Genomic DNA, 115,343 nt, shown 5'->3' on the forward strand with positions numbered 1-115,343 from the left:
CTATATATTTATTTACATAATCACCCAAACGTTATATACTTCCCATATAAATCCGAAAGCATCGGTAGCACCCTGCTGGCATACGCTGGTGGGGTGTTTTAATAAGTTGGGAATTTAAATATGCTACGTAATATAAAAAGCCTTCCATTAATGGAGGGCTTTTGTTAGACGCTGAGTATGAGAATCATAAATCAATGTGGCTTATTACGCCTTTTCAAAAGTTTTATAACAAGTAGTATGCAGAAAAATACTGCAAAAGCAATCACAATCCACCACTGAGTATCAATTATATACAACACGACTCCGATAAGCAGGACTGTTATTATTGTAATTCTCACTTTCAACATCGTACCTTTGTCCACTCTTGTTTCCAATATTGGCATCTTTATAAGGATGATTGCAGTCAGTGCCGGAAAGAATATGGAGGTAAATGAATTATAGATAATACCAACTCCTTGATCTAATTACTCACCCCGGATTGTTCGGATTTAATGTATAAAACAACAACCTCCGCTAAGACAACTTTCACTTCAAGAAAATGCTGATAATAAAAAATAAAAGCGAAATGATGATCAAAAATAGATATATACTAGAAATCCGTTTTCCAATTGTAGCTCCAAACTCCTTAGGATTTTTATATCCAATGATTAAACTGGGAATAAAAAAAATACTGGATAGAAAAATGGTGTAGTGAAACCTAGTATTATCAACACTGTTAGACCAGGCGGGCAATCCTAAAAAGGAAAGCAACTGGTCTCCCAATATGTAATTGCCAAATTCGAAAGAAACAGCCATACCAAGAAGAGATAAAAGCAGTGAAAGCGATCCCCAGCCTATTTTTTTTCTGTTATTTCTCAACAATTCAAAGATAATCAGTAAAATTACAATTGCTTGTATGCTATATGTCAACATGATTGAAAACATAAAGTACCTCCTTGAACACCAGAATCAAATGATAAGATGTCAATTTCGGAAATGAGTATACCATTTTTTGGAATGTTTTCATATGCCTTTCAATACAGCGATCGTATGATCAAATGGAACGCGAAGCGGCCTTAGCCATACAATATTTCATCTGAATGTAAAAGGAGATGATTATGTTGGCTACCTTCTCGGCCGCGCTTCAAGTGAAAAAGCGGATGGCCAAGCGAGTTTTAAAAATGTCCGGTGTCCACGGCATTGGCGTAGGGTACAGGGACCCTGCTCATCCCAAAAGAGGAGCCGCTGTCATTGTGTACACGGACCGTTTAGCGTCGGCCTCTACTGGACTCCTGTCGGCCACCGCATTAGGAAAGAAAACGAACGTTCCAGTCCGAATTGTAAAGACTGGAAAGATCAGAGCCAATGCCACGGACTACAAAGTGCGCATACGCCCGGTCATCGCCGGCTACAGTGTCGGGACGATTGAAGGCTCCGGTTCAACCGGACTCATCGTTGCCCCAACTGGAGCGCCGGCGACACGTTATCTTTTTAGCAATAACCATGTCCTCAATCCCTCCAATACAGACAATCGAGAGGCTACAATTCAGCCAGGCGGAGCCGATGGGGGGACGGTTGCCCAGGATCGTATAGGACGGCTTTATCGTTACGTACGCTTGAATCCCACCGGAACGAACCTGATTGATGCGGCGCTTTCGCTTCCGACCCGTAACAACTTGCTCAATCCGCGTTATGCTACAGTAGGAGCGATTCCGGGTCATGTGACCGCTTATCGCATAGGGGAAAGATTGAAGAAGGTAGGGCGTACGACCGGGCGGGTCAATGGCACGGTAGAGTCCGTCTATACGGACTTGCAAATCAATTATGGTGGAGAGTTGGGCTTACTGACCTTCGAAGATCAGACGGTTATTAGAGGTACGACTCCCGTATCACTACCTGGGGATTCCGGCTCTGTATGGCTCAGACAGTCAGATAATTATGCAGCTGCGGTCAACTATGCAGGCACGGCAGATGGTCGCTTATCCATAGCCTTTCCGGTGCAGTGGGCCATGCAGGTATTCAACACACGGGTAGCCCGCCCCAACGGGGCAGGCAGGGTGCTCAGGGTAGATACAGGATCTTCCCCTCGCTCTTATACTAGGCAGCTCACCAGTGAGGAACTGGTTCGCCTAAGACCAAGGACGACACGCATTAGACGGAGCTAAACGCCCTCCAGATGGAAAAGTTGCCGCTGATCGTCCCGGTAAGGCGGTCGCTTTAAATGCTTTCCATAGGGTGGCTCGCTCGGAAGCATCATCTCCCCGGATTTCTCCCCTGATTACAGACTTAACTTAAGAAATCCGGGGGTAGAGCTAATATAAGCAAGAATCATTCACGATACCAATCATTTACGACGCAAATGATTCACGACACAAATGATTCACAGTACAAATCATTCACAATCTAAAACGTTAACGGCATGAATGAATGCGTAAATGTATTCTAATCTGCTCCTTCGGCATATGAACGGGCTCCCTCATCATGGGCTGTAATGGTGCTGCTTGCAGAGGCCAAGCCCCGGATTTCCTGAGCGGTCAGGGCTCTGTTGTAAATGATCAGTTCATCCACTGCACCGTTCAGGTAGGGATCATCAAACTGGGATTTCCCAATATAGTTCCGGTCTGTCAGTCCAAGGCTGGAAGGCTTCAGCGTCATGTTGGTGTTACGCGTCGCCTCTACACCGTCCACATACATCATTCCAGTATTGCCTGACAAAGTCACGGCGACATGCTTCCAAACCCCAGTTGCCAGCTCTGGCGCATTCAACTGTTGTTCCTCTCCGTTCCCCGAGACGGTGATAGCAAAGCGCATGCCAGTTCCCTCGGCCTTGGGTGTCAAAAACATATACCGATCCGTGCCTGCTCCAAAATCAAACAGGCGTGCCCAGCCGTTATGCGTGTTCACCCGTACCCACGCGGCAATCGTAAAGTCATTTATGCTGCTAACGATACCACCGGGCAGGCTAGCATAGGCGTCTGTACCGTTAAAGTACAGGGCATTACCTTTTCGTCCGGCGCCCCACGCGCCTCCACTTACACTGGCCTGCTGTCCATAACCTGACGAATCGGCTGCGGTAGATCCGGCCGTTTCGTCAAATTCATAACGGGCTACAATGTCTCCGGCGGGAGACGGGTTGTCTGTACTCGACTGGATACGGATATCATAGTTGGCTGCCGTACCAATATTCAGTCTGACCGTGGTCGCAGAGCTGTTAGCAGCCGTGACTGACCCGGTTTTTGTGCCGTCTACGAGCACGTCATACGTACCTGCCGCGAGTCCGGTCAAGCTCATAACGGTGGTATGAGTCGTGCCTGGGGTCATATTTTTCAGTGTCAGACGGATGTTGTTCTTGGACTTGGACACGATGGCCAAGCTATATTGATCCCGATTCAGCTCCAAACTCAGCTTTTGGGTGATCAGATGCAGACGTTGGAATACACCGTCCTTTGGAGTAATCGCGTAGCTGTTACTGCTTTCTGTAACGTCACAGCCATAGCCGAACAAGCCGAATATTGGATCTACAGCAACATCCGAGCTTAGGATTTTGATGGCTCCAAACAGTCCCAGATCGGCTTCCCCGGACATGCCGCGCCATCCGTTAAAGAGAGGGCCACCGTCCAGACCGAGTGCGCCGTAATTGCCCTTGCCCGCCTGATATGTCCACGATACCGCCCCGATGTTGGCAGGATCAGAGCTGATCTGTCCCGAGTTAATCGCTCCGATGTTCGCCAGCTTGGCGGCATAGGATAGACGCTGATCCACTTCGGGCTTGGACGAATGCCGACGTGTCCAGTCATCCATCACATAGCCGGCCAGTGAGGTGGTGTACTGGAAGTTCCACCAATTCTCTCCGGTGATGGTGACCGGATCGGCGTAATAGTACCAGACAGGCATATGACCGCGTGCAGCACGCGTTTTGGAGTTGATTTTGCTCATCATCGTCGTGTTGTTGTTCATTTTGGCGAGTGTATATACGGCTTCTTCGCCTGTATTGTCATAGTTATACTCAGAGCCATAAGGATAGGTGGTGTTTTTGAAATTGTTGTACTTGGTAGCCATTTTGCCAATCAGGTCGTTAGCCTCGGTGGTCAAGCCTTCTTCCTGAAGCGCTTTAATCATATCAGGTGTAGTTAGCTCACCCATGAGTCCCGTGTTCCAGTTATAAGCAACAGGGCCTTCATACAACGCTTTAAAAATACGATAAGCACGTAGCAAATATGTGTTTTTGCTATTGCGATAGCTGATCAGGTTGGGATACAGCTTGGCAATTTTATACATGCTAAAAAACGTATTATAAATGTGCGGATAGGCATAGCCACGGTACGTTGGTGTCGTGTTAGGCTGCGGCATCAGGAAATCAGGGACCAGATAATCGGTATGATGGCCTTCCATCAAATTCGTCCAGATGGCTACTTCCAAATAATCATCGACTGCCTTGATCTCAGATGCCACGGGCTTCTGAACGTTTTTCTCCGCCAGAAACTGGCCGTGAGTTAGTCCCCAATCATCACCCCAGCCCCAGTAACCAGCAAAGCTGTTGCGTCTAGCCTTGTACTGCATCATCCAGTCATCAAAGACCTTGTCCCTCAGGTCGCCCGGCACGTTCCATTGGGTGCTGTTGACCATGAAGGTAGAGTGACGCTGAAGTGCAGCTTCGACTGGCTCGATGGCATAGAACTGGAGAACGGTTTTTTCGCCGTTACCATAGTTTACAGTAATATTGTTATGTCCCAGTCGTCCCAGTGTAAGTTCATATATTTTATGGTTTGTAGGGGCTGTTTCCAGATAGCTGATGGTCGTTTCAGACGGATATTGCGCTGTGACAGAGGTAATGGATTTGCTGGTATGCAGATCGAATTTGGCCTTGAGATTGGTCGGGAAAATCATGCCCGGAACCACGGTCACATCCACATGTCCCTCACTGTACAGCCTGTCCTTTACGGCCTGCTCGTCCGCTACCTTGTAAAATTTAAAGGCATACGTTTTGCTTTCACCAGGAGCCAGCGACAGACTGGTGCTTCCAAGATAGCCACGGTTGGTGCTCTTGATGACATTGGAATGGATATAGAACACATTCAGTCCTTCGGACCAGCCACCTTGCTCCATAGCCCATGTGCTGCCGGGATGCTCCTCAGTTCTCCAATGGTCCTGATATTCGAGACCAGCACCCGTTGAGGCATCAGGGATCAGCAGTACATACGGTCCGATGCCGCTAGGTCGTCCAGCGGTAATAAAGGAGCTGTTATGGCCTACAAAGGAGTGTGAGAGTACTCTGGTTTCATAAATTTGTTCATTATTGCCGCCGGACCAGTACTCGTTAAACGGAAGCGGCAGTCCCCAATCTCCGATCTCCAGTGTTTGATTAGAGGTGTTCGTTACTTTCATTTGCCAATGCAAATAATCGTTAACCAACGAATAAGTTTCATGTAAAATGAAATTACGTATTCCCTGATTGTTTGATGAATTCTGATAGGCTACCTGGACACTGTTTCCAGAAGAGGTGATCTGGCGCGCATCAGCAGAATTACTTGTCCATGCCCGAGTCCACGCTCCGTTGCCGAGACGATAGGTGAACATCAGTTCACCCAGCCACTGATGATCCGACGTATTCTGTTTAGGTGCGTTAGAGCTGTTCATGACATAGTTGGTATTAAAAGTGTCCCCTACCAGCCGCAAGGAAGAGAGATCCCCGTAATCTCCGACAGAAATAGAGAACACTTGATTAGACAGCTGTACTGCCATGCTATCAACCTCCTAACAAAGGTTCGTGAGCGTGCTCACAACGTTAATATATGTGTGAGAAATACTTTTGCTACCCTATGTATGAGAATTGATAGAAAATAGATTCATATAGATGTCCTAGAGGGCTCTCAATCGTGGAGGTAGAGTTATTATGAAAATTAAAATGGAGTTGCCGAAAATTCCTGTGGACTTGCCCGTACTAAACGAAGAAATGTATTCCTTACGGTCCAAAGGCGAATATAGTATGGGGTCTGTAGAAGATATGATTTTGGATAATGTGGAAGCGGTTAAGGTTTCATTAGAGAAGATGACTTTTAAAAATGTAACGATCATGGAATCGTCATTACCGGAAAGTGAATGGACAGACGTCATTTTTGATAAATGCGATCTGTCTAATGTTCATTTTTCCGGTTCCTTTATCCATCGGGTAGAGTTCAAAAACTGCAAATTGCTTGGAACAGACTTTTCCAGAAGCAGGCTCCAAAACGTTCGTTTTTCGGATTGCTTAGCGGATTATTCGATGTTCCGTTTTGCTAATTTTAAGCAAGTTGGTTTTGAGGATTGTTCTTTAATAAGTGCCGATCTGTATCATTTAACACTACAAAAAACCTTTTTTAACCGTTGCAATCTGGATCAAGCGATGCTATCGGGGTCCAAGCTCAACGGGATTGATCTGAGCGATTGCGAATTTGATGGGTTACAGGTGGATATAGAAGATTTGAATGGCTGCATCATCTCACCGCATCAAGCTTCATCATTTGTAGGGCTGTTGGGGCTAGTGATTAAATAAGGGAACTCCTCATTGATTTTTAATATGGTCCCAAGCCTGGCGCAGACGGTTAAACCCTTCAACAATTTGTTGCTCCGTTAAATGGGCAAAGATAAAGCAGGCTGATGGAGGTCCCGGTGTCAGTTGGTAATCGGCGGCATCACGCCATGTGACTCCGTAAAATTGTGCTGTCTGCATCAAATGATGGTACTGGGCAGACTCCTGCTTCCAGATGGCATAGGCATGTAGTCCACAATCGTTCTGATGCCAGTGAAACAGTTCACTCAACTGCTGTATTCCACGCTGGAACACGTCGTAGCGTGATCTGTATATTCGAGTCATCCGACGCACATGGCGAACGTAGTCGCCGCGCATCATAAAACGTGCCAGTGCGCGCTGTTCCAAGCGGGCAGGCGGCAGGGGATCGTATAGTCGTTTGGCAGCTGTCAGCGCTTGGGCTAATTCAACGGGCAAGATTGCAAACCCGAGTCGAAGGCTGCTGAACATGCTTTTGGAAAAGGAGCCGACATAGATGACACATTCTGTACGATCCAGTGCTTTTAATGGTTCAATGGGTCGTCCTGCCCAACGGAATTCACTGTCATAATCGTCCTCAATGATCCACGCTCCCTTGGATGCTGCCCATTGCAAAATATGTTGACGGCGTGTTAATGGCAACACTGCACCGGTTGGAAACTGTCGTCCAGGTGTAACAAATAGGAGTTTGGAATCCCAATCCTGTGGGACAATTCCATGTTGGTCCATTTCAGCAGCATGTATCTGTCCGCCTGAGGCAGTAACTGCACGGTAGATGCCGGAATAACAGGGATTCTCCAATACAATTCGATCTTGTTCATGAATAAGCAACTGACTTAATAACGTGATCACTTCCATGGAACCACTGCATAATACGACTTGATCCGGCGTGGCCGTAATTCCGCGTGTTCTGCCAACATGATGGCAAATCGCTTCACGCAGCCATTCATCACCGCTCACTGGTGCAGTCGTCGCGTCAGCCGAGGGCTTTTGCAGATCCTTTCCAGCGGCAGTCATTGCGCTTTTCCATGCGATCTGTGAGTTGCCCTCCAATACAACTTCTCCTGCCTGAAAAGAAATCAAAGGCTGTTGCGCACTGTCTCTATTTGTAGCAGAAGCAGGAGACCGCTGTAAGTTTCGTTCCCTTTCGATCTGCATGATTCGTTGTCCCCAAGCTGATAGAGCAGGGGCTTTTTGTTTTACAACAGGTGAATTCTGGTTCTGCTGGTTGATTAAAGATTTGTCGGGCAGCACCGCTGTCTGTTCCATAACAAAGGTTCCTCTGCCTACTGCCGAATCTATATATCCTTCTGCCAACAACATATCATATGCCTCTTTAACGCTCCCTCGCGAAATTCCATACATCACAGCCAGATCACGAGTGGAAGGCAGACGCGTACCACTGGCAAGGGAGCCATTGAGGATTCCCTCACGAAGAGCATGATACAATGCCAAATATTTTAAATGATACTTTTGAAGCGCACGCTGATAAGCAATCGTAATATCCATACTCTTCTCCTTCGATTGGGCCACTCATTTTCGTTCATATTGGATCTTTTTATGAATCCATTTTCAACATAATCTGAAATGTATCATTGGTCAATAGATGGAAGGAGAGTTCCCTGTGAGAAGAAAAGAATTTACGGTGGCAGAACTAGAGGAAATAGAGCAGTTTCTAAGCGAGGTCAGTTTCGGATTTTTAGGCATGAACAGCGAGGATGGTTTTCCGCGTGTGGTTCCCTTGAATTTCGCTTATGGAAATGGCGTTTTTTATATTCATGGCAGCCGTGCTGGAGAAAAGATGGAACGGATGAAAGAAGATAATCGAGTTACTTTTTCAGCCGCCAAAGAATATGCGCTCATTCCGTCTTATTTTACGGATGAACATATGGCATGTCCGGCGACTTCATTTTTTAAAAGTATTACCGTGCGTGGTCATGCGGAGCATGTAGTGGATCTGGAAGAAAAAGCATCGGCCTTTTCCATTTTTATGAGCAAGCTGCAACCGGAAGGCGGGTATGACACGATTGATGCCAGCGATTCTCGGTATGCTTCACGTTTAAAAGGGGTCGCTCTGATCAAAATTGTACCGGAGGAATGGACTGCCAAGTTTAAATTCGGTCAAAATGTTAAAGATCAGGAACGTCAGCAAATTATCGATGGCTTGCAACAACGGGGGTTGGATGATGATCTGACAACGATTGAGATGATGCGCAAATATTGTCCTCATCACTGATATATATCGAAAGTCAGGATTTTGCAAAATCCTCAAGTATAAATATTTGAATTCCACGTAATAATTCCTGCTCGCTCACCGTCAGATTGGTTAATTATACCTTGTAGGGAGATGCCCTTGATTTTCCAAAACGTTCAGTCCTTCTGTATTAGGACTTTTGAAGGACAGGTATATATCATCCTCAAGCCCGTTGTTCTTACTGCAAAGGAACTTTATAATACGATAGATTTGTGGCGTAAGGGGGCAAGACCGTGATGAGAGCAGGAGTCAGAAGTCGGGAGAGTCGACGGTTGTTACTGGAAGCGGGGGCTGAAGAGTTTGCTCAGACGGGGTTTTATCAGACAAAGGTAAGTTCGATCGCGGCACGTGCAGGATTGACGCAGCCGGATTTTTATATTCATTTTGAAAGCAAGGAACAGTTGTACGAGGAGCTTGTGGAGAGCTTCGGTACTTTGGTGAATGATACGGTACAAAGCATGAAGATAGGCCCAGACCTAAGCGAGGCTGAAATTTTGAGACGGGGACAGGTGTTTCTGGAAGCTATTTTTCGCGTGTTGTCTAATAATCCGGCGATCACTCGTGTCGGATTTTACCAGGCGACAGATTCGGTGCGTATTAAGGCGGAAATGGCTGAGCATATCAAAAAGCATCTGCTGGCGGCGCAACGATGGGGCTCCTGCCGTGAGGAACTGGACCCTGAACTGACAGCAGAATGCGTGATCGGCTTGATTGAACGGCTGACGTTAACTAAATTGCTGCCTGGACGTGAAAGTCCGTCTGTGCTTGCCAAGCAGGCACGAAACCTCCTGTATCACGGCATGCTCGGGTCCGAAGAATAACAGGACAGTACAACCCCAACCTAGATTTGGGCGGCAGGCGCGGCATTTGTCCCTATCATGGATGATGGCATAAGCATAAGATGCTCTTGTAAACCATGAAGGGAGGAATCACCATGTCTGGAGTAGGCGCTGGTTATGGAGCTTTTACATCTACAGGAGCGATTCTGGTACTTTTCATTCTGCTCGTTATTATTTCCAAAGCATTTATCATCTAATTCGTAGCTCAAGGATTTAAAATTCGGGAGATTTGCTGGAATCAGTAGGGAGGAGGAATACGAAATGGGTGAAGTAGATAGAGGTTGTGGCGGTTGTAACATGTTCACCTCCACTGGTGTTATTCTGGTTCTCTTCATTTTACTGGTTATCATCACTCGTACTTGTTTCATCTAAAGCTATATTCATGGGCTTGAGCACCGATGCTCGGGTCTATGACCGTACTAGTCAAAATAGGAACCGTCTCCAATTAGAGGCGGTTTTTTTTATATTGAAGTTTACGTTGACGTTAACGTTATAGAGGCGTAGTATTTATATATAATCTTTTTCATAAGGTGGGTGTCATGGTTACGTATAAAATTGATGAGGTCGCCAAACAAAGCGGATTAACCAAGCGAACCATTCGTTATTATGAGGAAATCGGCTTATTGCCCTCTCCGCAGCGCAGTGAAGGAAATATGCGCCTGTATACGCAGGAGGATGTGGACTTACTAAAAAAAATAGTGAGTGCCAAGGAAGTACTTGGATTCTCCTTGCAAGAGCTTCAGCGTTACATGTCCGCAGCGGAAATGCTTAAGGGTCAGCGGGAGGAATATCGCGAGCGAACGGAGCATTTGCAACCGAACGAGCGACGGGCCATGTTGGAGGATATGGAAAGTACATTGAACGAGCAGTTGGAATTAATGGAGGGAAAAATCAACAGCATCCGTATGCTCCAGACTGAGTTGGAGGAGTTACGGGTTAGGGTGCGTGAACGCAAGGTTCTTCTGGATGATGAACTTGATCACGACCCGTCATAACAAGAACATTTACATTCAGATGTGGAGGTAACATCATAATATGAGTTCACAACATGCATTACCTGAAGAGTTAAAAGAACGCTCAGGCTTGCTGTCTCAACCTAAAGCGGTCTGGGCAGTCGCCTTTGCTTGTGTTATTTCATTTATGGGTCTGGGATTGGTCGATCCGATTCTTCCGGCCATTGCTGATCAGCTTCATGCTACGAAAAGCCAAGTGTCATTGCTGTTCACCAGCTATAATCTGGTAACAGGCGTTGCGATGCTGATTACAGGCGTTGTATCTAGTCGATTGGGTGTCAAATGGACACTACTAACCGGGATTTTATTTATTATTGTGTTTGCTGGACTGGGCGGCACAGCCAGTACAGTTGGCGGAATTGTGGGCTACCGGGCAGGCTGGGGTTTGGGGAACGCTTTGTTTATCGCAACAGCGTTGTCTGCGATTGTAGGTCTGTCCACTTCTGGAACAGCTAAAGCAATTATTTTGTATGAAGCGGCATTGGGCCTCGGGATTTCAGTGGGTCCGTTGCTGGGCGGTGAGTTAGGTTCCATTTCCTGGCGCGGTCCGTTTTTCGGTGTAGCCGGACTGATGGTAGTGGGATTTTTGTTCATTACGTTTATGCTGCCTTCCATTCCAAAGCCCAAAAAACGCGGTTCCATTGCCGATCCGTTCAAAGCGCTCAGTTATCCGGCTTTGCTCACGCTCGGTATTGTAGCGTTGTTATATAACTTTGGATTTTTTACGTTGATGGCGTATTCTCCATATGTAATGAATCTGGACGAGCATGGTTTGGGTTATGTGTTTTTTGGCTGGGGAATTATGCTGGCCTTTACCTCGGTGTTTGTAGCACCGAAGATTCAAGCACGCTTGAGCGTGGTATCTTCCATTAGTATCATGCTGACGCTGTTTGCCATTGATTTGGGTGTTATGGCGATCGGGACGGTAGCTGGTTCACCAACGACTGTCATTGTCGCCGTCATTGTGGCTGGTATTTTTCTGGGGATTAACAATACATTGATTACAACTGCTGTTATGCAGGCTGCTCCAGTGGAGCGCTCGACAGCATCTGCGGCCTACAGCTTCATGCGGTTTTTGGGCGGGGCAATTTCGCCGTGGCTTGCAGGGAAGCTGTCAGAGTGGTACTCAGCAGAAACCCCATTTTATTTTGGAGCATTGATGGTACTGATTGGCGTAGCTGTGCTGATCGTACGTCGTCGACATATGCAGGATATTCAGGTGGATGCACACTAAGATCGAACTTCTGAGGAGGAAAAGAGTATGAGCGAATACAAACATATTCTGGTCGCGATTGATGGTTCGGAACATGCTATGAATGCGTTGCAGACAGCCAAAACGTTGTCTAAGCAGCTTCAGGGGAATCCACATCTGACTGTATTACATGTAAACCCGGCTTTATCCATGAATGAGCCCCCGGTTGGGGTTGATGTGGATGAGCGAATCGAAGAGGAAGGTCGTCATATCTTGGAACCAGCATCCGACTATTTGAAGGACGAGGGTATTTCTTACCGTATGCTGGCGGGTCACGGTGATCCGGCGAGTGTCATTTGCGAAAGTGCAAAGCAGGAAAAGACGGATTTGATCATTATGGGAACGCGGGGCAAAGGACTTGTTTCCGAAATGATACTGGGTAGCGTGAGCCATCAGGTGATTCAGCATGCACCTTGTCCGGTGTTGACGGTAAAATAGACGGTAAAAGGAACGTTGATATCAAGAGAAGGAGGAAAAAGCATGCAGCAGCATTTATTTATTGGTGGAGAATGGAAAGCAGCTTCATCGTACACGACGTTGAAATCACCCTATTCCGGAAAAATCATTGCTGAGGTGGCAGAGGCCACAGCAGAGGATGCCAAGGCTGCTATTCAGGCAGCCTCTGATGCACGCTCGGAGATGCGGGTCATGCCAGCGCACCAGCGGTCAGCCATTTTGGAGAAGCTGGCTGACCTGCTGGAAGAGCGGCGTGAGGATGCAGCGCGCATCATTGCACGTGAAGCATCCAAACCATGGAAGGCTGCGCTGGCGGAGGTTGACCGGACGGTGCAAACCTACAAGTTCGCAGCTGAAGAAGCCAAACGGATTCACGGGGAAACCATTCCGCTGGATGCCGCACCGGGCGGCGAGGGTCGTATGGCCTACACGCTCAAAGAACCTGTAGGGGTAGTAGGAGCTATCACACCATTTAACTTCCCGATGAATCTGGTTGCTCATAAAGTGGGTCCCGCGCTGGCAGCAGGCAATACGGTCGTATTGAAGCCTGCGGAGCAGACGCCGTTGTCGGCTTACTTGATTGCGGAGCTGCTGGAGCAGGCTGGATTGCCTGCGGGCGCTCTTAACGTGATCAGCGGCGATGGTAAAACCATTGGCGACGTACTTGTCACTGATCCACGCGTCAGCTATATCACTTTTACCGGTAGCCCGGCGGTCGGTACAGAAATTCGCTCCAAGGCTGGCTTGAAGCGGGTCACGCTGGAGCTGGGTTCCAACGCGGCCGTTATTATCGACCGTGATACGGATGTAGACGCGGTCATCGACCGTTGTGTGAGTGGAGCCTTTGCCAATCAGGGGCAGGTATGTATCTCAGTTCAACGTATTTACGTTGTCGATGAACTGTATGATACCTTTGTATCCCGATTTATAGAAGCAACTCAACGTTTAAAAATTGGAGATCCGCTAGAGCCGGACACGGATGTATCCGCGCTTATTTCAGCCAAGGATGTCGAACGTGTCCGTGAATGGCTGGAAGAAGCGGTTCAAGCAGGCGCAAGGATCGCTCTGGGGGGCCAAGCCAAGGGAGGTATTCTGGAGCCGACGGTTTTGCTTAATGTGGACCCGACTTCCAAGGTGTCCTGTCGTGAAGTGTTTGCCCCGCTTGTGCTGATTCATTCTGTTAGCTCTATAGATGAAGCCGTAAACCATGTAAATGATTCGATCTATGGCCTGCAGGCGGGAATTTACACTCGTAATATCACGACCGCGCTGGATGCAGCGGACAAGCTTGAGGTGGGCGGCGTGATGATCAATGACATTCCAAGCTTCCGTGTTGATCATATGCCGTATGGTGGTGTGAAGCAAAGTGGCACGGGACGCGAAGGTGTAAAGTATGCCATGGAAGAAATGCTGGAAACAAAGCTGATCGTTATTAAACGGTAGTGGTTATTTAAAAGCCTATCTGATGGGCATAGATAATACGTTTTGCGTATGTCTGCTCATTAGATAGGCTTTTTTGGCACCTTTTGCGTGATTGTCAGATGAAAATAAAGTGTTAGACCGTTGGAACTGTTCCACCGTCAATATTATATTCACTTCCTGTAATTGAAGCGGCCCGGTCGGATACCAGAAAAGCAACAAGCTCAGCGACTTCTTCTGGTAGTCCTGGACGACCAATTGGAATTCCTCCCAACGAGTCCATCAGTTGCTTTAATGCACTTTCTCGGTCACCTGTCGTCTCAGCAATCCGATCAATCAAACTTTGTGCTGCCTTCGTTTCGATAAAGCCTGGCGCAACTGTATTAATACGAATGCCTTGAGGTGAAAACTGCTTGGATAACCCTTTGCTGTAAGTAGTTAAAGCTGCTTTGGCTGCAGCATAAGCCAATGTTGCATCATATAGCGGCAAGCGACGTTGAATGGATGAAATATGAATAATAACACCGGAACCCTTTTCCACCATAGCCGGCAGCAGTCCACGGTCTAAACGGACGGAAGCAAACAGATTGGCGTTAAAAGTTTGCTGCCAATGCTCGTCTGTCAAGATAAGAGCTCCCCCAGATGGGGCTGACGAGCCTCCAACATTGTTGACAAGAATATCTACACCGCCTAGGCGCTCAAGAACACTGTTTACTACTTTATCTACACCTTCAGGCGTACTAATATCGGCTGGAATAAACAGGTCTGGATTTTCTAAATTAACTGGAGTCGTTCGAGCCGTAGTTATTACGGTAGCACCTGCAGCCGTAAGTCTCTTAGCAATAGCCTCTCCCATTCCTTTGGTACCGCCTGTGACCAAGGCCCTTTTGCCTTTAAACTCACTTAATATGCTTTCTAATTGAAAACTCATGCGAATAATTCCTCCTAAATTTTACAATGTGGTTGAGGAATACCTCTAGGTATCTCCACTCCGAGAATAGAGTTGGAGTTCAGTTTGATCGGCACTCTGTTCACGTATAAAAACAACATAAGCAGGCATATTCGTTTTCCCTTTCTTATTTTTTAATTCCTTTATGGAAGTGTAATAATCAGTTCTTTAATTTTATTGTTGTTTACTAGAAATTGATGTTTAAGGAGGAGTGGGTCGGGAAGATTCGATTTATCAAAGTCTCCGTCTACTTTCGCAATTACGACGATGGTATTATTACTGTCATCCATATCCACGATCTCGAAGGTGACATTCGGCTCCAATATTTCTGCTTCACACCATGATTTTATGGCTTCCATACCTTTGATTTCGCGATGATTATCCAAGATCAACGCATCTTTATCGAAAGCGGAAGTAAATACTTCAAGCTGGGATTTGTTCGCTGATGTAAAGTAAGTTTCTACTGCCGGTGGCATGGTTTTATGTGGATTCATTAATCCTTCAACCTCCTATGGTGAGTATGTTGTGAGCGATAACTTCAAACTCATCATAGCAGTGATAATATGACTACATGGTGTCATATTATAGAGGATCATTTAAATTTCTTTTCATCGTTTCTAAATGAGACAATATTCTTGTACGTACTTGTTCGGGGCTAACCTCTATAAGGAGGGGACCAAAGGACAGCAGATAACTGTCCAGCCAATTGCCTACAGGAAATTGTGCCGTGACGGTATAAGAGCCGTCTTCCTTCTGAGTAATTGTTTTCTCGGCAAATTCATCGTATACGCGGTAAGCTCCTTGAGCAGAAATGTGAAGAGTTACTTCAATGGTATGAAGCAAGTCGTTCATCTTTGTGTCTGTAGATGCTACGACTGTTCTTGGCTCATAACTAATTTCGGTAACTGCAATCTCTTTCATTCGGCCAATCTTAAATACACGATGACTTTCGGTATTTAAACAGTAACCTTCCACATACCAGGATTTATCTTTAAACAAGAGCTTGGCAGGTTCGACGCTACGATAACTCTGTTCCCCGGCGACGTTATAATAGCGGAACTTTATAACACGGCTTGTGATTATTGCGTTGCGTATAAGAGTGAATAGCTGTCTCTGGCTGTTTTGGCTTCCCCATGGCGAAAAATCTACTTCGATCCAGTTTCCCATGTCTTTTTTAAAAATCCTACTCAACTTGTTTAGCACTTCTTCTACCTGTGGGATGGTAGCTGTAGCCACACTCTGAAGGGCCATTAAGATATCATCTTGTTCCTGCTCGGACAGTAAAGAGGTGTTAAAGACATAACCCTCCATCAATGATATTCCGCCACCCTTGCCTCTACTGCTGTAGATGGGAATCCCAGCTGCGCTTAAGGCATCTATGTCCCGATAAATCGTTCGTGTGGAAACCTCAAAATGCTCTGCCAATTCATCAGCAGTCACTTTTTTCTTATGGAGTAATATATAAACGATTTCAAAATGTCTGCTTAACGGCATACGCTTCACCTCTCTCAGTAGCATACACCTTATAATATGACATTATAAAGTCATATTAAGTGATTGCTTGATATCACACCATGATGGACATCAATCTGTTTAAAACCAACTGGGGGACTTTATTTACTTTGAACAGCGATAATAACACTGTTTTGGGATCAGATCTTTTTACAATCTTTTATATAAAGTTGAACAAAGAGCACTTGCAAAGTAAAAAGGAATATACTATACTGAGGCCAATCATTAGTGATTGATCAATCACTAACTGGATTAATAAGCAACGGAGGTGATATTCATGAGCAGGATACCGCTAAAGTTTACTCAAACGTATCTTTATCCGAACTATGGATTGAGCAGATTCAGTTGATTGAAGGAGTACGTAGTTAAGTAATTGATCAATCACTTATTTTAAAGTAAATGGAGGAGAGAACATGAAGCATCTTATTATTTACGCACATCCATCCGAGGGAAGCTTTAATCATGCAATTTTGACCACAGCAGTCGAGGGGCTAAAGCAAAAAGGACATGATGTGGTTGTTCGTGATCTATATGCAATCAACTTTCAACCTGTGATTAGCAGCAGCGAGGTCATTGAAGGAATCGGAGAAGATGTTGTACGGGAACAGGAATTTTTGCAATGGGCAGAGGTAATCACCTTTATTTATCCTATTTGGTGGACGGGGATGCCAGCTATTATGAAGGGGTATATTGACCGTGTATTCTCTTATGGATTTGCTTATAAATATGTAAATGGAGTGCAGATGGGAATGCTCAAGGGAAAGAAAGCTATTATCCTCAATACGCAAGGAAAATCACATGCGGAATATGCTAGCAATGGCATGGATCAAGCACTTCGCTTGACGTCCGACAAAGGTATATTTGAATACTGTGGGCTTGACGTCATGTATCATCTGTTCTTCGAGTCGGTACCCCAATCCGATGAGGATACACGTAAAGTGTGGCTTCGCCAGATTGCAGACATGGCCAGCAAAGCCTAATGGAAATATGTTTAGGAGCAGAGGATTAAGAATTAGGGGAATCGAAGTAGCCAGTGGCTAATCCAAAAGGCATCGCGTGCATTTGCAGGCGACGCCTTTTTGTTTGGTCCAATATTGAATGTGTTCCAATCGACACTCGCTCATGGCAAACGGCAATTGCTACAATAAGGGTTGGGTATTAGTTTTTCCGATTTTTCCGATTGGCGCTACGAGATCCACCGGAAGGCCACTGTGATCCACCACCTTGACCATGTTGAGGCCACCACTGTGATCCACCACCCTGACCGCCACCTTGACCATGTTGAGGCCACCACTGCGACCCACCGCCCTGACCGCCGCCTTGACCATGTTGAGGCCACCACTGCGACCCACCGCCCTGACCACCGCCTTGACCGTGAGGAGGCCAAGGCGATCCACCGCCTTGATGACCGCCCTGACCACTGCTTTGTCCTGGAATAGAAGGCATACTTGGATAAGGGCCTTGTGCCTGACTGATTTGAGTTACATCAATATATGATTGTGTACCATTAGGATATAGCACTAACATTGATTTGTTAGCGGGATCTACGCTTTTTACAAAAGCAACGATCTGTTGACCATTCACAGTAAATATCCCCCATAAATTAACAAAATTGCTCACTTCAGTAGTGGTCGCGAAATGTGGTTGTAACGGCCCCATCGAACGATGAGAAGAATGTTTAGACAAGGTGTGTATCTCTCCTTTAGATTGAATTTTGTGACATCATATGTGCAAACGTACTTGTTGGAATGGGCAATGTTGCTACAAGATATTTTTTTGGAAAAATTCATTGTCCCAAAAAAGTGTGCTTTTAGCGACTACTAAAAACATACCTTTACGAATGAAAAGCATTTGGTTTATAGCATCATGGATGAAATCGAAATAAATGCATCTTAGAGAATTTAGTTAATCAATTGAAACAATTTGCCATGCACCATCTTTATCTTTTTCTAAATAGAAGGTATATCGTATATCGGGTGAATATCCTTCTTCATTATTCAGCCGTTCCCCTACAATGGGTATCAATATCCGATTATTTTCTTTCATAGCTTCAGCAATACCAGTAAACTTCACCGGATGATCGAAGAGGTAATCGTGACCTGTTCCAACGTCTGGACCGAGCGCAGCATGGAATTGATCCAAATCTTTTGACACGAAGGCAGCTATTGCTGCTTTGAGTTTTGCTATCATGGCATCCTCAATTAGAGGGTCTTTAACATCATTCCATTTGATCTCGTCCAAGTTTTGCAGGGCGGCTGGTTGATCTGTTTCTTCTTTTACTACCGTTTCTGAGGTTGTTGGTATTGTTCCATTGGTAGATGTATCCGTTGTTTCCTGCTTTCCACAACCAGCAAACACACTTACACTTACGGAAAATATAAGAATAGAAATAATTTGAGCAGGTCTGTTCATATTAGATTCACCCATCCTTATTTACAACCATATGTAAAAACAGTTTTACTTTTTTTGTGATAAATCATAGTTGTAAAATTTTTTTTGCATTATTGGGGTTAAAGTGGATTAATTGAAAAATAACATTAGAAGTGTGTGGTGGTTTACTATAGAAAAATGAATAAATAAATGAAATGACCTTCTCTAATTAAAGAAGGTCATTTTTTAATTCAGGAACCATTATTAAATGTAGCACAGCCTTCTGCTTATAGGCGTTCTCGCTTGCAAGTCATTCACTAGTTCTTTATACCTAGTGTGGAATTTTCGTATGGACGTTCATGCGTTTTGTCGGTTAGCTATGATGCTGCGTATCACGGTTCAAAAGTAGCTGCACATGATGAAATCTCTGGTGTATATCTATGTAGGGTATCAAGCTGTAGTTAGAGCATTTTTTTGAGCTGGGATATACGGGCTTGGGAAACCTCAAGTATTTTGGCATATTCGTGCTGTGCTGCATTGGGGTGTTTTTGCATTAATTCTTTTAGACTTTCGATCATCTGTTGTGTCGATCGCCGCAGACGTTTGGACTCTTTATTAGATCGTTGTGAGTTGGATAAAGCTGACTTGGCTGGTCTTAGGATAGGGCTAAAATGTATTCCCTTTTTTAAACTTTCAATACATTCCCCGCAAATAAAGCTGTCTCTAAAATAAGTTAATTGTTCTGTTGAACCACACATTTTACACGTCACCCCAGTATATTTTCGAAAGGCGAGAATACCAGTTTCCTCATCTGCAAAAATCTCAACAGGATCACCCACATTATAATCCATGGAAATTCGCATTTCTTTGGGGATAACGATACGACCTAACGCATCTAGGGGACGTGTCATACCTGTACTTTTCAAATGATAACCTCCTTTTTTATATCCTTATAATACTAAATAGTTATGATAAAAAAGAATAGGCTTAGAGAAGCAATCGCATATATTTAGTAAACTGTTGAAAAGTATACAAGTAATTTCCAAAATATGTTTTGTTATTGGAGAAAACGTGTTGAGGAGATTATAAAGAATTTCCGATATATATTCATAAAGAATATTCTAGTTGGCAATGAAATTGTTAGTAACACGGGATAAGGAGCTGTGAATTACATATGAGAATATTTCAGTTTTGGAAGAAGAATAAGAAAGCTGTAGTGGCAATCGATTTGGATACTGCTATTCGGTGTGTACGATTGGACCCAATATAAGGCGGTACGGGTACTAACTCGATTAGCACGTGAAGGTCTTCAGACCGACCAGATTGTGGACGATATTATCAGCCATGTCGACGATTTTCGTTATGAGGCACAGATGCCCACGTTCTATTTTCTGTCTGGACTGACGGGCAATAAGAAGGTTGCTTCGCTGCTGCAAAGGCATTTCCTTGAGAATCTGGAATACGATCCGATCGATGCCTTTGATATTTTCGAGAATTTGTACCGTTGTTCGCCGGATGTTGCCATGAGGCATGCCGATTTTCTCAAAGCAATTGCCCGCGGTGAAGGCCTAGAAGGCCGTTCTCCCTTGCAGGATGGAGCTATAGGGACTACCGATGAGAATGGCAAGCAAGAGTACCACTGGCCCGACGATGAACCTGTCGAGGAGCATCACCAATTACGAGCTGCCATATTTTATTATCGGCTGCACCCTCTGGATGAGGAGGTTAATCGGCTGTTGGATCATTGGGAAGTGAACCATCCGGAGGAGAATGTTAGGAGTTGTATTGGGAAATTGAGAGAAGAAGGACAGGGAGAGGGCTAGCTTTTCTGCTAGACGAATATCGGAATCTTAATTTTGCACTCTTTACTATGAAAACTTATACTTATCGTTAAAGCTGACTTGAAGAGAAAATAAAAGAACGAGGAGGGGAATAACCATGTACTCCATTAAAGAAGTTCAAATCAAGAGCGGATTGCCCGCATCCACCCTTCGTTATTATGAAAAAGAAGGCATATTACCTGATGTCGGTCGGGATGAAGGTGGAAGAAGGGTATATACCGAAAAACAAATCGATTGGATTAGGTTCCTTATGGCTATGAAAGATACAGGGATGACTATTGAAGAAATTAAGGCATACCTTGAGCTAAATGTAAAAGGAGAAGCCACAATCCAAGAGAGAAGAGATTTCCTTGTAGCCCACAAAAAGAAAGTGGAAGCACATGTGGCACAAACGCAGCACAATTTGGAGAAAATTATTCAAAAGATAGCTTTTTATGATCATGTGGTTATGGGGAAAAGCCTCTCTTAACTAAGCAATTGCTGCAAAGGTAAAAAAGCCAAAGCCGCCTGCTTACATAGTAAACGGCTTTGGAGGTAGCGGGGTACTATATATTTCTAGTAACCTCATAGGCGTCCCAGACAGCATACATAATATTTTGTACTTGCTTGGCATCGCCGATTAAGTAGGACTCGGAAACCTCATTTTGAATGTCTTCATAAAGCGATTGCTGAGGAGTATATCCTACAGCCAGAATCGCTGAATCTGCGTTTAGAATCGTTTCTTCACCATCTTTATTTTGAAGAACGAATTCTTGATCGTTGGCATCGACAATTTTGGCGTTGGTCAGGAGATGGATATCCTTGTATGCAACAAGGTCACGCAGCATATCTTCATTTGCATGGCACAGGGGGCCGCCGACGGTTAAAATATCTTCTTGCATTTCCACCAGCGTTACTTTTTTACCTTGATCAGCAAGCCAAAGTGCAGTTTCGCATCCCACAAGCCCACCTCCGACAATTACGGTGGAAGCACCGGGATCTTTTTTCCCAAGCAAAACTTCTTCTGCGGAATACACCTTAGTAGATGTACCAATGGAGAAGGTTTTGGGAGAGGAGCCGGTAGCAAAAATAACAACATCTGCTGCATATTCATTTACGGTAGTCCGATTAACCTCGGTATTCAATTGGACGTCAACTTTTAAATCCTTTAGCTCCCCTTCATACCAGGTCGCAAGTAAATGATCGTCTTCTTTGAAGTCTGGAATTCCACCCGGGATCAGATTACCTCCCAATCGGTTATTTTTATCGAATAAGGTAACGTGGTGTCCGCGAATAGCAGCTACACGGGCAGCTTCACATCCTGCGGGTCCTCCACCGATCACCAAGACTTTTTTGGACTGATCTGCTTTTCCGAGTGCATAGTCTTTTTCTCTGCCGCAAGCCGGATTAACGGCACATGAAATCGTTGCAAAAGATGCCAATCGACCCATGCAGCCCTCTTGCAGGAGAGGCAAGGACGAATCTTTTCTATTTTCCCGGCCTTGATTTTGTTGGGGATGTCAGCATCAGCCAACAATGGCCGACCCAGTGCAATCATATCGGTTTTTCCTTCACGTATTGCCTTGCTGGCCAAGTCTGGATTATCCAATCTGCCAGCAGTAATGACAGGTACCTTTAGAATGGTTTTTAAAATTTTGTTATAAGGAAGATAGAGTCCTTTTTCCTGATACATTGGTGGATGTGCCCAATACCATGAATCGTACGAACCAACATCACCATTAAAAGCATCATATCCAGCTTCCTCTAATATTTTGGCCGCTTCAATTCCTTCTTCAATATCCCGTCCCTGTTCCTGAAACTCTTCGCCTGGCAATCCACCCTGACGCCAATCTTTAATAAAGCTTTTGATGCTGTATCGAAGAGATACCGGGAAATCCTGTCCACATTCGGCTTTGATGGCTTGGACGATCTCTATGGCAAATCTTAAGCGGTTTCTCAGATTTCCGCCGTATTGGTCTTTTCGATGGTTAAAGAAAGAAATCGCAAATTGATCCAGTAAATAGCCTTCATGAACCGCATGGATTTCAATACCGTCAAAGCCTGCCTTTTTGGCAATAGCCGCAGATTCCGCAAATTTTCTGACGTAGGTGTGAATTTCATCGATAGTTAGCTCACGACAGATTACATCGGGAAGCCAGCGATGAGGGATAGGAGAGGGAGCGACAGCCGTTTTACCTACAATTGAAGGGATGCTTACCCGTCCAAAGCCTGCGGATAATTGTAGAAATATTTTTGTGCCGTATGCATGAATCCGCTCCGTCATCATTTTACCCGTTTTAACAAAATTTAAGGGGTTTAGAGTAGGGCAGGGCATTGATGGCAGGGCACATTTCTCAATTTCATTCTCAACCATCGTTACACCTGTAATGAGCAGTCCTGTCCCGCCTTTTGCCCGTTCAACATAATATTCGACGCCTCGCTCATTAAAGGTGCCATCGGCATCACAAAGCCCACCAGGGCCCATGGGAGCCATGACAAACCGATTTTTAATTTCTAGTTTTCCAATTTTCATAGGCTCAAATAAAATTCGATGCTCTTCTTTCATAACAATGCCTCCTAATTATGAATCGACCATTTCAATGAATCCATTCAGTGAATGAATTCATTGAATGGATTCAGTATAGGACGGTAGCGGACATTATTATGTGATTGTTTTCACAAATAAACAAAATAGCATTTCTTATTATAATTAAGTAACATGGACAAGGCATCGAGGATAGGAATGTTTAGAATAGAAAGGAAGAGTAGGTAAATGCCAAACCAACAATTGAGTGGACGAAAGCTGCAAAGCCTGCAGACTAAAAAAAATATATATAACAGTACATTAGAGCTAATGCATGAAAAGAGTTTGGAAAAAATTAGAATTGAGGATATCTGCCGGAGGGCCGGAGTGTCTGTGGGCTCATTTTATAATCATTTCAAGACTAAAAGTGATATTTTGGTGGAGATGTATGCACAGGCGGATGACTACTTTGAATTGAAATTTAAGAATGAACCACCTTCAGAAAGTATTGTGCAGGATATTATTCAATATTTTGAAGTTTATGCGGAATATAATCAGAATATTGGTTTAGAGACGGTGAAACAGTTATATACAACTAATAACAAGCTTTTCATTACTAAGGGTCGTGATATGCAAAATATACTTCAACAGATTATAGAGAGAGGACAAGCTGCAGGAGAGTTGGATCAAAGCATGACATCCGAAGAGATGACAGACTACTTATTTATTGCAGCTCGTGGGGTCATGTACAACTGGTGTCTTCATGATGGCGACTCGAATTTAATTGTAAATATGCGTGAATATATGAGTCGTCTGATCACGATCTTTAAACAAAAGAATTGATTGTATCCTTGTCACAGGGACGGTTCATCACACGCTTAACGGGTAAAAGTGTAGTACCAAGGTGGGCAAGTGGGGGTGTTGACTCTCACGCCACGTGAGACACTAGACTGTCAAGCAAGGGAGGTGAAGCGGAATGGCCTATACGGTAAAGGAAGTATCTAATCTGTCGGGAATCAGCGTACGAACTTTGCATTATTATGATGAAATCGGATTGCTGAAACCGCATCATATTGGAAATAATGGATATCGCTATTACGAACAGGAACAACTTTTGAGGCTTCAGCAAATCATGGTGTACAGGGAACTGGATTTGCCTTTATCTAAAATTGGAAAGGTGCTGGAGCAAACCAAGGAACAAAAAGCCGAGGTTTTACAGGAGCATCGAGCCAAGGTCGAGGCCAAAGTCTTCCGCTTGCATACTCTCCTACAGACCATCGACGGAACGGTGGCTCATTTGAAAGGGGAACAAGCAATGAAACCAGAGCACATGTACCAAGGGTTTAACCCGGAAAAGCAGGAAATGTACGAACGTGATTTGACAGACCGTTATGGTCAAGAGGCTCAGGAAACAATTCAGGAAAGCAAGACGGCGACAAAGAACTGGAGCAAAGAGGATTATTTGGATTCACAGGCAGAGGCTGATCAGATTCATCGGCAGCTGGCTGAAGCCATGAATAAAGGATTGAAGCATAATAGTGAAGAAGTACAGGCGCTGATCCGCCGTCATCTTCAATGGGTAAGCCGATTCTATACTCCTACAGCAGAAATTTATAGCGGGCTGGGAGACTTGTATGTGGAGCATGAGGATTTCAGTAAAATGTATGAAGGCTATCGCCCCGGACTAGCTGAGTATTTGCGAGACGGGATGAAAGTTCTAGCCGAACGGGAATTAAATTAACAAAGCGGGGAAGAAGGGCTGTAAAAGGTCTGAAAAAGAGGTGAACAACAAGCCAATTCCGATGGCCTGCTGTTCACCCTTTTTGTGTGTAGAGCAGTTTACATGCTGCTTTGTGTCGCTCTCATGCCTTGCTGGCTGTTGTTTCCGTACTGCTGCATGCCACTACCGCTTACATAATGCTGTCCAGTCGTCCCCATGTGTTGCGGGAAGCTGTGATTCATGTGGCTTCCTGCATTATAGGAGGATGGTTGCATACTGCGTGAGGCGTAGCTATCGCCAAATCCGGGCTGAGTCATTTGACTACTGGACCGAATAGAGTTTTCCAATTGACTACACAGTTGAATAACTTGCTGGTACTGCTGCATAGCCTGCTGGTGATGCTGAATTGCAGTTTGGATCATTTGAGCTGCACTTCGTTCACGTTGCACTAGGCTTTCAAGACTGGATGCATTTTGTTGTTCCTGTTGCAGCAACTGCTGATACATGGCAGTTCCTTGCTGTGTTTGTTGTACCAATTGCTGCATGATTTGTTCACATTGATGAAGTTGTTGTTGTGGAGCCATGTTGTTGTACATGAATTATCAATCTCCTTCGCCGCATAGTTTTGGGTTTCAGACCCTCATATATTGTGGCGAAGGGAGACCATATATATGCACAATTTTGGTTACAAGCTAGACACCAGAATAGCCGTAAATTCCTCTAGGAATACACGATCTTCGTGATCAAAGCGGCCTTTTAGCGGGCTGTCAATGTCCAGCACTCCAATCAGTTCCCCATTCTTGACAAGGGGAATAACGATTTCACTATTGGAAGCAGCGTCACAGGCGATATGTCCTGGAAACGCATGCACATCATCTACAACAAGTGTTCGTTGCTCAGCTGCTGCGGTACCGCATACGCCACGTCCCAATGGAATCCGTATACATGCAGGTAAGCCCTGGAAAGGACCAAGTACAAGCTCAGTACCATCATAAAGATAGAAGCCGCTCCAGTTAATATCTGGAAGGAAATGACCAAGTAGTGCTGAAGCATTCGCCAGATTGGCAATGGTATTGGATTCATCATGAATAAGTGCCCGGAGTTGTCCGAGAACCGATTCGAATTGTTCATGACGTGTGCCCTCGTAAGGTATGGTTTGAAACATGTAGAGTTCACGCTCCTAACATTAAATTTTTACATTAACTGTTGTATATATCGTCAAAAATAGGTAATTATGCAATTCGCTTTTACCATTGGTTAATTAATTTAAGATATAACGATTGTATATATTCAGTCAAGTGAAAAATCACTCTGTAACCTTTTGGTATCTCCGTACTCTAACCTCTGTACAGAATCATTTTGGGAAGGGGATAAGCTATACGTTTTAGCGGGGCAAACAGTATAGAAAGTAATCCAGCAAGGGTTGCCCTCATCTGTTTCCAGCTTATCCTCTATGGGTAAAAACAGTGTAACATGGTTGGCCTAGGCCAGGGAGGAGTTGCAATTATGCATGCAGATGTTCAGAACTTGTTTATCCGTATACAGATGCTTTCTTATGCACATCAGAATGATCTCACGGTAAGAGATATTCAACCTGTGTTGGAAGAACGCGGTTACCGTGTAGGAGAACGTGAGGTCAAGCAGGAGCTTGAAAACTTGACGCAGGAAAACTTTCTGACACCGCATGATGATATGTTTAGCATTACCGGTGCAGGGATCGATGAATTACAGGAAATTCAGTCGATGCTGGGCGTACTGTACAAGGATGTTGTGAAGAAACCGACTCGCACCAATACCCGAGTCTCTTCTTAAAGGCTTAGAGGCTCGATAATTTTGATTCGGAAGACAAGCTCGCACGGTTTAATCTCTTATAATATAGAAGATGCCCTTCTAATTCCTAATCCTAGGAACAGGAGGGCTATTTATATATATAAGCTTCTCAGCTTAAATAAGGTTGTGTTTGTTGAAGGTGTATGCTTAAATGTAGCGTATATTTATTGTCATTTTAATGTTGGAAGGATGATTGAACATGTGTGCATATGCATGTAAGGGGCATATACCACCGCTGGAAAGTCCGCGTCTTCGGCTGCGAAGGATGGAAAGCGGGGATGCGGCTACGATGTTCGCTTGCTGGTCTGACCCGGAGGTTCACCGTTATATGAACCTTTCTGGTATGTCAGGACGTGAGGATGCAGAGGATATGATTGAGTTGTTGAATGAGCTGGCGAAGACGGAGGATGCGCTGCGCTGGGGAATAGAACTGAAGGAGAATGGGAAGTTGATTGGAAGCTGTGGGTTTAATTATTGGCAGACGGAGGGAGCTTATAAAGCCGAGATTGGTTATGAGATAGCCAAGCCTTATTGGCGACAGGGTTACATGACCGAGGCGCTACGCTTGGTGCTGTCATTCGGGTATAACACGATTCGGTTGAATCGGATCGAAGCGCTGGTGGACCCGCGTAATACAGGCTCGCAAGCCCTGCTGTCCTCGATGGGCTGGACACAGGAAGGACTGTTGCGGCAGGTACAGCATACATCTACAGGCTTTAAGGATATGCTGATGTATTCTTTACTGCATGAAGAATGGCTCAGACTGGAGGCACAACGAAATGCTGTTTCAGTATAACGGCGGTTCGTCGCCGCTGCACAGGCTAGGGCCGTTAAGTAAGCTAATATGGGTGGGGTGCTTTAGCCTCCTGTCAATGGCTTGGGATTCGACGCTGCGGGAAGCAGCACTCTTGGCTGTACTGATTGCTGTGGCTGGCTTGGGCGCACGTTTGACCTTAGCACGCCAACTTCGGGCTATGTCGTTCCTGATTGGTTTAGGTATCCCGTATTTTATACTGTCTATCCTAGCGATTCGAGAAGGACATACCGTGGCTTCATGGGGACCCATTGTCATTACAGCAGAGGGACTGGATATCGCAGGGGCGTTAACGTTGCGGATTTTTGTGTTGTTTTTGGCATCTTATATCTATCTCTCGACGACGGATCCCCGAGATTTTGTGCAGGCATTGAATCTGCGCTTGCGTGTTCCTTATCGGTTTGCGTTCGGTATTTCAGTGGCACTGACGTTTCTCCCCTTATTGGAAGAAGAAGGGCGAACAATTATGGCAGCACGGCGTGTTCGTGGACAGGAACCACCACGAGGGTGGGGCAATCGGTTATCATGGTGGAGCGGGTATGCGGCTGCCGTGTTGGTGAATGCTGTAAGACGGGTTCAGCAGACGGCGCTGGCTATGGAGGGCAAAGGTTTCGGCGCTTATGCAGAACGGACATATCTTCGTACACTGAACAATGGGCGTGTAGGCAACTTATGTGCTGTGACTGCTGTATTAACTACGGCTGTTTTATGGTGGAGCTTATAAAGTGAAGCCTCTTATTTTTGTTCTTATTGTCAACCTGTAAAATATAATTAGGTTGACAATGAGGCTGCAAATGAATACATTTATACAGTAGCAGCTTGTACAAGGATCAGAGCTGTAATCTTATAGATTAGATAGGGAGAGGAGTCAAGAAATACATATGAAGGAATCTCGTATGTTTGCAAAGTTTACAACGCTGGATATCGTACTCATGGCGATGCTGGCCACGTTGAACGGCGTCATGACCGTGTATTTGTCGCTCATTAACAAAACATTAAACAGTCTGGGAGGGCCTATCGCAACTTCCGCTATTGTCGGGCTGTACATGATATACGGCTTGTTGGCCTATTATATTATTCGTAAGCCGGGTACGGCGGTTATTGCTTATGCATTTGGCGCGGTAGTGCAGTCTTTTATGGGCTCCGCCTATGGAATTGCTTCTATTATCGCGGCGGCTGTCTGCTATATGATTGCGGCTGAGTTGGTATTTGCCTTGTTGCGGTATCGGCGCTGGAACGCAGTTTCGCTGATGCTAGTGGGTGGGGCTATGGTTCCGCTGTGGTTTATTGTCGCAGCCAATATGTTTGGCTATATGCATTGGGGGTGGAAGGTGCTGACGATTGCACTGGTCGTTCGTATCCTGAGCGGCATTGTCCTGTGCGGTCTGCTGACGAAAGTGCTGGGCGATGCCTTAAATCGTACGGGACTGTTAAAACGGTTTGAACTGGGACGCGCTTCACGTGCATAGCCGTGGCTATGCATGTGGTTATATCTTCAACAATGGGGATCGAGGATATTTCAGTTATGATTGAACATAGCGATTATAATTCTAGCCGTAAAATAGCCGTATCCTTGAAGAATTTTGGCTATCGGTATGATGATCAGGTAGAGCCAGCGTTACATGGTCTGACACTGGACATTGCGGTGGGTGAGCATGTAGCCATTGTCGGAGCTAGTGGAAGTGGAAAGTCTACGCTATGTCAGCTGCTTCATGGTGGATTGTCCCGTTCCGGTGAGGGCGAACGGACAGGGGAGCTGACCGTGTACGGGATGGACCCCGATATCGCTGATCTGGCTACTGTCGCCACCACTGTTGGCGTCGTGCTTCAGGACCCGGATGCCCAGCTGGTGCAGGGAATCGTCGAAGATGAGATTGCTTTTGGGCCGGAGAACCTGCGCGTGCCTCCGACAGAAATAGCGCAGCGCATTGCTGCTGCGCTGGAGGCCGTCGGCCTAGCTCCCGAGCGCGACTCCTTCGTGCGGCGCCTCTCGGGAGGCCAGCGCCAACGCACCGCGATTGCTGCGGTACTGGCGTTGGAAGCGCCGCTGGTCGTGTTCGACGACGCAGCTGCGCAGTTGGACCCGCCGGCTGTATGCGACTTCGTAGAGTTATGTCGGCGGCTCCATGCGGCGGGTCGGACGGTGGTTACCGCGTCCGGCCGCATAGACGATGGCGTGCGGGCAGCGCAGCGCGTCATCGTCTTGAAGGGCGGGACTGTACAACTACAGGGTCCGCCCGAAACGCTGCTGCGCGAACATGGTGCGCAGCTGGTCGCCTTGGGGCTGCTCCCCTCTCCCGCAGGGAGGGGAGACATGCCGCGTGAGCCGGGGGTGAATCCCGGCTCAGCGGCGGACCGCGCTGGGCAGCCGTTGTTGGAGGTGAAGGGATTGACCTTCACCTATCCCGGTAGCCAGCGGGCAGCGCTAAAGGGCGTGAGCCTAGCTTTTGCGCCCGGTGAACGAGCCGTGCTGCTGGGTGAGAACGGCTCGGGTAAAACCACGCTCGGCAAGTTGCTCATGGGCTTGCTCCCAGCACCGAAGGGGTGCATGCGGTGGGAGGGGCAGGATATGGCGAAGCTGCCAATTCACCAGCTGGCTGCCGGAATCGGCTATGTGTTCCAGCAGCCAGAGCACCAGTTTGCAGCTGCAACGGTGTGGGAGGAGTGTTTATACAGCGTGCGCGCCAAGCTTGGTTTACGGACCGGGGAGCCGGTTCCCGCCGCATATGTGGAACGGGCGCAGCGCTTACTGGCCGCCGCCAGGCTGGAGCACAGACTGGATGCCTCCCCGTACCTACTAAGTGGAGGCGAAAAAAGACTGTTGAGCGTTGCGGCACAGTTCATCTTGCCCAAAAAGCTATACATTCTGGATGAGCCTACCGCAGGAACGGATTACGAAGGGGCGAGAATTCTGCTCCGTATGTGCACAGAGCAGTCTGCCGAAGGTGCGGCTTTTCTGGTCATCACCCACGATATGCAGGTGGCTGAAAGCTTTGCCAGCGATGTTCTGTGCATGGAAGAGGGTCATCTCTATAAAGTGGAAAATAGTGAGATTTATCATACGATTACAGTTGACAAAAATTAACGACATGTAGACAATAATATATATACATCGTACAAAACAGGCGGCCTATATAGGCCGCCTGTTTACGATTATGCAGTGCGGGTAATAATCCAATCTGGAAAGGCAAACCGCGCACAGATACAACACAGTTTTTATAAGGGAAGGATTTGTGATTTGCTTGGCAAACGATAAACCCATGAAGCGCGGACTCGTGCTGACAGGTGTTCTATTGGCCACTTTTCTGGCCGCAATTGAAGGAACGGTTATCGGTCCGGCGGGACCGACGATTGTTAGCGAGCTGGGCAGCGTGAATTTGCTCAGTTGGATTTTTACGGCATATTTGCTGACTATGGCTGTGACCACACCCATTTTCGGCAAGCTTAGCGATTTGTTTGGCCGAAAACCCATATTTTTAATCGGCTGTTCGTTGTTTGTACTTGGCTCTTTGCTTTGTATGCTGGCTGGTAGTATGGAGCAACTTATTATCTACCGGGCAATTCAGGGTATTGGTGCGGGTGGTGTCATTCCTGTTACTTTTACCATCATCGGTGATATCTACAAAATGGAGGAACGCGGCAAAGTCCAAGGCATGATTAGCTCCGTATGGGGGATTTCTTCCCTGATCGGGCCTCTCTTGGGTGGTTATGTGGTTACCTATTTTGGCTGGGAGTGGATTTTCGGTTTTAACGTTCCCTTTGGATTGCTGGCTATGTTCTTCATCGCCCGTTACTTGCGGGAACAGGTAAGCAAGCGTACTGCGCGTATCGACGTGCCGGGAGCGGTTACCTTTACCATCGGGATGACAGCCCTCTTGCTCGTATTGGCACTGGGCGGGCAGTATATCGGCTGGGCTTCTCCTGAATTGTTGGCCTTGGCTGCCGTAGCCATTTTGTTCCTGATTCTGTTTTTGGTTATCGAAAAACGCGCTCAGGAACCGATGGTGCCACTAAAGCTATTTCGGATACGGGATATCGCTTTTTCCTGTGCCGCAGCACTGTTAGTCAGCACCCTGCTGATCGGACTGACTAGCTATCTTCCACTATGGATTCAAGGTGTACACGGTGGAGATGCCGCTTCATCTGGTCTCGCGCTGGCTCCAATGTCCGTAGGCTGGCTATTTGGCTCCATGATCGGAGGACGCATTTTGCTGACCCTGGGCTCACGTCGAACATCTTTGATTGGGCTGACCCTGATTGTTTTGGGGGCTTTCGTCATGACCTTGATGGGCCAAACGGCTCCGATCTGGCTGCTGTTCCTGTCTACATTGTTGTATGGACTGGGGTTTGGCTTCTCGATGACTGTGTTTACGATTATTGCCCAGTCCTCGGTCGGGTTCCAGTTGCGTGGCGCGTCTACAGCTTTGAATACATTCCTGCGCACGTTGGGGCAAACGATCGGGGTTGCAGCCTTCGGTTCATGGCTGAATTATCGCATTGCTGCCCAGACAGCAGACGGACAGCTTACACAGCAAGGGGTAACGCAGGAGGATATTAACGGTCTGCTTGCACCTCATGCTTCACAGAGTCTAAGTGACAAGGTTGCCGGATTACTTCGTTCTGTATTGGAAAACAGTCTGCATTCTCTGTTCGTTATCATGGTCGTTATTGCGGTTATTAGCTGGTTTGTCGTCCTCGGACTGCGGAACCTTCCGCCGGGCACTGAAGAAGAGGCAGATCAGCGCGTAAAGACACCACAAAGAGAACATGCATAAAAAATAATATAAATCTTTCATGATAAAGAGACAGTCCGGTACACCAAATAAGGGTCCGGGCTGTCTCTTTATGCAATGGTCTCTCCTCCTACTGATACAGCAAAATAGCCACCTCGTATAGGACCGATAAATTCCCCAGTATACAAAAAGGAGATAAAAACCCCCTAGAGTTGCTATATATTCATAGGGTATAGGTAACAAAATGGTAAAAAAGTCTTAAGAAATTGTAACAAAAAATATGTTTCTGAATTGAGCTGTAGGGTACTAAGGAACCATTTTTTTGAATTCGCTTACAAATCGGGCTTTGTATGATTTATTTTAGAACGATTTTGCATGTGAATGAAGCAACCAACCTAGCAAAATGGGACACGGAAAAAAATCAAGTAGCAAATTATTCTGAATGTAATAGGAATGAAAAAAAAGGAATTTTCAGAAAATTACTAGGAAAATATGAGGATGAAATTCATAGAGGAACCTGATTTCTTACCTCACATAATAGGGCTTTTCAGTCTATATCAATCGTTTGACATACCATATAAAATGGCCCTACCAACCAAAAAGTTGGGTTTCAAATCTAGAAGCACAATTAGATTAAGGGAGATGGAGTACTTGAAGTTTAACAAATGGTTCAGTAAAGCAGCCACTGCAACAGTAGCAACTACCTTGCTGTTAGGAGGCGGCGTTCAGGCTTTTGCCGAGGAAAATGATGCATCTGATCTCAAAACAGACAATGCATTTACCCAAATTACGCGTAATGACATGCTGAATATTTTCAAACAGCAAGGCAAAGAGAAATATGAGGTTCCGTCCTTTGATGCCTCTACAATTAAGAATATTCCTTCTGCTATTGGTCGCGACAGCTCAGGCAAGCTAATTGATTTCGATGTCTGGGACTCTTGGCCGTTACAAAATGCCGATGGCACAGTAGCCAATTACAAAGGGTATAATATCGTTTTTGGATTGGCAGGCGATCCTAAAAGAGGCGAGGATACATTCATATACCTGTTCTATCAAAAAGCGGGCAATACTTCACTGAGCGGCTGGAAAAATGCCGGCAGAGTATTTAAAGACAATGATAAATTGCTTGCCAACGATCCGATTCTAAAAAATCAGTCAGAAGAATGGTCAGGTTCAGCTACCTTAACCTCTGATGGACAAGTACGTTTATTTTATACCAGCAGACAGCCCTATGATCCGAATAACAAATTATACGGCAAGCAAACCTTGAGCACGGCTCAAATTAATGTCTCTCAGCCTGATGATAAGACACTGAAAGTAGATGGAGTCGAGGATTTGAAATCGATCTATGACGGTGGAGATGGGAAAACCTATCAAAATGTGCAGCAAAGCGTCGGAGTGGATATGGATAACCATACGTTTAGAGACCCTCACTATGTCGAGGATCAAGGCCACAAATATATTATATTTGAAGCCAATACAGGGACAGAGACAGGCTACCAAGGCGAAGATTCGCTTCAAAACTCAGCTTATTATGGCGGCAATAAGAAATTCTTCAGGGAAGAGCTTTCTAATCTGCAGCAAAGTCCTAAGAAAAAAGGAGCTGAGCTGGCGAACGGCGCACTGGGCATCGTTGAATTGAATGATGATTATACGTTGAAAAATGTAATGCCTCCTTTGATTGCTTCCAATCTGGTAACAGATGAAATTGAACGGGCGAATGTGTTCAAAATGAACGGTTTGTGGTATTTATTTACGAGTACGAGAGGTTCCAAGGTGACTGTAGATGCGATCGGAGACGATGATATTTACATGCTGGGTTATGTTTCTACTTCCTTGACAGGGCCTTATAAACCGTTGAATGGAACCGGTCTCGTTCTTCATCAGGATCTGGATCGTGATGATATTACCTGGACGTATGCCCATTTTGCTATCCCGCAAGGCAAAGGTAATAACGTAGTCGTTTCGAGTTATATGACTAATCGAGGGCTTTTCCCGGATCACAAATCTACTTTCGCGCCAAGCTTCCTGCTGAATATTAAAGGCTCGAAAACGTCTGTTGTGAAAAACGGTATTTTGGAGCAAGGGCAAATCACGGTTGATCCAACGAATGACAAAAAAGAATCTCCAAATGAGTATGGGAAGAAATAAGTAGGTATATGCAGTATGTCCGAAGGCGGCGGTTTGGTAGCTTACCGATCTGCCGTCCGTCGGACGATACATAACAATGCAATGAGAGGTAAGGAGGATCGTCATAATGAGAAAAAAAGCTCCCAAGAGCATTTGGATACGATCCGTTGTAATTATCACAGGCTTAACTATATTTATAGCTATGGGATGGAGTATGTACCAACAGGATGCAGCCAAACCCCAAAAACCTGCTGCAATTCCCAAAAATCAAGCTAATCAAAGTAAGCATACAACACCGACCTATCGGGCATCCTATCATTTTACTGTTCCGGATAAGTGGAAGAATGATCCTCAACGGCCCATTTATTTTGATGGAAAATATCATTATTACTATTTATATAATCGTGACTATCCCAAAAAGAACGGTACAGAATGGCGACATGCCACATCAACCGACCTGGTACATTGGAAAGATGAAGGGGTGGCGATTCCAAAATATACGAACCCAAATGGAGATCCTTGGTCCGGTTCGGTCGTGATCGATGATAATAATACCGCAGGTTTTGGAAAAGGCACGCTGGTAGCCATTGTGACACAGCCCTCCGCAGATGGCGGAAAGCAGGAACAATTTTTGTGGTACAGTAAGGACAAAGGCAAGACGTTTACTTCTTACCGCAACAAGCCTGTGATGTCCAACCCAGGTACAAAGGACTTCAGAGATCCCAAAATCATCCGAGATACTCAACGTAATCAATGGGTGATGGTCATGGCAGAGGGAACAAAGATTGGCTTTTATGAGTCTGATAATTTAAAGAATTGGCGGTATACGAGCGGCTTTCAAACGGAAAATATCGGGCTTGTGGAATGTCCTGACCTTTACCGGATGCGTGCGGATGATGGAACCTATCAATGGATTCTAGGCGTGAGCGCCAATAGCAAATCAACAGGCGGGCCCAACACGTATGCCTATTGGACGGGAGATTTTAATGGAGAAGCATTTCTCCCTGATCACAGTGAACCTGAGTGGCTGGATTATGGGTTTGACTGGTATGGTGCAGTTACGTTCGAGGAAGGAAAAGACAAAGATAAATATAGTCACCGTTATGCTCTGGCCTGGATGAACAATTGGGATTATGCCAATAACACGCCTACCCTAAAGGAAGGCTTTAATGGAATGGATTCGATTGTTCGCCAAATTCGACTGAAACATACGGCAGATGCTGGATATCGATTGGTTTCACAGCCGGTACCCAATTTGGAGCGATTCCAAACATCCAAAAAATCATTAGGAACGATTAAAGTAGAGGGTGCTCACCGGCTTCCAGTAGCAGGCGATGCCTATCAGCTAGAGGCGGATGTATCTTGGTCCACGATTAAAAATGTAGGATTGAGGCTTCGAGAGTCGACGGATGGCAAGCGTCATGTCGATGTGGGTGTCTCAGTGGAAGGTCAATACTCTTACGTAAACAGAGCGAACACTGGGCAGCCGGATCAGAGTGAAAAATATGTAGAGAGCAAGGCGCCATTTGATCCCGATAAGAAAAAGGTACACCTGAACATTCTCGTCGATAAAACCAGTATTGAAGTGTTTGTCGATGGTGGAGAAGTAGCTTATTCCTCTTTAATATTTCCACGGTTAGAGGATCAGAAAATCACTCTGTTTTCCGATGGCGGTCCAGCAATTTTTAATAATGTAGTGGTCAAACACTTTAGTCGATAGTAGGTACTTATGCTGCTCGTAAGCTTGGGCATATTTCGCTCTATTCAGGTATATGAAAAGTCCACCCATGAATATAAGGGTGGACTTTTCTGTGTAAATCTAAATTTTCGTTTAGCACAGCTATAAGATTGTTCGTTTATTCACAAACGATCAGTTGCTAAAATTACTATTCGTTCTATTTGTGATAAGGTGACAGGTTATCAGCGCTACGGCCCAATTTTTTAAGCAAGCCGATGAGTTGATCTCTTTCGGTTTCACTGATTCCGCTAAAGGCACGTTCAATCTGACGTGTATAATCAGGATAAATTTCGTCCATGACACGTTGTCCTTCGTCCGTCAATTCTGCATATATAATCCGACGATCTTGGTCGCACGGGTGACGGTGCAAATAACCGCGGCTTTCCAGCTTGTCAATAACATAAGTGACATTTCCGCTTTGCAGAAGCAGCTTTGCTCCAATTTGTTGGATTGGCTGCGCGCCCTTGTGATATAAAACTTCCATCACGGCGAAGGCCGTTGGGTTGAAGCCCACCGTTTTGATGCCAGCAACCGCATGTTCGTTTACACTTTTGAATGACTTGGCAAACACGCTATACAAATGCATAGATTGCTGTGTCACCAATGTTCGGTAATCTATCATCTTCATTCCGCCTTTATGTATGGATTTGGGCATCCTTTGACCGCTCGGCTCGGATGACCGGGCAACCATACCCTTGTTACTAGCATAAAGGGATTTACGTAGCGAAAACATGCGATTTGTCACAGTAGCTGCTTTTTTAACTATTTAATTTCAAAGCTTTAAAGTAAATTTTTGAAAAATAAAGGTTTTGAATGTAAAAATACTGTTCCGGTTGGTTATATTAAAAATAACATACCTAACCTAATGAACCCCAATTAACAAAATAAGCTACTTCAGAGGAGATGAAACACATGGATACGGGTTCTTTCCGTTTTCAATTTCGTGATCCGCAGCAAGCCACCCAAGCCTGTGAAACATTAAAGGAAATTGGATACTCCGCCAGCACAAATGGTGACACAGGTCTCAGTGTTCATATTGAGAACCAGGATGTGTTGTCTGCATTGGAGATTTGCCAAGCCTATGAAGGAAGTATGATTGAGGTAGGAACTCTTTTCTCTAGACCGGATGCAATTCCCGATCTGCAAGGAAATGTCGGTGTACAAAATCCAGGTTATAGCCCGGAGGACTGGATTATCCCGGCGCACACGATCAACGAGGATTGGAGTGAAGCGTATAAAAACGGTTCCTCTCGAACGTACAGCAACACAACTGGGGAGCACAACGTCAGCTCTGATCAACAACCGGAAGACGAAGTGGATGGATTTTCTGGAAGCATCCATATTTGACCCAAATGATGACGCTATGTCGATTAGGCGGTTGTTTATGTTCCAAATGTTTTGTGAAGTAAAAAGCACCAGTAAACCTTGAGCGGGTTAGCTGGTGCTTTTTTATTGATAAAGAAGAGTCATTCATTCACATGAAATATATTGGAGAGGGCAATCTAAAGAATGGAGAGATCTGTCCCAAAATCTAGGAGTAGGGTGATTTTTTAATGGACAAACCGTCTGATATGCAAAAAGAACAAAAACTAAAATGGTGGCAACTTAGCTTGTTAGGAGTTGCAGGTACTATCGGTACAGGATATTTTCTGGGGTCCGGCTTAGCGATTTCTATTGGCGGTCCAGCCGTACTGATTGCATACTTTTTGGCAGCGGTTGGAACATATGTAGTGTTTGATGCTCTTTCGCGAATGACGGCAGATCATCCTGAACAGGGTTCCTTCCGTTCCTATGCCCAAAAAGCATTTGGAAGTTGGGCAGGATTCGGCAGTGGCTGGGTATATTGGTTTTCGGAACTCCTTATTAATGGGAGCCAGTTAACTGCGTTGTCTATATTCTCACGTTTTTGGTTTCCTCAGGTACCGATGTGGATCTTTGCGGCAGGCTTCGGGATTTTAGGGCTTGTGATTGTTTTTTTTGGCAATAAGGGTTTTGATCGAGTTGAAAATGTATTGGCCATCATTAAGATGGCAGCTATTGTTATGTTTCTGGTCTTGGCCGTTGCTCTTTTGGCAGGCTGGATCGGAGGAGGAAAATATAATCCAAAGCTCCCCAACAGTTACAAAGAGTTTTTCCCTACCGGCGGTATAGGATTGTGGTCATCTTTTATTTTTGCCTTTTATGCATACGGAGGTATTGAAGTGCTCGGAATTATGTCAAATCGGCTTCAAAAACCGGAGGATGCACCTAAAGCAGGAAAAGTAATGCTGGTTACACTGGTTGCAGTGTATGTGCTTTCGATTGGTCTGGCTGTGTCTATGGTGCCATTAAGTGCCTTTAACCCGAAAGAAAGTCCTTTTGTGCTTGCGCTCAGCAGCGATCATCTGGTTTTTATGCCTCATTTATTTAATGGAGTGCTTATTATTGCAGGGTTCTCAACAATGACAGCATCTCTATATGCAGAGACATCTATGATGATTACACTCGCACAGGAAGGAGATGCACCCACATTATTTTCACGGAAGTGGAAGGGTAAATATCCTCTATATGCACTTAGTTTGATCTCCGTTGGATTAATCTCAGCCATCGTAATGTCGTTGCTACTACCGGGAAAAGTATATGAATATATCACTACTGCAGCGGGTTTAATGCTGTTGTATAATTGGTGCTTTATTTTGCTGTCTTCAGGTAAGCTACTGGAATCGAGTAGATCAAACCATATTAAACGTTGGATTGGATTATTGTTGATAGCTATGGCTGTGGTCGGATCATTTTTTCATAAGCTTAGCCGCCCGGGAGTTTACATCAGCTTATTGCTTGTCTTGTTAATTGCAATATGTGACCTTATCGTACAATGGGTTCGCCGAAAACACACGAAGGTATCTCGGTAATTTTGCCAAGAAGCCAAGAGTTAGCGTAAAAAAAGTAATTGAAATGCTTGTACACCAAAATAAAAGCCAAAACCGATAAGAGATAATCCAGACATCCAAGAGATGGTTTTAAGCAATCCGGTTTTTAGAAACCTACGGAAAATACTTGAAGCGGCTGCCATAGTCACATCCCAGAGTAACACACCTAATACAATCGCTCCGCTAAAGATCATTAGCTGTTGTACTGGATATGAATTAGCGACGTTTGCGAGTATGGACCCGTAAATCCCAAGCCAGAACAGGATGGAGAGGGGATTGAATAATGACATCAGGAAACCCGCTAGAAATGAGTTGGTTAGGGTATTACCATTTCCCCTTAATTCAGATTCTGAAATCACGCCAGCATTTTTAATACTTTCAAGACCTGTATACACAAGCACGAAAAAACCAAACATCCATAAAAAAGCTTTGACAAACGGGGCATTAAGAAGGTGGATCATTCCCAAATAGACAAGCAACATATAGATTATATCTGCGGTTATTGCACCAAGCCCAATAAACCAGGCATGCCAAAACCCATTCTTAATACCTCGATCCAACTGTGCGGCATTAATCGGTCCAATGGGAGCGGAAAGTGACAAACCAAGAAAAATATAACTGATAAACGTATTAATGTCCTTTTTCCTCCTTGAGTAATATTGGATGTTATGTATTTGTCTATTTAAGTTTATTCGGACAAACTCATCTGTAAGACCATTTTTTTGTACGTATATTGCAGGAGTAGCCTCGATATTGCCAACCACTATCAATGAATTAAAACTAAAAAAGGAGCTCTAATCCCTTACATAAAAGGATTAGAGCTTTTTTAATGACAGGTTATAAAAAAAGTCTATTTGATCGAATAATTGGGCTTGACACTTTTATTGAAAGCGCTTATATTTATCTCGTAAACAATACGTTATATAACGTTATATAAAAGGGAGAGATAACAATGAATGTACATCAGACGGTTCAAACGATTTATGAACAAGCGAGTGGGAAGATTTCAGAGGTTTATTTAGTAGCCTGCGGGGGCTCATTAGTCGATATGTATCCCTCAAAATATTTTCTGGATAGTGAAGCAAAGAAGCTGGTAGCAGGCATGTATACGGCGAATGAGTTTGTGCACGCGCTGCCAAAACGTTTAGGTAAAAACGCTGTAGTCATCGTTTGCTCCCATGGAGGAAACACGCCGGAATCGGTTGCGGCTGCTAAATCAGCCAAAGAGAAAGGCGCTTACACCATCGGCTTAACCCACAATAGTGAAGCGACACTGCTCAATTATTCCGATTATTCATTCCTCTACGAATGGGGAGATGAGAGCGATGTTAAAAATAATCCTATGGCCATTATTTTAGAGCTTACTGTTGAGCTGCTTCAGATCGCTGAAGGCTATGTGCATTATCAAGCTTTCCAGAACGGCTTGGGAGCAATCAATGGAATTATTAACCGGGCAAAAATACAAGTTGAACCCCGTGCCAGTGTATTTGCTGACAAATATCGCAATGAAGACCTTTTCTATATCCTGACCAGCGGAGCTTCTTATGGACATGCCTACGGATTTGCTATCTGTTCTCTGATGGAAATGCAATGGCTCCATGCGGCTTCAATCCATTCCGGTGAATTTTTCCACGGTCCGTTTGAAGTAACGGATAAAGAAATTCCATTTATTCTGATGATCAACGAAGGACGCACACGGGCACTGGATGAGCGGGCACGGACTTTCCTGAGTCAATATGCCGAGAAAGTGGAAGTGATCGATGCGAAGGAGCTTGGAATCGGAACCATTGCCGACGAGGTCGTCGAGTTTTTTAACCCGGTTTTATTTTACAGCATTGTATGTGTTTATCGTGAAGCACTCGCAAATGTACGCAATCACCCACTGGAAACTCGCCGTTATATGGGCAAAGTAGCTTACTAAGCGCTCTTACCAACAGGAGGAAACCATCATGAAAGTTCTAGGCATTGGCGATAATGTGGTAGATAAATATGTTCATCTGCACATGATGTATCCTGGCGGCAATGCGCTTAATTTCAGTGTATTTGCCAAAAAAGCGGGAGTAGATGCAGCCTTTATAGGAGTATTCGGAGATGATAACGAAGCGCAGCATGTAGAACACATTCTCCGTGAGCTGGAAATTGACATTTCACGGTGCAGATATCACAGCGGTGAGAACGGCTGCGCACGTGTAACCCTGGAAGACGGAGACAGAGTATTTCTGGGCAGCAATGAGGGAGGAGTTACACGTCTCCATCCGCTGGAGCTGAGTGAAGAAGACAAGGCCTATGTTGGCGGGTTCGACCTTATACACACCGGCTTGTACAGTCATACAGGGCACTTGCTGCCTGAATTGGAGACGCTGGGAATCCCTCTTTCTTTTGACTTTTCGGATGATTTCGTAGATGCACAAGTGGAGAAATATATTGCGTATGCCGATTTCGCTTTCTTCTCTTGCAGCCATATGACGGATGAAGAGACACAGAACTATATCCGCTCCAATCGAAAAAAAGAGGGGCAAATCCTGGTAGCCACACGTGGTGGAGATAGGTCTATTGCCTATGATGGTACTAAGTTCTATTTTCAAATGCCTGATTCCGTTGACGCTGTGGATACGATGGGGGCAGGAGACTCTTATATAACCGCCTTTTTACTGAGTTTTTTAAAAAATAGCAACATTCAGGACGCTATGGCAGAAGGCTCGAGGGTTGCCGCCCAGAGCTGTCTGGTAGAAGGTTCTTTCGGATACGGCGTCCGCTACTAATAAAATATTTTCAAATATCTTCACTTGTAAAAATATGTAACATTTGATACTCTAAGTGGGAGTAATATAACGTTATATGACAAGTGAGGGCACATTATGTTGAATTCAGACCAAGCAGAGCCATTATATATTCAATTACAAAAAGCAGTCAAAACCGCTATTCATAATGGAACATTTACGCAGGGAAGTCGTATACCTACCGAAACTGAGCTAAGCGAGACCTACAATGTAAGTCGAATTACCGTAAGAAAAGCAATTGCCGAATTGGTTCATGAAGGTTATCTGACCAAACGTCAAGGAAAAGGTACCTTTGTCAATGTACCCAAAATTGGGCGGAAGATTGAACATATCATCAGCTTTACAGCTGCCTGCAAATCCAACGGCCTCTCTTCACACAGTGTGGTCACAGAACGTGAAATCATAGAAGCAGATGAGGAAATTGCACATCAGTTGCAGCTACCACAAGGAGAAAAAGTGTTATTTATTCAGCGCAAGAGATACGCCGGTGATCGACCGCTAATGCTGGAGAATAATCTTTATCCTTATGACCGATTTTCTTTTCTAATGGAAGAACAGTTGGAGGGCTCTGTATACGAACTGCTGCGTCATAAATACAGCATCGATCCTAACCAACCGGGAGAGACGATATTACAAATCGCTTTGGCGGATGAATACCAAGCAAAGCTGCTGGAGACGGCCATCGGACAGGCGTTGTTCTACATGCACACTATTATTTATGATCAGCATGGAAGCCCCGTTCATGTAGGTAAGCAGTACATCATTGGAGACCGTTATCAATTCTCAATATAAATCCATTGCCTGTTAGGTAATGTTATTCAGGTACGGCGCAGCTTCTGCTTCCACTTCATAAGAGAAGCAGAAGCAATATTATAACGTTATATTACGTTATGTTATAGGGCGGATAAATAATGAGGGGGTGAAATTGTGCAAGGGAAGAATGACACATTAGCGGACAAAGTTTTACTGTCAAATGCTATTTTTAATGGCTTAGAAAATGAAGCCTCGCCTGGGTTTATTGCACTGCGAGGAGAATGTATTGCAGCAGTGGGGCGTCCCGAGGAAGCACAAGCTTGGATAGGAGCGGGAACGGTTGTCTGTGATTTGGGTGATGCTTTTATCATGCCAGGAGTTCATGACAACCATGTATTTTTTACCGGATATATGTCGATGCATCGGGGCGTGGATTTGACTCATGCAGCCTCGATTGAAGAAGCAGTGGAATCCATGCTACAAGCGGCAAACAATCTTCCGCCAGGGAAAGATGTAACCGCTTACGGTTTGAGCGAGGAAGGATGGGGCAAGCTGCCTGAGCAAAGCTTGTTGGACGAGCTGTTCCCTGATCGGGCGGTAATTGCCATTAACCTAAATAAAAGCTACTGCTGGATGAACCGACTGGCTCAGGAGAAATATCAATTTTTGCCGGATCAATGCAGTGCTGAGGCACGCGCTTTGCTGCTCCAAGCTATGATGCAGGACCACAGTCTTGTCAAACAAGAGTTTATGGAGTTTTGCCGCATACTAGCTGCACGAGGAGTTACTTCCATAAAAGATATTGGCTTTGACCGGCATAGCGAGCTGCTGCCGATTCTAGAAGAATTGAAAGAAACAGGGGAACTGCCACTCCGATTTCATTTCTCGCTTGAACCCGTTGTTGAATCGCTTGATATTGCCACCGGTATGAAGTATAAAGCACTTTATAATGGAGACCTTATTCGTTTCCAAGGATACAAGCTGATGCTTGACGGTGTCGTAGCAGATCATACGGGGGACATGCTGGAACCTTACGCAGATATGCCCGGAGTAACGACTTTGAGGACGGTTGACTACAAAAAGATTGAAGCCTCTGTGCTGGAAGCAGACAGCCAAGGTATCAAATGCTGCCTAACTGCAGAAGGTGATGCTGCGATTCGCCAAGCGGTATCCATGATTGAAAAATGCCGCGAACAACAAGGTAATAACCTTATCAGACATTCGATCAGTGATCTAGAGTATCCTCATCCAGATGATCTGATCAGAATGGGTGAAAACGAAATTTTTGCCGAAGTCTACGCTCAAATCCTGCTACTGAATCCAACCTATGAAGATGCCTATATGCCTGTTGTGGTGGGCAAAGTTAATGAAAACCGATTTTATAATTATAAATCTATGCTGGAGGCTAATGTGCCAATAACCATTGGGACTGATCTGCCCTTATTTATCACGAGTGTTCCCGATTCATTGTACGCAGCTTCTCATCGGTTGTTTCCGGACGGATCACCTACTGGAGGCTGGTATCCCGATCGGGGGATGCTGCCATCCGAAGTTTTAAAGGCATGGACCATTAATGGAGCCAGACATTGTTATATGGAAGAGGTCACAGGCACGCTAGAGGCTGGAAAATATGCTGACATCGCCGTTTTTGATCGCGACCTCCTTAACGCATCCGCTGGTGACATCAGGGACGCCCAAGTGATATTGACCATTATGGGAGGGAAGGTTACGTATAACCATTCTTGGAATGAGGGATAAACATGAACATCAAGAATATGAAATGGAAATTATCCTTGCCCCATAGCTATACTTTAATATTTTTGATTATTATTACAGTCGCCGCATTGACATGGATTGTGCCCAGCGGACAATTTGAGCGTCATGAAGTGACAGTAAACGGCGTGACCAAAACGGCGATCGTTTCGGGAACCTATCACACTGTACCCAAAACTGGTGAGAACGGTGATTTAAGACAAGGTCTCCCTCAAATCCTAAGCGCTCCTATTGAGGGGATTATCAATGCCGCGGATGTCGTCTCTTTTGTCCTTATTGTGGGCGGCTCCTTCGGGATTATACTGCAGACGGGAGCCATCGATCGTGCCCTGACAGCTCTTGCCAGACGGCTGAAGAATAAGGGGATTCTGCTTATTCCAATTGCCATGGTTATATTCAGTCTCGGAGGCTCTACCTTTGGGATGAGCGAAGAAATTATTCCGCTTTATGCGATTTTTATTCCGTTAATGTTTGCCCTAGGCTTCGATTCTATGACTGCTATTCTCATTCTATTTCTGGGAACGCAAATTGGCTATGTTGGTTCGACTGTTAATCCATTTTCAGTATTGATTGCCCAGGGGATCGCAGGAGTGGAGGGGAATCCTCAGCTCTGGCTGAGATTTATTGAATGGCTTGTATTTACTATGATTTCTATTGTCTTTACGATGTGGTATGCGCATCGGGTTAAGAGAAATCCGGAGAAATCCATTGTTTTTCAGAGTGATATTATAAATCGTGAGCAATTTATAAAAGAAAATACAGGTGAGGACGTCGTCTTCACGTTTCGGGACAAATTAATAATAGGTGGATTTATTGTAACGCTTGGAGCAATTGTCTGGGGAATTTTGTCCAAAGGCTGGTATATGACTGAAATTGGTGCCCTTTTCTTCGCACTCGGTCTTTTTGTCGGGGTAGTTACTAAAATGAGCCAGAAGGAAATAGCTGAGAATTTTGTAAAAGGGTGTGGAGAATTCATCTACGCTGCAGTGATCATAGGTCTCGCCCGCGGAATTCTGATCATCGCCGAGCAGGGTATGATCATCGATACCGTATTGAATGCACTCGCAAGCATTCTGGAAGGATTGCCAAGTTACTTGTTCACTACCATTATGTTGGTTGCACATAATATTATTACTTTCCTAGTCCCATCTTCTTCGGGGGAAGCAGCACTAACCATGCCTGTACTTGCACCGCTTGGCGATCTTGTAGGTATCAATCGTGAAGCAGTAGTCACAGCGTACCAATTCGGTAACGGGTTAACCAATCTAATTTCACCGACAGGCGGAGTACTGCTGGCGGGATTGGCCATTGCCCGGATCAGCTTTGGACAGTGGCTGAAGGTAATCTTCAAGCTATTCCCGATCCTGTGGTTAGTTGCTGCTATTTTTGCTGCTATTTCGGCTGCGGTGGGTATCTAATAAATCAAGTGAGAGCCCCTGTCTTTTAGAGACAAGGGTTTCTTTTTGTGCATAAGTTTACGTGGAAAATGAATAATATGGATAGCATTTTCCTAAGGAGGAAATAAAATTGATGCATGCTGATAATAGATTACTCATTGCTGCTCTAGGCGGTGTTAATGAAATCGGGAAAAACATGTATTTTATCCAATACGATCAGGATATTGTCGTTATCGATTGTGGTTCCAAGTTTCCTGATGAGAACTTGCCTGGTATTGACCTCATTGTGCCGGATGTCACCTATCTGCTGGAAAATCAGGATAAAGTCAGAGCGCTCATTGTGACTCATGGGCATGAGGATCACATCGGAGGTATTCCCTATCTGCTGAAGCAGATTAATATGCCCGTTTATGGAACAAAGCTCACCATCGAATTAATTAAGATTAAGTTAAGGGAGCACAACCTTTTACGTGATGCTGAGCTTCATCTTATAGATGCGGATTCAACCGTTCAAGCGGGAACGATTCAGGCATCCTTTTTCACTACCGTCCACAGTATCCCGGATTGCCTGGGTGTCTTTTTTCAGACACCGGAAGGAAATGTGGTCCATACCGGGGATTTCAAATTCGATATGTCTCCCGTTAGTGGACCTTTCCCCGATCTTCATCGCATGGCTGAAATAGGAAAGAAGGGGGTAAAAGTGCTGCTCTCCGAAAGTACAAATGCCGAAAGGCCAGGATTTACTCCTTCAGAACGTTTGGTTGGCGGACATATTTTGGATGCTTTCGCCAGAGCCAAACAGCAAGTATTTATTTCTACGTTTGCATCCAATGTGAACCGTGTCCAACAAGTCATTGACGCGGCTGTAGAAACAGGCAGAAAACTCGTTCTACTGGGTCGCAGCATGATAAATGTGGTGTCAGTGGCTAAGGAGCTGGGTTTCTTGCACATGCCTGAGGACTTGTTGATTGAGGCGGGAGAAACAGAACGGTTTCCTGCAGAAGAAATTGCTATTTTATGTACAGGAAGTCAGGGTGAGCCAATGGCTGCACTGTCCCGTCTAGCCAATTCCCTGCATCCCAGAATCGAAATTTTGCCTGGTGATACTGTAATCATTGCTGCAGGAGCCATACCCGGGAATGAACGGAATCTTTCCCAGGTCATTGATAACCTGTACGTACTGGGCGCCAACGTTATTTATGGATCAGGCAGCACCACAGGGATGCACGTGTCCGGTCATGGCAGCCAGGAAGAATTAAAATTAATGATGACCCTGATGAAACCCGAGTTTTTAATTCCCATACACGGCGAATTCAGGATGTTGTATCAGCATCGTCAGCTAGCGGAGTCTGTGGGGATTCCGATGGAGAATGTATTTATCGTCCATAACGGTGACACTGTTCAAATCGAAGAGGGAAGGGCATCCCTAGGCCCCAAAGTAGCAGCCGGCAATAGCTTGGTAGACGGGTTGGTCACAGGGGACGTAGGTAATATTGTACTGCGAGACCGTAAAAAGCTTTCATCAGACGGAATGCTGATTATTGTGATGACGTTGAGCAAAAACGAGAAGCAAATGCTCGCAACGCCAGAGGTCATATCAAGAGGGTTTGTATATGTTAAGGATTCCGAAGAGCTCATGAGCCAGATCCACGACACGATTATGTCCACAGTGAACGAGTTAACCGAAATCGAAATGAGTCAGTGGGGACTGATTAAGCAGATGTTAAAAGATGATGTTGGCCGGTTTATTTACAGTCAGACGAAGAGAAGACCCATGATTTTACCTATCATTATTGAGGTTTAAATAGCGGCAAATGTCAAAACAAGATGGAGCTTGTTCTTTACGCCATTTTAAAAAAAAGGCTTAAATCAGTAACATGACTGATTTAAGTCTTTTTGATTTCCTTCCTACTTTTCCTATAAGAATGCGGATGTAATGGCGGTTTGCAGCGCAGCGGAGGATTTGAATCTGGAGAAGCGACAGCGTTCGCCTTTGCCACGGAATTCTTACCCTTAAATGTTTTATATAATCAAGAGAATCCCGTGGCAACAGCGATCGTAAGATCAAATCCTACGCGCAGCGTCTTAATAGCTTACGGCCGCTTGGGTTCCTGCTGTATGCCCTGTCGTAAACGCCGCTGTAATATTATAACCTCCAGTGTAACCGTGAATATCGAGAATCTCACCGCAGAAGAACAATCCAGGCATCAGCTTGGACTCCATTGTTTTCGGATTAATTTCCTTCAAATTCACACCGCCCCCGGTAACAAATGCTTCCTTCAGAGAGAGCGTACCGTTCACACGGATTGGAAACGCCTTAATGCGATGAGCAAGTTCTTGCCACTGCTGCTTAGGAATATGATCATAGGTCAAGTCCTCACGCAGTTCGGCTTGCTGGAGCAACAATGGAATCAAGCGTTCCGGTAAATAAGGCTTAAGCACGTTTTTGATCGCTTTTTTAGCATCGACCGATGCCAATTCCAGCGTCTCACGGTAGACTTCATCGGCATGTTTGTGAGGCTGCAAATCGAGAGTCAACAACACCGTGTTCACCTTATCCTTTTTCATTCCCTTGACGACAAACTGACTGCACCGCAAAGCAGTCGGGCCAGATAGACCAAAATGTGTAAAAATCATATCTCCTTCATGGACGACAACTTTCTTTTGCTTCGCATTCCATACGGTCAGACTGATGTCGCGTAAGGATAGTCCCTGAAGCTCTTTCGTCTGGATAAACGTCTCGCCTGAGGTCAACGGCACCTCTGTTGGATACAGCTCCGTAATGGTATGCCCTGCTTGTTCTGCCCATGCATAGCCGTCACCTTCCGAGCCTGTATGCGGGACGGATTTGCCACCAACGGCTACAATGACATTACGGCTATGTAGGATTTCACCGGAACGCAGTCGCACCCCAGCTGTATGACCTTCAGTGTAAATAACCTCTTGAACAGGACTGCTTGTCCGAATCTCGACTCCTTGAGAGCGTACCTTGTTGATCAAAGCATCGACAACTGTTTTGGCTTTGTCCGTCACTGGAAACATACGCCCGTTGTCTTCTTCCTTTAAGGCTATACCCAACTGTTCAAAAAAGGCGATGATATCCCGATTGCCGAAAGCCGCCAGTGCACTGTGCAGAAATCGGCCATTGCCGGGAATGTGCCGAATGAGTTCGTCCAGCTCTTTGGCATTCGTGACATTGCAACGGCCTCCACCAGAGATCCCCAGCTTACGCCCGAGTTTATTTCCCTTTTCCAGCAAAATCACCTTGGCACCTTCACCGCTGGCAGCAGCAGCAGCCATTAATCCGGCTGAGCCGCCTCCGATCACAATAACGTCGTAAGTCATTAACCTCTTCCTTTTCGTCGACAAATTTTCAAAATCATTCAGAACGGCGTAACCGATTTTTCATCATAACGTAATACCGTCACTTTAGATACCTTTCGAGTATAGTAAACGCACATATCTTTCAATTGTAGGGATTTGGATTGCGTAAAAACGCTCCTCTTATAAACATCTAGTATTTAGCAAATTTTGTCGTTCTACACCGGGATTTTAACACATATATTGTAATATATTGTAGCCTGTGCTTTAATTCAACTAACGGCGTCAAGGAAAGATGATGAGGGGGAGAAGTCCTTGTTAATTGCGTTGAAGGAAAGTGTGCTCCAAGTTCTCCTTGCCGTTATATCGGCGGGTTTTTTCTCTATATTAACGGATTATGGGGATAAGAAAAAGGTTTGGGGTGGCAATCTGCTTCCTGGACCCAATCAAGGAATACTGTATTTGTGTTGCTTGCCAGCCATATTGCTATGTACACTCTTTCAATATCAGTCTCCATATGGTCTACCTTCCAATCTCGGTATTATTCCCCTTGCAGTTGGCATCATGTACGGTAGACGTCGCACTGCCTTCGTGCTCGCCGCTTCCGCACTGATGGGAGTCCTAATTATAGCCCAGTCGACAGAAATGTCCCCGATGTATGTGGGCACGGGTTTTATCCTTTTTCCTTTTATGCTCCTGCATGTCAAGTTTTTTCAAAGAGGAACAATGTTGGACAAAAAGCTCCTGATCTCCGCATATGTTGTGGCTGATATGCTGTTTAAGGCGATATTTCCGCTACTGTGGGGCAAACAGGATATTGCGGTATACATTCCTGACTTACTTACAACGTTTTGGAATATTGGTGCAGGGGTACTGGCAAGTTTTACGGTCGTGAGCCTGATGCATAATGCCTTTGAGAAGCTGGCGTTACGGCGTGATGTGACTGAGTTTACGAGCAAATATTTAATTGAAGTGGATAAGTTGCGTCAAGTTATGGATTTGATGCCGTTATCTCTTGTTACTTTGGACAGCGAAGAACGAGTTATACATATGAACAAAACGATGCTGGAACTCTATCGGGACTACGATCCCTACATTACACTGCCTGAGGTAGTAGGTCGTCCATTCACCTCGTTATATGGTTTTAGCGCTTTGCCTGCGGTTAACGAACGTGTTGCGAAAGCGTTGGAAGGAGAGGCGGGGGCTGATTTTATAAATGTTACCCCCAAAGTATTCTTCTCAAGTTTCCTTCCTATTCGGGATAAACATGCAAACCAAACGACAGGTGTCATTATCGCCTTGCAAGATATTACAGAGCTGGAGACGCTGCGCAGTGAGCTGGGTAATTTTGAAAGGCTCAGTCTGGTTGGACAGATGGCAGCAGGCATTACTCATGAAATACGTAATCCGATGGCGGTTGTGCGTGGTTTTTTACAGCTTATGCGTGAGAAAAGCCCAGAATCCCTCAACCATTATTACCGCATTGTGATGGAGGAACTTGACCGGGCGAACGGGATTATTAACGATTTTCTTTCACTGGCCCAGAATCGAATTGTCGAGAAGGAGCAATGTCATCTGCATGATATTATTCGCGAACTGACGCCTTTATTGTGGGCAGATGCGAATCTGAGGGGACAGACGATTGAGCTAAAGTTAGAGGATCATGTGACGATGCTGCATTTGAACCCTAAGGAAATGAAGCAATTGCTGCTTAATTTATCGCGTAATGCGATGGAAGCTATGGGGGAAAAGGGAGTGCTGACCATTTCGACTCATGAGGAAGGGGATTTCGTGGAAATGGAAGTAAAGGATACAGGTCCGGGAATTCCGCAAAAGCAGCTTGAAAAGCTGTTCCAACCTTTTTACACGACCAAAACGAAAGGTACAGGTCTGGGTCTGGCCTTATGTCAAAGTATAGTGGAGCGTCATCACGGTACAATTGCCGTAGATTCGGTGGAGGGAATGGGCACGCAGTTTAAAGTTCGATTGCGCAGAACCGTTCCGACTTACCGGGATCATTCTGAGTTTCCTGTCATGAATTCGATACAGAAATAATCGTGCAAATATATATCCGGATTTTTGCAAATTACGTGAAAAAGATTGTATAATGAAGTTTAGATGTCCATGCCTTTACTACGGCAAAGGATGAAATTAGAAACGTAGTATACATGATTTTTGGAAAAGGAGTGAAAGAATATGTCTATGTCTTTCGATCAATATATGAGAGATTCAGTTCAGCCAATGCGTGATGAACTGACGAATCTTGGGATTCAGGAACTGCGTACTTCTGAAGATGTGGAGGCCAAGCTGCCTAATGCTAAAGGTACAGTGCTGGTTGTTGTGAACTCGGTATGTGGTTGTGCCGCAGGCCAATGCCGCCCAGGTGTGGCTGAAGCACTGAAGCATGATCTTACGCCAGATCATCTGTATTCGGTTTTTGCCGGACAGGACAAGGAAGCAACAGCAAAGGCTCGCGAATTTTTCGCACCTTACCCACCGTCTTCCCCTTCTATCGCGCTGTTGAAAGACGGCGAGCTGGTTCACTTCATCGAGCGTCATCAGGTGGAGGATCGTTCGGCAGATCAGATCGCTGCTGATTTGACCAGTGCATTTGATCGTTTTTGCCGGTAAGACTGCTCAAGCTATGCCCCGCATTTTTCGCCTGCGAAACTTGCCGGGGCTTTTGCATGTTGGCTTGTGAAGGAAATTCCTAAAAAAGAGGTGCTTATCTGATGAGTTTGCAGGAACAGATTATTGCTGAATTGGGAGTACAGCCTACGATTAACGTAGAAGCGGAGGTCCGCAAGCGTGTGGATTTCCTCAAGTCGTATGTAACGAAAACGGGAAGCAAAGGGCTGTTGATCGCCATCAGTGGCGGGATTGACAGTGCCGTAGCAGCCGCTTTGTGCAAGCGGGCTACAGATGAGTTGACGCAGGAGCAAGGGGACGAATACAAAACGCTGGGTGTATTCCAGCCATATGGCCAACAGGAAGATATCGAGCATAGCTACGCGGTAGCCAAAGCGTTCGACCTGAAATATGCTGGGGAAACGAACATTAAGGAAGCCGTGGACAAGGTTGCCGTGGAAGTGGAGCATACGTTAAAGGATATCGGTCTGGAGCGTTCCATTACTCCGCAAGTGAGAGGGAATGTAAAGGCAAGAACACGTATGGTGGTTCAGTACGCACTCGCGAATGAGCTGAATCTGCTCGTCGTTGGCACAGATCACGCTTCAGAAGCCATCACAGGCTTTTATACCAAATGGGGCGATGGAGCGGTCGATATTACGCCACTTAGCACGCTTAACAAACGTCAGGTGCGCTTGCTGGCCAGCTATCTCGGAGTTCCGCAGGCCATTTTGGACAAAGCGCCTACAGCAGGATTGTGGGAAGGCCAGACGGATGAAAAAGAACTGGGGATCTCCTACGAAGCAAACAGCGACTACCTAGAAGGCAAGGAAATTGACCCGGCGGCACGCGAAAAGCTGGAAAGCTTCTTTACACGTACAGCGCATAAGCGGACAAGCATCCCAGGAGTGTAAGCATTAATCATTATGGAATTGTAAAAATGCTCAAGTGAGGATTTTGCAAAAATCCAATAAGCGATTTTCAATAAACAATATATAGATCGAAATGGTCTAGTTCGTCTATATATTGCACTTGGAGCGACTGGAATCGAATTTTGCAAAATCCTGAAGTAAATAAATGCGGCGATCCGCCCGGCGGATCGCCGTTTGTATTGAAGGGGCAATAATTAATTGGCGATCCACTCAATGAAGCGGCGAGTTTCGGTAATCGCCTGATCGAGTGGAAGACTGCCTCCCTGGAATGGATGAACGGTATTAAAGGTATGAGTGCCGCCTTGAATTTGTACCCATTCGATGTCGGGACGAACGGAAGTGAGCAGGGCAGAGCCTTCCCGTAGACGTTTGGAATCTTCGGTTCCCTGGATCAGTACAGCTGGGAGCTGGCTGTTGGCAAGTCTGTCTACAATGGCAAAACGCTGGCGATTTTGTTCCAGGTCTTCCAGAATGACAGCATCCAGCGGAAGCTGTTGTCCGGTTCTGGCGTTTTCCACATAGCTGCGCCCCTTGGCGCGCATTTCTTCTTTTTGCGGTAAAGTAAACAGATCAAGATCTGTCACGCCATTCCATGAAATGACGCCAGCAATCTCACCGGGATGATCTAGAGCATATACAAAGCAGCTCCCCGCGCCTCGGCTATGTCCTAACAGAAACAACGGCAATTCTCTGAACTCATGACGTGCTCTCAGATTGGATAGCAATAGTTCCAAATCCTCTTGTTCGCGGCTATAGGTGTTGCGTGCGAACTTTTCCAGCTCGGTAAAATTCTCTAGATCCTCACCTATGCCATTATGTGAAAAGTTGAAGGTCACAACATGGTTATCCATACTCAATGCTTCTGCTATATAGGGGAACATGCCCCAATCCTTAAATCCTTTGTAGCCGTGAGCGATGATGAGCAGGCTTTTGGCTGTATTTTTAGCGGGAAACCAGGAAGCCCGGATCACCGCATCAGTCCCTGCTTCGGTACCTGCTTCAACAATAATGGTTTCTGACATCCTATCCTTCCTTTCTACGGGAATTTTTTAAATGAGCATATCAGCTGAATTTCAAAACATTCACCTATAGCCTTTCTTATTTTAACATATTTTGGTGCCGCTTTTACGCCTTTGTGACTCGCCAGGGTGTGGACGCACTGTTACAATAGATCCAGTAAAGTAAAAAGGACGGGGAATACCCAAATGATCTACGGAATTGGACATGATGTGCTGGAAATAAGCCGTATGGCTCATATTTTGGCAGGTAAATATGCAGATGCGTTTTTGAATCGAGTGCTGACCCCGGCAGAACGCGAGCTTGCTGTGGAACGCAAGGGTAGACTAACGGAGTTCGTAGCAGGGCGCTTTGCCGCCAAGGAAGCCATAACGAAAGCCTTCGGTTGCGGAATTGGGCAAATCATCGGGTTCGGCGATATGGATATTTTACCGGAACCTGGGGGGAAGCCAGTAGTTTATTTGTCTTCATCCGCGTGGGATAGACTGAGGTTGCCGTCTACAGGTGACTCGAATTACAGCATTCACTTGAGTATTACACATCAGCCTAACATTGCCTCTGCTTTTGTGATTGTCGAATATAAGGAGATGTGATGTGATGACTACAAATACATTGGAACAAAAGCGTTATTTCAGCTTTGAACTGTTGAATTGGTATACACGTAACAAGCGCGATTTGCCGTGGCGCCGCCATCGGAATCCTTTTTATATCTGGATCTCGGAAATTATGCTTCAGCAGACGCGTGTGGATACGGTCATTCCGTATTTTAATCGCTTTATTGCACGTTTTCCTACAATTGAAGCGCTGGCGGAAGCACCCGAAGAGGATGTGCTTAAGCTCTGGGAAGGGCTGGGTTATTATTCGCGGGCCCGGAATTTGCAAACTGCGGCAAAACAAGTAGTTGAGCTTCACGGCGGGCAGGTACCGGATGATACACAAGCTGTCGCTGCACTGAAAGGAGTAGGCCCGTATACAACGGGGGCGATTATGAGTATCGCCTTTAACCGACCAGAGCCTGCTGTGGACGGGAATGTGATGCGTGTGCTGTCGCGTTATTTTCTCATTGAAGAGGATATTATGAAGGGCAGCACGCGGGCGCATATGGAAAGTCTGGTACGGGAGCTGATTCCCGAAGGAAGAGCCTCTGATTTTAATCAGGCTCTGATGGAATTGGGGGCGCTGGTCTGCACGCCGAAGTCGCCTCATTGTCTGACCTGCCCAGTCATGGAGCATTGCTCGGGCAGGTTGGCAGGTCGCGAGGAGACACTGCCAGTCAAGACCAAGGCGAAGCCGCCGCGGCTGGAGCCGCGCTCCGTTGCTCTCATCGAGGGCAGCGGAGCGAACGCCGGCCGCTTGCTCGTACGGCAGCGCCCGGCCAAGGGCCTGTTGGCCCGCATGTGGGAGCTGCCGCATGAGCTTGCCGGGCCGGAGGGCTACAACGGCCCGGTGCCGGATGAGCCCGCCATGGACCATTTGGCGGCTCATTTGCTGGCAGAGGGCGTGCTTGCGCGCCCGGTGCGGTTTGTACGTGAGGCGGAGCACACGTTCAGCCACATTCACTGGAACCTGCGTGTGTTCCAGTGTGAAGAGGTCGCCGCCCCTGCCGGGGAGGCGGGAGGATATCCGCTGGCTGCCGAGCAGCGGGCCAGCTACAGCACCGGAGCGAAGCCGGGTGCATTGATTACGCTGGCTGAGCAGGCGGAGCACACGCGCAATGTGCTGCCAGCGGGGTACCGCTGGATCAGCGAAGCGGATATGGCCACCTTGGCGTTTCCCAAGGTATTCCTCGATCTGATCACCGAGTATTATGCGAAGCAAAAAGAGAACTGATGTTAATTGAATAGCTGTCAGCAAAAAATAAAGTATTAGACTGAGGCTAGAAAATTGAAACAGCGACAACCAAGGACGAGAAAATAAAGTCCTAGACTGTCGCTGTTTCCATTGAACTAACGTTTCCCGTTAGCTCAGTACTGTCCCAAATAACAAAACATAATATATTAAACGGTATAATAAAAATCCTCATCTTTTTGTTTTATGATGAGGATTTTGCGTGTTATTGTTGTGTTTTCCAGTAGGGGACTAACCGATATTAATCTTGTCTTTATATTTCTCTGCCCATTCTTTAAACGAGGTTAATTTAAGATTATAAGTTTTTAACGAATCAATATCTATATTGTATCCCACTTCGTTATCCCATTCCTGGGATCGTACCACCCCTGGAAAGATACCTTGGTCTACTGCTTCTTCGGGACTAAGTGAATACACTGTAAGCCTTTTTCCCGTTACATTAGAGAGTACAGCGGCTACCTCATCCATTGTAAGGGACTCTGAGGCTAACTCAATATTTTTTTCATTGAATTTCTCGGGATTATTAAATGCGGCACAAGCAAAAGTAGCTACATCATCTGCTGTAATTAAATCTAATCGTGTATCGGGAAGTATAGCTGTTTTTAGTTCTCTTTGTTGTAAATGAGGAAACATAAACTTACCATGTTCAGAATAGAGAAAGTTATCCATCATATTGGCTGGTTTAAGTATAGTCCATGATGAAAATCCTGCTTTACGAATAGCTTCCTCTACTTCCCATTTATCTGTCCAATATTTTTCAAACCAATAACCTGTTCCCCATTCTGGGAATTCTGTATATCTGCTTGTGGCTGCAACGGAGGTGTGAACAAACTGTTGAACTCCACTGTTTAATGCAGATTGAATTAATGCATATCCCTGTTGTCGCTCAGTATCCGTACCAGGATTGGCAGGGTTTGTCATGGAAAACACCGCATCTGCGTTTTGCATGGCTCTTTCCAAAGAAGAAGGGTCATCGAAGTTACCCACTACAGCTTCTACCCCTTTTTCAATAAGTGCCTGTGCTTTGGAAGACTTTAATCTCTAACTAAAATACGAACTTTAAATCCCTGCTTTAATGCTTCCCGTGCCACCGCTCCTCCTTGTAAACCAGTTGCACCTGTGACTAATATTACTTTTTGCTTATTATTCATTTGAAAAACTCCTTTGTTGCGAAAATTTATTGATGTAGTAATAATCAAAGGATAGTCTATAATGTGATTAAAAGATAGTATGCACTTTTTAGTGAGTTACTATCCAAAAGGAGAGTGTTAGAATGAACGAGAGCAATGAAAATTTCAATGGATTGGAATCGTTTGAATATACCCTCTCCATTATGAGTGGAAAATGGAAGATGTTAATTATTTTCTTTTTAGGACGAGATAAAGTGATGCGATACAATGAATTAAAAAGATCCATTAATGGGATTACATATAAAATGTTAAGCAAGCAACTGAAAGAATTAGAAAAAGAACAATTAATAATACGTCAGGAATATTCTCAAATCCCACCAAAAGTTGAATATTCTTTAAGCGATAAAGGGAAACTGCGAAGACATAAACTTTTGAGATTCATGTACTTTGCTCGATTTATCCCCTACACTTATATAGGAGTTGGGGAGTGTAACTACACAACCGCACAATGAATTTTTTTCTGATCAAAGAAAATGCTTTTTGAATTGTTTAGCCTACACTGAAGAGTATCAAAGCAAAAAGCTAAATAAGCTGCTTCCGGTAGAGTTCCCAGAAACAGCTTGTCGATAAAAGCTTCCCCATTTTAACGAAAATATATGCTAAGCCTTCGGACATGACAGGCTTAGCGTTTTTTCTTACTCTAAGTCCAATAGTCGGGACGGTATAACCCGGACCACGGTCATTAACTTCTTGTTGTTTCAGTGGATCGTAATAATTCGCCCCATTTTGACCCTGTAGCTTTTACAGAAGCTATGTTGCGTGGAGGATTCGATATAAGAGAGGCGCAGCCGTCTACTTTATATGAAGCTTCTGAACTTTTGGAACGCATGTACTCCAGCTTACCGCAGGATATATCATGAATCCAAAATATGCTATAATGAGAGAGACAAGGTAACCGGTGGGAATGACACGGCGAAGCTACCCGAAAGGGGGTGTTGCCGTGTCTCTTGATTTGATCGTGAAGATTCTTGACGCTGTGCTGAAGGTGGTCAGTATTACTACTGGTCTGAAGACTTTGGTTCAGGCATGGAAACAATCACGCAAAGATAAGAAAAACCACCGGGAATAGGTATGGGAGCCTAGGAATCCGGTGGTTTTTCATTTCGTATTGAACTGAAATCTCGCCGTGGTTGCCCAGCGGCCTTTGTCGGGGTAGCCGTGATGTTAGCGCATCACGGCTACTCTTATTGTATCCATTATACCACAAATACATGAGGATGAAACGTTCTGCTAATCATACAGGCATTTTTTATTGTATGTGATTGTTCAGAAAATAAGTGAATTTGGATCTTCTAGCAGCTCACGGGGGTCTGTCAATAATTTTGTGTAAACTCATTTGGAATACGTTACCAGTGGGGGAATACCCCTTATCGCAGGTGCTGACCGACACGGTCTGGAAAGAAAATAGACAATTGAAGCAGCATTTGTCCCCAGTTTTGAACCCGACCTGTCCATTTGCGAACGACATCCATCGTAGCCAGGTAAAGCATCTTGAGCAGGGCTTCATCGCTCGGGAAAATACTCTTGCCCTTCGTGACTTTTCGAAGCTTGCGATGGTAACTCTCGATGATGTTCGTGGTATAAATGAGCTTGCGAAGCTCCGGTGGATACTTGAAAAAGGTCGCTAGCTCATCCCAATTCTTGCGCCACGATTGAACAATGAGTGGATATTTCGTGCCCCAGGCTTCTTCAAACCGATCCAATTCAGCCAGAGCGGCTTCTTCGGTTGTGGCTTTGTAGATCGGTTTGAGATCCGCTGTCACCTTTTTCAAGTCTTTATACGAGACATACCGAGTGGAATTGCGGATTTGATGAATGATGCACTTCTGAATTTCCGTCTGGGGATAACAAGCCGTAATCGCTTGAGAGAAGCCCGTTAGATTATCCACACACGTGATGAGAATATCTTGAACGCCCCGGTTTTTCAGCTCATTCAGGACGCTAAGCTAGAATTTAGCCGACTCGTTCTCGCCGATCCACATCCCAAGTACATCCTTGTTTCCGTCCAGATCGATACCAATGACCATGTACGCCGCTTTGTTCACAATGGCTCCATCTTGCTTGACTTTGAAGTGAATCGCGTCCAGAAAGACGACCGCATATACGCCTTGCAGCGGCCGATTTTGCCACTCTTGAATGAGCGGTACGATCTTGTTCGTCACATTGGAAATGAGCGTAGGCGAAACCTCAATCCCGTAGAGCTGCTGTAAATGATCTTGAATCTCCCGTGTGCTGACTCCTTTGGCATAGAGCGCAACGATCTGGTCTTCGATGCCGGTGACATTCGATTGATGTTTCTTCACGACCAGCGGCTCAAATTCACCCAACCGATCCCGAGGGACGCTGATCTCCTGTTCGCCGTATTCACTCACCACCGTTTTCTTGCTTTTTCCGTTACGGCTGTTGCGTGTAGTTTTGGCTTGGACTTCATGTTTCTCATAGCCCAGATGGGTATCCAGCTCGGCCTCCAACATCTCTTGCAAAGTTTCAGCAAATAACTCTTTTAAAGCCTTCTACGCATCTTGAGCCGTCACCAGCTTATTCTCTTTGATGAACGCTCTCAGTTGCTGTTTCGTCCAAAGTCCCATGTGTTCTCCCCAACCTTTCTTTGATTACCATTTTAATGGTTTTGGGAGTTTACACAATCTATTTTACAGACTCTTTTTGAAAGAACATTCCGTTTTATAAAAAAGTTTGATGAAAACACACTTAGTATTATTTCGGACTTAGTTCGAGATTCTCTAGTTTATCAACTTTCTTAATTAGAAAATTTACTTATAAAATCTATACTATGATTGATTATTTTCTTTTGATCATTATCCAGTGAAGCGGTATGAAAACTATTTTCCAATTTAATTAATGATTTTTCAGATGAACGAATTTGACTGTATATCCAGTCTGAATTACTAGGGGGAACGATGTGGTCCTCGACAGAAGAAAATATCATAACTGGACAAGTTATTTGCGCAACATTATTACGAACTTCTTTTACTAAATTGATAACCTCTTGAAAAGAAGAAACCGGAATTTTTGAATATGCAATTTCCTTTACATTGCTGTTTTTAATATCTGAGTCAATTCCATCTAAATATTCAGAAGGAGAGAATTCCTTGGTTATCTTTTCAAATTCAGGTATAATAATTGCAGGATTAATAAGAAGAATTCCAGAAAGCGGCTCCCTTTGTGCGAGAAACAGGGTTAAAGCACCTCCCATTGATTGACCAATAACAAACTGTATTTTTGTGTGTTGTTGTAACCAGTTCAAACCTTCTAAAACGGATGCTTTCCAATCCTCTTTTGTAGTGGCAGCTAATTTTTCAGGGGTTTCCCCATGTCCTTTCAGTTTTACAAGATTAACAGTATAGCCTTCATCAGCAAAAGCATTTGCTAAAGGGCGCATGCTTTGTGGAGTTACTGTAAAACCATGTACAACAAGAATTCCTATTTCGTTCCCGATTTTTTGAAAAGGATCTACTTCTCCTTTAATTTTGTTGTTATTATCCAAAACAATCACTCCTTTATATAAGCTGTACTTTGAGTATAATAAGAGGTTTTTAATTATGGAAGAAGGCACATTTCTGTTAGATAGAATAAAATCTGTTAGAATAATAAGCAAAAGGAGGCTTTTAATTTTGGATACTCGAACCACAGAGAAATGCTCTATGGAAATCACCTTAGATGTCATCGGAGGAAAATGGAAAGGGTTCATTTTATACTATCTGTTAGAAAATAAGAGGCGTTATAATGAACTTCGGAGGTTGATACCGGATATTTCACAACGGATGTTGACTCTTCAATTAAATCAACTAGAAAAAGATGGAATAGTTCATCGAGAGATTTATCCGGAAATACCCCCTCGTGTTGAGTACTCCCTTACTGAATGTGGTGAAACACTCCGACCGATTATCGTCCAAATGAGCGAATGGGGAAAAAGATATGAAAATACGTTCCCGGTATACGGAAGACAACCTTGACTCGACACATGTGGAGTGTTGCTCACTGTTGGTCAGGAAAGACTAATAGTTGAGATGTATTGGCGGATATAGCAAAGAGGGGCGGTGAACCCCTCTTTTTTTCTTGATATTAGAGCCTCCAGTCTCCTGTTCAGTTCCTCACGAGATTTTTCTTTCAAAACGGGGTAGTACCAGCGAAGCTGTCACACCCCGCAAAGTAAACCATTGAAAAGTTCTGGTTTTTGTTGGTATCAGAACCATAGTTCTGCTTTGCACTCGTTATTCTGGTTCAATGTGCCCATTTACTGCTTGTTTGGAGTTAATGTTCCAATGCCGTTAACAAAATCGGAACTTTATCCGTTTCCAAGGCGCAATTTGAACTAGCATAGCTGTCATGAAGTGCAAACATATGGAAATTGATGGTAACTACTTTGCGGGTAGTGTCACGTTCGCTGGTACTGCCCCTTATAGCTCACACTCCGACCCCTACGACTCTGAAAATGGCGAATTTCGGTGTATGCTTTTTATAAGCCACATAATTACAAACACAAACATTTACGTATACGTATACATATACGTTTATGTATCTGTGTACGTATACGTAACCATTTATGTTTGCTTATAATGTTCCAAACAAAAAGAGTCATCCGCGATCCAAGCAGATAACTCCATAAGTAGTTGTATATTTTTTGACCGCAAACGTATTAATGGGTCAGCAAGAAGTAATTCGAACATGACGATACATTTTCGTATACGTAAACACAAACGTAAATGTATACGTGTACCAATCTTAAAATCTTAATTAGTTGTTAGTTGAAAAATAACGCCTTAATGCTTCGTTAATAATTCGCGTTTTTTCGCCTCTCCCATTTTCGGTGCTTTCTTTATCCAGCCTTTTTTTCAATTCATTCTCGATCCATACGGTATCCCTTGAATGTAATTCTTCGAACTTCTTCTTTTTAGGCTTGGGATTTGGTTGGACTTCCTTAGAAGTATCTATAAGCTCTGGATGAACACTGCTGCCGGATGTGCTTCTAATCTTATTTTTTAACTCGTCCATCTTAGACACGCTCAATCAGCTCCTTAACGAATTCTCTGTACAATTTCAAGCCTTGATTTAATTCGGGGTTGTTTTGGAACCCATTGATCGATAAGCGCCCTATAGCAGCTGTACGGGTCATTATAGTTTCAAAGCATAGCTCCCCGTATTCTTCCTCGATCAGCTCAATCAACGCCTTATTATCTGTCCGTCTTGCATCTATAAGAGAACGTAATATACCTGCAATCTTCATATCCTTATTGACCAGCTCTTGCACATGAATACATGTTTCTAAAAAGCGGCCAATTGCTGAATAGCAAAATTTACTTGCTTCGAACATAGCCACAACTGCATCAGAAGCAGCCAGAGCATTAATCGTCTGATCACCTAGAGCTGGCGGCGTATCAATAATAATGTAATCATATTCATCTTGCACGTTCTCAAGGGTTTCCTTTAGCACCAGCGAACGATTCCCGCGGTAAGACTCATACAACCAAGATGGAAAACGCGCCAAATGGTCTTCCGCTGTGAGCAAGTCTAGCCCCTCAGATACATTATGTACATACTTATGTGCGTCTTTTTCCTTTAGGGCTTGAAAAAACATACGTAACAGGGTTAATTCCTGATTACACTAACCTGCCCGTTAGCTTAATGAAGCAACGTCAGTCTAGTACTTTATTTTTCAGTCTAGAACTTTATTTTCTTTTGACAATAGCGGCAGTATGGACATGAGGTTGCTCCATGCTGCCGCTATTTTTCTGTTTTCTGGAAGGAATATGCCTATATTAGTTGCGAACGAAGTGTGTTACTTTGGGGGATTTTTTCGGTATTCGGAAGGAGTCACCTTGTTGACTGTTTTGAACATTTTGGAGAATAGGAGTACATCTTTATACCCTACAGACCGAGCAATATCCCCGATTTTAAGGGAAGTATTTCTTAATAGGGAGCACGATTTTTCAATCCTCAAATATAATAAAAATTCCTGCGGTGACTTATTTAGTTGCTGTTTAAATAAACGATGCAAATACGAACGGTCTATTGAAATGTACTTGGCAATGTCGCTTACGGTAATGAAGTGTGAGTAGTTTTGTTGAATGAAGAGAAGCGCTTCTTTAATATACCGCTGCTGTCTTACCTCATGGTTGACTTCCTGATTAGGGTAATGTTCAAACATCAGATACAGAAATTCATACAGCTTGGATGCAAGCAGCAGGTCTTTGTTGGATTTCAGTGTAGAAGAAACGACGATACTCTCCATACAGCGGGCAAGGCTGCCCTCCGCTTCCAAGCGGAAAATGGGATTGTCCCTATGGATACAGGTCCGGCTTAGATATTCTTTTGCTTGCACCCCATTAAAACCAATCCAGGCATATTCCCATGGGTCCACTTCATCTGCTTCGTAGTAAATTAAAACCTTCGGCTCAATAAAGAAAGCATCGTTTTTCTCCAAATGATAGATTTTATCATTGACTTTAAAGATCCCTTTTCCTTTTAAAATATAATGCACCATATACCCGCTTCGAATGGCTGGACCATAAGAGTGTTTGCTGGTACAGCTTTCTTTGCCACATGTGTATAAATTGAGATCCAGGTTGTTATAGGAATGATTGGAAAAGTGCGAACTCATTTGTTTTCACCCCTTAATTCATCTCTGCATATTATCACACGGTTTCATATAGAGTCTACATTATTCCATATAATTATTAAAAATATTCAATTATTATTAGGATGTAAACAATAAGCAAACAACATAATTTATAATTTTTGAAAAACGTACTATTGGCGCTATAAGGGGGTTGCTATGACTATACACATCGATAAAGAGAATCTTTTATTCCATTTACAAGGCAGCAATACGAGTTATGTCATGCAGGTTATACGAGATGGTTATTTAGCCCATCTGTATTGGGGAAAGAAAATTCAGAACTATCGGGGAAGCAATAAGATCATCTTTATGGATAGAGGATTTTCACCCAATCCGGATGGTGAGGATCGAGCCTTTTCACTGGATACCATCCCACAAGAATATCCGTCATTTGGAAATAGTGATTTCAGGATTCCTGCGTATCAGCTTCAATTGGAGAATGGTTCTACCGTGACAGACTTTCGGTATAAAGAACATCAGGTTTACCAAGGCAAGCCCAAATTGAAAGGGCTTCCTTCTACTTATGCAGAGGATGATGGCGAAGTAGAAACTCTGGAAATCGTCCTTGAAGACCCATTAATTGATGTAAAGATTGTACTATCCTATAGCCTATATCAAAAGTGGGATGTCATCACCCGTTCAGTCCGGTTCGATAATGAAGGTCGGCAGCAGCTAAAACTGCTTAAAGCGTTAAGTGCTAGTGTGGATTTTCGTGATGATGAATACGAACTAATTACCTTGTACGGTGCGCATAATAATGAAAAAAATATAGCAAGGCGAAAAATTTTACCCGGAATTCAAATGGTAGACAGCTGCCGTGGAGCCAGCAGCCCTCAACAGGCACCCTTTATGGCACTTGTAAGAGAAGGAACAGATGAAGAACAGGGTGAAGTGTACGCCTTTAATCTGGTGTACAGCGGGAACTTTACGGCACAGGCTCAGGTAGATTCCTATCGGAACACAAGAGTCGCGATGGGGATTAATCCTTTTGATTTTACATGGCTGCTTGAACCGGAGGAATCCTTCCAAACGCCAGAAGTGGTCATGGTATACACCGAAAATGGATTGGGCGGCATGTCAAGAATTTATCATGAATTATACAGGAGCAGATTATGTCGTGGGCCTTTTCGTGACAAGGAGCGGCCGATCCTGATTAATAACTGGGAAGCCACCTACTTTAACTTTGATGCCGACAAGATTGAGCAGTTGGCGAAGGAGGCTCAAAGTGTAGGAGTGGAGCTGTTTGTACTGGATGATGGGTGGTTTGGAAAACGGGATGATGACAATACTTCATTAGGCGATTGGGTGGTGGATCGTCGCAAACTTCCAGATGGATTGCCGGATCTTGCAAACCGCATACGAAATCTGGGTATGGAGTTTGGTCTGTGGTTTGAACCTGAAATGGTATCCATAGACAGCGATTTATACAGAAAGCATTCAGATTGGTGTATCCATGTCCCTGATCGTCCGTATACGTTGGGAAGAAATCAACTGATGTTGGATTTATCGAGGAAGGAAGTGTGTGAGTACATTATTAAGTCGGTTTCCGATATTTTATCGGACGTTCCAATTACTTATGTAAAATGGGACATGAATCGTCACATGACGGATGTGGGTTCGGCAGCCTTGCCGCCTGAGAGACAAAGGGAGACGGCGCATCGTTATATCCTGGGACTCTATAATATTATGGAAGAGCTTACATCAAAGTTTCCCCATGTCTTATTCGAGAGCTGTTCTAGTGGAGGAGGTCGTTTTGATGCCGGTATGCTCTATTACATGCCTCAGACCTGGACGAGTGACAATACGGATGCCATTTGCCGACTGAAAATTCAATGGGGAACAAGTCTTGTCTACCCTCCAATTACCATGGGGGCACACGTCTCCACAGTACCCAACCATCAAGTGGGCAGAATAACTCCCTTGGAGACAAGAGGTTATGTCGCCATGGCCGGGAATTTTGGATATGAGCTAGATTTGACGACATTAACCGTTGAGGAAAAAGAAATAGTAAAAAAACAGATAGCTCTATATAAAGAAATTAGATCGCTTATTCAATTTGGAAAGTTTTACAGAATAATTAATCCGTTTGATGAAAATGAAGCCGCATGGAGCTTTGTATCAGAGGATCAAATGGAAATGGCAGCCAGCTATTTCAAGATTTTATCCCAACCTGCTGCCGCGATTAAAACATTAAAATTCAAAGGTCTGAATCCAGACTACGTTTATAGAAATGTAGAAACCGGTGAGCTGTTCGGCGGTGATGAATTAATGCATGTCGGCATAACGCTTGCCAGGGTAAAGCAGGACTTTTTAGGCATGTTCTGGAGATTTGTTAAAGAAGACATCTGACTCAGCTAGAGGAGGTTTTACTAGATGGAAGCAAAAGAAAAGCAGTATAAGCAAATTTCTCAAGAAATTTTAAAATATATCGGTGGTGAAGAGAACATTATCGGTGTGGCCCATTGTGCCACAAGATTAAGAATTGTACTTGAGGACAATGAAAAAGCGGAATTAAAAAAGATTGAAGATATTGATCTGGTTAAAGGCGTTTTCATAGCGGGGGACCAACTGCAGATCATTTTTGGAGCAGGGTTGGTCAATAACATCTATGCCGTGTTCTCCAAACTGACCGGAACAGAAGATATGTCATTAAGTGATGTCAAATCGAAGTCCGCACTAAAGCAAAATCCTTTTCAAAAAGCCATTAAATCGCTGTCAGATGTCTTCATTGAGATCATGCCGGGAATTCTTGCTGCCGCATTGTTAATGGGGATAACCGGGCTGTTAGGTCAGAAGGGGTTATTCGGTCCTAAGTCAATTGTGGAGATGTATCCAATTTTTCAAGGGATCAATCGCTTCGTTCAAATCGTTTCCACGGGTATTTTTACAATCCTGCCGCTGCTTGTTGTTTATTCCGCAACCAAGAGATACGGCGGTCGTCCTATTCTGGGGCTTGTGCTGGGTGCGATTATGCTTCATCCGGCACTGGCAGATGCTTTTGAGGTAGCTAAAGGGAGTCAAAATCCGGAATCGATCAGTCTTTTCGGCCTTCCCGTACAGTTGGTTGGATTTCAGGGCGGTATTATTATTGCTCTAATGATGGGATATGTGGTAGCCAAGTTGGATCAGTTTTTTAACAAAAAGGTTCCAGACATGATTAAACTATTTTTGGCTCCGTTGCTGACAGTCTTTATTTCTTCCCTGCTATTGTTTACGATTATCGGCCCTCTTGGGCGAGAGCTAGCCAGTCTGGTCACCGTTTCGCTGCTTTGGATGACGCAAAACCTTGGGATATTCGGTTTTATGTTTTTTGCAGGCATTCAGCAGATCATTGTTATTACAGGCTTACATCATGTTATGGGTGCGGTAGAAGCGCAGCTGTTAACCGATACAGGCAGAAATTTTATCAACCCATTGGCATCAGTAGCTTTGATGGCTCAAGGGGGCGCCGTTTTGGGGTATATTCTTTTGAATCGCAAAGACACCAAGGTTAAAGAAATGGGTTACTCTGCATTCGGGTCTGTACTTTTTGGAATCTCCGAACCAGCGATCTTCGGGGTCACTTTAAAGTATAAGTTCCCCCTGATTGCTGGATGCCTTGGAGGAATGATTGCGGGAGCATATGTATATTTAAGCAAGCTGACAGCCATAGGATTCGGAACCACGGCTCTTCCTGGCTTTGCAATTGCAGCGTCAGAGAACCATGGTCATATGAATTATCTCATCGCTCATCTTATTGCCCTGTTATGTGGAGCATTATTTACATTGGCTTACGGTGCTATCAAGAGCAAGAGGTCAACACTCTGAACCAAGAGAGTATTGATAAGTTGAATAACTTAATCAGTTACAATCAGGCTTTATGAAAACGGTTAAAAGAAGAGAATATGCGTGGAATGGACAAGAGAGTATAGATGAAAAAGTAAAAGAGCCGTCCTCAGTCGTTAAAAAAGACCGAGGACGGCTCTGAGTCACATGAATATACTTGTATGTTCGTTAAAGCTAATCGATGCCACCATCGCTTTCAATCAGCCCTTTGCCGATTACATTGGCCGAAACCGGAGGCTTGCCTAGCTCCCGAGACCATATGGACAACTGCCCAATATGGTGGATTTGGTGGGCGATGACATGGCGCATCACCTCGCCCCAGGCATCAATTACAATCCTGCCGTCCGGGAGGTGATCTTCAAACCTTTTCCGTTCCAGACCATCATGCCAGGCGAGCACGAACGGCTCGACATCGAGTCGAAACTTTGCATCCAGCTCACGGACTTTGTCGAGCGTATCATACAGAGAGAAGTCCTCCTGAAAGTCGGGTTTGCCCTGAATCGTTTGAATCCAGCTCCACTCCACATCAACGATATGAAAGAGTGTCTTTAGAATGCTGCCGACTCCGCCGACGCGTTGTTTCAGTAATTCCTCCTGCGACACCTCTTCACACCAGCGGTACCATTGTTCCCGAATCATCCAGTTGTAACGAAAAAAAGTCTGCATCCATCAACCTCCAGAGCTGTATTTGAGAATCATCTCCACCAGTTTACCATGGAATGCCAAAAGGGCTGTCTCATTCGTAGAAAATCTACTTTTGAGACAGCCCTTTATTATAGGATAGAGATGTTGTTACTGGCTTATTTCTTTGCAGCCGCGTAACGTTTGTTTACTTCATCCCAGTTGATTACATTGTAGAATGCTGCAATGTAGTCTGGGCGTTTGTTTTGATATTTCAGGTAGTAAGCATGCTCCCAAACGTCCAGTCCAAGTACCGGAGTCAGACCTTCGGACAGCGGGCTATCCTGGTTTGGAGTGCTAGTGATCGCCAGTTTGCCGTCTTTGCCGACAACCAACCAAGCCCAGCCGCTACCAAAACGTGTTGTAGCTGCTTTAGTGAAGTCTTCTTTAAATTTGTCGTAGCCGCCCAGCTCGTTGCTGATTGCTTCAGCAATAGCACCTGTCGGTTGTCCACCGCCGTTAGGACCGATAACTTCCCAGAACAGGCTGTGGTTGTGGTGTCCACCACCGTTGTTGCGAACCGCAGTGCGGATGCTTTCAGGAACGCTGTCCAGATTGGAGATCAGATCCTCCAGGCTTTTGCTTTGCAGTTCAGGAGCGCTCTCCAGAGCTGCGTTTAAGTTCGTTACATATGTGTTATGGTGACGATCATGGTGAATTTCTACTGTCAGTGCATCAATGTGCGGTTCCAGTGCGTCTTTTGCGTAAGGAAGTTCTGGTAATTGAAATGCCATAGTAAAATCCCTCCTGGTTATATGGTTGGGTAAGTGTTCCTATGTAATAATACCCTCGACAGTTATATTAAACCGCATTCAGCCTATTTAATCAACATTTTTGTTTGTAAAATAGCAAACTGGGCAATACGGCCTGGTAGCTAGCATGTCCAAAAACCCGATTGGAATACATAATACCTAGGTAATAAGAGGTAAATTGTGAACTTTAAAATGTAAACGCTTTATATACAGCGCTTACATTAGAAAAAGGGATGTATTCCATCAAAAAGTATGGTTTAATGGTCAAGGAAGCAGAAATTTCGGCTTTTTTGTCGTCTGCTATAATCTGTCATGTCTATGACATGACGAACTTGAGGGCATACACCCTTTTCCTGTTCTTCATTTCATATATAGCAGATCGTATGCATTTTTATCATAATGCCTTGTGATTAACACCATGATAAGAAATTTAAGGATTTATGTAAAAATGACGGTGCTGTCTCAATTTTTTTATTATGCTTACGAAAAGGGAGATATTACTTATGCACGTTCGTTCCTTTCAATTAAGTGATGTGAACTCAGTAACGGAACTCATGCAAATTGCCTTGTCAGAGGAGTGCTACAAAGAGACGGTGAGTGCGTTTGCCCGTCAGCTTTCGTGGGATTCCGGTTTGATCATCGTTGCAGAAGAAGAGGGTGAGATCGTTGGTGCTTTGATCGGCACGATCGATCAGAATGATGGTTGTTACTATCGTATCGCTATTCATCCGGATCGTCGTCGGATGGGAATCGGCAAATCGCTTGTGGAATCCATGGAGCAGCGTTTTCAGCAACGTAAGGTTAGCCGTATTTGGGTAGCAGGGGACAAGCATAACAGTGCGGCCATGCCTTTGTACGAAGCGATGGGCTATGGAGCAAGCCAGATTTTACAGGCTTTTCAGAAGCTGAGTATTTTGGCGCCTCATTAATCGGGAATCGAAATAAAGAGAATTGAATAACATTAAGTATAATATTTACATTTAGAGCATATCTGAGTAACCGTTGCAATCGGGTACGGGATATGCTTTTCTATTTATAACAGGGTTGAGGAGGTTTAATTATGGACGCTTTGGCTCCTTCGCCAGGCCCGCTTCCCTCGCCGGAAACGTCCAAACCAGCAGGTCGCTCTGGTTACATACGCGATTGGTTAGTCACCCTTCTGATTGCCATGGTCGTCTTGCTGCTTCTGAACCTGTTTGTATTTAACTTGTCCACGGTCAGAGGACATTCGATGCAGCCGACGCTAATGGAAAGCCAGCATTTGTTCGTGAACAAGCTGGTTTATAATTTTCATGATCCGGGCAGGGGGGACATTGTGATTTTAAAAGATCCCGATTCCAAGCTGTCGAGTCCAAGATTTTTAGTGAAAAGAGTCATAGGTATTCCCGGAGATGTAATCCGAGTTGAACATAATCATTTGTATGTGAACGGTGAACTGCTAAATGAACCTTACACCAACTCTGACGTGGAGGATGGTGATTATGGTCCTTTTACGGTGGAGCCGGAGCACTTTTTTGTCATGGGAGATAATCGCCATACTGCAGCAAGCAAGGATAGCCGCTATTTTGGCAGCATTAAATCTCAAGATTTACTGGGACGTGCAGAATTTATATTTTGGCCGATATCTGAGTGGAAATGGCTATAGAGCAACTAAAGTCTGAAATTAATGCGGAACACGTCCGAACCGATCTGGACCATGACGGAGCAGGAGGTTACCGATGAGGAAAGGAAGAGGATGATGAAAGAAGTGATGGTATATACCGACGGTGCTTGTTCGGGAAATCCGGGTCCTGGGGGCTGGGGGATTGTTTTGCTGTATGGGGAACATCGTAAAGAGCTGTCAGGTGCCGAGAAAATGACGACAAACAACCGTATGGAGATCAAGTCCGTGATTGAAGCACTGAAGCTGCTCAAGGAGCCTTGCCATGTGAAAGTACACAGTGACTCTGCCTATGTCGTCAATTGCTTCAAACAGGGCTGGATTAAGAATTGGCTTCGTAATGGCTGGCGCAACAGTAAAAACCAGCCAGTGGAGAACAAGGAACTATGGGAAGAATTGTGGGAACTGATGGGTAAGCATGAGGTTGAATATGTGAAGGTTAAGGGGCACAGTGACAATGAACTGAATAATCGCTGTGATTTTCTGGCGACCAGTGCTGTTAAAAATTTACGGTAGCATCTGCTGCTGTTTTCTGTTGAAATTTGAGATATGAGAATTTTGCAAATCCTCATATCTGTAATGATGAAAAGTGGAAGAGAGGTGAGTATCGGATGCAACGCGGATTGACTCAGGCGGCTGCCGGAACCGCTTCGACTTGGGCTTCGCTCAAGCAGGAAATTATTGAGGCAGCTCCAGGGCTGGGTATCGACTCCATCGGGTTCGCATCCGCCGACCCCTTTCTGTCTCTGAAAGCTATATTGGAAGAGCATCGTGCGAAAGGCTATGAATCCGGCTTTGAAGAGCCAGATATTGATAAGCGGATCTACCCGGAGCTGTATGGCTCACAGCCTGCATCTCTGATTGCTATTGCGGTGGCATACCCTTCTAAAATGAAGGACCCGCCGAAGTCGGACAAGGGGAAGTACCGTGGTATTTTGGCACGTTCAGCCTGGGGGAAAGATTATCATCTGGTACTACGCGAAGCGATGGAAAAGCTTGAGGCTTTTATAAGTGAGCGGGTACCTGATGCCATATTGAAAAACATGGTGGATACCGGAGAATTGTCGGATCGAGCCGTTGCGGAACGCGCAGGGATTGGCTTTAGCGGCAAAAATACGATGATGATTTCACCGACGCTGGGATCATGGATTTATCTAGGTGAGCTGTTGACGAACATTCCTTTCCAGCCAGATGAACCGGTAACGGATGGTTGCGGCGAGTGTACCAAATGTTTGGATGCCTGTCCTACGGGCGCGCTTGTGGGTCCTGGACAGCTGAATGCCCAGCGGTGTGTGTCCTTTTTGACGCAAACGAAGGGCTTTCTGGATGAGGAGTTTATGCGGAAGATAGGGAATCGGCTATACGGATGTGATACCTGCCAAATGGTATGCCCCAAAAATCGGGGTCTCAATTGGGATCACCATCCCGAGCTTACACCCGATCCTGAAATTGTGAAGCCGTTGCTGCTGCCGTTATTGGATTTGAGCAACCGTGAATTCAAAGACCGATTTGGACAAAGTGCGGCGGCTTGGCGGGGGAAGAAGCCCATTCAACGCAATGCAGTCATTGGACTGGGCAATTTCAAGGATATCAGCGCGGTGCCCAAGTTAACGGAGGTTTTATTGGATGATCCGCGTCCCGAGCTACGAGGCACGGCGGCGTGGGCTTTGAGTCGAATAGGAGGGGAGAACGCTATGACAGCGATCAAGCAAGCATCAGAGAAGGAACAACATGAGCAAGTACGCGAAATGATCGCGCAAGCGCATTCCAAACTAGAGGAACAAGAGCAGGCAGAACAGCAAAAGGCGTCTGAATTACCAAAATCAGAAGTAACGGCCGGAGATTCACAGGGTCCAACCACCATTTATTATGATGAGATGGAGACACCTGTGGGCACGTTGACGCTGTGCGCTACGGATCGGGGGCTGTGCCGAATAGACTATGGCGTTTTTCATGCAAAGGAAGCACTGCTTCAGCAATGGGCCCGAACATGGATTGGGGAATATGTCTATGTGCAGGAGCCGGAAAAACTGCGCGAAGCCGCGGACCAACTGCGTGAATATTTTGCGGGAGAACGACGGGAATTCAGTATAGCCTATGATTTGAGGGGCACTCCTTTTCAAGAGCAGGTATGGCGTGCATTACAAAATATTCCGTACGGACAAAGTGTGTCCTACAAAGATATTGCAGAATCGATCGGACGAGCCAAGGCGGTACGTGCTGTGGGTGGAGCCAATAACAAAAATCCGTTACCCATTCTGTTTCCATGTCACCGGGTATCGGGTGCAAACGGAAGTTTGGTCGGTTATGCTGGAGGCTTACCAGTCAAGACGAAGCTGCTGGATTTGGAGAAACAATAAGGACATATGTTTGCAAAAAGTGATTTGCTAGCTGTCCCATGTTTTGCTATGATAGGTTCGTGCAATTCAAGATGTTTCATATAAATATACAGAGGTGACGACTTCGTGGTGTGGAATATTGTCATTCCGATTATTACCCTGATTGCTGGTTTGGTTGGGGGATTTTTCATCGGTGCTTATTATCTTCGTAAACAGCTTGAAAAGATGCAAAACGACCCTGAAACGCTGCAAAAAATGGCCAAACAGATGGGTTACAACTTGAATGGGAAACAAATGCAAAAAGCCCAGCAGATGATGAAGAACCAACAGTTCTCCAAAAATCAGCCTGGTCCGCGTAAAAATCAGGGCCGTCGGAAATAATGAGCAACGTGAGCACGGATGCCGCATGAGGTTGCTGCATAGAGGAGGATTACTGTGGCTGGCGTAAAAGATTATATTAACCGCAAAGCTGCGGATAACCGGGATAAAATCGAGTACCATGTGGAGCAGATTTTACAACTGATCGGTGAGGACCCCAAGCGTGAAGGGTTGTTGGAAACACCGGCACGCGTTGCGCGCATGTATGAGGAAATATTTGCGGGTTATGAGGTTGATCCCCGGGATGCGTTGGGTGTGACATTTGACGAGAATCACGAGGAGCTTGTGATCGTAAAGGACATCGTTTATTACAGCCAGTGTGAACACCATATGGCTCCTTTCTTCGGAAAAGTGCATATCGGCTATGTACCCAGCGGCAAAATTGTAGGACTGAGCAAGCTTGCACGCCTGGTAGAGGCAGTGACCCGCCGATTGCAGGTACAGGAGCGTATTACATCACAGATCGCTGATATTTTAAATGAAGCGGTCTCCGCTCACGGGGTTATGGTGGTCGTGGAAGGTGAGCACCTGTGCATGTGTGCAAGAGGTGTCAAAAAGCCTGGTAGCAAAACGGTAACGTCTGCGGTACGCGGTACGTTTCGTGATGATGCAGCGCAGCGCGCAGAGTTTTTGTCGCTGCTCAAGGATTGATCGAACATCGCAAGACGTTTATGTGATGAACAAAAAAAGGGTGGTTTACGCATAGGCGTAGCCACCTTTTTTTGTTAACATCAGAAATAGAGACGACGGAATAGCTGCCTTAAAATTACGATTTGCCTATGGATAACAGTTATTTTTATAGATAGGGGATAACGTATGGAGAATGTACATAGATCAATGGAAAAAACAACAGCTTTGCCTGAGTTACAGTGGTTTGAAACGCCACTCGCGGCCACTCAGGAGAATGTTTTGTCTCCGCTGGCTTGGGAGGAGCTGGCTTGTCGGCAAGTAGGGAAAGGAGCTACACCCATTTTGCATCTATGGCGGCATCCGTCAGCGCTTGTGATCGGTCACCGGGACCGCAGGCTTCCCTACGCCCCACAGGCGATGGAACGAGTGCGCAACGCGGGAACCTCGGTATGCGTACGCCCCTCGGGTGGAGCAGCCGTCATGCTGGACAGAGGGGTACTGAACCTGTCCTTAATCCTGCCGAATCCACAGCGGGCCATCAGCCTGCATGAGGATTTTCGGCTCATGGCAGCGCTAATTGCCGATGCGCTGGTTCCGTGGTCTGGCGAGGCGCAGACCGGAGAAATCCTCGGGTCCTTCTGTCCCGGGGATTACGATGTCAGCGTCCGGGGCCGCAAGTTTTGCGGCATTGCACAGCGGCGCCAAGCCAAGGCGTATATCATCACAGCCTTCGTGATGATTGAGGGCAGCGGTGCAGAGCGTGCACAGGCGGTGCAGCATTTCTATACAGAGGCAGCCGGGGACACATCGGCAGGCGTGCAGCAGCAGGATTACCCCCGGGTGAATCCAGCAACGATGGGTAGCCTGGCAGAGCTGGCTGGAGTGCCATCTGTTGAGGCGTACACGGCATCTCTGCGCCGTGTCGTTGAGAGCCGGACAGCCATTTTACCTGCCGATGGCTGGGTGGTACAACCGGAAGGATTGACCGAACAAATGGCAGCGCTCAGAGAGCGATACGATTTGCAGGTGTAGTTTTTCTTTAGCTTAGAAGCTTAGAAGGGTTGCCATCTCAGTTTGGAGGCTTGATCGTAGCGCGCTTCCACTTCAGGCCAGTTAACGACATGCCACCAATCCTCAATGTATTTGTTACGCTCATTTTGATGCTTTAAGTAATATGCATGTTCCCATACATCTATCGCCAGCAGCGGAATGGACTCCCATTGAGTCAGATTCTGGTGCTTTTCGGCCTGCAAAATTTCAAGCCGTCCCGCGCGTGGACTCCATACCAGGATAGCCCAGCCGCCACCCTCGACCTTTTCGGCTGCCGAACTGAATTGCTTTTTGAATGCATCGTAGCTGCCAAAATCCTTTTTAATCTGTTCAGCCAGCGGTCCGCTTGGGTTTCCGCCACCTTTAGGACTCATGATCGTCCAAAAAAGAGTATGCAGATAATGGCCTGCGCCGTTGAATGCCAGTTCGCGTTCCCAATGTTTTACGAGGTCAAAGTCACCTGTTTTTCGGGCTTCTTCCAGCTTCTTTTCCGCTTTATTCAGGTCATTCACATAGCTCAAATGATGCTTATCATGGTGAATACGCATCGTTTTCTCATCAATATACGGTTCAAGCGCATTATAGGGGTAAGGGAGCGGCGGTAGGCGATGTCCCCCAATAGGAACCGAGCGGCCGATTGAGTTTTTTTCCGTTGCCGAAGGTTGCGCTTGGCTGGATTTGACGCTTTTAGTCGTCCATGCGCCTTCTCCCCTTATGCCTGCCTGCCGTTCTCGAAACGCTTCCTCTGGGTAATTCTCACCCTCTGCCGCTACATGATACAACCTAGCAGCCCTTGCGATGGAGCCAGGTTCTTGAAAGGGGGTTGTCGAGATTAGGAAATATTGGCTTTCATGTGCCGCGTGTAATACAACTCCGGCAGATTTTGGCTGCTGACGCAATGCATGACTGTGCTCGCTCAGCAGACCGAGCTGTCGTACATACTCCTGTGACTGACGGTTTGCGGTTTGCAGCAAATCGTCCAGTCGACGATTTAATTCTTGTGAGTCAGGCTGAGAGTTTAAGGCTGACTCTGACAATGGCATCTTTACAGATGATGATGCGTCTAATCCCCTTGACTGTTTTGAATGTCCAGTGAATTCGTGTGTATGTGCTTGTGGAGCAGCCGACATCTGTTTCCATTCCTGATGCCACGCCTGATCTGCCGGATCGAGTACGCTCCGTTGCTCTTCTAGCAACTCTATGGCGGTGCGTTCCGTCTGTTCGAATACAGTCCGCCAATCATCCAGCAACCGTACATAAGTTGGCTCCAATCCCTCGGTAGCGGATTTAATCACTTCCACATGCCAACTTTCCTGCTGCTTCCAATGCCGAATTTCCTCCAGCACACGTAAGGGCAGGAAAGACCCATAAGTACTCAGCATCGTTTTTTTACCTCCCGTATCCTACTATGGCTATCCGGCGGATCTGGCAGATCTGCCCTGGATGCATACGTACCCAGTATATTCGCTGTCTCATCAGGAATATGTCTATGAACTCCCTTAATCCGGTCACATCTGTTACGTAAAACAATGAATACCCATGGAAAACGAAAAAGAAGCCCAGCTACGGCACGGGTTAAGTGTCCATAGGCAGGCTTCTTCCAGGCGAAGAATAGAATACAGTTCTTCGAAAAATTCACTTCGTAGTCGTTTGTTTGTGGGCATCAGCGATGGTTTTCTTGTCCTCCAGCTCCTGTACACTGCTTAGAAACGTCGATACCCGTCGCAAATATTCACGAGGGTGCTCTCTGAAAATAAGCTCATGTATCCCGTTTTTAACAATCCATACACTGGAAAGCGGGTTGGTTTGATTGGCAGCGAGCTTTTCCGCAATAGGATAAGGAGCTTTTTCATCCTGTGTACCATGCACAAACATGATCGGGAACGGATAGTTTTCCTTTTTAACTTCCTGATATGGAATTTGATGCAAGCTGGTTCCGTTCAAGACTGGAAACAGCAACTCCAGAATTTCCAAAGACGGATGTCTTGGCAGATTAATTTGATTGTGAATGTTATGGTACAGCGTATCTGGCTCCAGCAGGAAGGTGCTGTCCAAAATCATTGCGTCCACATCCTTGGTTTGCAAGCCCGCCTGAAGAGCGGTTCCTGCCCCCATGGAGAAGCCCCATACGATAATCTCCGACGAGCCGCGTTGCTTCGCAAGCTGAATTGCTCCGAGGAGCTGTTGGGATTCTGCTTTGCCTCCGGTTGCGACTGCTTTGCTGTTTTGTGACGCAAATCCATAATCGAACATGACCACATTAAAGTTCAAACTGTGGGCATAATGCGCCAGATCATACATGGGAATCCAGCTTTCTTCGCGGTTAGCCCCATAGCCATGACTGAAAATAATCGTTTTCCGCGATTGATCCGCCGGGATATACCAGCCTTGTACCATGCGGCTACCATCCTTGGCAGGGAAGCTGACTTCCTCATAAGGCATGCTTTTGGCCTGCATCGGATTAGAGTACAGTGGTGCAACGGTGGGATTCGTAAGTACCCATGCGATGTAAGCATGCAAGGCAATAAAACAAAACAACAGAAAAAAGACGACCGACAGCAGCAGAGCAATCACAACGTGCTTGAACCGCAGCAGACGGGGATTAAAGAGTGGGGTGGACGGCTCCTGAACAGCGGTCTGTAGCTGAGCGTTGCGCTGGGATGTCGAAATCATGTAAGAGCCTCCTTATATAAAATTGATCTTCGTTTCATAGAATTTAGGTATAATTCCACTTGAAAATAGTAGTGTAGATCCGTATAGATACCTATTATCGTATGATGGGGATTATCCAAAGTCAACGCCTGAACCGGAAAAGTAAAAATGATGCAAAGAATTGTCGATGTTTGTTCTCGTTCTGTAATATGGTTGTCACAAAAACATCGGTTTACAGTAGCCGCGACTATTCTATATAATTTATGTAACCATGTTTCATAGTGTGAAACGAATATGGATACAAGAGGAGCGGTTCACGATGGAAGACCGTAAATTAACCGTTCGCGCTGTAGAGCGTGCACTTGATATACTGCTGTGTTTTACCGCAGATTCGGATCTTGGCCTGACGGAGATTGCCTCCAAAATTGGTCTACATAAAAGCACGGTTCATCGGCTGCTGACTACTTTGGAGGATCGGGGCTTTGTCGTTCGGAATGCCGAAACGGAAAAATATCGACTTGGCTTCCGCATTTGGGAGCTATCCACGCATTTGTCCCAAAGCGACGAGCCGGCGGTGTTGTTACAGCCTGCAATGGAAGGACTACGTGATCGTCTGGGCGAGACGGTCAGCTTGTACTTACGGGACGGCAGCATGCGTATTCGCATACAAGCCGTGCAGAGCAATCAGGCGATCCGCAGGGTTGCGCCTGTAGGTGCGCGTATGCCGCTGGCTGTAGGGGCCTCCAGCAAAGTGCTGGCAGCCTTTATGCCGCCGCAGGAGCTGGAAGCCCTGCTAAGCGGGGATGAATGGCCGCTCTCGGTAGACCCGGAGGTCTATAAAGCCCAGCTACAGGACATTCGCGAGAAGGGATATGCGACCAGCTATGAAGAACGGGAGCCAGGGGCTGCTGCTGTGGCTGCCCCAATTGTAAACCGGAAGGGACAGGTCACTGCGGCTTTATCTGTATCCGGTCCGGTCAGTCGGCTTGCACCCGAGACGCTACATGACTTTGCTCCGATTTTGATTGAAGCGGCGAAGGAAATGGGACTTATGCTTCCGTAACAAGAATGAACACAGTTGAAGCAAGCAAAGTGATTTGATGGGGAGCGTCTCCTTAGTAAAGGGAACCTAGAAGGGTTGCCAAAGCCATAAATTTAAAGTAGTCTGGTAAGGATGGCGGGATATCTGTTATAGCCGCCTCATGTGAATAGAAGTATCACAGTTACTGGGGGAGCCTGTAATGCCGGGCTGAGATGGAATCGTGCAAGATTCCGGACCCTTTGCACCTGATCTGGATCATACCAGCGTAGGGAAGTAATCGGCCATTGAAATGTATACGCGGCTGCTGTCTACAGTGGCGCATTGGAATAGGATTATTCCACATGCGTACTGTCTGGATAGCTGCCTCGTTAGATTAGCCGGTTCCCTAGGGAACCGGCTTTTTTGCATAGATCAGCGCCACCCTGGGAATGGTTCCGGATCGGTGTGTCATTTCATCGAAACGGGAGGAATGGACAATGAAGCCGACAGAAGCAGAAGGAACAAAAGGAACAGAATTGAAATCAACAGAAGTAAGATTGGTAGGAACAAAAGCAGTTGAGGTAGAGAAGACAAACGGGGAGCAAGCCAGTGGGGTAACGCCCTTTCCAGGGAGCCGTAAGGTATATATTCAAGGCTCGCGGCCGGACATTGCCGTGCCAGAGCGCGAAATTGCTCTTCATCCTACACATACGCCGCAGGGCACGGAGCATCATGAGCCATTGCGTGTATATGATACAAGCGGTCCCATGACTGACGAAGCCTATCAGGTCGATATCCGTCAGGGCCTGCCTCCATTACGGCGAGCTTGGGCACTAGAACGGGGCGATGTGGAGGCTTACGAGGGACGCGCCGTCAAGCCGGAGGATAATGGACTGAAACCTGGCTCCAAACGGGAGACAGTTGAATTTCCCGGCGTGACCAACCGTCCGCTTCGTGCTTCGCAAGGTCGTACAGTGACGCAAATGCATTATGCGCGGCAAGGGATCATTACGCCCGAAATGGAATTTGCGGCGATCCGCGAAGGGGTGGAGCCTGAGTTTGTACGGCAGGAGTTGGCGGCTGGACGAGCCATTTTGCCTTCGAATATCAATCACCCGGAAAGTGAGCCCATGGTCATTGGGCGTCATTTTCACGTGAAGATCAATGCGAACATTGGTAATTCTGCGGTTACCTCCTCCATCGAGGAGGAAGTGGAGAAAATGACCTGGGCTGTGCGTTGGGGCTCGGATACGGTTATGGACCTGTCCACAGGCCGTAATATCCATACAACACGTGAATGGATCATTCGGAATTCTCCTGTACCGATTGGGACTGTACCGCTGTATCAGGCACTTGAAAAGGTGAACGGCGAAGCAGAAGCGCTGACGTGGGAGCTGTATCGCGATACGCTGATTGAGCAAGCGGAGCAGGGAGTGGACTATTTTACAATTCATGCGGGTGTATTGCTGAGGTATATTCCGATGACGGCGAATAGAATGACGGGAATTGTATCCCGTGGTGGGTCGATCATGGCAGCCTGGTGCCTTGCGCACCATCAGGAGAATTTTTTGTATACGCATTTTGAAGAAATCTGCGAAATTATGAAAGCTTATGATGTGGCCTTTTCTCTCGGAGATGGTCTACGTCCGGGTAGCATTTATGATGCGAATGATGAAGCACAGTTTGCAGAGCTGGAAACGTTGGGCGAGCTAACGCAGATCGCCTGGAAGCATGATGTTCAGGTCATGATTGAAGGGCCAGGACATGTCCCTATGCATAAAATCAAAGAGAATGTGGATTTACAAATGGAGATTTGTAAGGAAGCTCCTTTCTATACCTTGGGGCCACTCACGACGGATATTGCCCCCGGATATGATCATATTACCTCAGCCATCGGGGCGGCGATGATCGGTTGGTTCGGGACGTCCATGCTGTGCTATGTTACGCCTAAAGAGCATTTGGGTCTGCCGAATAAGGATGATGTCCGCGAGGGTGTCATTACTTACAAAATTGCGGCACATGCTGCCGATCTGGCGAAGGGTCATCCACGGGCACAGCAGCGGGATGATGCTTTGTCCAAGGCACGCTTTGAGTTCCGCTGGCGGGACCAGTTCAATCTGTCGCTTGATCCCGAGCGGGCCTTGTCCTACCATGATGAAACGCTACCGGCAGAGGGCGCCAAGGAAGCACATTTTTGCTCGATGTGTGGTCCCAAATTTTGTAGTATGCGCATCACGCAGGACATTCGCGCTTATGCAGCGGATAAGGGGCTGAACACTCAAGAAGCAGTAGCTGCCGGGATGCGTGAGAAGGCAGAGCAGTATCGGGATGGCGGTCAGTAAAACGAACGTGTGAGTTTAGGAACAAATGAACTAAAAAAAGCCGTGGTTCTCTACAGTCGATGTAGGAAACTACGGCTTTTTAGCTTATGTAAAGTGGGATATTGCAACCGGATAAACGGCGCCTTATTTTTTACCCATTTTTTCATTCAAAATGTCCTGAAAGCTGAGCTTCTTCTCCGAGCTATCTTCTTTCTTCTGCATACTCACCGCGTTGGCACGTTGGTATTGGTGGTGAAAGGGCATCAGGGTGTGGACGGTTAAGTTCATTGTATTCATGTAGGTCATTCCTCCAATTCCATATTGTCAAATTCAGATTGAGTTGCTTAGAACGTCTGTATAGGACTATTTGTATGTACTTGATGTCGTGATGCTATGTAGGTTGCTTGGTAATGTTTCAATCATTATACCCACATTTTTTCAAAGTAAAACGCTTTTGGCATAAAACAGGAAGATGGTCATATGTGTCCAAAATGTCGATTAGGAGGATGGTCGTTTTAGAGGAAAATGTGCCTAGGTCTAAAACAAGGGCTAGAGGCCCGTTTTCTTAGTTTAGTAGTCGGGATTGTGTTATTTTGTCGAATAACCTTGTAAAAGGAGAATTTTGCGGAATCCAAGTCAGGATTGAGGCAGTCTGGTGGCGAATTAAAGTGTCAAAGTTGTATTGACTTTATGTTTGGTAGTAGATACCATGAACTGGTTGTCAGCGTATTTTGGCAACAAGAGTCAGCCAATCCATCTGGCGATTCATCCTTTGAAATGTTAGAGAAAGGATTAGAGCATATATGAAAAAAAGTATTGCAGATATCGCATTTATTATTCTGGGTGCGTTTTTTTTCGCGCTAGCTGTTAATCTGTTTGTGATCCCGAATGAGTTTGGTGAGGGGGGCGTTACAGGGGTTACGATCATTTTGTACTACCTGTTTCAGTGGTCTCCCTCGATCGTCAATCTGGTGATCAATGGCTTGCTGTTGATTGTCGGATATAAATTTTTGGACAAGAGAACGACCCTGTACACTATAATTGCGGTCGCTTTTAACTCGCTGTTTCTACATTTAACGGTCAACTGGCGGATTGATTCGCATGAGCCGACGATTAATGCTGTATTTGCCGGAGTTTTGGTGGGGGTCGGCATTGGCTTAATTGTACGGGTAGGCGGCACTACGGCGGGAACGGTCATTTTAGCCCGAATTGCCAACAAGTATCTGGATTGGAATATCAGCTATGGCCTGCTGTTTTTTGATTTGATTGTCGCGTTCTCTTCCTATTTTATTATTGGTCCAGAAAAATTGATGCTAACTATCGTTATTTTGTACGTTGGTACGAAGGTGATGGACTTCATGATCGAAGGACTAAACCCTAAAAAAGCGGTCATGATCATTTCGGAGCACCAAGATAAAATTGCTGAGATGGTCATCACGAAAATGGATCGTGGAGTTACCGTCCTGTCAGGCCACGGATATTACACTAAAAATCCAAAAGAAGTGCTGTATATCGTCATTAGTAAACAAGAGGTATCAGCGCTTAAAAAGATAGTGAAAGCCATCGACACAGCAGCATTTATCACCATTCATGACGTGCGGGACGTGTTCGGAGAGGGCTTTTTGGATATTTCGAAGTAACTCGCGTGCGAAGGTAGGGTTATAAGAGAACGTGGCTAGAAGTCGGTCCTGAGGGATCGACTTTTTTTGTTTTATATAAATAAGATGAACTTGAAAAATGAACATCAAAACGGAGTAGGCGGAATGGTGCTGTACAAGCGAAGCACCATCCGACTGCGCAGTGGCGCTATAGGTAACTCTTAAGTTCGGTTTATATAAATAAAAAAATACCCCCGATTGCAGCTTTATCTGCAAAACGGGGGTTCTTCACATATGAAGTTCATAAACTTAGCTTTCGATCATTTGACGCAATACGGTTTGCAGAATACCACCGTTGTGGTAGTAGTCGATATCGACAGTGCTGTCCAGACGGGCAATTACCGGGAATTCGAACTTCGTGCCATCCTCGCGTTTAGCCACAACCGTAAGCTCTTGACCAGGCTTCACGTCATTGTCGATGCCAAGAATGTCAAACGTTTCACGACCGTTCAGACCCAAGCTGGACCAGCCATAGCCTTCCTGGAATTGCAGAGGCAGTACACCCATGCCGACCAGGTTACTGCGGTGAATCCGCTCGAAGCTTTCGGCAATGACAGCCTTAACACCCAGCAAAAGCGTACCTTTGGCCGCCCAGTCACGGGAACTGCCTGTGCCGTATTCCTTACCAGCAATGACGATCAGGTTTTGATCGGCTGCCTGATATTTCATGGATGCATCATAGATGGACATTTCCTCATCCGTTGGCAAGTATTTGGTCACGCCGCCTTCAGTACCTGGAGCCACATTGTTGCGGATACGGATGTTGGCGAATGTACCGCGCATCATGACCTCGTGGTTACCGCGACGGGAGCCGTAGGAGTTGAAGTCCTTGCGTTCCACGCCATGCTCCTTCAAGTACAGTCCTGCCGGGCTGGAAGGAGCAATGTTGCCTGCTGGTGAGATATGGTCGGTTGTGACCGAATCATTCAACAGGGCAAGCACACGGGCATTACGGATTTCCTTGATATCCTGCACGCCATCCTGAAGTTTTTCAAAGAATGGTGGATTTTGAATATAAGTTGATTTTTCATCCCATTCATATAGTTCGCCTTCAGGAACCGGAATGGAGTTCCATTTTTCGTTGGCAGTAAATACATTCTCATATTTACGACGGAACATATCCGGGCTGAGAGACAGGCTGATGGCTTCCTTGATCTCCTCGGAGGTTGGCCAGATATCTTTCAGGTAGACAGGCTGATTGTCCTGATCGTAACCGAGCGGATCATTCACCAAATCAATGTTCACTGTGCCTGCCAGCGCATAAGCGACAACCAGTGGCGGTGAGCCGAGATAGTTGGCTTTTACTTGCGCATGCACACGACCTTCAAAGTTCCGGTTGCCGGAAATAACTGCGCCAACCGTCAAATCATTGTCTGTGATGGCTTGACTCACTTCGTCAGGAAGTGGGCCGGAGTTACCGATACAGGTCGCGCAGCCGTAACCTGCCACATGGAAGCCGAGGGCTTCGAGCGGTCCGATCAGTCCGGCTTTTTGCAGGTACTCCGTCACGACGAGGGAGCCTGGTGTCAAGCTTGTTTTAACATAGCCTGGTTTTTTGAGCCCGCGCTGCACTGCTTTTTTGGCCAGCAAGCCCGCACCGAGCATAACGCTTGGATTGGAGGTATTCGTGCAGCTTGTGATAGCTGCAATAACGACTGCTCCTGTACCCAACTCGCTGGTGGAGCCGTCCGGATGGGTCAGAGGAATCTTCTGTGCGATTTTTTCATCGCTCAGTCCATAGCCGCCCTTGTCCACCGGGGTACGGATAATGCCTTCAAACGTTTCTTTCATGCGGCTAAGCTCAACACGGTCCTGCGGACGTTTGGGTCCCGCGAGACTCGGTACAACCGAAGCCAGATCCAGCTCAATGGTATCGCTGAATACAGGGTCCGGCGTATCGGATGTGCGGAACATGCCTTGCGCCTTGTAATATTCCTCTACGAGGCTTACTTGCTCATCGGAACGTCCGGTGCTGCGCAGGTAGGCCAGCGTTTCCGCATCGACCGGGAAGAAGCCAATCGTTGCGCCGTATTCCGGTGCCATGTTGGCAACTGTCGCACGGTCAGCCAAGCTGATGTTAGCCAGACCAGGCCCGTAAAATTCCACGAATTTGCCGACTACGCCTTTTTTACGCAGCATTTGCGTTACAGTGAGCGCCAGATCGGTGGCGGTAGAGCCTTCCGTCAGACTGCCTGTCAGCTTGAAGCCAATCACATCGGGAGTGACAAAATACAGCGGTTGCCCCAGCATACCCGCCTCTGCCTCAATCCCGCCGACACCCCAGCCAACAACACCAAGGCCGTTAATCATCGTGGTATGGGAGTCTGTTCCCACGAGGGAATCTGGAAAGACGACTGTTTCGCCGTCAATGGTTTTGGTGGCGGCCACGGAGGCGAGATACTCCAGATTGACCTGATGGACGATACCGGTGGATGGCGGAACGGCGCGGAAGTTGTTGAACGCCGTTTGCGCCCAACGCAGAAAACGGTACCGCTCCTCGTTGCGTTCAAACTCTACATTAATATTGTAATCCAGCGCATCACTGGTACCGAAAGCATCGACCATGACCGAGTGGTCGATAACGAGATCGACAGGGACGAGCGGATTGATTTGTTTCGGATCACCGCCCGCTTTTTTCACCGTATCACGCATAGCTGCCAAATCGACAACCACCGGGACACCGGTAAAATCCTGAAGCACGATGCGTGCAGGAATGAACGGAATCTCCTTGTTGGTGTCACGATCCTCAGCCCATCCTGTCAGCTGTTGCACATGTTCTTCTGTAATGGCGCGTCCGTCAAATTGGCGAACCGCGGCTTCCAGCAACACTTTAATGGAGAAAGGCAGCTTGGCAATACCGCTCTTTCCTTGTTCCTCCAGTGCCTTAAGACTATAGTAGCGATAAGGCTTACCGTTAACTTCGAGACTACGGGCAATGGAGAATTGATCTTTTCCTGACATAAGTATTACCTCCTTGAAGTGGATGCTTGGGGGAAAATAGGGATGTCGTTTTTTCGACGTCTTGCACAGTTGGTTTAAATTGGTTGCGTTCTCAATTACATCTTCAGTGGTTCATTACGTGTTAGAGGTTGCGATCAATGTAATTTGTTTCATTAGATGAAACGTGATTTCAAAATGATTGCTTTTGGATTAAGTATACCGTTTTCAGACGGTTCCGTAAAGTTTTTTTGGCCTAAATGATGCGTTGCAGATTGGAAAATAAAACGTTCCGCTCCCTCGCGTTTCGATGTTCATACCAAGCTTTAGAGATTCATACTTATAGATAGAGAGCATTTCAGACCAGAGAGGGAAGAAAGGAAGTTATACATCATTCCGGTTATCCCTAGAAAAGGATAGCGGGACGAATATGGAGGGATTGGGATGGGGGAGCGGGAATGGAAACAGGCCCTTTTTGCTTACGTGAATCAATACAATCGCAGTGAAGTGAATGGTGTACCGCAGCCAGATGAGTATCTGGAGGTGGGGCAGCGGATGGAACGAGCAGCACGTGCGGCCAGATTGGAGCAGTGGTACAACGAACGGGACGCTGTTCCCCTACGCAGCGAGACACGCGCCAAGCCGCTACGAATGGTGCAGGATACTCCGGATGAGGCTGTGGTAGATGTACAACTGCATGTCCGACTCTTTTATGAGAAGGGCGGGATGACTCACCGGGAGGATCGGATTGAACGGGAGCGTCTGACGTTCACACGCGAGGGTGAAGCCTGGCAGGTAGCGAGAATTGAGCGCGATCCGGCAGAAAGGAAACCTGCGGGGGGAGAGGTTTCTTTTGAACAGGCTTCGTTTAATCAAGGAGGAAATCTGCCGCTGCTGAATCGCGGTGTGCTGGGCTTCGGCTCATCAGCACGTCCCAGCCGATATCGCCGCGAAGAAGCAGCGGCCTATGCAGATCAGTGGTGGGATAGCTTCAATCCGGAGTTTGAAGGTTTTGATGTGGATTGCACCAATTATATCTCGCAATGCCTCTTTGCAGGGGGAGCACCGATCCACTATACTGGTAAAAGAGAATCGGGCTGGTGGTATAAAGGACGGGTTGCCGGACGTGAGCTGTGGAGCTACAGTTGGGCAGTTTCCAACAGTCTGGAGCGGTATTTGGGCTCCAGTTCATGGGGGTTGACCGCTGAGCAGGTGAGTCGCCCAGAGCAGCTCATGCTGGGGGACGTCATTTTTTACGATTGGGATGGTGACGGAACCTTCCAGCACAGCACGGTGGTCACGGCCTTTGATGCGGGCGGCATGCCGCTAGTCAATGCACATACGGTAAGCTCCAGACATCGTTATTGGGACTATAAAAATTCGTATGCGTGGACCGACAACACGGTATATCGCTTTTATCACATCGCCGACTATTTTTAAATGAGATGATGGATAACAGGTACAGTGATGCAAATCAGTCACATGACGAAAGCAGGAAAGCGGAGGATAGGCATGGCAAATCAAAAATTGACCGTAGGGCTGGTGTACGGTGGCAAATCGGGTGAACATGAGGTTTCGCTGCAAACGGCGTATGCGGTAATGAACGCTTTTAACTATGAGAAATACGAGATTATTCCTTTTTATATTACGAAGGCTGGCGATTGGCGTAGAGGGGCGCTATTAAGCGCTCCTCTGGCTTCTGTAGAGCAATTGAAGCTGGAACGCGCAGAGGGTGACACCAAGGCGGCATTAGATACATTGTTCGGCAAGCTGTACGGAGAGCAGACGCTGGATGTGCTGTTTCCGTTGCTGCACGGCACCTTTGGCGAGGACGGAACGATTCAGGGTCTGTTCGAAATGGCGGATATGCCTTATGTCGGTGCAGGAGTGCTGGCTTCGGCAGCAGGTATGGATAAAGGCGTCATGAAGAAGCTGTTTGAGCATGCAGGATTGCCGCAAGTGAAATACTGTTATTTTAATAGTACACAGTGGGCCCAAACCAGTCATGATCTGGTACGTAACATGGAAACCGAGCTAGGTTATCCTTGCTTTGTCAAACCAGCCAATCTGGGATCAAGTGTCGGTATTTCCAAAGCCAGCAACCGAGAAGAGCTGGAAAAGGCTGTAGATCTGGCTTTGCAATTTGACCTGAAGGTGATTGTTGAGGAGTATGTCGATGCCCGTGAGATTGAGGTCAGCGTACTGGGCAATGATGAGCCGATTGCCTCAGTACCGGGTGAAATTGTATCGGCGAGTGATTATTACGATTACGCTGCCAAATATACGGATGGCCAATCGGAAATGCTTATTCCGGCACCGTTGGATGAGGAAGTGGCAGATCGTATTCGTGAAGCCGCATTGCAAGCATTCCGCGCTCTAGAAGGCTGCGGGATTTCCCGTGCCGATTTCTTCGTCAGACGCTCGGACGGACATATCCTTATTAATGAAGTGAATACAATGCCTGGTTTTACACCGTTCAGTATGTATCCATTACTGTGGAGAGAAACAGGCGTATCCTATGCAAGTCTGCTGGACCGCATGATTGCCCTTGCACTGGAGCGTTATGAGCGCAGGTCGGCACTGCACTACGAGAACTCATAAACGAAACAAAGGGGAGCTGATCACTCTCCTTTTTGTTCATATAAATGGCATATCTTTGAGCACAACACTAAACCCTTAATCATGAAAGGTGGCGGCTACACATGGGCTTTCAAACTGAATTTAACTCAGTGTGCAAATTCAAGAGCGAACAAGAACTTTACGAACTGCTGGAATACGGACGTGGCAAGATGGTTAAATCCGGGCTGCGCGTGTTTCCGACAGGCCAGAAGGTCATCGCTTACAGCGTGGATAACGTGGCAGTAGCCATCGTGCAGATTGTGGGCTGTATCGCCGAAATTAATTTCCAGGGCGATGAAGTGACCGAAGTTGAAATGATTCTCATTCGTAAGCTGAATGAAGAGGAAGCGAGAATTCAGACCGCATTGGCGGATGAAATGTTTTTTGGAGCACAGCAGCAATCCTAGCTGATTCCTTCTTGCAATTTGTGCGATAACACCGAATCAGCAGGTGCTTTTCCGGGTATGATCAGTAGAAAAGGGTTTTAGGTCACAGAACGAAAGCGGCCTTACCATCTACTGCGACTGCTGAAAGGAAGACACCCTATGATCGTAAGGTTCGGTTATGTAGCCATGTCGGTTACCGTGCAAAATGCATCCCCCTCTAAAACCATGACAATGAGCAGCTTTAACAAGATTGGAGACCGAGAAGCTGCGATCCGCAAGCTAGAACGGATAGCAGCCGAAAATCTCCATAATACTTTGAGGCTGTTGCGCCATAATCGCGCGAGTGATATCCAGGTCTATCGTTTCTCATCTAAGCTGATTCCGCTCGCGACCCATCAGGATCTGCGGGATTGGGACCCTTTTCAGGCGCTTGCTGCTGATTTTGCAGAGGTAGGGAACTATGTCAAGGCGAATAGGATGAGGGTATCGTTTCACCCTGACCATTTTACAGTGTTAAGCACTCCCCGTCCTGAGGTGTTGGAGAGCTCCATTAATGATCTGAAGTACCACAAAGCGATGCTGGAGGCCATGGGGCTCGGTGCCGAAGCCAAGAACAACATTCATATTGGTGGTGCATACGGAGATAAGGTGACCTCAGGTCAGCGTTTTGTAGAGCAGGTTAGTGCGCTGGATCTTTCGTTAAGAGAACGGTTAACGCTGGAAAATGATGATAAAACGTTCAATGCGGTGGAAACGCTGGAGGCTTGCAAATTGACGGGGTTGCCGATGGTTCTCGATATTCATCATCAATGGGTGAATAATGAGGGGGAAAAGCCGTGGGAGCTATGGCCGGGTATTTTGGATACTTGGAAAGGGGAATTGGCCCAAGCCGGATCTTCTGCTGATTATCCATTGCCGCCCAAAATTCATGCGTCCAGTCCCAAAAGTGAAAAAGATCCCCGGGGCCATGCGGAGGGTGTTCTAGTGGAGCCGTTGCTTACCTTTTTGCGCAATATTGCCGGATATACGGATCGAATTGATGTCATGCTTGAAGCCAAGCTTAAGGATGAAGCGTTATTCGGATTGATGAATGAACTGCGCCTTCAGGAAGACAATGGGGTAAAAGTGCTGGATGGAGCTTCCGTAGAAATTATGCCTTAGAAAGTAGCATTTCGCGGATAAAGCTCCCATTTAGAGAAACTTTATGCAGTTTATTGTGTATACTAGAATGTGTAAACTAGCAAACTTGTAATGAAACAGAGATGGTTAAGAGACTGTGCTGTAGGGCAGCTTCATAAACCACGTAACAATGATATAGAAAGTAGAGTGAACACGTTGAACGAACATGAAAACGAAAAGGTTCCCTATATCGTATCAGGAAAAAGCTATACTGCCGTGGCTATTAACGCGGCATCCAAAGCCGGGGAATGGATTAAGAGCAGACTGGGAACTGTTGAACATTTGAATACCAAACAGTCTCCTACGGATCTAGTGACCGAGGTAGATAAAGGTGCAGAGCAGATGATTCGCAGACTGATTCTGACCCATTTTCCCGATCATGCTATTTTGGGTGAAGAGAGTGTAGAGCCGGGAGCAGAAGCTTCGGCCCGCGCATTAGAGGCTGCCCGTGAAGAGGAATATTTATGGATTATTGATCCGGTAGATGGCACTACCAATTTTGTACACAGTCTGCCGTATTACAGTGTGTCTATTGCCTTGGCCCATCGTGGAGAGGTGATTGTCGGGGTCATTTATGATCCGTCCCGTGATGAAATGTTTGTAGCGGAAAAAGGAAAAGGCGCGTATGTACATGGCAATCGCATGCAAGCATCGAGAGAAGAAACACTGGGAGATAGTCTGGTCTGCATCGGCTTCCCACCGGACCGTACGTATGCACAACCGCTAAATATGAAAATTACGCAGGTTCTTACACCTCAAGTACGTGGCATTCGGGCGCTGGGATCGGCAGCATTGCATCTGGCTTATGTAGCGTCAGGACGGCTGTCGGCTTATTGCGAAATTGGTTTGAATGCGTGGGATGTAGCAGCGGGCGCTTTGCTGGTACAGGAATCAGGCGGTACCATCACCGATACATTGGGCAGACCTTATGACCTGAGTGTACGGCATATTGCAGCTACGAATACAGCTATTCATTCTCAACTTATTCAAGTGCTGAAAGAAGCAGACGCAACCGGGTTATAATTCTACGTAGACCATCATCCTGAAGGAGGAAATCGCGATGAGCCAATCCGAAGAATTGGAACGCCAGCTCAGTGAACTGCTGACGGAAGGCGAAATTCGTGAGAATGAGGCCAAAAAGCGGGAACGGCTCAGCCCTAAATATGAGGTGCGGGTTCAGACTCATATCGATCCCATTGTTGAGGAGACGCGTAAATACCGGAGTATGGCACGTGAACTTGATGACCGATACGACGAATATATGAGCAAGGCGGACAAATCGAAACCATCCGATCAACGCTAAGCAAATACAAATACCTCTTGCCGAATGACCAAGGCATGGGGTATTTTGTATGTTATAAAGGAGGCGACATTCACTGATTACCTACTTTAAAAGCGCTTACAAAAATGCTGGAATCCATCATAAAATGGTACTACTGATTACGGTGCTTATGCTGGTTAATTTTGCAGTAGTTGCAGTCATACTTAAGTACGTATTTCATATTTATGATAATCAAATGTACAAAAAAACATCCGAAGTACTCAATATTTCTTCAATCGGTATAGAAAATGAGTTGAAGGATGTGGAAAAAGTTACTTTCAAGGTAACAACGGACGAGCAGCTTCAACGTTATTTGCTGCAATTGGAAAAGGAAACGTCACCTTATGCCAAAATGGTGCTGCGTAAAAAAATAACGAATAGGCTCGTCGCCTTTGCCGGCTCTGAGACCTATGTCTATTCTATGATAGTGATCGATAAAGAGGGACAGGTCATGAGTGCGGGCAACCGCGAAGGTATTCCCCAAGAACTTCGATCCACCCTGTCGGAGCTGGCAGACGAACATGACGGTTCCAATGCATGGTATGCGGCAGGCCATTCCTCCTTGCTGGCAGCTCGGCAGTTCAAATCCTTTACCGATTCCAATTTTACGCTGAATGGGCTCGGAACGCTTGCGATTCGTGTGCGAATTGACCGGATTGTAGCGGACCGCGTGCAAACCTCCGGCCGTGACGGACAACTGATGATTACAGATGGAAGGCGGATGATTTATCCCGAAACACCACTATTGAGTGAGAGTGATATTCAGGCCGAGCTTGGTCGGAAGCAGCCTTACGGGATTGCGACCTACTCAGGAGGAACCTTTTTCGCTGCTCAAATCAAATCCTCTTATACGGGTTGGACGTATTTGCATATGACCCCCTTCGATGATATGTTTCGCAGCATTACGATCATTAAAGAAGTTGTAAGCGCTATTTTTGTCATTATGCTTCTTATTGCATTGGCACTGGGAGCTAGGTTGTCAGGCAGCATTACCAAACCGATCGTTCAACTAATCCAGAACATGCGTAAAATAGAAAAAGGCGATCTCGACCGTTTGGAAGAAGAAGCACTTGGCGCGGTCCCCCTTTCCACACAGGACGAGGTAGGCTTGCTACATCGGACATATAAGAAAATGATTCGCCGCATTCGTGAGCTCATTAATGAAAATGTTGCCAAGCAGCTATTACTGAGGGAAACAGAGCTAAAGGCACTACAAGCACAGATTAATCCACATTTTTTATACAACACGCTGGAATCCGTGAACTGGCTCGCCAAGGCCAATAAGCAGGATCGGATTTCAGAGATGGTGGAAGCACTTGCTTTTCTATTGCGTAGTGCGGTCAGTTTTGAAGAGCAGCTGATTCCGCTTCGAAAAGAACTGGATATTGTAAGGAGCTATGTAACGATCCAAACAACACGTTTTGATGAACGTCTCGTTTTCCATCTGGATGTCCCGGAAGAACTGATGGATGCGCAAATTCCGAAGCTAACGCTTCAGCCTTTGGTGGAGAATGCCATCCATTATGCGTTGGAGCCGCGAATTGAACCCTGTCGGATTGCTATTATTGCGAGAGAAAGCGAGGGGGCTCTATTTCTGCGAGTTGAAGATGACGGACCGGGAATGACGCCGGATTTCTTGGAAAAACTGCGGAGCGGGCAGGTCACGACTCGTGGGCAGGGCATTGGACTTACGAATATTCAAGAACGGATTAACCTGACATTTGGTACACCTTGGGGGATAGAGCTGCATAGCGAGTCAGGAACAGGAACGTCGATTCATGTCTGTATTCCATATGTGAAAGGGGATCAGGGTCGTGTACAAGGTGCTACTGGTTGATGATGAGCGTATGATTTTGGAAGGCATATCGCAGGTGGTTGATTGGGGTAAAGCGGGAACGAGATTGGTGGGTACGGCACGTAACGGGATTGAGGCTTATGATCAGATTCAGGCCAGCCCGCCTGACTTTGTGATTAGCGACATCTCTATGCCTGGACTAGACGGTATCGGACTGGTTGCCAAAACGACGGAGCACTTTCCAGACGTTCGTTTCATTCTGTTGTCTGGTTACAAAGATTTCGACTATGCCTGTCGGGCCATGCAATACGGGGTGAAGCACTACTTGTTGAAGCCATGCAATGAGCGGCAAATTCATGAGGCTCTGACCGAGTTGGGGCAGGAGCGGGAGGAGCAGGAAGAACGCAAGCAGTTTGTAAACCGGATGAAGCTAGATTTTCAGCGTATGCTGCCTCATGTGAAGGAACACTTTTTGAAGGAGTTTATTTCCTATAAAACTTACGGTAGCCGCGATATCGCATTTTATGAGCGGTTATTCGGACTTGAATTGCAAGATAAGCAGGTTCGAATGCTACTGCTGCGGGTGGAGGAATCCCATGAGCCGGAGCATTTGTTTGCATTGCAAAATATAGCGGCAGATTTGATGGATGATGTCTTGCTCAGTACGACCATGCAGGGGCAATTGCTCATCGTGCTGGAAAGTGAGGATGACACGTCACGGTTTATGAAACAGATTGAAGCGGTACGTGCGACATTTCATCGCTTTTACAAGCTGGAGGTAACGGTCGCAGTTAGTGAGTCGGATAGTATGCAGCATTCACGGGGGATGTATCGGGAGACACTGCATTGTATGAATCACCGGTTTTACACCGGGGAAGGCAGTCTGATTACGAAGGAGGATTTAGCGGCTGAGGATACCCGGGAGATGGCAGATTTGGAGCTGGACGAGGAGAAGTTCGGTCTGCTGATCAAGGCTGGAAATACGGTGGAGGTTGCACAGGAAGTGGATCGGTTGTTCGGTATTCTGTCCCGTATGAAGCTGGAAATTTCCGTGACCCGCTCCTATGTGCTTCAGCTCTATGCCGCTATGATCCGTATATGCCCCGAAGAAGAGCGTGCGGCGTTTACGAGCCGAATGGTGGTGCTGGCAGAGCAAAAAACGCTGGCATGTCTCAAATCTTTTGTACAAGAAGCTGCCGAACGAATGACCGCAATCTATTATAAAAGTAATGTGTATCGCCAATCTTCCACCGTTGATAAAATGATCACTATTATTGAGCAAAACTACAGAAAATCGGATCTGTCGCTGAACGGAGTGGCAGGTCAAATGCTGTATATGAATTCCGACTACTTAGGGAAGATATTCAAAAAGGTGACGGGGGAAAACTTCTCACACTACGTCAATCGTTATCGGATCGAACGTGCGGCTGAGCATATTCGGGAGACAGGAGACGTGAAGGTGTTTGAGCTGGCGGAATGGTTCGGCTTCGGTGGGAACGCACAATATTTTAGCCAGGTGTTCAAAAAGTGGGCGGGTATGACGCCTTCCGAGTACATTAAATCACATGAACGGGGATGAGCGTATGGAGTCCCACTGTTTTTTAAACCCAGGAAACCTGATTTGTGTATTCCAATGTTTCTCGGCTTTTGGGAAAATAACAACAGGAGCTAATGTAAACGCTATCAAAATTGTGAAAGTGCGTTGTCACTCGTAATTTGGCTCCTTTCTAGAACAGCGAAAAGGGGAGAGATAGGTGGGCAAAAAGGGATGGTTTCTGATCATAGCTATGCTGCTCGTTTTGACGACGGCATGTAGCGGAGCGGGCGGCGGCAATTCGGGCACAAGTGCAGACGGGAAAGTAAAGTTACGTATCGCTTGGTGGGGATCGGATACGCGTCATGAATACACGCAAAAGGTCGTTGATTTGTATAAGCAGAAAAATCCAAATGTAACGATTGATGTGGAATATGCCTCTTTCGATGACTATTGGAAAAAACTCGCTCCGCAGGCTGCGGCTAATCAGTTGCCGGATATCGTGCAAATGGACATTTCGTACATTAGCCAATATGCGAAAAATGGTCAGCTGGAGGATCTCGCGCCTTACTTGAATCAAAAAATTCAGGTCGCTGATGTGACCGAAAATGTACTCAAAACCGGCGTAATTGCTGGAAAGCAATATGGTATCCCAACCGGTGTTAATGTTCTGGGTTTCCAGTATGACCCGGCGTTGCTCAAAAAAGCGGGTATAGACAAAATTCCTGACAACTGGACATGGGATCAATACAAAGAAATGGCTTTAAAGGCTGGTTCCAATAAAGTATACTTTGACAGCTCGATGGCTGCCGATATTTTCTTCCACTACTATTTGCGTACTCAAGGAAAGACTCTCTACAATGCGGAAGGAACAGGATTGGGGTATGACGACGATAAGCTGTTTGTTGACTTCTTCAGCGGATTGGCTGATCTGATTAAGAAGGGAGCGACCCCGCCTCCTGAAATCATGAACCAGACCAAGGGGATTCTTGAGGAATCCGATATCGTAAAAGGAACAGGCATCGGTATTTGGCAGTGGTCCAATCAGTATGTGGGCTTACAGCAGGTCGTTAACCGCCCAATGGCACTGGCTCCGATGTTTGGGCCGAATATGGAAAAAGGCGTATATATGCAGCCTACGATGTACTGGACGGTTGCTTCCCGTTCACAGGTGAAGGATGAGGCCGCAAAGTTTATTGATTTCTGGATGAACGATGTAGAAGCGAATAAATTGATTAAAGGCGAACGGGGCGTGCCGATTTCCGCCAAAATCAAGGAAGCTGTTGCACCAGAGTTGAGCGAGCCTACGAAGCAGGTGTTTGAATTTGTAGCTTCCATGGAGCCGAAGGCTTCTCCAATGAGCCCGCCGCCACCAGTCGGATCGCCGGAAGTGATTGCGACTCTGACCGATTATATTGAGCAGGTCAATTTCGGACAGATGACGGCTGAAGACGCAGCGACCAAATTCCGGGCTGATGCGAATACCATCCTTGCGAATAACAAGCAATAATAAGCGTAATGAGACCTTTAGGATATCTGACAACGTTTTAGCATAAGAATCGATAGGATCGAAGGAACATTTCGTTAAGTTAACCGTGCGTAGTCCAAAACATGATTGCGCACGGTTGATTCGACGAAGCAACTGCATAAGCACCCTTTGCAGACATCACGATATTATTCTCATAACAACGAATTATTGACATCATAAAGTTTTACTAATTCTTTAAATGCAACAGAAGGGAGGCTTGATGAGCTTGCGAAATCATCAGAGCTTGAAAGCCAATATGACCGGATATGCGTTTATCAGCCCTTTTATTGTGGGCTTTCTGGCGTTTACGTTAATTCCAATGTTTATTTCGCTGTATCTGTCCTTTACCACCTACAACCTGTTCACCCCGCCCAAATGGATTGGTCTGGGTAACTTCGAAAAGATGTTCACAGGCGACCCGAAATACTGGAATTCGATCAGGGTCACGTTTACGTATGTATTGGTCGGTGTACCGTTGCGACTGATTTTCGCGCTGTTTGTGGCTATGATTTTGAATACCAAATCGCGCATGGTCGGCACCTATCGGACGATGTACTATCTGCCATCCATTATCGGAGGTAGCGTTGCGGTATCGATTATGTGGCGGAACATTTTCAGTAATAACGGCATAGTGAACAGCCTGCTTTCGACTCTAGGGGCGACCCCGGTGAAATGGTTTGGTGATCCGGATGCTTCGCTTACGATGCTGATCACCCTGTCCGTATGGCAATTTGGCTCCTCCATGCTAATTTTTCTGGCAGGTTTGAAGAACATTCCTGTTGAATTGTACGAGGCGTCCAGTGTAGATGGCGCTAAGCCAGTACGAAAATTTTTCAGTATTACGCTGCCGTTGCTTAGCCCCATTATTCTATTTAATCTGATTATGCAGACGATCAGCGCCTTTATGACCTTCGTCCCGGCTTATGTTATTTCTAAGGGCGAAGGAGGCCCGATGGATGGAACGATGCTGCATTCACTGTATCTGTTCCGGCAGGCGTTTATGTTCAGCAACATGGGATATGCGGCAGCCATGGCTTGGGTCATGCTCATTATGATTGGGATACTGACAGCGATTTTATTTATAACCTCCAGATACTGGGTATTTTATGAAACGGAAAAGGGGCGCTGATACTGATGGCATGGAAAACGGTCAAATGGCCAATTTATCACATACTGGTTGCTGCACTGGCGCTCCTGATGCTGTATCCCGTTTTTTGGATGCTGTTCAGCTCGTTTAAAGAAAGTCGGACGATATTCGTCACGGCATCCTCGCTTTTCCCTACAGAATGGATCTGGCAAAACTATGTAACAGGTTGGAAAGGGACGACTGGCTACAACTTTGGCACGTACATTCTGAACTCGCTCACGATCGTGGTGATTTCAACGATTGGAGCTGTGCTTTCCTCCTCGTTGATCGCATTTGGCTTCGCACGCTTGAAATTCAAAGGGCGTAACTTGTGGTTTGCTTTGATGATGGTGACGCTTATGCTACCAGGGGATGTGGTACTGGTACCGCAATATATTATTTTCACCAAGCTCGGTTGGATCAATACGATTTTACCGTTAGTGGTACCCTCCTTCTTCGGGATGCCGTTCTTCATCTTTCTGATGGTGCAGTTTATACGGACGATTCCAGCAGAGTTGGATGAGGCGGCGACGATTGACGGATGCGGCAAGTTCCGGCTGTATTTCAGAATTATTTTACCCTTACTTAAATCGTCGTTGGCTACAGCGGCAATCTTCTCTTTCTACTGGAAGTGGGAGGATTTGCTTGGTCCGGTACTGTATCTGAATTCGCCAGAGAAATATACCGTATCTATTGCACTCAAGATGTTCCTCGACAGCGAGTCGGCTTCCAACTGGGGAGGAATGTTCGCGATGTCTATCCTAAGCCTGCTTCCAGTTATCGCTGTATTCTTCGCATTCCAGAAACAAATTGTAGAAGGAATGAGTACGAGTGGTTTGAAGGGGTAAGATCCAAAATCCATAGCGTGAGGATATGAAGCTTACGTGTGGAAATGGAAGGCATCCGGGATTGTACGATTGAATGGACGGGATTTGAGGGCGATGGCTGAGAGGTGAGTAAATTGTGGAAGTTTGATTTTGGTCCGGGGGAGCCTGCGGATGGCTACAAGGGAGTGTCTCCGGATTGCTTATATACAACTGAACAGGGCTATGGCTTTGAGACTACGGAGCATGTGTACGGTCGGAAAAGGCAGAGTGCAGCCAAGGATGCACGCACGCGGCTGCGAAGCAGCTTTTGTATTCCACTAAACGCTGCATTTGTTGTAGATGTGCCAGACGGGCTGTATCTTGTCACTATACTGGTCGGCGATTCGCAGGCGGAAACGCTCACGCGACTCAAGGCTGGTGAAGGCAAGCACATGCTTCCCCCAGTGCACACGCTGCCAGGGCAGTTCACCGAAGCACTGTTTGCGGTGCCTGTCTGGGGTGGCAAACTGCGCCTCACCGTATCAGGCACCGCGCCAAGGCTCAATGCGCTGGAGATTGCACCAGCGCCACAGACCCTCCGGCTATTCCTAGCCGGAGATTCCACGGTTACGGATCAGGACGCATCCGGCTATCCGTATACAGGCTGGGGTCAGGCTTTGCCCGCCTTGTTCAAGCATGATGTCTGCGTGGATAATCATGCCGTATCGGGGCGAAGCTCCAAAAGCTTCATGGACGAAGGACGGCTGGGTGTCATTTTGGGCGAAATAAAGGCAGGAGATTTCCTGTTCATCCAGTTCGGTCATAATGATCAGAAGCCTGATCCGGAGCGGGCTACAGAGCCTTTTACAACCTACAAGGAGCATCTTCGCCTCTATATCGACGGCGCAAGAAGCCATGGGGCAACCCCGGTACTGGTCACGCCCGTACATCGTCGCTATTTTAACGAGGATGGTACGCTATCTGACACACATGGTGACTATGTAACAGCGGTTCGTGAGCTGGCGGAAGAAGCGAATGTACCGCTGATTGATTTGTCTGCCCGCACGCAGGAGTTATATGAGCAGCTGGGTCCCGAAGAGAGTAAAGAGCTTTTTATGTGGTTGCTGCCTGGTGAATACATGAACTTTTCCGGCGGCTTAGAGGATAACACGCATTTTCATGAGAATGGCGCGGTTCGTATTGCAGACATGGTGGTGGATGCTGTGAAGGAACTGGATTTGCAACCGCTACGCATGTATTTACGTTGAAGGACGACCTTTTCATGTACGGGCGTCAAGGAGGTAACTCACGTGAAACATACCAAAGGGGGAGACGTGGAAATGCCTGCATTGATTTTTGATGAAGAACAAGTTAAGCAGGTGATCGACCGGGTAGTAGAACGCACCTTTCAAATGCACTACAGCTGGGATTGGCCGGGCGGAGTAGCCTTTTACGGAGTATGCGAAGCGTATGAAGCGACAGGGAACGAAAAGTATCTGACCAAGCTGAAAGAATGGGTTGACGAAAATATCGAGGATGGGCTTCCATCTCTCTCGGTGAACGGCGTTTCTGTCGGGCACTGTTTGTTGACGCTTTATCAGGCCACAGGTGAGCAAAAATACCTTGATATTGCCATCGAGATGGCGGAATTTTTGGCCAAAAAAGCGGAGCGGTTTGCCGACGGTATTTTCCAGCATACGGTGAATTCACTTTATGATGTATTTCCGCAGCAAGCATGGGTGGATACGATGTTTATGGCCGGTTATTATTTGCTGCGCATCGGTCATCTGTTAGGCAAGAAGGAGTATTGGGAGGATGGGGTTCGTCAATATCACGGGCATGAAGAATTTTTGCAGGACCCGGATACGAATCTGTATTATCACGGATGGGATCATGCGAATCAAAGCCGGATGTCAGGAATATATTGGGCGCGCGGCAATTCATGGGCAGCCCTCACGATGGCAAAAGCGCTGAAACTTGTGGAGGTGCAGCATCCATCTTATATGATCATCGACGGCTCGCTGCGTGACCAGCTCAATGCACTGGTGCGGCTGCAATCCCCAGAAGGGCTGTGGCATACGGTGCTGAACGATGATACCTCTTATCTGGAAACCTCGGGCTCGGCAGGAATTGCGACCGCCTTGCTTATGCAAGGAAGATTGTTTAACAAATACACCCAAAAGGCGATCGAAGGTATTCTTTCCCGCATTAAGGACGACGGCACAGTAACGGGTGTATCCGCGGGAACTGCTGTGATGAACGATATTGACGGTTATCGAAACGTTCCATACAAACGCATTCAGGGATGGGGTCAGGGATTGGCGCTTGCTTTTCTGGCTCAACTGTTGCGTACCAAGGAGAATCCGTATGGCTAGAAGAAGGGACATAGGGAAACGAAAGTATTCATAGGTCAAAGGAGGCCGATAGCATGGGAGATACTGAACTTTCTCAGGAGCTTTCTCATGAAAAAGTAGCTAATCAGCCGCGAGGCAGCCTATTCTGGGTCATCCCCGATGGGTATATTCCACCGGAAAGCCGGGGTGAGCTGCTCAGTCATGAGAGTATATGCGTGCTGAATTGTGGGAGCCGTGTGGCAAATCTGAGTATGGACATCTATTTTGAAGACCGCGAGCCATTGGAGGGATTGATCGAGGTGGTGGAAGGAAGACGAACCCGTCATATCCGAACAGCCTCGTTGGAGAAATCCGGCGAGCAGATTCCGGTAGGTATTCCTTACGCAATTACGGTCACTAGCGATGTGCCCATAATCGTACAATATAGCAGATTGGACACGACACAGCCGGAATTGGCGTTAATGAGTGTCATGGCGTACCCTATCTAATGCGACGAAGACTAAGAAATGAAAAAAGAAATCTCTCGGCTGGAATTGCGCAGCCTGGAGATTTCTTTTTTTGCAGGCAAATGAGTGTCTATTTTTAGCCCGTTTTTTGTGATTTTGCCGAAGTTGTTTTGATTGGCGTGAAGTTTTTTCGTCCTCCGAAATTGGTACCCAACACGCCGATAATGATCATCACAGCCCCAATAATGTGATAGTAGGCGAGCTGCTCCTTCAAAATGTAAGCACCGGCAATCATGGAAATGAGGGTGGATAAATTGCCGATCACACTCATTTTGGAGGCTTCGATCCACTTCAAGGCAAAGCTCGATAACAGCGAGGTGACGAGGGTAGACAGAATGCCCAGATAAATCAGTGCCATCCAATAACCAGGCTTCACCAGTGGAGCGGTATAGGCGCTCATGGAGCCGTCTATGGCATGATATCCCAGTGCCACCACGTTAAAAACGATACATCCCAAAATAGAGGTAACGTAGGTCAATTCCATTGGGTTGTACTTTTGTGTTAATGGACGTGCCAGTACGTTATAGCCGGATAGGCATATCGCAGAGAGCACGAGCAGAAGAATACCACCATAGCTACTGGATGCTAACGGTGCCCCACTTTTCATCACAAATATAAAAACCACGCCAAAGACAGAGAGCAGTAAGGAAATCTTCTGAACTACCGTTGTACGCTCTTTAATAAAATAGGAAGCTAACAGCAGCGTAAAGATGGGAACGGTTGCTTGGATAATTCCACCTTCCGATGAAGAAGTGCTCATCAGCCCGAAGGCTTGCAGTGGAAAATACACTAATGGCGAGAGCAGCGCCAGTGGTAAAATGCGCAGAATGTCACGCATCTTGATGTTGATCTTGATCCAACCGAGCAACACGGGAATGGTCAAAGCGATAAAAGACAGCGCAAAGCGGTGGGCGATCACATCCAGCGGGCTCGCCTCTGTGACTGTCAATTTTACAAATAAAAATGAAAATCCAAGTATAGCTGCATAGCTGAGAGCTGCCAGATAGGCGGCTCCATTTCTGGAACGACTGTTCATAATAAACCTCCGTAATAATGACCTTAACCTGTGGTTCTCTCAATATACCCGGATGGCATAACTTGATACAATCCATAAAATCTGCAACTGTACGGGTACAGTTGTGAAATGAAAAAAAGCCGGAACGAAGTCCCAGAGGTCGGATACCCATCCCTAAGACTACTTCCAGCTCTTATCCTATTCATATTTTATCAACTTACTGTTTAGTTTACTTACCTTGTGACATCGCCCGGAACGAATCGTCCGCCGCTTCCAGCGTAGTATCCACGTCTTCATCCGTATGCGCTGTTGTGAGAAACCAGGCTTCGTACTTGGATGGTGCCAGATGAATACCGCGATCCAGCATGTGACGGAAGAAGGATGCAAACGCTTCGCTATCCGTATCCTGCGCCTGCGCGTAATTCGTGATCGGATGATCACAGAAATGCGTCGAGAACGCTCCACGAATTCGGTTGATCGTCAATGGCACGCCGTAGCGTTCGGCAGAGGACTGGATACCGTCCGTCAGCCTCACAGCCAGACGTTCCATCTCTTCATACACGCCTTCCCCTTGAAGGACTTCAAGGCAGGCGATGCCTGACGAGATGGACGCCGGGTTGCCCGCCATCGTACCCGCCTGATAAGCTGGGCCGAGTGGGGCAACCTGCTCCATGATGTGCTTGCTGCCGCCGTAGGCACCAATCGGCAGACCACCGCCCATGATTTTGCCCAGCGCGGTCAAATCTGGCTGAATCGCATCATGGTTGTCCAAACCTGCATACGTTTGGGTGGAACCGAAGTGGAATCGGAATGCGGTAATGACCTCGTCATAAATGACGAGTGAGCCGTTCGCACGCGCCATGGAGCACAACCCTTCCAAATAACCGGGTTGCGGCATGACCATGCCAAAATTACCGACAATGGGCTCGACCATGACTGCCGCCACATCGTCGCTCCAACGCTCCAAGGCTTGGCGTAACGCGTCGAGATCATTGAATGGTACGGTAATAACCTCGCTCGCAATGTTGGTCGTAATGCCTGCACTGTCAGGTATGCCTAGCGTGGAAGGGCCGGAGCCTGCGGCAACAAGTACCAGATCCGAGTGACCGTGGTAGCAGCCGGCAAATTTGATGATCTTGTTCCGTTTCGTATAGGCCCGTGCAACACGAATCGTTGTCATAACCGCTTCTGTGCCAGAATTCACAAACCGGACCTTGTCCATAGAAGGAATTGCTTCCTTCAGCATCTTGGCCAGTTTGATTTCCAATACCGTTGAGGTTCCGTACAATACGCCGTTCGCGGCCGCTTCGCTGATAGCCTTAGTAATATGGGGATGGGCATGTCCAGTAATAATAGGGCCATAAGCCGCCAAATAGTCGATATACCGATTATCATCCTCATCCCAGAAATGAGCACCTTTAGCGCGTTTCATGAATACTGGAGCGCCGCCGCCCACAGCTTTAAAGGAGCGTGAAGGGCTGTTAACGCCCCCGACAATATGCTCCAGGGCTTCTTTATATAGTGCTTCGGAGTTTTCCCGTTTCATCATCAAAAACTTCCTTTCCGTTCATTAAAATAGGGTATACACACGCCAAAGGGCAGCGTTCACGGCTGCCCCTGCATACATCATTATAGCTCTTTTTGTCCTGTCTTTGTTGTTGATTGTGTGGAAGCATCCTCATTACTGGTTTTACTGCCCCCTGTAAAAGAAGCTTTATCCTTCTTGGTAGACGATGCACTGTCTGGCTGTTTCGTTTCATTCTGATCCTTATTTTGTTCCTGTGTTTGTGCGGGTGGATTATTAAATATATCCTGCACATACGTTTTCAGTTCTTCCGGATCGCGGACAGTAAGAACTGCCGCGCCGCCCACATTCTCTTCTCCGAGCATCTTCATCGGTGGAACCTGTTCGCTGCCTGCAAAGTTGCTTTGGTACCCCACATTTGCCAGCTTCCACATATCGTTAACACTGAGATTCGTGTCAATGAACGGGTTAACCTGCTCTAAAATATTTGGCAAGTTAGCGATGGAAGTCGTGGTCTGCATTTTCTGGGCTATTGCCTCCAAAAATGCGCGTTGCCGTCCTGATCGGGAGAAGTCGGACATTGCATCGTGGCGGAACCGCACATATTGAAGTGCCGTGTTGCCATCTAGATGCTGCATGCCCTTTTTCAAATCAATATCGTACTGATGTTTATCCGCATTACTTGTATAATGCATATCCTTTTCCACTTCAAAATCAATCCCGCCTACGGCATCCACCAGTTTGATAAAGCCCTGGAAATCCGTGTACACATAATATTGCACCGGGATGCCTAACAGATCGCCAGCCGTCTTCATGGCCGTGTTGGGTCCGTGAGTAATGGCAGTGTTAATTCGATTTTTTCCATAGCCGGGAATATCCACGTACGTATCACGCAAAATAGAGAACAGGTGGATTTTTTTCTTAACGGGGTCCAGTGATACAACCATCATGCTGTCTGATCGGGGGACTTCCCCTTTCTGGATACCGCGCCCATCGACACCCATCAGTAAAATGTTAACCATATCGGTACCTTCCCACTTGGGCGGTTCTGGCGTACGAACCTGATCGACCTGTTTTACATTTTTGAAGGGGGAGTTAGCGCCCTCTTTATGCAGATTATCCAGCTGATTATAAATGGATGTAAAATAGTACACGGCAAAGCCGACAATCGCGACGATTACCACGGCTAGAACCGACCAAATCGTCCTTTTGGTTCTGCTTGTCATGGATGCTCTCCCTTTCGCTTTTCAGTTCATTACATTATAATTTCTTTTTGGAGCACAATCAATTTAACTATGGATTTTACAAATCCTGATTGAGAGGTATAACATGCTGGCAATTGATGTGCAGGATCTGCGCAAAACATTTAAGGTTCAAAAAAATCGCGAGGGCTTAAAGGGTGCCTTCCTTGATTTATTCGCTCGCGAATACAACGAGGTAGCCGCGGTCAAAGATATATCTTTCCGTATTCCGCAAGGAGAAATATGCGGTTATATCGGTGAGAACGGCGCCGGAAAGTCCACCACGATTAAGATGCTGACAGGCATTCTCGTGCCGACATCGGGACATCTCAAGGTGGGCGGTTATGTCCCCTATGAGGAACGCGAGAAATTTGTAGGCAACATTGGCGTTGTTTTCGGTCAGCGCAGTCAGCTTTGGTGGGACATCGGTGTGATCGAGTCTTTTCAACTACTGCGGAAAGTATATCAGGTTCCGGCCACGGACTTCAAACGTAGGCTGGATGAGCTGGTAGAGAGGCTGCAATTGCAGGATCTGCTAAGCCGCCCGGTACGCAAGCTTAGTCTCGGGCAACGAATGCGCTGTGAGCTGGTAGCTGCCTTGCTGCACAATCCGTCTATTGTTTTTCTGGACGAGCCGACCATTGGGCTTGATATTATGGTGAAATCCGAAATCCGCGAGTTTCTGAAGGACATGAACCGGGATCACGGTACGACTATTTTGCTGACGACCCATGATTTGCAGGATATTGAAGCGCTGTGCTCGCGCGTCATTATGCTGGATGATGGAAATATCATTTATGATGGTGGTCTGGAGGATCTGAAGGCGCGTTGGGGGACAGGTCGAGAAGTACGGTTCCAGTTCGGCACATCGACCCAATTGGAGCAATTACAGGCATGGACTGCTGATATGCCACTGGCATGGACGATGGATAATGATTTAGCTGCCAAAGTATGGATTCCTCTTCATATTAATGTATCGGATGTGCTCGCTTGCGTAGTCGGTCGCACGGACATTACGGATATTAAAATCATTGAAACCAACACGGATGATATCGTCCGCAGTATCTATCAGTCTGGCTCGGCTGAACGCCAGGGCAATCCGATAGTGGAGGCCAAAGTTCATGCTTAGCGTATACACCGATTTTATTCGTATCCGATTTCTCACGATGCTTGCGTATCGTGTGAACTATTATTCAGGAATCCTTATTTATTGCATGAATATTGGCGTGTATTATTTCACATACAAAGCGATATATGGCGATGCGGGTAGCATTGGAGGCTTTACCGCTGCTCAGATGACGACGTATGTAGCAGTATCGTGGATGGCGAGAGCCTTTTATTTTAACAATCTGGATCGAGAGATCTCGACGGATATACGTGATGGAAGCATCGCAATTCAGATGATCCGACCTTATAACTATGTACTTGTTAAATTTATGCAGGGACTTGGTGAGGGAATGTTCCGTTTTCTGTTGTTTATGATTCCGGGCATGGCGATTGCTATGCTGCTGTTTCCGGTGACGCTCCCCAGTGACCCGGTAGCCTGGGTTGGTTTTCTGGTCATGCTGTTTTTCAGCTTTCTGATCAACACTCAGATCAATATTATTACGGGGTTAACGGCCTTTTTTATCGAAAATAATGAGGGCATGATGCGTATGAAGCGCGTAGTTGTAGATCTGTTTTCTGGGTTGATTTTGCCAATCAGTTTGTTTCCAGGCTGGCTGGCGACGATCGCCCAATGGATGCCGTTTCAGGCGATTACCTATTTGCCGGGCTCTGTATTTACGGGACGTGTAAAAGGCGTTGGCATCTGGAATGTACTGGGTATCCAAATCATTTGGCTGGTCGTTCTGCTCGTGCCGATGATCATCATTTGGCGACTGGCGCGCAGACGTCTGTTCGTGCAGGGAGGGTAAGCCGATGATGTACTATTTGGGTCTCATTAGCGAATATTTAAAAAATTACATGAAGTCACGGCTCACCTATCGGGCCGACTTCTGGGTAGAAGTGATTTCAGACCTGCTGTTTCAGGCCACAAATCTTATTTTTATCCTGGTTATTTTTATGCATACAGACAGTTTGGGCGGCTGGAGTGAAAATGAAGTCGTGTTCGTTTATGGATTTTTCATGGTTCCATACGGACTATTCAGTTGTTTTGTAAATCTTTGGAACTTTAGCGAGCGTTACATTGTGAAAGGTGAACTCGACCGGGTAATGACTCGTCCCGCGTATAATCTGTTCCAGATTTTCCTTGAAAATGTGGATCCGCCTGCGCTGGTGGGCTCAGTGATCGGCCTGATTATTATGGGGATCAGCGGGGCACAGATGGATTTGGCTATGGAGTGGTGGTTCGTACCAGCGCTGATCATTTTGAGCCTAAGTGCCGTGGCGATCTATACGGGCATATACACCATATTGACATCCCTTTCGTTTTTTTCGGATGCGCCGACAGGAATTATCCCGCTCATGTACAATATTCAGGGCTACGGACGTTATCCAGTGACGATCTATAACCGTGCTATTCAGGTTGTGCTAACTTGGATACTGCCTTTTGCTTTTGTTGGTGTATATCCAGCCTCCCTGTTCCTTCACCGAGAGGATATGCGCCATATGGCCCTGTTAACTCCTGTGATGGGAATTGTCTTTCTGACTTTGGGTTTACTGGCATGGAACTGGGGAGTTCGCCGTTACAGAGGGGCAGGCTCATAGGGCGGATCACATAAGAACTCCCACAAGATAGGAGATGATGAGATGTCCACGACATCTACCGTTATTGGACAACCGGCACCGGATTTTGAATTGCCTGGGAGTGAGGGAAAGTGTGTCAAGCTGTCTGATTATCGAGGCAGTAGGGTATTGCTGTATTTCTATCCCAAGGATTTGACCTCTAGTTGCTCGACTCAGGCTTGTGATTTTCGGGATAAACATACGGAGTTTGAAGACTTGAACACGGTGATTCTGGGGATAAGCCCTGATCCACTCAAACAGCATGACAAGTTTATTGCAAAGTACGGACTCCCTTTTCAGTTGTTATCTGATGAAGAGCATCAGGTGGCTGAGACGTATGGTGTATGGCAGCAAAAACAGATGTACGGCAAGCAGTACATGGGCATAGTTCGGTCTACGTTCCTTATTGATGAAAATGGTATCCTAATTCATGAATGGCGTGGTTTAAGAGTGAAAGGACATATTGATGCTGCGCTGGCATACATTCAGGATATGGCGTAAGTGAAGAACAAAAGAAAACCTTTTGAAACCGGATCGTGCTTTCAGGCGCATTGGTTTCAAAAGGTTTTTGTTAATTTCCAGATGTGTTTTGCCGATGCTTCCACTTTTGCTGGCAAAGGTAAATACCCCATAATATAAGCGGAATGAACAAGCCGTTACCACAGAAAATGAATACATATACAGATAACAGCATCTCACTAACGCGACTAAAAGCCTCTATTCCCGATAGTACAGTAAATACCAGTAATATCCATTTCCTCCAAACTACCTGAGTTACCAGCAATCAATGCTTGATCCTTTAAATAGTCGAATGGTTCCGCGCCCTCTGGTACATGATGTTCGTTTTCCCGCATTAATGAACGCAGAACGGAATCATGGAGTAATTGAGTGTTAATCAGACCATTGATATAAAACAAAGCCGCTGGCCATTTTTGCACCCATAATAGCTCTTTAATGATTAAATCTCCGCTGTTTCCAAAGGAGCTTTATGGTTTACATTATCCCTCAAGTTAGAGGACACATGAGTAACTGGACAACTTTTATTCTGATTTGGCATACGTAAAATCCTCCGATATTGGAGTTTGTTGGCTTAGTATGCTCTGAATATATGAATTTATGCCTTGACGGTTTATAGAGTGATTTTTATAAATTAGATAAACAACTAATTATATGCAGTGCAGGATTTCAGGCTGGACGATGCCGGAATTGGAGTGTTTTAAGCCGCTTTGGGCGCGGGTCTGGTTGCTAGCGGGGTAGGGGGGCATTTGTCTGGATACATTATTAATGCGGGAGACCCCATTGTATTTACAGGGTCCATTGTGGTCATGCTGGGCATGCTGACGGCGTGGAGTCAAGGTATCATCGGACTGTCTATGTTTGGAGCAGGGGTGGCGATTGAAATGATGGAGCCGCGTATGTTGGGCTTGGGTGGAGGCGCGGGGTTTGTTGTGATATCTATCGTGATTTCGATGTATTATGCAAGGACCCGTAGTCGTAAGGCAGCAGGAGTTTGACTACTCCGTGTCATCCTTGTTGCTGGTTTTCACTGATTTTTCGGATTTGCGTAGCCAACTAAACAGCAAGTTTCTCCACCGGTAAATAATATACAGCAGGATCATAAACCCAACGACTCCCGCAATTCGCAGTGCATACAGCTCTACCAAATGGAAAATGGCATCCCATTGGGGACCAAACAGCTTGCCGATGCTTAGAAAGAGGATGACCCAGAATAAAGCGCCGCTGTAAGCATACAAGACAAATTTACGGAAAGAAAGAGCAATAATCCCGGCAAAATAACCGGTAAAATGCCTGACACCGGGGATGAAATATCCAAGGAAAATAAGCCAGTATCCATATCGTTGAAACCATTTTTGTGTTTTCTGAAGCTTGTCCTGCGATAACAAAACCCATTTACCATATTTCTGAATAAAGGGGAGTCCAGCCCACTTTCCGATAAAGTAGGTAATAGTCATACCGATGGTTGTGCCCAAGAAAGCTAGCAGCACCAGTTTACTGAAATCCAGGGTGCCGGCATAGGAAAGATATCCCGCATAAGCCATTGTGGTTTCCCCGGGAAAAGGTAAAGCAATAAACTCAAGCAGCAAGCCGAAAAAAAGGACGCCGTAGCCGTATTCTTCGAACAATTGCGCGATCCACTTCAGCACATCCATCGTTTACACTCCTACGAACAGATTGAGTATTTTAGAATCAATTCATTTTAACAATCTTTTCATGCCCACTCAACTCCGGTTGATTTCTTGACGTCTTGTTTTATCGTTGCGTATAATGAAACGAACAATTGAGGGAGGCACGGTAATGAATAAGCCTAATGAAATCGTTGTAGTTCTCGATTTTGGAGGACAATACAACCAGTTAATCGCAAGAAGAATTCGGGATCTCGGTGTATATAGCGAGCTCCTTCCATACAATACGCCTGCGGAGAAGCTGAGAGAGCTGGCGCCAAAAGGGATTGTTTTCTCAGGCGGACCTTCCAGCGTATATACAGACAATGCTCCTCAGGTGGATCGGGCAATTTATGATCTTGACATTCCTATCTTTGGTATTTGCTATGGCATGCAACTGATGGCTCACCAACTGGATGGTAAGGTAGAACGTGCGGGCAAGCGTGAGTATGGCAAAGCAGACGTGCAATTCAATCAGGATGCCCGCTTGGCTAAAGGATTGGATTCTCGTCAAACCGTATGGATGAGCCATGGGGATCACGTTACAGATCTGCCAACCGGATTTACACTAGATGCAGGAACAGAGAGTGCGCCGATTGCCGCGATGAGTAACCTGGAGCGGAATCTGTATGCGGTGCAATTCCATCCAGAGGTACGTCATTCCGTTCAAGGTAACGAGATGATCAGCAACTTCCTTTATGAAGTGTGTGGTTGTGAAGGCAACTGGACCATGGAATCGTTCATTGAAGATCAAATTCGTGAGATTCGTCAACAGGTTGGCGACAAGAAAGTATTGTGTGCCTTAAGCGGTGGCGTGGATTCTTCCGTTGTAGCGATGCTCATTCACAAAGCGATCGGTGACCAACTGACGTGTATGTTCATTGACCATGGATTGCTGCGCAAAGGTGAAGCCGAAAGTGTAATGGAGACGTTCGTTGGTAAATTTGATATGAAAGTTGTCAAAATTGACGCACGTGAGCGCTTCTTGTCCAAGCTGGCAGGAGTTGATGATCCGGAACAAAAACGTAAAATCATCGGTAACGAGTTTATCTATGTGTTCGAGGAAGAATCTTCTCAATTCGACGATTTTACTTTCCTGGCACAGGGTACGCTGTATACGGATATTGTAGAGAGCGGAACAGCAACGGCACAGACCATTAAATCCCATCATAATGTGGGTGGTTTGCCGGAGAACATGAAGTTCAAGCTGATTGAGCCGTTGAATGCCCTGTTCAAGGACGAAGTGCGTAAAGTCGGCGAAGAATGCGGACTGCCACCTGAGATTGTATGGCGTCAGCCGTTCCCAGGTCCGGGTCTTGCCATTCGCGTGCTGGGTGAAGTGACAGAGGACAAGCTAACCATTGTTCGTGAGTCGGATTACATTTTGCGCGAGGAGATTGCTAAAGCCGGTCTGGACCGGGAAATCTGGCAATACTTCACCGCTTTGCCGAATATGAAGAGTGTTGGCGTTATGGGCGATGCTCGTACGTATTCTTACACTGTTGGTATTCGTGCAGTAACCTCTATCGACGGTATGACTGCCGACTGGGCACGTATCCCTTGGGATGTGCTGGAGAAAATTTCGGTACGTATCGTAAACGAAGTGGATAACGTGAATCGCATCGTGTATGATATCACCTCCAAACCACCAGCAACGATTGAGTGGGAATAAACGCGGAGACTCCCGCGCCGTAACCATCAATCCTTTAAGATTTACCAATACAACATCAGGACTCCTCCGTATCGGCGAAATATCGCTATGCGGTTGGAGTCTTTTTTACGGGTGCCAGGTCGAACCTTTGCTCGGGAAAGTTTACTGTACGGCAACCTCAATCGACGGGGGTTAGCTAAAGGCGAACAGCATTGCCTCATGCGGCGGAGATATGAAGTCATTTATTGTTGCAAAACGGAATATGAAGCTGAAAAAAGGAGATATTATTCAATGGTAATGTCTCCTTTTTTTATATGGTTTTATTAGATTCAAGCTATAAATAGCTTAAATCAAGTATGAAATTAAACTTTCACTTCTTTTTCATGTCATGCTCTAATGGTGTCATGTTTTGATACTAATATATTTTATAATGTACCTAGATTAAAGTGTTGCATATCTCGTTTTATTAAACGCTGTTCTAAGGAGAATAAAGAGATGAAAAAATTATTTCTGTCGTCCTCATTTAAGGATGTTGCACCATGCTTAGTCCATTTCGCTGGTGAAAACTTAGAAGGAAAAAAAGTCACCTTCATCCCAACCGCAAGTATTCCAGAGAAAGTTAAGTTTTATGTGGATTCAGGGAAAAAAGCATTAGAGAATTTAGGATTAGTCGTGGATGAAATCGAAATCGGCACAGCAACATTGAACGAAATAGAGAGTAAAATTAGAGAAAATGACTATATTTATATTACCGGAGGCAACACATTTTATTTACTTCAAGAGTTGAGAAGAACCGGGGCTGACAAAATCATTGCTGATGAAGTTAATGCAGGGAAGTTATATATAGGCGAATCGGCAGGTTCGATGATTTTATCACCGAATATCGAATATGCCCGACTTATGGACAATGTGGAGGAGGCGCCTGCTTTGGATTCCTTTATTGCGCTCGGGATAATTGAATTCTATCCAGTCCCCCACCATACGAACATCCCGTTTAAAAAAGCGGTGGAGAGCATCATTGAGGAATATGGCAGCCAATTAAATTTATATCCAATCAGCAACGCGGAAGTTATTTTGGTTGAAAGTGACAGTATAAAGGTCGAGAATGCATGATTTTAAAAGATCAAGAACCTTTAACTCCACATCTATCGTGGTGTTAAAGGTTCTTTTTTATAATTCTACCTTACCATACGATCCTTTTCCCAGTTGCAGCCGATTCCTCAATGCGGTCCAGTAGCTGATGCAGCTTTATGGCATGGTTGAAATCGGGAGCGAGACGGGTGTGTGTCAAAATATCCTCGGCAAAAACATAATGAGCCTTGGCTACATTTAGGGTTACCCCTTCTCTTGGGAAATCCAGGCTTATATTAGGCTCTCTAGTTATACTTATTTGTTCAAAAGCGCCATTAGGACCATGACTTTGCGTACTGCTTGGATCGTACACAAGTTTTTCGAGCGTTAGATTCCCGAATTGAACATGCCCAAGCGAAGGATTCTGTGACAAACGCAAAATGCCCTTTTTCCCTTGAATCTCTATCTCAAACTTAGAATTCACCCCACCTTGAATGTGAACGGATACAGGTGCTCCTTTTTCCAATAGTCCGTGAATCAGAATCTGATCGGCTGTATCCTTGGAAATGACTTCACCCGTTTCCTGAATAGTGGCTTCGTGATAACGGGATGATGTGATGGCCGATAGCTCGCGGAATTCGCCAACGATGTATTGCAGCGCATCCAGGGAATGTCCGCCATTAATCGTGAGCAGATTAGCCCCATTGGCTCTATTCAGCAGATAAGCAGTGTCCTGATTTACTTGTCCTCCTTTGCCGGGAGTAGCTACTTGCATATGACAGGATATAATTTCACCAATCTCTCCGCCCTCCACGAGCTTTTTCATCGTTTGCACTTCAAGATCCTGCCGTGCCTGCAAGCCGACGGTATGATGAATGCCTGCCAGTTCCGCCGCTTTGGCCATTTCAGCAGCTTCCGCAGTGTTTGCCCCCAAGGGCCATTCACAAAAAATATGCTTTCTCTCTTGAATTGCCGCCATCACCGCCTCGTAATGATGGGGAACTTTTACGCTCACCACGACCATGTCCACATCCTCGGAAGCTGCGAGCTTTTTGGAATCATCAAAAGCTAGTGCCGCACCTACTTCTTCTGCGCTTTGTCGCGCACTCTCCATACGAGAGGTACCGACGGCAGTGATATCCAGGTTCGAGTGCTTGAGCAAAGCCGGAATATGCGTTTGACTGGCCCATTTATTATTCATCGAACCTCCTACGATACCTACACGAATCTTCTTTTTGATCATGTTGCCATACCTCCTGATTTTTAAAATGAGGGTGGAAAATAGCATCCAAGGCCAATATAATACACTTAACTCATAAATAAAAATGCTTGTTTATGATATAGGTATCATTTTATTTGATGGGTGGTGAAGGGATGGATATTGAAAATATGCAGGCGTTTGTTTCGGTGGCAGAGCTGAGAAGCCTGACAGAAGCAGCACAAAAGTTGAATCACCTGCAATCGAATATGACGGCCAAAATAAAGAAGCTGGAGGCCCATTACGGCACAGCGTTATTTTACCGAAAGCCCCGTGGTATGGAGCTGACACCCGCAGGAGAAACCTTGTATGCTCAGTTCAAGCAAATGTTGTTGCTATGGCAAGACACGGAGATGAAAATGAGACCTCAGGAGGAAAAGCTGCGCATCGGTACCATGCAGTCCATCGTGGCGGGCGAAACAACGAGGGCGCTCACGAAGGTATATGAGCTGTATCCGCAGGCTTCGGTTACATTAAAAACCGGAACCACGACGGAAATGGAGCGATTGATCCTTGACGGCGAACTCGATATTGCTTTTGTTACAGGGTATCCCGCCAACCCGTATATTCATTATCAAAAAATATGCCGTGAAGAACTGGTGCTGGTGGGGAAAGGCATACATGAAGGCTCGGATCTCAAACAGGTACTCCAAGGAGCGTCTATTATCATATTGTCGGATGGTTGCCTGTATCTCACGTATTTAGAGAAGATGTATCAGGACATGCAATTGACCCATGGCGAGGTGGTAGAGGTCGGTGTGTTTGATACGATGGTGCAATTTTCCTTGATGGGAATGGGAATCACCCTCATGTCCAAAAAGCTGGCGCGGCAATTTAAAGTAACATCCTATTTGCCCGCTCCCCCAACCTTCGGCTACATGGATACATATTTAATAACCCGGCCAAATCACGAAATGACAGCGATTGAACATAAATTTATCGAAATCAACAATACGATCTAATAGATAGGAGAGATATCGAATGACAATCAATCAAGGCAAATACCAAGGCAGCCATGCTGTATTTCTGGGCGATAGCATTACGTTTGGATATGAATTGCGTGATGGAGAAAAGCCTTACCCCCACCTTGTGAGCGACGCACTGGGATTCCTAACCTTTGAGAATCACGGCATATCCGGCAGCAGTGTAGCCAGCGGCGGTTTTGAACCGATGTGTGAGCGTTATGAGAAAATGAACCCTCATGCAGACGTGATCTTTTTTATGGGGGGAAGAAACGATTTTTCGATGGGAGAAATACCGTTCGGTAGCTTGGATACGCCATCGACAGAAACGCGTACGTTTTATGGTGCGCTCAAGCATATTGCCGAAGGACTAATTAACCGTTACCCGGACAAGCTGATCGTCTTTTTGACTCCGCCTCACGGATCAAGTGATACGGTTCCTGAGCATCTGCCTAATGCCATTACTGGTCAAGTCTATAGCGCGTATGCACAGGCCGTGAGAGAAGTGGCCTCACTTTATTCTTTCCCGTGCTGCGATCTGTGGAATATCGCCGGAATTCAACCACTATTGCCTGTACATAAACAGATGTACTTTACAGGGGAAAATGGTGTTCCTGACGGCCTGCACCCGAATCAGGCAGGCCACGAGCGGATGGCGGCCCGTATTATCGGATTTATGAATACACTGTAATTTGGACCATTTCATCGTTTTATCGAATGACCCTACTAACTACAAATTCTAGATTGCTCAGGCTTATTCGTTTAGCTTGAGCATTTTTTTGTGATTGTAGGATTTGTATATATAGACTTGTCTCAGGGCTTGTTTATTTTTAGAGGGGGTGTATAATACTTGATATATCAATTGATAGGTCAAGTATTAGGAGGAGGGTTTGTCATCGAACATTGCTCTGAAAAAAGCCAGTTGTTTTATCGCATGCATCTTTTGTGTAAAGAAATGAATAACGCCTTTGAAGCACAGTTAAAAACCAGCTTTACCAAGGTTGAAATTTTGTATCATATTGATCATCGTCAGGAACTAAGTCAGCTGGAACTCCAACACCTGCTCGTTCTGGATGGTGCAGCAGTAACCCGACATCTGAGAAGGCTGGAAGAGGAAGGTCTGATTTTACGTAGTAAAAAAGAGCAGGATAAGCGTGTGACCTATATATGTTTGACCGAATTAGGGGTTCAAGAGCTGCAAGTTTTGTCAGAGCAAAGACAAGCCTTTCAGGAAAAGCTGCTATGTAAGTTTACAGATGAGGAAATTGTGGCTTTGACAGATGTGCTACAGCGTATGTCTAGCAATGTAAAGAATATGTAAATGTGCGAGGAGGAAATGAATATGAAAGCCATCGTTATAGATCAGTATGGAAGCAAGGATGAATTGAAAGAAAGAGAAGTGGCTACTCCTACACCACAGGCTCATCAGGTTGTAGTCAAAGTGGCGGCTACCTCCATCAATCCAATTGACTGGAAGCTGCGTGAAGGTTACTTAAAACAAATGATGGATTGGGAGTTCCCGATTATTTTAGGCTGGGATGTAGCCGGCACTATTTCGGAAGTAGGCA

The 115,343-nt window shown here is 45.9% G+C and carries 110 protein-coding genes, 1 pseudogene and 1 riboswitch (1 of these 112 only partly in view); of the genes and pseudogenes, 75 read left to right on the forward strand and 36 right to left on the reverse strand.

The window, feature by feature from the left end:
- Positions 1-525: 525 nt before the first annotated feature.
- A complete protein-coding gene (locus BM358_RS16215) occupies positions 526-924 on the reverse strand; it encodes a hypothetical protein (RefSeq protein ID WP_028541042.1) in 399 nt (132 codons plus the stop codon).
- A gap of 173 nt (positions 925-1,097) precedes the next feature.
- On the opposite strand from BM358_RS16215, the gene BM358_RS16220 reads away from it, so the two are divergent.
- Entirely contained in the window at positions 1,098-2,144 is a 1,047-nt protein-coding gene (locus tag BM358_RS16220; protein ID WP_028541041.1) for a hypothetical protein, read from the forward strand.
- 277 nt (positions 2,145-2,421) lie between these two features.
- Here BM358_RS16220 and BM358_RS16225 read toward each other — a convergent pair whose 3' ends face one another.
- Positions 2,422-5,721 (reverse strand): DUF5695 domain-containing protein, encoded by a 3,300-nt coding sequence (locus tag BM358_RS16225; RefSeq protein WP_023986935.1) that lies wholly within the window; start codon positions 5,719-5,721, stop codon positions 2,422-2,424.
- A gap of 151 nt (positions 5,722-5,872) precedes the next feature.
- Here BM358_RS16225 and BM358_RS16230 point away from each other — a divergent pair, with 151 nt between their 5' ends.
- Complete coding sequence (locus BM358_RS16230; RefSeq protein ID WP_028541040.1) at positions 5,873-6,511, forward strand: pentapeptide repeat-containing protein; 639 nt, start codon at positions 5,873-5,875, stop codon at positions 6,509-6,511.
- Between the two features lie 9 nt (positions 6,512-6,520).
- Here the strand turns inward: BM358_RS16230 and BM358_RS16235 are convergent, their stop codons facing one another.
- Entirely contained in the window at positions 6,521-8,035 is a 1,515-nt protein-coding gene (locus BM358_RS16235; protein ID WP_028541039.1) for a MocR-like pyridoxine biosynthesis transcription factor PdxR, read from the reverse strand.
- Between the two features lie 115 nt (positions 8,036-8,150).
- Here BM358_RS16235 and BM358_RS16240 point away from each other — a divergent pair, with 115 nt between their 5' ends.
- From BM358_RS16240 to BM358_RS16265, 7 genes are all read left to right on the forward strand, one after another.
- Positions 8,151-8,762, forward strand: a complete 612-nt coding sequence (locus BM358_RS16240) for a pyridoxamine 5'-phosphate oxidase family protein (protein WP_023986938.1) — start codon at positions 8,151-8,153, stop codon at positions 8,760-8,762.
- Positions 8,763-9,016: 254 nt separating this feature from the next.
- Complete coding sequence (locus BM358_RS16245) at positions 9,017-9,601, forward strand: TetR/AcrR family transcriptional regulator (RefSeq protein ID WP_023986940.1); 585 nt, start codon at positions 9,017-9,019, stop codon at positions 9,599-9,601.
- Positions 9,602-9,714: 113 nt separating this feature from the next.
- Positions 9,715-9,816, forward strand: coding sequence for a hypothetical protein (locus tag BM358_RS26645; RefSeq protein ID WP_023986941.1), 102 nt, complete (start codon positions 9,715-9,717; stop codon positions 9,814-9,816).
- A gap of 342 nt (positions 9,817-10,158) precedes the next feature.
- Entirely contained in the window at positions 10,159-10,614 is a 456-nt protein-coding gene (locus BM358_RS16250; protein WP_023986943.1) for a MerR family transcriptional regulator, read from the forward strand.
- Between the two features lie 40 nt (positions 10,615-10,654).
- A complete protein-coding gene (locus BM358_RS16255; protein ID WP_023986944.1) occupies positions 10,655-11,866 on the forward strand; it encodes an MFS transporter in 1,212 nt (403 codons plus the stop codon).
- Positions 11,867-11,893: 27 nt separating this feature from the next.
- Complete coding sequence (locus BM358_RS16260; protein WP_023986945.1) at positions 11,894-12,322, forward strand: universal stress protein; 429 nt, start codon at positions 11,894-11,896, stop codon at positions 12,320-12,322.
- A gap of 42 nt (positions 12,323-12,364) precedes the next feature.
- The gene (locus tag BM358_RS16265) at positions 12,365-13,783 is read left to right on the forward strand and encodes an aldehyde dehydrogenase family protein (protein WP_028541038.1); all 1,419 of its coding nucleotides are present in this window, start codon (positions 12,365-12,367) and stop codon (positions 13,781-13,783) included.
- A 112-nt stretch (positions 13,784-13,895) separates the two neighbouring features.
- Here BM358_RS16265 and BM358_RS16270 read toward each other — a convergent pair whose 3' ends face one another.
- The 3 genes from BM358_RS16270 to BM358_RS16280 all read right to left on the reverse strand — a co-directional run bounded on the left by BM358_RS16270 (position 13,896) and on the right by BM358_RS16280 (position 16,202).
- Positions 13,896-14,690: an SDR family oxidoreductase gene (locus BM358_RS16270; RefSeq protein ID WP_028541037.1), complete on the reverse strand. Its 795-nt coding sequence runs from the start codon at positions 14,688-14,690 to the stop codon at positions 13,896-13,898.
- A gap of 161 nt (positions 14,691-14,851) precedes the next feature.
- Complete coding sequence (locus tag BM358_RS16275; protein ID WP_023986948.1) at positions 14,852-15,202, reverse strand: nuclear transport factor 2 family protein; 351 nt, start codon at positions 15,200-15,202, stop codon at positions 14,852-14,854.
- 88 nt (positions 15,203-15,290) lie between these two features.
- On the reverse strand, positions 15,291-16,202 hold the full coding sequence (locus BM358_RS16280) for a helix-turn-helix transcriptional regulator (protein ID WP_028541036.1): 912 nt from the start codon (positions 16,200-16,202) through the stop codon (positions 15,291-15,293).
- 431 nt (positions 16,203-16,633) lie between these two features.
- Here BM358_RS16280 and BM358_RS16285 point away from each other — a divergent pair, with 431 nt between their 5' ends.
- A complete protein-coding gene (locus BM358_RS16285) occupies positions 16,634-17,200 on the forward strand; it encodes an NAD(P)H-dependent oxidoreductase (RefSeq protein ID WP_028541035.1) in 567 nt (188 codons plus the stop codon).
- Positions 17,201-17,378: 178 nt separating this feature from the next.
- Here the strand turns inward: BM358_RS16285 and BM358_RS16290 are convergent, their stop codons facing one another.
- The 3 genes from BM358_RS16290 to BM358_RS16300 form a co-directional block, all read right to left on the reverse strand.
- Positions 17,379-17,906 carry a hypothetical protein gene (locus tag BM358_RS16290; RefSeq protein ID WP_071559321.1) on the reverse strand — a complete coding sequence of 176 codons (528 nt, stop codon included), beginning with the start codon at positions 17,904-17,906 and terminating at the stop codon, positions 17,379-17,381.
- A gap of 219 nt (positions 17,907-18,125) precedes the next feature.
- Positions 18,126-18,632 carry a hypothetical protein gene (locus tag BM358_RS16295; RefSeq protein ID WP_023986952.1) on the reverse strand — a complete coding sequence of 169 codons (507 nt, stop codon included), beginning with the start codon at positions 18,630-18,632 and terminating at the stop codon, positions 18,126-18,128.
- A gap of 419 nt (positions 18,633-19,051) precedes the next feature.
- The gene (locus tag BM358_RS16300; RefSeq protein WP_023986953.1) at positions 19,052-19,516 is read right to left on the reverse strand and encodes an AbrB/MazE/SpoVT family DNA-binding domain-containing protein; all 465 of its coding nucleotides are present in this window, start codon (positions 19,514-19,516) and stop codon (positions 19,052-19,054) included.
- A 321-nt stretch (positions 19,517-19,837) separates the two neighbouring features.
- Between BM358_RS16300 and BM358_RS16305 the strand changes: the two genes are divergently transcribed.
- Positions 19,838-20,413, forward strand: coding sequence for a hypothetical protein (locus tag BM358_RS16305; RefSeq protein WP_231517148.1), 576 nt, complete (start codon positions 19,838-19,840; stop codon positions 20,411-20,413).
- Positions 20,414-20,528: 115 nt separating this feature from the next.
- Positions 20,529-20,900 carry a MerR family transcriptional regulator gene (locus tag BM358_RS16310; protein ID WP_013308707.1) on the forward strand — a complete coding sequence of 124 codons (372 nt, stop codon included), beginning with the start codon at positions 20,529-20,531 and terminating at the stop codon, positions 20,898-20,900.
- A 76-nt stretch (positions 20,901-20,976) separates the two neighbouring features.
- Here BM358_RS16310 and BM358_RS26650 read toward each other — a convergent pair whose 3' ends face one another.
- Together BM358_RS26650 and BM358_RS26655 are read right to left on the reverse strand one after the other, a co-directional pair.
- On the reverse strand, positions 20,977-21,861 hold the full coding sequence (locus BM358_RS26650) for an FAD-dependent oxidoreductase (protein ID WP_218161331.1): 885 nt from the start codon (positions 21,859-21,861) through the stop codon (positions 20,977-20,979).
- Positions 21,750-22,976, reverse strand: a complete 1,227-nt coding sequence (locus BM358_RS26655) for an oxidoreductase (protein WP_218161332.1) — start codon at positions 22,974-22,976, stop codon at positions 21,750-21,752. Before BM358_RS26655 ends, BM358_RS26650 begins: the two co-directional genes overlap by 112 nt.
- Before the next feature lie 207 nt (positions 22,977-23,183).
- Between BM358_RS26655 and BM358_RS16320 the strand changes: the two genes are divergently transcribed.
- Both BM358_RS16320 and BM358_RS16325 read left to right on the forward strand, forming a co-directional pair.
- Positions 23,184-23,777 carry a TetR/AcrR family transcriptional regulator gene (locus BM358_RS16320; protein ID WP_028541034.1) on the forward strand — a complete coding sequence of 198 codons (594 nt, stop codon included), beginning with the start codon at positions 23,184-23,186 and terminating at the stop codon, positions 23,775-23,777.
- A 133-nt stretch (positions 23,778-23,910) separates the two neighbouring features.
- Positions 23,911-24,675: a MerR family transcriptional regulator gene (locus tag BM358_RS16325; protein WP_028541033.1), complete on the forward strand. Its 765-nt coding sequence runs from the start codon at positions 23,911-23,913 to the stop codon at positions 24,673-24,675.
- 98 nt (positions 24,676-24,773) lie between these two features.
- Here BM358_RS16325 and BM358_RS16330 read toward each other — a convergent pair whose 3' ends face one another.
- Together BM358_RS16330 and BM358_RS16335 are read right to left on the reverse strand one after the other, a co-directional pair.
- Positions 24,774-25,250 (reverse strand): hypothetical protein, encoded by a 477-nt coding sequence (locus BM358_RS16330; protein WP_023986958.1) that lies wholly within the window; start codon positions 25,248-25,250, stop codon positions 24,774-24,776.
- Positions 25,251-25,339: 89 nt separating this feature from the next.
- Complete coding sequence (locus tag BM358_RS16335) at positions 25,340-25,819, reverse strand: GAF domain-containing protein (RefSeq protein WP_023986959.1); 480 nt, start codon at positions 25,817-25,819, stop codon at positions 25,340-25,342.
- Positions 25,820-26,160: 341 nt separating this feature from the next.
- Between BM358_RS16335 and BM358_RS16340 the strand changes: the two genes are divergently transcribed.
- The 8 genes from BM358_RS16340 to BM358_RS16375 all read left to right on the forward strand — a co-directional run bounded on the left by BM358_RS16340 (position 26,161) and on the right by BM358_RS16375 (position 35,881).
- The gene (locus tag BM358_RS16340) at positions 26,161-26,466 is read left to right on the forward strand and encodes a hypothetical protein (RefSeq protein WP_028541032.1); all 306 of its coding nucleotides are present in this window, start codon (positions 26,161-26,163) and stop codon (positions 26,464-26,466) included.
- Between the two features lie 217 nt (positions 26,467-26,683).
- Positions 26,684-27,280 (forward strand): GNAT family N-acetyltransferase, encoded by a 597-nt coding sequence (locus BM358_RS16345; RefSeq protein WP_023986961.1) that lies wholly within the window; start codon positions 26,684-26,686, stop codon positions 27,278-27,280.
- Positions 27,264-28,022 (forward strand): energy-coupling factor transporter transmembrane component T family protein, encoded by a 759-nt coding sequence (locus BM358_RS16350; protein ID WP_023986962.1) that lies wholly within the window; start codon positions 27,264-27,266, stop codon positions 28,020-28,022. The genes BM358_RS16345 and BM358_RS16350 overlap by 17 nt, the downstream gene beginning before the upstream one ends.
- A 157-nt stretch (positions 28,023-28,179) precedes the next feature.
- Positions 28,180-28,767, forward strand: coding sequence for an ECF transporter S component (locus BM358_RS16355; RefSeq protein ID WP_023986963.1), 588 nt, complete (start codon positions 28,180-28,182; stop codon positions 28,765-28,767).
- A gap of 56 nt (positions 28,768-28,823) precedes the next feature.
- Positions 28,824-30,383 (forward strand): ABC transporter ATP-binding protein, encoded by a 1,560-nt coding sequence (locus BM358_RS16360; RefSeq protein ID WP_028541031.1) that lies wholly within the window; start codon positions 28,824-28,826, stop codon positions 30,381-30,383.
- Between the two features lie 175 nt (positions 30,384-30,558).
- The gene (locus BM358_RS16365; RefSeq protein WP_028541030.1) at positions 30,559-32,073 is read left to right on the forward strand and encodes an MDR family MFS transporter; all 1,515 of its coding nucleotides are present in this window, start codon (positions 30,559-30,561) and stop codon (positions 32,071-32,073) included.
- 609 nt (positions 32,074-32,682) lie between these two features.
- Positions 32,683-34,182: a glycoside hydrolase family 68 protein gene (locus tag BM358_RS16370; RefSeq protein WP_023986966.1), complete on the forward strand. Its 1,500-nt coding sequence runs from the start codon at positions 32,683-32,685 to the stop codon at positions 34,180-34,182.
- 106 nt (positions 34,183-34,288) lie between these two features.
- Entirely contained in the window at positions 34,289-35,881 is a 1,593-nt protein-coding gene (locus BM358_RS16375) for a glycoside hydrolase family 32 protein (protein ID WP_028541029.1), read from the forward strand.
- 175 nt (positions 35,882-36,056) lie between these two features.
- Here BM358_RS16375 and BM358_RS16380 read toward each other — a convergent pair whose 3' ends face one another.
- Positions 36,057-36,521, reverse strand: coding sequence for a MarR family winged helix-turn-helix transcriptional regulator (locus BM358_RS16380; RefSeq protein ID WP_013369372.1), 465 nt, complete (start codon positions 36,519-36,521; stop codon positions 36,057-36,059).
- A 290-nt stretch (positions 36,522-36,811) separates the two neighbouring features.
- Between BM358_RS16380 and BM358_RS16385 the strand changes: the two genes are divergently transcribed.
- On the forward strand, positions 36,812-37,246 hold the full coding sequence (locus BM358_RS16385; protein ID WP_023986968.1) for a hypothetical protein: 435 nt from the start codon (positions 36,812-36,814) through the stop codon (positions 37,244-37,246).
- Between the two features lie 206 nt (positions 37,247-37,452).
- A complete protein-coding gene (locus BM358_RS16390) occupies positions 37,453-38,790 on the forward strand; it encodes an amino acid permease (RefSeq protein ID WP_023986969.1) in 1,338 nt (445 codons plus the stop codon).
- Between the two features lie 20 nt (positions 38,791-38,810).
- Here the strand turns inward: BM358_RS16390 and BM358_RS16395 are convergent, their stop codons facing one another.
- Positions 38,811-39,443 (reverse strand): LysE family transporter, encoded by a 633-nt coding sequence (locus tag BM358_RS16395; RefSeq protein WP_023986970.1) that lies wholly within the window; start codon positions 39,441-39,443, stop codon positions 38,811-38,813.
- Between the two features lie 317 nt (positions 39,444-39,760).
- On the opposite strand from BM358_RS16395, the gene BM358_RS16400 reads away from it, so the two are divergent.
- The 6 genes from BM358_RS16400 (at position 39,761) to BM358_RS16425 (ending at position 47,315) form a co-directional block, all read left to right on the forward strand.
- Entirely contained in the window at positions 39,761-40,729 is a 969-nt protein-coding gene (locus tag BM358_RS16400; RefSeq protein WP_028541028.1) for an SIS domain-containing protein, read from the forward strand.
- Positions 40,730-40,757: 28 nt separating this feature from the next.
- Complete coding sequence (locus BM358_RS16405; RefSeq protein ID WP_028541027.1) at positions 40,758-41,570, forward strand: PfkB family carbohydrate kinase; 813 nt, start codon at positions 40,758-40,760, stop codon at positions 41,568-41,570.
- 96 nt (positions 41,571-41,666) lie between these two features.
- The gene (locus tag BM358_RS16410; RefSeq protein ID WP_028541026.1) at positions 41,667-42,380 is read left to right on the forward strand and encodes a GntR family transcriptional regulator; all 714 of its coding nucleotides are present in this window, start codon (positions 41,667-41,669) and stop codon (positions 42,378-42,380) included.
- 135 nt (positions 42,381-42,515) lie between these two features.
- Positions 42,516-44,099: an amidohydrolase gene (locus BM358_RS16415; RefSeq protein ID WP_028541025.1), complete on the forward strand. Its 1,584-nt coding sequence runs from the start codon at positions 42,516-42,518 to the stop codon at positions 44,097-44,099.
- Between the two features lie 2 nt (positions 44,100-44,101).
- Positions 44,102-45,532 (forward strand): YfcC family protein, encoded by a 1,431-nt coding sequence (locus BM358_RS16420; RefSeq protein ID WP_028541024.1) that lies wholly within the window; start codon positions 44,102-44,104, stop codon positions 45,530-45,532.
- Between the two features lie 112 nt (positions 45,533-45,644).
- Positions 45,645-47,315, forward strand: coding sequence for a ribonuclease J (locus BM358_RS16425; protein ID WP_028541023.1), 1,671 nt, complete (start codon positions 45,645-45,647; stop codon positions 47,313-47,315).
- A gap of 281 nt (positions 47,316-47,596) precedes the next feature.
- Here the strand turns inward: BM358_RS16425 and BM358_RS16430 are convergent, their stop codons facing one another.
- Positions 47,597-48,856, reverse strand: coding sequence for a BaiN/RdsA family NAD(P)/FAD-dependent oxidoreductase (locus BM358_RS16430; protein WP_028541022.1), 1,260 nt, complete (start codon positions 48,854-48,856; stop codon positions 47,597-47,599).
- A gap of 291 nt (positions 48,857-49,147) precedes the next feature.
- Between BM358_RS16430 and BM358_RS16435 the strand changes: the two genes are divergently transcribed.
- From BM358_RS16435 to nadE, 3 genes are all read left to right on the forward strand, one after another.
- Entirely contained in the window at positions 49,148-50,887 is a 1,740-nt protein-coding gene (locus tag BM358_RS16435) for a two-component system sensor histidine kinase NtrB (RefSeq protein WP_028541021.1), read from the forward strand.
- Positions 50,888-51,028: 141 nt separating this feature from the next.
- Positions 51,029-51,463 (forward strand): BrxA/BrxB family bacilliredoxin, encoded by a 435-nt coding sequence (locus BM358_RS16440; RefSeq protein ID WP_023986978.1) that lies wholly within the window; start codon positions 51,029-51,031, stop codon positions 51,461-51,463.
- Between the two features lie 101 nt (positions 51,464-51,564).
- On the forward strand, positions 51,565-52,374 hold the full coding sequence (nadE, locus tag BM358_RS16445) for an ammonia-dependent NAD(+) synthetase (protein WP_025722646.1): 810 nt from the start codon (positions 51,565-51,567) through the stop codon (positions 52,372-52,374).
- A gap of 212 nt (positions 52,375-52,586) precedes the next feature.
- Here the strand turns inward: nadE and BM358_RS16450 are convergent, their stop codons facing one another.
- Positions 52,587-53,414 carry an alpha/beta hydrolase family protein gene (locus tag BM358_RS16450; protein ID WP_028541020.1) on the reverse strand — a complete coding sequence of 276 codons (828 nt, stop codon included), beginning with the start codon at positions 53,412-53,414 and terminating at the stop codon, positions 52,587-52,589.
- A 183-nt stretch (positions 53,415-53,597) separates the two neighbouring features.
- On the opposite strand from BM358_RS16450, the gene acpS reads away from it, so the two are divergent.
- Entirely contained in the window at positions 53,598-54,002 is a 405-nt protein-coding gene (gene acpS / locus BM358_RS16455; protein WP_028541019.1) for a holo-ACP synthase, read from the forward strand.
- A gap of 4 nt (positions 54,003-54,006) precedes the next feature.
- Positions 54,007-55,239, forward strand: a complete 1,233-nt coding sequence (gene mutY / locus BM358_RS16460) for an A/G-specific adenine glycosylase (protein ID WP_028541018.1) — start codon at positions 54,007-54,009, stop codon at positions 55,237-55,239.
- A gap of 249 nt (positions 55,240-55,488) precedes the next feature.
- Here mutY and BM358_RS16465 read toward each other — a convergent pair whose 3' ends face one another.
- Together BM358_RS16465 and BM358_RS26660 are read right to left on the reverse strand one after the other, a co-directional pair.
- Positions 55,489-56,244, reverse strand: coding sequence for an NmrA family NAD(P)-binding protein (locus BM358_RS16465; RefSeq protein WP_049828367.1), 756 nt, complete (start codon positions 56,242-56,244; stop codon positions 55,489-55,491).
- Positions 56,245-56,291: 47 nt separating this feature from the next.
- Complete coding sequence (locus tag BM358_RS26660; protein ID WP_081819199.1) at positions 56,292-56,408, reverse strand: NmrA family NAD(P)-binding protein; 117 nt, start codon at positions 56,406-56,408, stop codon at positions 56,292-56,294.
- Between the two features lie 122 nt (positions 56,409-56,530).
- Here BM358_RS26660 and BM358_RS16470 point away from each other — a divergent pair, with 122 nt between their 5' ends.
- Both BM358_RS16470 and BM358_RS26555 read left to right on the forward strand, forming a co-directional pair.
- Positions 56,531-56,899 (forward strand): winged helix-turn-helix transcriptional regulator, encoded by a 369-nt coding sequence (locus BM358_RS16470; protein ID WP_081819198.1) that lies wholly within the window; start codon positions 56,531-56,533, stop codon positions 56,897-56,899.
- Positions 56,900-57,351: 452 nt separating this feature from the next.
- Positions 57,352-57,516, forward strand: a complete 165-nt coding sequence (locus BM358_RS26555) for a hypothetical protein (RefSeq protein ID WP_155990451.1) — start codon at positions 57,352-57,354, stop codon at positions 57,514-57,516.
- Between the two features lie 298 nt (positions 57,517-57,814).
- Here BM358_RS26555 and BM358_RS16475 read toward each other — a convergent pair.
- Both BM358_RS16475 and BM358_RS16480 read right to left on the reverse strand, forming a co-directional pair.
- Positions 57,815-59,035, reverse strand: a pseudogene (locus BM358_RS16475) (IS256 family transposase).
- 170 nt (positions 59,036-59,205) lie between these two features.
- The gene (locus BM358_RS16480) at positions 59,206-59,952 is read right to left on the reverse strand and encodes an alpha/beta hydrolase (RefSeq protein WP_049828366.1); all 747 of its coding nucleotides are present in this window, start codon (positions 59,950-59,952) and stop codon (positions 59,206-59,208) included.
- A 157-nt stretch (positions 59,953-60,109) separates the two neighbouring features.
- Between BM358_RS16480 and BM358_RS16485 the strand changes: the two genes are divergently transcribed.
- Positions 60,110-60,421, forward strand: coding sequence for a winged helix-turn-helix transcriptional regulator (locus BM358_RS16485; RefSeq protein WP_155990448.1), 312 nt, complete (start codon positions 60,110-60,112; stop codon positions 60,419-60,421).
- A gap of 781 nt (positions 60,422-61,202) precedes the next feature.
- Here the strand turns inward: BM358_RS16485 and BM358_RS16490 are convergent.
- The 3 genes from BM358_RS16490 to BM358_RS16500 all read right to left on the reverse strand — a co-directional run bounded on the left by BM358_RS16490 (position 61,203) and on the right by BM358_RS16500 (position 63,066).
- Complete coding sequence (locus tag BM358_RS16490; protein WP_231517160.1) at positions 61,203-61,460, reverse strand: hypothetical protein; 258 nt, start codon at positions 61,458-61,460, stop codon at positions 61,203-61,205.
- A gap of 1 nt (position 61,461) precedes the next feature.
- The gene (locus BM358_RS16495) at positions 61,462-62,043 is read right to left on the reverse strand and encodes a ParA family protein (protein ID WP_231517147.1); all 582 of its coding nucleotides are present in this window, start codon (positions 62,041-62,043) and stop codon (positions 61,462-61,464) included.
- A 201-nt stretch (positions 62,044-62,244) separates the two neighbouring features.
- Complete coding sequence (locus BM358_RS16500; RefSeq protein ID WP_028541015.1) at positions 62,245-63,066, reverse strand: AraC family transcriptional regulator; 822 nt, start codon at positions 63,064-63,066, stop codon at positions 62,245-62,247.
- Between the two features lie 174 nt (positions 63,067-63,240).
- Between BM358_RS16500 and BM358_RS16505 the strand changes: the two genes are divergently transcribed.
- Positions 63,241-65,433, forward strand: a complete 2,193-nt coding sequence (locus BM358_RS16505; protein WP_028541014.1) for an alpha-galactosidase — start codon at positions 63,241-63,243, stop codon at positions 65,431-65,433.
- Positions 65,434-65,457: 24 nt separating this feature from the next.
- Positions 65,458-66,891 carry a PTS transporter subunit EIIC gene (locus tag BM358_RS16510; RefSeq protein ID WP_028541013.1) on the forward strand — a complete coding sequence of 478 codons (1,434 nt, stop codon included), beginning with the start codon at positions 65,458-65,460 and terminating at the stop codon, positions 66,889-66,891.
- Between the two features lie 192 nt (positions 66,892-67,083).
- On the opposite strand, the gene BM358_RS16515 is transcribed toward BM358_RS16510, so the two are convergent.
- Together BM358_RS16515 and BM358_RS16520 are read right to left on the reverse strand one after the other, a co-directional pair.
- Positions 67,084-67,575 (reverse strand): DinB family protein, encoded by a 492-nt coding sequence (locus BM358_RS16515; protein WP_028541012.1) that lies wholly within the window; start codon positions 67,573-67,575, stop codon positions 67,084-67,086.
- 134 nt (positions 67,576-67,709) lie between these two features.
- Positions 67,710-68,324, reverse strand: coding sequence for a superoxide dismutase (locus BM358_RS16520; RefSeq protein WP_023986992.1), 615 nt, complete (start codon positions 68,322-68,324; stop codon positions 67,710-67,712).
- A 521-nt stretch (positions 68,325-68,845) separates the two neighbouring features.
- Here BM358_RS16520 and BM358_RS16525 point away from each other — a divergent pair.
- From BM358_RS16525 to BM358_RS16555, 7 genes are all read left to right on the forward strand, one after another.
- A complete protein-coding gene (locus tag BM358_RS16525) occupies positions 68,846-69,271 on the forward strand; it encodes a GNAT family N-acetyltransferase (RefSeq protein ID WP_023986994.1) in 426 nt (141 codons plus the stop codon).
- 131 nt (positions 69,272-69,402) lie between these two features.
- Entirely contained in the window at positions 69,403-69,987 is a 585-nt protein-coding gene (lepB, locus tag BM358_RS16530; RefSeq protein WP_028541011.1) for a signal peptidase I, read from the forward strand.
- Positions 69,988-70,080: 93 nt separating this feature from the next.
- Complete coding sequence (rnhA, locus tag BM358_RS16535) at positions 70,081-70,518, forward strand: ribonuclease HI (protein WP_023986996.1); 438 nt, start codon at positions 70,081-70,083, stop codon at positions 70,516-70,518.
- 95 nt (positions 70,519-70,613) lie between these two features.
- Entirely contained in the window at positions 70,614-72,362 is a 1,749-nt protein-coding gene (gene queG / locus BM358_RS16540; RefSeq protein ID WP_028541010.1) for a tRNA epoxyqueuosine(34) reductase QueG, read from the forward strand.
- Between the two features lie 105 nt (positions 72,363-72,467).
- On the forward strand, positions 72,468-72,722 hold the full coding sequence (locus tag BM358_RS16545) for a YneF family protein (protein ID WP_013308742.1): 255 nt from the start codon (positions 72,468-72,470) through the stop codon (positions 72,720-72,722).
- A 54-nt stretch (positions 72,723-72,776) separates the two neighbouring features.
- The gene (folE, locus tag BM358_RS16550) at positions 72,777-73,370 is read left to right on the forward strand and encodes a GTP cyclohydrolase I FolE (protein ID WP_013308743.1); all 594 of its coding nucleotides are present in this window, start codon (positions 72,777-72,779) and stop codon (positions 73,368-73,370) included.
- 165 nt (positions 73,371-73,535) lie between these two features.
- Positions 73,536-74,381, forward strand: a complete 846-nt coding sequence (locus BM358_RS16555) for a lipoate--protein ligase family protein (protein WP_028541009.1) — start codon at positions 73,536-73,538, stop codon at positions 74,379-74,381.
- Between the two features lie 20 nt (positions 74,382-74,401).
- Here BM358_RS16555 and BM358_RS16560 read toward each other — a convergent pair whose 3' ends face one another.
- Complete coding sequence (locus BM358_RS16560) at positions 74,402-75,781, reverse strand: Fe-Mn family superoxide dismutase (RefSeq protein WP_028541008.1); 1,380 nt, start codon at positions 75,779-75,781, stop codon at positions 74,402-74,404.
- A 253-nt stretch (positions 75,782-76,034) separates the two neighbouring features.
- Entirely contained in the window at positions 76,035-77,072 is a 1,038-nt protein-coding gene (locus BM358_RS16565; protein ID WP_023987001.1) for an alpha/beta hydrolase, read from the reverse strand.
- 298 nt (positions 77,073-77,370) lie between these two features.
- Here BM358_RS16565 and BM358_RS16570 point away from each other — a divergent pair, with 298 nt between their 5' ends.
- Together BM358_RS16570 and thiC are read left to right on the forward strand one after the other, a co-directional pair.
- The gene (locus BM358_RS16570) at positions 77,371-78,114 is read left to right on the forward strand and encodes an IclR family transcriptional regulator (RefSeq protein ID WP_028541007.1); all 744 of its coding nucleotides are present in this window, start codon (positions 77,371-77,373) and stop codon (positions 78,112-78,114) included.
- A gap of 155 nt (positions 78,115-78,269) precedes the next feature.
- Positions 78,270-78,382: riboswitch (TPP riboswitch) on the forward strand.
- 187 nt (positions 78,383-78,569) lie between these two features.
- Positions 78,570-80,414, forward strand: a complete 1,845-nt coding sequence (gene thiC / locus BM358_RS16575) for a phosphomethylpyrimidine synthase ThiC (protein ID WP_028541006.1) — start codon at positions 78,570-78,572, stop codon at positions 80,412-80,414.
- 123 nt (positions 80,415-80,537) lie between these two features.
- Here the strand turns inward: thiC and BM358_RS26560 are convergent, their stop codons facing one another.
- Positions 80,538-80,690: a hypothetical protein gene (locus BM358_RS26560; protein ID WP_010348453.1), complete on the reverse strand. Its 153-nt coding sequence runs from the start codon at positions 80,688-80,690 to the stop codon at positions 80,538-80,540.
- 506 nt (positions 80,691-81,196) lie between these two features.
- Between BM358_RS26560 and BM358_RS16580 the strand changes: the two genes are divergently transcribed.
- Complete coding sequence (locus BM358_RS16580; protein ID WP_023987004.1) at positions 81,197-82,033, forward strand: YitT family protein; 837 nt, start codon at positions 81,197-81,199, stop codon at positions 82,031-82,033.
- 267 nt (positions 82,034-82,300) lie between these two features.
- Here BM358_RS16580 and acnA read toward each other — a convergent pair whose 3' ends face one another.
- On the reverse strand, positions 82,301-85,012 hold the full coding sequence (acnA, locus tag BM358_RS16585) for an aconitate hydratase AcnA (RefSeq protein WP_023987005.1): 2,712 nt from the start codon (positions 85,010-85,012) through the stop codon (positions 82,301-82,303).
- A 420-nt stretch (positions 85,013-85,432) separates the two neighbouring features.
- On the opposite strand from acnA, the gene BM358_RS16590 reads away from it, so the two are divergent.
- The 14 genes from BM358_RS16590 (at position 85,433) to BM358_RS16655 (ending at position 100,124) form a co-directional block, all read left to right on the forward strand.
- Complete coding sequence (locus BM358_RS16590; RefSeq protein WP_028541005.1) at positions 85,433-86,428, forward strand: amidase domain-containing protein; 996 nt, start codon at positions 85,433-85,435, stop codon at positions 86,426-86,428.
- Between the two features lie 72 nt (positions 86,429-86,500).
- On the forward strand, positions 86,501-87,589 hold the full coding sequence (locus tag BM358_RS16595) for a D-alanine--D-alanine ligase (RefSeq protein ID WP_023987007.1): 1,089 nt from the start codon (positions 86,501-86,503) through the stop codon (positions 87,587-87,589).
- Between the two features lie 101 nt (positions 87,590-87,690).
- Positions 87,691-88,014, forward strand: coding sequence for a hypothetical protein (locus BM358_RS16600; RefSeq protein ID WP_023987008.1), 324 nt, complete (start codon positions 87,691-87,693; stop codon positions 88,012-88,014).
- Positions 88,015-88,152: 138 nt separating this feature from the next.
- A complete protein-coding gene (gene uvsE, locus BM358_RS16605) occupies positions 88,153-89,154 on the forward strand; it encodes a UV DNA damage repair endonuclease UvsE (protein WP_028541004.1) in 1,002 nt (333 codons plus the stop codon).
- Positions 89,155-89,328: 174 nt separating this feature from the next.
- The gene (locus BM358_RS16610) at positions 89,329-90,195 is read left to right on the forward strand and encodes an inositol monophosphatase family protein (RefSeq protein ID WP_023987010.1); all 867 of its coding nucleotides are present in this window, start codon (positions 89,329-89,331) and stop codon (positions 90,193-90,195) included.
- Between the two features lie 37 nt (positions 90,196-90,232).
- Positions 90,233-90,475, forward strand: a complete 243-nt coding sequence (locus tag BM358_RS16615) for a hypothetical protein (RefSeq protein WP_023987011.1) — start codon at positions 90,233-90,235, stop codon at positions 90,473-90,475.
- A 124-nt stretch (positions 90,476-90,599) separates the two neighbouring features.
- Positions 90,600-92,330: a sensor histidine kinase gene (locus BM358_RS16620; protein ID WP_023987012.1), complete on the forward strand. Its 1,731-nt coding sequence runs from the start codon at positions 90,600-90,602 to the stop codon at positions 92,328-92,330.
- A complete protein-coding gene (locus BM358_RS16625; protein ID WP_023987013.1) occupies positions 92,308-93,867 on the forward strand; it encodes a response regulator transcription factor in 1,560 nt (519 codons plus the stop codon). Before BM358_RS16620 ends, BM358_RS16625 begins: the two co-directional genes overlap by 23 nt.
- A gap of 175 nt (positions 93,868-94,042) precedes the next feature.
- Positions 94,043-95,332, forward strand: a complete 1,290-nt coding sequence (locus BM358_RS16630; RefSeq protein ID WP_028541002.1) for an ABC transporter substrate-binding protein — start codon at positions 94,043-94,045, stop codon at positions 95,330-95,332.
- Positions 95,333-95,570: 238 nt separating this feature from the next.
- A complete protein-coding gene (locus BM358_RS16635; RefSeq protein ID WP_023987015.1) occupies positions 95,571-96,479 on the forward strand; it encodes a carbohydrate ABC transporter permease in 909 nt (302 codons plus the stop codon).
- 5 nt (positions 96,480-96,484) lie between these two features.
- A complete protein-coding gene (locus tag BM358_RS16640) occupies positions 96,485-97,324 on the forward strand; it encodes a carbohydrate ABC transporter permease (RefSeq protein WP_023987016.1) in 840 nt (279 codons plus the stop codon).
- 113 nt (positions 97,325-97,437) lie between these two features.
- Positions 97,438-98,550, forward strand: a complete 1,113-nt coding sequence (locus tag BM358_RS16645; protein ID WP_028541001.1) for a rhamnogalacturonan acetylesterase — start codon at positions 97,438-97,440, stop codon at positions 98,548-98,550.
- Positions 98,551-98,622: 72 nt separating this feature from the next.
- The gene (locus tag BM358_RS16650) at positions 98,623-99,657 is read left to right on the forward strand and encodes a glycoside hydrolase family 88/105 protein (protein ID WP_028541000.1); all 1,035 of its coding nucleotides are present in this window, start codon (positions 98,623-98,625) and stop codon (positions 99,655-99,657) included.
- 53 nt (positions 99,658-99,710) lie between these two features.
- Positions 99,711-100,124 carry a sensory rhodopsin transducer gene (locus BM358_RS16655; protein ID WP_028540999.1) on the forward strand — a complete coding sequence of 138 codons (414 nt, stop codon included), beginning with the start codon at positions 99,711-99,713 and terminating at the stop codon, positions 100,122-100,124.
- A 94-nt stretch (positions 100,125-100,218) separates the two neighbouring features.
- On the opposite strand, the gene BM358_RS16660 is transcribed toward BM358_RS16655, so the two are convergent.
- From BM358_RS16660 to BM358_RS16670, 3 genes are all read right to left on the reverse strand, one after another.
- Complete coding sequence (locus BM358_RS16660; RefSeq protein WP_028540998.1) at positions 100,219-101,178, reverse strand: DMT family transporter; 960 nt, start codon at positions 101,176-101,178, stop codon at positions 100,219-100,221.
- A 208-nt stretch (positions 101,179-101,386) separates the two neighbouring features.
- Positions 101,387-102,703, reverse strand: a complete 1,317-nt coding sequence (locus tag BM358_RS16665; RefSeq protein WP_023987021.1) for a glutamate-1-semialdehyde 2,1-aminomutase — start codon at positions 102,701-102,703, stop codon at positions 101,387-101,389.
- 83 nt (positions 102,704-102,786) lie between these two features.
- Positions 102,787-103,908 (reverse strand): LCP family protein, encoded by a 1,122-nt coding sequence (locus tag BM358_RS16670; RefSeq protein WP_023987022.1) that lies wholly within the window; start codon positions 103,906-103,908, stop codon positions 102,787-102,789.
- Positions 103,909-104,011: 103 nt separating this feature from the next.
- Between BM358_RS16670 and BM358_RS16675 the strand changes: the two genes are divergently transcribed.
- Genes BM358_RS16675 through bcp form a run of 4 tightly spaced genes read left to right on the forward strand, consistent with a single transcriptional unit; the run spans position 104,012 to position 107,151 of the window.
- A complete protein-coding gene (locus tag BM358_RS16675) occupies positions 104,012-105,052 on the forward strand; it encodes an ABC transporter ATP-binding protein (protein ID WP_028540997.1) in 1,041 nt (346 codons plus the stop codon).
- Positions 105,045-105,839 (forward strand): ABC transporter permease, encoded by a 795-nt coding sequence (locus BM358_RS16680; RefSeq protein ID WP_023987024.1) that lies wholly within the window; start codon positions 105,045-105,047, stop codon positions 105,837-105,839. The genes BM358_RS16675 and BM358_RS16680 overlap by 8 nt, the downstream gene beginning before the upstream one ends.
- A 4-nt stretch (positions 105,840-105,843) precedes the next feature.
- Positions 105,844-106,632 carry an ABC transporter permease gene (locus tag BM358_RS16685; RefSeq protein ID WP_028540996.1) on the forward strand — a complete coding sequence of 263 codons (789 nt, stop codon included), beginning with the start codon at positions 105,844-105,846 and terminating at the stop codon, positions 106,630-106,632.
- Positions 106,633-106,674: 42 nt separating this feature from the next.
- Entirely contained in the window at positions 106,675-107,151 is a 477-nt protein-coding gene (gene bcp / locus BM358_RS16690; RefSeq protein ID WP_028540995.1) for a thioredoxin-dependent thiol peroxidase, read from the forward strand.
- A 206-nt stretch (positions 107,152-107,357) separates the two neighbouring features.
- On the opposite strand, the gene BM358_RS26925 is transcribed toward bcp, so the two are convergent.
- A complete protein-coding gene (locus tag BM358_RS26925; protein ID WP_028540994.1) occupies positions 107,358-107,588 on the reverse strand; it encodes a hypothetical protein in 231 nt (76 codons plus the stop codon).
- A 327-nt stretch (positions 107,589-107,915) separates the two neighbouring features.
- Between BM358_RS26925 and BM358_RS16700 the strand changes: the two genes are divergently transcribed.
- A complete protein-coding gene (locus BM358_RS16700) occupies positions 107,916-108,164 on the forward strand; it encodes a hypothetical protein (protein WP_028540993.1) in 249 nt (82 codons plus the stop codon).
- Here BM358_RS16700 and BM358_RS16705 read toward each other — a convergent pair whose 3' ends face one another.
- Positions 108,165-108,821: a DedA family protein gene (locus BM358_RS16705; RefSeq protein WP_028540992.1), complete on the reverse strand. Its 657-nt coding sequence runs from the start codon at positions 108,819-108,821 to the stop codon at positions 108,165-108,167.
- A gap of 145 nt (positions 108,822-108,966) precedes the next feature.
- Here BM358_RS16705 and guaA point away from each other — a divergent pair, with 145 nt between their 5' ends.
- The gene (gene guaA, locus BM358_RS16710) at positions 108,967-110,505 is read left to right on the forward strand and encodes a glutamine-hydrolyzing GMP synthase (protein WP_028540991.1); all 1,539 of its coding nucleotides are present in this window, start codon (positions 108,967-108,969) and stop codon (positions 110,503-110,505) included.
- A gap of 474 nt (positions 110,506-110,979) precedes the next feature.
- Entirely contained in the window at positions 110,980-111,597 is a 618-nt protein-coding gene (locus BM358_RS16715; protein WP_028540990.1) for a Type 1 glutamine amidotransferase-like domain-containing protein, read from the forward strand.
- A gap of 70 nt (positions 111,598-111,667) precedes the next feature.
- Here the strand turns inward: BM358_RS16715 and BM358_RS16720 are convergent, their stop codons facing one another.
- Positions 111,668-112,798 carry a Gfo/Idh/MocA family protein gene (locus BM358_RS16720; RefSeq protein ID WP_028540989.1) on the reverse strand — a complete coding sequence of 377 codons (1,131 nt, stop codon included), beginning with the start codon at positions 112,796-112,798 and terminating at the stop codon, positions 111,668-111,670.
- A gap of 131 nt (positions 112,799-112,929) precedes the next feature.
- Between BM358_RS16720 and BM358_RS16725 the strand changes: the two genes are divergently transcribed.
- The 4 genes from BM358_RS16725 to BM358_RS16740 form a co-directional block, all read left to right on the forward strand.
- Positions 112,930-113,775, forward strand: coding sequence for a LysR family transcriptional regulator (locus tag BM358_RS16725; RefSeq protein WP_023987034.1), 846 nt, complete (start codon positions 112,930-112,932; stop codon positions 113,773-113,775).
- Positions 113,776-113,794: 19 nt separating this feature from the next.
- Complete coding sequence (locus BM358_RS16730; protein ID WP_023987035.1) at positions 113,795-114,466, forward strand: SGNH/GDSL hydrolase family protein; 672 nt, start codon at positions 113,795-113,797, stop codon at positions 114,464-114,466.
- 159 nt (positions 114,467-114,625) lie between these two features.
- Complete coding sequence (locus BM358_RS16735; protein WP_023987036.1) at positions 114,626-115,096, forward strand: MarR family winged helix-turn-helix transcriptional regulator; 471 nt, start codon at positions 114,626-114,628, stop codon at positions 115,094-115,096.
- A 21-nt stretch (positions 115,097-115,117) separates the two neighbouring features.
- A protein-coding gene (locus BM358_RS16740) for an NADP-dependent oxidoreductase (RefSeq protein WP_023987037.1) crosses the window boundary here: on the forward strand, positions 115,118-115,343 show its 5' portion. 713 nt of this gene lie beyond the right edge of the window; 226 of the gene's 939 nt are visible here — the first part of the coding sequence; its start codon is at positions 115,118-115,120; its stop codon lies off the right edge, out of view.

The organism is Paenibacillus sp. cl130 (genome assembly GCF_900116035.1).
GTDB classification, from domain to species: domain Bacteria; phylum Bacillota; class Bacilli; order Paenibacillales; family Paenibacillaceae; genus Paenibacillus; species Paenibacillus polymyxa_B.

What these genes read in the sequence shown, in the direction of transcription:
- BM358_RS16245 (WP_023986940.1), top strand. Translation starts at nt 9,017, where the DNA reads ATGAGAGCAGGAGTCAGAAGTCGGGAGAGTCGACGGTTGTTACTGGAA.
- BM358_RS16485 (WP_155990448.1), top strand. Translation starts at nt 60,110, where the DNA reads ATGGAAATCACCTTAGATGTCATCGGAGGAAAATGGAAAGGGTTCATT.
- rnhA (WP_023986996.1), top strand. Translation starts at nt 70,081, where the DNA reads ATGAAAGAAGTGATGGTATATACCGACGGTGCTTGTTCGGGAAATCCG.
- BM358_RS16350 (WP_023986962.1), top strand. Translation starts at nt 27,264, where the DNA reads ATGCTGTTTCAGTATAACGGCGGTTCGTCGCCGCTGCACAGGCTAGGG.
- BM358_RS16650 (WP_028541000.1), top strand. Translation starts at nt 98,623, where the DNA reads ATGCCTGCATTGATTTTTGATGAAGAACAAGTTAAGCAGGTGATCGAC.
- BM358_RS16345 (WP_023986961.1), top strand. Translation starts at nt 26,684, where the DNA reads ATGTGTGCATATGCATGTAAGGGGCATATACCACCGCTGGAAAGTCCG.
- acnA (WP_023987005.1), bottom strand. Translation starts at nt 85,012, where the DNA reads ATGTCAGGAAAAGATCAATTCTCCATTGCCCGTAGTCTCGAAGTTAAC.
- BM358_RS16420 (WP_028541024.1), top strand. Translation starts at nt 44,102, where the DNA reads ATGAACATCAAGAATATGAAATGGAAATTATCCTTGCCCCATAGCTAT.
- BM358_RS16340 (WP_028541032.1), top strand. Translation starts at nt 26,161, where the DNA reads ATGCATGCAGATGTTCAGAACTTGTTTATCCGTATACAGATGCTTTCT.
- BM358_RS16265 (WP_028541038.1), top strand. Translation starts at nt 12,365, where the DNA reads ATGCAGCAGCATTTATTTATTGGTGGAGAATGGAAAGCAGCTTCATCG.
- BM358_RS16580 (WP_023987004.1), top strand. Translation starts at nt 81,197, where the DNA reads ATGAAAAAAAGTATTGCAGATATCGCATTTATTATTCTGGGTGCGTTT.
- mutY (WP_028541018.1), top strand. Translation starts at nt 54,007, where the DNA reads ATGACTACAAATACATTGGAACAAAAGCGTTATTTCAGCTTTGAACTG.
- BM358_RS16335 (WP_023986959.1), bottom strand. Translation starts at nt 25,819, where the DNA reads ATGTTTCAAACCATACCTTACGAGGGCACACGTCATGAACAATTCGAA.
- BM358_RS16280 (WP_028541036.1), bottom strand. Translation starts at nt 16,202, where the DNA reads ATGCCGTTAAGCAGACATTTTGAAATCGTTTATATATTACTCCATAAG.
- BM358_RS16515 (WP_028541012.1), bottom strand. Translation starts at nt 67,575, where the DNA reads ATGCAGACTTTTTTTCGTTACAACTGGATGATTCGGGAACAATGGTAC.
- BM358_RS16620 (WP_023987012.1), top strand. Translation starts at nt 90,600, where the DNA reads ATGGTACTACTGATTACGGTGCTTATGCTGGTTAATTTTGCAGTAGTT.
- BM358_RS16365 (WP_028541030.1), top strand. Translation starts at nt 30,559, where the DNA reads ATGAAGCGCGGACTCGTGCTGACAGGTGTTCTATTGGCCACTTTTCTG.
- BM358_RS16725 (WP_023987034.1), top strand. Translation starts at nt 112,930, where the DNA reads ATGGATATTGAAAATATGCAGGCGTTTGTTTCGGTGGCAGAGCTGAGA.
- BM358_RS16500 (WP_028541015.1), bottom strand. Translation starts at nt 63,066, where the DNA reads ATGAGTTCGCACTTTTCCAATCATTCCTATAACAACCTGGATCTCAAT.
- BM358_RS16355 (WP_023986963.1), top strand. Translation starts at nt 28,180, where the DNA reads ATGAAGGAATCTCGTATGTTTGCAAAGTTTACAACGCTGGATATCGTA.
- BM358_RS16375 (WP_028541029.1), top strand. Translation starts at nt 34,289, where the DNA reads ATGAGAAAAAAAGCTCCCAAGAGCATTTGGATACGATCCGTTGTAATT.
- BM358_RS16285 (WP_028541035.1), top strand. Translation starts at nt 16,634, where the DNA reads ATGAAGCATCTTATTATTTACGCACATCCATCCGAGGGAAGCTTTAAT.
- BM358_RS26555 (WP_155990451.1), top strand. Translation starts at nt 57,352, where the DNA reads ATGACACGGCGAAGCTACCCGAAAGGGGGTGTTGCCGTGTCTCTTGAT.
- BM358_RS16215 (WP_028541042.1), bottom strand. Translation starts at nt 924, where the DNA reads ATGTTTTCAATCATGTTGACATATAGCATACAAGCAATTGTAATTTTA.
- BM358_RS16675 (WP_028540997.1), top strand. Translation starts at nt 104,012, where the DNA reads ATGCTGGCAATTGATGTGCAGGATCTGCGCAAAACATTTAAGGTTCAA.
- BM358_RS16555 (WP_028541009.1), top strand. Translation starts at nt 73,536, where the DNA reads ATGGAGAATGTACATAGATCAATGGAAAAAACAACAGCTTTGCCTGAG.
- BM358_RS16490 (WP_231517160.1), bottom strand. Translation starts at nt 61,460, where the DNA reads ATGGACGAGTTAAAAAATAAGATTAGAAGCACATCCGGCAGCAGTGTT.
- lepB (WP_028541011.1), top strand. Translation starts at nt 69,403, where the DNA reads ATGGACGCTTTGGCTCCTTCGCCAGGCCCGCTTCCCTCGCCGGAAACG.
- BM358_RS16525 (WP_023986994.1), top strand. Translation starts at nt 68,846, where the DNA reads ATGCACGTTCGTTCCTTTCAATTAAGTGATGTGAACTCAGTAACGGAA.
- acpS (WP_028541019.1), top strand. Translation starts at nt 53,598, where the DNA reads ATGATCTACGGAATTGGACATGATGTGCTGGAAATAAGCCGTATGGCT.
- BM358_RS16715 (WP_028540990.1), top strand. Translation starts at nt 110,980, where the DNA reads ATGAAAAAATTATTTCTGTCGTCCTCATTTAAGGATGTTGCACCATGC.
- BM358_RS16600 (WP_023987008.1), top strand. Translation starts at nt 87,691, where the DNA reads ATGGGCTTTCAAACTGAATTTAACTCAGTGTGCAAATTCAAGAGCGAA.
- BM358_RS26560 (WP_010348453.1), bottom strand. Translation starts at nt 80,690, where the DNA reads ATGAATACAATGAACTTAACCGTCCACACCCTGATGCCCTTTCACCAC.
- BM358_RS26645 (WP_023986941.1), top strand. Translation starts at nt 9,715, where the DNA reads ATGTCTGGAGTAGGCGCTGGTTATGGAGCTTTTACATCTACAGGAGCG.
- BM358_RS16225 (WP_023986935.1), bottom strand. Translation starts at nt 5,721, where the DNA reads ATGGCAGTACAGCTGTCTAATCAAGTGTTCTCTATTTCTGTCGGAGAT.
- BM358_RS16670 (WP_023987022.1), bottom strand. Translation starts at nt 103,908, where the DNA reads ATGACAAGCAGAACCAAAAGGACGATTTGGTCGGTTCTAGCCGTGGTA.
- BM358_RS16425 (WP_028541023.1), top strand. Translation starts at nt 45,645, where the DNA reads ATGCATGCTGATAATAGATTACTCATTGCTGCTCTAGGCGGTGTTAAT.
- bcp (WP_028540995.1), top strand. Translation starts at nt 106,675, where the DNA reads ATGTCCACGACATCTACCGTTATTGGACAACCGGCACCGGATTTTGAA.
- BM358_RS16720 (WP_028540989.1), bottom strand. Translation starts at nt 112,798, where the DNA reads ATGATCAAAAAGAAGATTCGTGTAGGTATCGTAGGAGGTTCGATGAAT.
- BM358_RS16260 (WP_023986945.1), top strand. Translation starts at nt 11,894, where the DNA reads ATGAGCGAATACAAACATATTCTGGTCGCGATTGATGGTTCGGAACAT.
- BM358_RS16405 (WP_028541027.1), top strand. Translation starts at nt 40,758, where the DNA reads ATGAAAGTTCTAGGCATTGGCGATAATGTGGTAGATAAATATGTTCAT.
- BM358_RS16295 (WP_023986952.1), bottom strand. Translation starts at nt 18,632, where the DNA reads ATGAACAGACCTGCTCAAATTATTTCTATTCTTATATTTTCCGTAAGT.
- BM358_RS16655 (WP_028540999.1), top strand. Translation starts at nt 99,711, where the DNA reads ATGGGAGATACTGAACTTTCTCAGGAGCTTTCTCATGAAAAAGTAGCT.
- BM358_RS16470 (WP_081819198.1), top strand. Translation starts at nt 56,531, where the DNA reads ATGAACGAGAGCAATGAAAATTTCAATGGATTGGAATCGTTTGAATAT.
- BM358_RS26655 (WP_218161332.1), bottom strand. Translation starts at nt 22,976, where the DNA reads ATGAAAGAAGAGCATCGAATTTTATTTGAGCCTATGAAAATTGGAAAA.
- BM358_RS16660 (WP_028540998.1), bottom strand. Translation starts at nt 101,178, where the DNA reads ATGAACAGTCGTTCCAGAAATGGAGCCGCCTATCTGGCAGCTCTCAGC.
- BM358_RS16595 (WP_023987007.1), top strand. Translation starts at nt 86,501, where the DNA reads ATGGCAAATCAAAAATTGACCGTAGGGCTGGTGTACGGTGGCAAATCG.
- BM358_RS16505 (WP_028541014.1), top strand. Translation starts at nt 63,241, where the DNA reads ATGACTATACACATCGATAAAGAGAATCTTTTATTCCATTTACAAGGC.
- queG (WP_028541010.1), top strand. Translation starts at nt 70,614, where the DNA reads ATGCAACGCGGATTGACTCAGGCGGCTGCCGGAACCGCTTCGACTTGG.
- BM358_RS16255 (WP_023986944.1), top strand. Translation starts at nt 10,655, where the DNA reads ATGAGTTCACAACATGCATTACCTGAAGAGTTAAAAGAACGCTCAGGC.
- BM358_RS16640 (WP_023987016.1), top strand. Translation starts at nt 96,485, where the DNA reads ATGGCATGGAAAACGGTCAAATGGCCAATTTATCACATACTGGTTGCT.
- BM358_RS16235 (WP_028541039.1), bottom strand. Translation starts at nt 8,035, where the DNA reads ATGGATATTACGATTGCTTATCAGCGTGCGCTTCAAAAGTATCATTTA.
- BM358_RS16565 (WP_023987001.1), bottom strand. Translation starts at nt 77,072, where the DNA reads ATGATTTCGACATCCCAGCGCAACGCTCAGCTACAGACCGCTGTTCAG.
- BM358_RS16705 (WP_028540992.1), bottom strand. Translation starts at nt 108,821, where the DNA reads ATGGATGTGCTGAAGTGGATCGCGCAATTGTTCGAAGAATACGGCTAC.
- BM358_RS16385 (WP_023986968.1), top strand. Translation starts at nt 36,812, where the DNA reads ATGGATACGGGTTCTTTCCGTTTTCAATTTCGTGATCCGCAGCAAGCC.
- BM358_RS16400 (WP_028541028.1), top strand. Translation starts at nt 39,761, where the DNA reads ATGAATGTACATCAGACGGTTCAAACGATTTATGAACAAGCGAGTGGG.
- BM358_RS16635 (WP_023987015.1), top strand. Translation starts at nt 95,571, where the DNA reads ATGAGCTTGCGAAATCATCAGAGCTTGAAAGCCAATATGACCGGATAT.
- BM358_RS16230 (WP_028541040.1), top strand. Translation starts at nt 5,873, where the DNA reads ATGAAAATTAAAATGGAGTTGCCGAAAATTCCTGTGGACTTGCCCGTA.
- BM358_RS16680 (WP_023987024.1), top strand. Translation starts at nt 105,045, where the DNA reads ATGCTTAGCGTATACACCGATTTTATTCGTATCCGATTTCTCACGATG.
- BM358_RS16390 (WP_023986969.1), top strand. Translation starts at nt 37,453, where the DNA reads ATGGACAAACCGTCTGATATGCAAAAAGAACAAAAACTAAAATGGTGG.
- BM358_RS16685 (WP_028540996.1), top strand. Translation starts at nt 105,844, where the DNA reads ATGATGTACTATTTGGGTCTCATTAGCGAATATTTAAAAAATTACATG.
- BM358_RS16520 (WP_023986992.1), bottom strand. Translation starts at nt 68,324, where the DNA reads ATGGCATTTCAATTACCAGAACTTCCTTACGCAAAAGACGCACTGGAA.
- BM358_RS16510 (WP_028541013.1), top strand. Translation starts at nt 65,458, where the DNA reads ATGGAAGCAAAAGAAAAGCAGTATAAGCAAATTTCTCAAGAAATTTTA.
- BM358_RS16615 (WP_023987011.1), top strand. Translation starts at nt 90,233, where the DNA reads ATGAGCCAATCCGAAGAATTGGAACGCCAGCTCAGTGAACTGCTGACG.
- BM358_RS16590 (WP_028541005.1), top strand. Translation starts at nt 85,433, where the DNA reads ATGGGGGAGCGGGAATGGAAACAGGCCCTTTTTGCTTACGTGAATCAA.
- BM358_RS16320 (WP_028541034.1), top strand. Translation starts at nt 23,184, where the DNA reads ATGCCAAACCAACAATTGAGTGGACGAAAGCTGCAAAGCCTGCAGACT.
- BM358_RS16450 (WP_028541020.1), bottom strand. Translation starts at nt 53,414, where the DNA reads ATGTCAGAAACCATTATTGTTGAAGCAGGTACCGAAGCAGGGACTGAT.
- uvsE (WP_028541004.1), top strand. Translation starts at nt 88,153, where the DNA reads ATGATCGTAAGGTTCGGTTATGTAGCCATGTCGGTTACCGTGCAAAAT.
- BM358_RS16330 (WP_023986958.1), bottom strand. Translation starts at nt 25,250, where the DNA reads ATGTACAACAACATGGCTCCACAACAACAACTTCATCAATGTGAACAA.
- BM358_RS16380 (WP_013369372.1), bottom strand. Translation starts at nt 36,521, where the DNA reads ATGATAGATTACCGAACATTGGTGACACAGCAATCTATGCATTTGTAT.
- nadE (WP_025722646.1), top strand. Translation starts at nt 51,565, where the DNA reads ATGAGTTTGCAGGAACAGATTATTGCTGAATTGGGAGTACAGCCTACG.
- BM358_RS16220 (WP_028541041.1), top strand. Translation starts at nt 1,098, where the DNA reads ATGTTGGCTACCTTCTCGGCCGCGCTTCAAGTGAAAAAGCGGATGGCC.
- BM358_RS16275 (WP_023986948.1), bottom strand. Translation starts at nt 15,202, where the DNA reads ATGAATCCACATAAAACCATGCCACCGGCAGTAGAAACTTACTTTACA.
- BM358_RS16325 (WP_028541033.1), top strand. Translation starts at nt 23,911, where the DNA reads ATGGCCTATACGGTAAAGGAAGTATCTAATCTGTCGGGAATCAGCGTA.
- BM358_RS16665 (WP_023987021.1), bottom strand. Translation starts at nt 102,703, where the DNA reads ATGAAACGGGAAAACTCCGAAGCACTATATAAAGAAGCCCTGGAGCAT.
- BM358_RS16570 (WP_028541007.1), top strand. Translation starts at nt 77,371, where the DNA reads ATGGAAGACCGTAAATTAACCGTTCGCGCTGTAGAGCGTGCACTTGAT.
- BM358_RS16410 (WP_028541026.1), top strand. Translation starts at nt 41,667, where the DNA reads ATGTTGAATTCAGACCAAGCAGAGCCATTATATATTCAATTACAAAAA.
- BM358_RS16270 (WP_028541037.1), bottom strand. Translation starts at nt 14,690, where the DNA reads ATGAGTTTTCAATTAGAAAGCATATTAAGTGAGTTTAAAGGCAAAAGG.
- BM358_RS16310 (WP_013308707.1), top strand. Translation starts at nt 20,529, where the DNA reads ATGTACTCCATTAAAGAAGTTCAAATCAAGAGCGGATTGCCCGCATCC.
- guaA (WP_028540991.1), top strand. Translation starts at nt 108,967, where the DNA reads ATGAATAAGCCTAATGAAATCGTTGTAGTTCTCGATTTTGGAGGACAA.
- thiC (WP_028541006.1), top strand. Translation starts at nt 78,570, where the DNA reads ATGAAGCCGACAGAAGCAGAAGGAACAAAAGGAACAGAATTGAAATCA.
- BM358_RS26650 (WP_218161331.1), bottom strand. Translation starts at nt 21,861, where the DNA reads ATGGGTCGATTGGCATCTTTTGCAACGATTTCATGTGCCGTTAATCCG.
- BM358_RS16250 (WP_023986943.1), top strand. Translation starts at nt 10,159, where the DNA reads ATGGTTACGTATAAAATTGATGAGGTCGCCAAACAAAGCGGATTAACC.
- BM358_RS16440 (WP_023986978.1), top strand. Translation starts at nt 51,029, where the DNA reads ATGTCTATGTCTTTCGATCAATATATGAGAGATTCAGTTCAGCCAATG.
- BM358_RS16560 (WP_028541008.1), bottom strand. Translation starts at nt 75,781, where the DNA reads ATGCTGAGTACTTATGGGTCTTTCCTGCCCTTACGTGTGCTGGAGGAA.
- BM358_RS16495 (WP_231517147.1), bottom strand. Translation starts at nt 62,043, where the DNA reads ATGTTTTTTCAAGCCCTAAAGGAAAAAGACGCACATAAGTATGTACAT.
- BM358_RS26660 (WP_081819199.1), bottom strand. Translation starts at nt 56,408, where the DNA reads ATGAATAATAAGCAAAAAGTAATATTAGTCACAGGTGCAACTGGTTTA.
- BM358_RS16360 (WP_028541031.1), top strand. Translation starts at nt 28,824, where the DNA reads ATGATTGAACATAGCGATTATAATTCTAGCCGTAAAATAGCCGTATCC.
- BM358_RS16430 (WP_028541022.1), bottom strand. Translation starts at nt 48,856, where the DNA reads ATGACTTACGACGTTATTGTGATCGGAGGCGGCTCAGCCGGATTAATG.
- BM358_RS16730 (WP_023987035.1), top strand. Translation starts at nt 113,795, where the DNA reads ATGACAATCAATCAAGGCAAATACCAAGGCAGCCATGCTGTATTTCTG.